Source organism: Anaerobiospirillum sp. NML120449 (assembly GCF_023051105.1).
Classification (GTDB): domain Bacteria; phylum Pseudomonadota; class Gammaproteobacteria; order Enterobacterales; family Succinivibrionaceae; genus Anaerobiospirillum.
In genome coordinates, this window is the sequence record NZ_JALKIL010000004.1 from 1 (window position 1) to 115,343 (window position 115,343).

At 54.1% G+C, this 115,343-nt stretch carries 71 protein-coding genes, 2 tRNA genes and 2 rRNA genes (1 of these 75 running past the window's edge); 53 read left to right on the forward strand and 22 right to left on the reverse strand.

Annotated elements, in window-relative coordinates; translation table 11 throughout:
- From MXE41_RS02020 to MXE41_RS02055, 8 genes are all read left to right on the forward strand, one after another.
- Nucleotides 1-110, forward strand: a 23S ribosomal RNA gene (locus MXE41_RS02020); the annotation flags it as partial.
- Between the two features lie 91 nt (nt 111-201).
- A 5S ribosomal RNA gene (gene rrf, locus MXE41_RS02025) occupies nt 202-317 on the forward strand.
- A gap of 857 nt (nt 318-1,174) precedes the next feature.
- Nucleotides 1,175-2,611 (forward strand): hypothetical protein, encoded by a 1,437-nt coding sequence (locus tag MXE41_RS02030; RefSeq protein ID WP_247099179.1) that lies wholly within the window; start codon nt 1,175-1,177, stop codon nt 2,609-2,611.
- Nucleotides 2,612-2,759: 148 nt separating this feature from the next.
- On the forward strand, nt 2,760-3,647 hold the full coding sequence (prmA, locus tag MXE41_RS02035) for a 50S ribosomal protein L11 methyltransferase (protein ID WP_247099180.1): 888 nt from the start codon (nt 2,760-2,762) through the stop codon (nt 3,645-3,647).
- 309 nt (nt 3,648-3,956) lie between these two features.
- Nucleotides 3,957-7,157, forward strand: a complete 3,201-nt coding sequence (locus tag MXE41_RS02040; protein ID WP_247099181.1) for a class I SAM-dependent methyltransferase — start codon at nt 3,957-3,959, stop codon at nt 7,155-7,157.
- 499 nt (nt 7,158-7,656) lie between these two features.
- Nucleotides 7,657-8,985, forward strand: coding sequence for an ATP-binding protein (locus MXE41_RS02045; protein WP_247099182.1), 1,329 nt, complete (start codon nt 7,657-7,659; stop codon nt 8,983-8,985).
- A gap of 376 nt (nt 8,986-9,361) precedes the next feature.
- Complete coding sequence (locus tag MXE41_RS02050) at nt 9,362-11,575, forward strand: DEAD/DEAH box helicase (protein ID WP_247099183.1); 2,214 nt, start codon at nt 9,362-9,364, stop codon at nt 11,573-11,575.
- A gap of 309 nt (nt 11,576-11,884) precedes the next feature.
- The gene (locus MXE41_RS02055; protein ID WP_247099184.1) at nt 11,885-14,227 is read left to right on the forward strand and encodes a DHH family phosphoesterase; all 2,343 of its coding nucleotides are present in this window, start codon (nt 11,885-11,887) and stop codon (nt 14,225-14,227) included.
- Nucleotides 14,228-14,462: 235 nt separating this feature from the next.
- Here the strand turns inward: MXE41_RS02055 and ppgK are convergent, their stop codons facing one another.
- Nucleotides 14,463-15,239 (reverse strand): polyphosphate--glucose phosphotransferase, encoded by a 777-nt coding sequence (ppgK, locus tag MXE41_RS02060; RefSeq protein ID WP_247099185.1) that lies wholly within the window; start codon nt 15,237-15,239, stop codon nt 14,463-14,465.
- Nucleotides 15,240-16,476: 1,237 nt separating this feature from the next.
- Here ppgK and MXE41_RS02065 point away from each other — a divergent pair.
- The 10 genes from MXE41_RS02065 to MXE41_RS02110 all read left to right on the forward strand — a co-directional run bounded on the left by MXE41_RS02065 (nt 16,477) and on the right by MXE41_RS02110 (nt 33,500).
- Complete coding sequence (locus MXE41_RS02065; protein ID WP_246977527.1) at nt 16,477-18,093, forward strand: NAD(P)H-hydrate dehydratase; 1,617 nt, start codon at nt 16,477-16,479, stop codon at nt 18,091-18,093.
- 387 nt (nt 18,094-18,480) lie between these two features.
- Complete coding sequence (gene tsaE / locus MXE41_RS02070; protein ID WP_247099186.1) at nt 18,481-18,981, forward strand: tRNA (adenosine(37)-N6)-threonylcarbamoyltransferase complex ATPase subunit type 1 TsaE; 501 nt, start codon at nt 18,481-18,483, stop codon at nt 18,979-18,981.
- 776 nt (nt 18,982-19,757) lie between these two features.
- Nucleotides 19,758-21,428, forward strand: a complete 1,671-nt coding sequence (locus MXE41_RS02075; RefSeq protein ID WP_247099187.1) for an N-acetylmuramoyl-L-alanine amidase — start codon at nt 19,758-19,760, stop codon at nt 21,426-21,428.
- Nucleotides 21,429-21,933: 505 nt separating this feature from the next.
- Nucleotides 21,934-25,266, forward strand: a complete 3,333-nt coding sequence (gene mutL / locus MXE41_RS02080; protein ID WP_247099188.1) for a DNA mismatch repair endonuclease MutL — start codon at nt 21,934-21,936, stop codon at nt 25,264-25,266.
- A 150-nt stretch (nt 25,267-25,416) separates the two neighbouring features.
- Complete coding sequence (gene miaA, locus MXE41_RS02085; RefSeq protein ID WP_247099189.1) at nt 25,417-26,403, forward strand: tRNA (adenosine(37)-N6)-dimethylallyltransferase MiaA; 987 nt, start codon at nt 25,417-25,419, stop codon at nt 26,401-26,403.
- Between the two features lie 292 nt (nt 26,404-26,695).
- Nucleotides 26,696-27,184 (forward strand): hypothetical protein, encoded by a 489-nt coding sequence (locus tag MXE41_RS02090; RefSeq protein ID WP_247099190.1) that lies wholly within the window; start codon nt 26,696-26,698, stop codon nt 27,182-27,184.
- A gap of 223 nt (nt 27,185-27,407) precedes the next feature.
- Nucleotides 27,408-28,757 carry a ribosome rescue GTPase HflX gene (gene hflX / locus MXE41_RS02095; protein WP_246977521.1) on the forward strand — a complete coding sequence of 450 codons (1,350 nt, stop codon included), beginning with the start codon at nt 27,408-27,410 and terminating at the stop codon, nt 28,755-28,757.
- 498 nt (nt 28,758-29,255) lie between these two features.
- Nucleotides 29,256-30,545 carry an FtsH protease activity modulator HflK gene (hflK, locus tag MXE41_RS02100; RefSeq protein ID WP_247099191.1) on the forward strand — a complete coding sequence of 430 codons (1,290 nt, stop codon included), beginning with the start codon at nt 29,256-29,258 and terminating at the stop codon, nt 30,543-30,545.
- On the forward strand, nt 30,545-31,639 hold the full coding sequence (hflC, locus tag MXE41_RS02105; protein ID WP_246977519.1) for a protease modulator HflC: 1,095 nt from the start codon (nt 30,545-30,547) through the stop codon (nt 31,637-31,639). Before hflK ends, hflC begins: the two co-directional genes overlap by 1 nt.
- Before the next feature lie 562 nt (nt 31,640-32,201).
- Entirely contained in the window at nt 32,202-33,500 is a 1,299-nt protein-coding gene (locus tag MXE41_RS02110) for an adenylosuccinate synthase (protein WP_246977518.1), read from the forward strand.
- 136 nt (nt 33,501-33,636) lie between these two features.
- On the opposite strand, the gene MXE41_RS02115 is transcribed toward MXE41_RS02110, so the two are convergent.
- Complete coding sequence (locus MXE41_RS02115) at nt 33,637-34,626, reverse strand: polyprenyl synthetase family protein (RefSeq protein ID WP_247099192.1); 990 nt, start codon at nt 34,624-34,626, stop codon at nt 33,637-33,639.
- A gap of 1,052 nt (nt 34,627-35,678) precedes the next feature.
- On the opposite strand from MXE41_RS02115, the gene rplU reads away from it, so the two are divergent.
- From rplU to MXE41_RS02135, 4 genes are all read left to right on the forward strand, one after another.
- Complete coding sequence (gene rplU, locus MXE41_RS02120; RefSeq protein ID WP_246977516.1) at nt 35,679-35,990, forward strand: 50S ribosomal protein L21; 312 nt, start codon at nt 35,679-35,681, stop codon at nt 35,988-35,990.
- 12 nt (nt 35,991-36,002) lie between these two features.
- The gene (gene rpmA, locus MXE41_RS02125) at nt 36,003-36,269 is read left to right on the forward strand and encodes a 50S ribosomal protein L27 (RefSeq protein WP_246977515.1); all 267 of its coding nucleotides are present in this window, start codon (nt 36,003-36,005) and stop codon (nt 36,267-36,269) included.
- A gap of 318 nt (nt 36,270-36,587) precedes the next feature.
- Entirely contained in the window at nt 36,588-37,781 is a 1,194-nt protein-coding gene (gene cgtA, locus MXE41_RS02130; protein ID WP_247099193.1) for an Obg family GTPase CgtA, read from the forward strand.
- Nucleotides 37,782-38,060: 279 nt separating this feature from the next.
- Nucleotides 38,061-38,804, forward strand: a complete 744-nt coding sequence (locus tag MXE41_RS02135; RefSeq protein ID WP_247099194.1) for a dihydrofolate reductase — start codon at nt 38,061-38,063, stop codon at nt 38,802-38,804.
- 144 nt (nt 38,805-38,948) lie between these two features.
- Here MXE41_RS02135 and MXE41_RS02140 read toward each other — a convergent pair whose 3' ends face one another.
- Nucleotides 38,949-39,791, reverse strand: coding sequence for a symmetrical bis(5'-nucleosyl)-tetraphosphatase (locus MXE41_RS02140; RefSeq protein WP_247099195.1), 843 nt, complete (start codon nt 39,789-39,791; stop codon nt 38,949-38,951).
- Nucleotides 39,792-40,498: 707 nt separating this feature from the next.
- On the opposite strand from MXE41_RS02140, the gene dnaG reads away from it, so the two are divergent.
- Together dnaG and MXE41_RS02150 are read left to right on the forward strand one after the other, a co-directional pair.
- Nucleotides 40,499-43,501: a DNA primase gene (gene dnaG / locus MXE41_RS02145; protein WP_247099196.1), complete on the forward strand. Its 3,003-nt coding sequence runs from the start codon at nt 40,499-40,501 to the stop codon at nt 43,499-43,501.
- A 225-nt stretch (nt 43,502-43,726) separates the two neighbouring features.
- Nucleotides 43,727-43,803 (forward strand) — tRNA-Ile (locus tag MXE41_RS02150).
- 153 nt (nt 43,804-43,956) lie between these two features.
- On the opposite strand, the gene MXE41_RS02155 is transcribed toward MXE41_RS02150, so the two are convergent.
- Both MXE41_RS02155 and MXE41_RS02160 read right to left on the reverse strand, forming a co-directional pair.
- The gene (locus tag MXE41_RS02155; protein ID WP_247099197.1) at nt 43,957-44,142 is read right to left on the reverse strand and encodes a hypothetical protein; all 186 of its coding nucleotides are present in this window, start codon (nt 44,140-44,142) and stop codon (nt 43,957-43,959) included.
- 135 nt (nt 44,143-44,277) lie between these two features.
- Nucleotides 44,278-44,796 (reverse strand): hypothetical protein, encoded by a 519-nt coding sequence (locus MXE41_RS02160; protein WP_247099198.1) that lies wholly within the window; start codon nt 44,794-44,796, stop codon nt 44,278-44,280.
- Nucleotides 44,797-45,273: 477 nt separating this feature from the next.
- On the opposite strand from MXE41_RS02160, the gene MXE41_RS02165 reads away from it, so the two are divergent.
- From MXE41_RS02165 to MXE41_RS02175, 3 genes are all read left to right on the forward strand, one after another.
- Entirely contained in the window at nt 45,274-46,896 is a 1,623-nt protein-coding gene (locus MXE41_RS02165; RefSeq protein ID WP_247099199.1) for a methyltransferase domain-containing protein, read from the forward strand.
- A gap of 241 nt (nt 46,897-47,137) precedes the next feature.
- Nucleotides 47,138-47,644: a nitroreductase family protein gene (locus MXE41_RS02170; RefSeq protein WP_246977508.1), complete on the forward strand. Its 507-nt coding sequence runs from the start codon at nt 47,138-47,140 to the stop codon at nt 47,642-47,644.
- A 434-nt stretch (nt 47,645-48,078) separates the two neighbouring features.
- A complete protein-coding gene (locus MXE41_RS02175) occupies nt 48,079-49,527 on the forward strand; it encodes a hypothetical protein (protein WP_247099200.1) in 1,449 nt (482 codons plus the stop codon).
- Nucleotides 49,528-49,664: 137 nt separating this feature from the next.
- Here MXE41_RS02175 and pyrI read toward each other — a convergent pair whose 3' ends face one another.
- Nucleotides 49,665-50,156 carry an aspartate carbamoyltransferase regulatory subunit gene (gene pyrI / locus MXE41_RS02180; RefSeq protein ID WP_246977506.1) on the reverse strand — a complete coding sequence of 164 codons (492 nt, stop codon included), beginning with the start codon at nt 50,154-50,156 and terminating at the stop codon, nt 49,665-49,667.
- Between the two features lie 2 nt (nt 50,157-50,158).
- Complete coding sequence (pyrB, locus tag MXE41_RS02185; RefSeq protein WP_246977505.1) at nt 50,159-51,085, reverse strand: aspartate carbamoyltransferase; 927 nt, start codon at nt 51,083-51,085, stop codon at nt 50,159-50,161.
- A 528-nt stretch (nt 51,086-51,613) separates the two neighbouring features.
- Here pyrB and MXE41_RS02190 point away from each other — a divergent pair.
- The 5 genes from MXE41_RS02190 (at nt 51,614) to rimI (ending at nt 56,942) form a co-directional block, all read left to right on the forward strand.
- A tRNA-Trp gene (locus MXE41_RS02190) sits at nt 51,614-51,689 on the forward strand.
- A gap of 558 nt (nt 51,690-52,247) precedes the next feature.
- Complete coding sequence (locus MXE41_RS02195) at nt 52,248-53,240, forward strand: hypothetical protein (protein ID WP_247099201.1); 993 nt, start codon at nt 52,248-52,250, stop codon at nt 53,238-53,240.
- A 362-nt stretch (nt 53,241-53,602) separates the two neighbouring features.
- Nucleotides 53,603-53,983, forward strand: coding sequence for a VOC family protein (locus MXE41_RS02200; protein ID WP_246977503.1), 381 nt, complete (start codon nt 53,603-53,605; stop codon nt 53,981-53,983).
- Between the two features lie 110 nt (nt 53,984-54,093).
- Nucleotides 54,094-56,241, forward strand: a complete 2,148-nt coding sequence (locus MXE41_RS02205; RefSeq protein ID WP_247099202.1) for a hypothetical protein — start codon at nt 54,094-54,096, stop codon at nt 56,239-56,241.
- A 107-nt stretch (nt 56,242-56,348) separates the two neighbouring features.
- Entirely contained in the window at nt 56,349-56,942 is a 594-nt protein-coding gene (rimI, locus tag MXE41_RS02210) for a ribosomal protein S18-alanine N-acetyltransferase (protein WP_247099203.1), read from the forward strand.
- A gap of 447 nt (nt 56,943-57,389) precedes the next feature.
- Here the strand turns inward: rimI and MXE41_RS02215 are convergent, their stop codons facing one another.
- On the reverse strand, nt 57,390-57,698 hold the full coding sequence (locus tag MXE41_RS02215; protein ID WP_247099204.1) for a hypothetical protein: 309 nt from the start codon (nt 57,696-57,698) through the stop codon (nt 57,390-57,392).
- A 353-nt stretch (nt 57,699-58,051) separates the two neighbouring features.
- Nucleotides 58,052-62,479 carry a hypothetical protein gene (locus MXE41_RS02220; protein ID WP_247099205.1) on the reverse strand — a complete coding sequence of 1,476 codons (4,428 nt, stop codon included), beginning with the start codon at nt 62,477-62,479 and terminating at the stop codon, nt 58,052-58,054.
- A gap of 1,718 nt (nt 62,480-64,197) precedes the next feature.
- Between MXE41_RS02220 and MXE41_RS02225 the strand changes: the two genes are divergently transcribed.
- Both MXE41_RS02225 and MXE41_RS02230 read left to right on the forward strand, forming a co-directional pair.
- Nucleotides 64,198-66,330, forward strand: a complete 2,133-nt coding sequence (locus tag MXE41_RS02225; RefSeq protein WP_247099206.1) for a DUF3413 domain-containing protein — start codon at nt 64,198-64,200, stop codon at nt 66,328-66,330.
- A 32-nt stretch (nt 66,331-66,362) separates the two neighbouring features.
- The gene (locus tag MXE41_RS02230) at nt 66,363-67,193 is read left to right on the forward strand and encodes a tetratricopeptide repeat protein (protein ID WP_246977497.1); all 831 of its coding nucleotides are present in this window, start codon (nt 66,363-66,365) and stop codon (nt 67,191-67,193) included.
- A gap of 177 nt (nt 67,194-67,370) precedes the next feature.
- On the opposite strand, the gene MXE41_RS02235 is transcribed toward MXE41_RS02230, so the two are convergent.
- Complete coding sequence (locus tag MXE41_RS02235; protein WP_247099207.1) at nt 67,371-69,341, reverse strand: AI-2E family transporter; 1,971 nt, start codon at nt 69,339-69,341, stop codon at nt 67,371-67,373.
- Between the two features lie 529 nt (nt 69,342-69,870).
- On the opposite strand from MXE41_RS02235, the gene MXE41_RS02240 reads away from it, so the two are divergent.
- On the forward strand, nt 69,871-71,367 hold the full coding sequence (locus MXE41_RS02240; RefSeq protein WP_247099208.1) for a M48 family metalloprotease: 1,497 nt from the start codon (nt 69,871-69,873) through the stop codon (nt 71,365-71,367).
- Between the two features lie 173 nt (nt 71,368-71,540).
- Here the strand turns inward: MXE41_RS02240 and MXE41_RS02245 are convergent, their stop codons facing one another.
- Nucleotides 71,541-73,202, reverse strand: a complete 1,662-nt coding sequence (locus MXE41_RS02245; RefSeq protein WP_247099209.1) for a DUF2066 domain-containing protein — start codon at nt 73,200-73,202, stop codon at nt 71,541-71,543.
- 760 nt (nt 73,203-73,962) lie between these two features.
- Here MXE41_RS02245 and purM point away from each other — a divergent pair.
- From purM to MXE41_RS02260, 3 genes are all read left to right on the forward strand, one after another.
- Nucleotides 73,963-75,015 carry a phosphoribosylformylglycinamidine cyclo-ligase gene (gene purM / locus MXE41_RS02250; RefSeq protein WP_247099210.1) on the forward strand — a complete coding sequence of 351 codons (1,053 nt, stop codon included), beginning with the start codon at nt 73,963-73,965 and terminating at the stop codon, nt 75,013-75,015.
- A 442-nt stretch (nt 75,016-75,457) separates the two neighbouring features.
- The gene (locus tag MXE41_RS02255; RefSeq protein ID WP_246977492.1) at nt 75,458-75,922 is read left to right on the forward strand and encodes a hypothetical protein; all 465 of its coding nucleotides are present in this window, start codon (nt 75,458-75,460) and stop codon (nt 75,920-75,922) included.
- A gap of 451 nt (nt 75,923-76,373) precedes the next feature.
- Entirely contained in the window at nt 76,374-77,558 is a 1,185-nt protein-coding gene (locus MXE41_RS02260) for a hypothetical protein (protein WP_247099211.1), read from the forward strand.
- Nucleotides 77,559-77,940: 382 nt separating this feature from the next.
- Here the strand turns inward: MXE41_RS02260 and MXE41_RS02265 are convergent, their stop codons facing one another.
- The 3 genes from MXE41_RS02265 to dnaQ form a co-directional block, all read right to left on the reverse strand.
- A complete protein-coding gene (locus MXE41_RS02265; RefSeq protein WP_247099212.1) occupies nt 77,941-79,209 on the reverse strand; it encodes a sugar ABC transporter substrate-binding protein in 1,269 nt (422 codons plus the stop codon).
- A 525-nt stretch (nt 79,210-79,734) separates the two neighbouring features.
- The gene (gene gmhA / locus MXE41_RS02270; protein ID WP_247099213.1) at nt 79,735-80,328 is read right to left on the reverse strand and encodes a D-sedoheptulose 7-phosphate isomerase; all 594 of its coding nucleotides are present in this window, start codon (nt 80,326-80,328) and stop codon (nt 79,735-79,737) included.
- Between the two features lie 253 nt (nt 80,329-80,581).
- Nucleotides 80,582-81,508 (reverse strand): DNA polymerase III subunit epsilon, encoded by a 927-nt coding sequence (dnaQ, locus tag MXE41_RS02275; RefSeq protein WP_246977488.1) that lies wholly within the window; start codon nt 81,506-81,508, stop codon nt 80,582-80,584.
- Between the two features lie 1,370 nt (nt 81,509-82,878).
- On the opposite strand from dnaQ, the gene rnhA reads away from it, so the two are divergent.
- The 3 genes from rnhA to MXE41_RS02290 all read left to right on the forward strand — a co-directional run bounded on the left by rnhA (nt 82,879) and on the right by MXE41_RS02290 (nt 86,070).
- A complete protein-coding gene (gene rnhA / locus MXE41_RS02280; RefSeq protein WP_246977487.1) occupies nt 82,879-83,343 on the forward strand; it encodes a ribonuclease HI in 465 nt (154 codons plus the stop codon).
- Between the two features lie 785 nt (nt 83,344-84,128).
- Nucleotides 84,129-85,283, forward strand: a complete 1,155-nt coding sequence (locus MXE41_RS02285; protein ID WP_247099214.1) for a lytic transglycosylase domain-containing protein — start codon at nt 84,129-84,131, stop codon at nt 85,281-85,283.
- 394 nt (nt 85,284-85,677) lie between these two features.
- Nucleotides 85,678-86,070 (forward strand): hypothetical protein, encoded by a 393-nt coding sequence (locus MXE41_RS02290; RefSeq protein WP_247099215.1) that lies wholly within the window; start codon nt 85,678-85,680, stop codon nt 86,068-86,070.
- 175 nt (nt 86,071-86,245) lie between these two features.
- On the opposite strand, the gene MXE41_RS02295 is transcribed toward MXE41_RS02290, so the two are convergent.
- The 3 genes from MXE41_RS02295 to MXE41_RS02305 all read right to left on the reverse strand — a co-directional run bounded on the left by MXE41_RS02295 (nt 86,246) and on the right by MXE41_RS02305 (nt 91,045).
- Nucleotides 86,246-87,265, reverse strand: coding sequence for a LysR family transcriptional regulator (locus MXE41_RS02295; protein ID WP_247099216.1), 1,020 nt, complete (start codon nt 87,263-87,265; stop codon nt 86,246-86,248).
- A 253-nt stretch (nt 87,266-87,518) separates the two neighbouring features.
- On the reverse strand, nt 87,519-89,690 hold the full coding sequence (gene ligA / locus MXE41_RS02300; RefSeq protein WP_246977535.1) for an NAD-dependent DNA ligase LigA: 2,172 nt from the start codon (nt 89,688-89,690) through the stop codon (nt 87,519-87,521).
- 380 nt (nt 89,691-90,070) lie between these two features.
- Nucleotides 90,071-91,045: a cell division protein ZipA C-terminal FtsZ-binding domain-containing protein gene (locus MXE41_RS02305; RefSeq protein WP_246977482.1), complete on the reverse strand. Its 975-nt coding sequence runs from the start codon at nt 91,043-91,045 to the stop codon at nt 90,071-90,073.
- A gap of 784 nt (nt 91,046-91,829) precedes the next feature.
- Here MXE41_RS02305 and cysZ point away from each other — a divergent pair.
- The 3 genes from cysZ (at nt 91,830) to MXE41_RS02320 (ending at nt 95,805) form a co-directional block, all read left to right on the forward strand.
- Nucleotides 91,830-92,624, forward strand: a complete 795-nt coding sequence (cysZ, locus tag MXE41_RS02310) for a sulfate transporter CysZ (protein ID WP_246977480.1) — start codon at nt 91,830-91,832, stop codon at nt 92,622-92,624.
- A 449-nt stretch (nt 92,625-93,073) separates the two neighbouring features.
- A complete protein-coding gene (locus MXE41_RS02315) occupies nt 93,074-94,846 on the forward strand; it encodes a putative PEP-binding protein (protein WP_247099217.1) in 1,773 nt (590 codons plus the stop codon).
- A 413-nt stretch (nt 94,847-95,259) separates the two neighbouring features.
- Nucleotides 95,260-95,805, forward strand: a complete 546-nt coding sequence (locus MXE41_RS02320) for a glucose PTS transporter subunit IIA (protein WP_247099218.1) — start codon at nt 95,260-95,262, stop codon at nt 95,803-95,805.
- A gap of 291 nt (nt 95,806-96,096) precedes the next feature.
- On the opposite strand, the gene pntB is transcribed toward MXE41_RS02320, so the two are convergent.
- Nucleotides 96,097-97,602 (reverse strand): Re/Si-specific NAD(P)(+) transhydrogenase subunit beta, encoded by a 1,506-nt coding sequence (gene pntB / locus MXE41_RS02325; protein WP_246977476.1) that lies wholly within the window; start codon nt 97,600-97,602, stop codon nt 96,097-96,099.
- 20 nt (nt 97,603-97,622) lie between these two features.
- Nucleotides 97,623-99,161 (reverse strand): Re/Si-specific NAD(P)(+) transhydrogenase subunit alpha, encoded by a 1,539-nt coding sequence (locus tag MXE41_RS02330; protein WP_246977474.1) that lies wholly within the window; start codon nt 99,159-99,161, stop codon nt 97,623-97,625.
- A 572-nt stretch (nt 99,162-99,733) separates the two neighbouring features.
- Here MXE41_RS02330 and MXE41_RS02335 point away from each other — a divergent pair.
- The 3 genes from MXE41_RS02335 to tgt all read left to right on the forward strand — a co-directional run bounded on the left by MXE41_RS02335 (nt 99,734) and on the right by tgt (nt 102,995).
- Nucleotides 99,734-99,883: a hypothetical protein gene (locus tag MXE41_RS02335; RefSeq protein WP_247099219.1), complete on the forward strand. Its 150-nt coding sequence runs from the start codon at nt 99,734-99,736 to the stop codon at nt 99,881-99,883.
- 677 nt (nt 99,884-100,560) lie between these two features.
- The gene (gene queA / locus MXE41_RS02340; RefSeq protein WP_247099220.1) at nt 100,561-101,700 is read left to right on the forward strand and encodes a tRNA preQ1(34) S-adenosylmethionine ribosyltransferase-isomerase QueA; all 1,140 of its coding nucleotides are present in this window, start codon (nt 100,561-100,563) and stop codon (nt 101,698-101,700) included.
- 170 nt (nt 101,701-101,870) lie between these two features.
- The gene (tgt, locus tag MXE41_RS02345; protein ID WP_247099221.1) at nt 101,871-102,995 is read left to right on the forward strand and encodes a tRNA guanosine(34) transglycosylase Tgt; all 1,125 of its coding nucleotides are present in this window, start codon (nt 101,871-101,873) and stop codon (nt 102,993-102,995) included.
- A 291-nt stretch (nt 102,996-103,286) separates the two neighbouring features.
- On the opposite strand, the gene MXE41_RS02350 is transcribed toward tgt, so the two are convergent.
- Together MXE41_RS02350 and MXE41_RS02355 are read right to left on the reverse strand one after the other, a co-directional pair.
- Entirely contained in the window at nt 103,287-103,856 is a 570-nt protein-coding gene (locus MXE41_RS02350; protein ID WP_247099222.1) for a hypothetical protein, read from the reverse strand.
- Nucleotides 103,857-104,088: 232 nt separating this feature from the next.
- Nucleotides 104,089-104,670, reverse strand: coding sequence for a hypothetical protein (locus MXE41_RS02355; RefSeq protein ID WP_247099223.1), 582 nt, complete (start codon nt 104,668-104,670; stop codon nt 104,089-104,091).
- Nucleotides 104,671-105,683: 1,013 nt separating this feature from the next.
- On the opposite strand from MXE41_RS02355, the gene yajC reads away from it, so the two are divergent.
- From yajC to secF, 3 genes are all read left to right on the forward strand, one after another.
- A complete protein-coding gene (yajC, locus tag MXE41_RS02360; RefSeq protein ID WP_246977466.1) occupies nt 105,684-106,016 on the forward strand; it encodes a preprotein translocase subunit YajC in 333 nt (110 codons plus the stop codon).
- Between the two features lie 381 nt (nt 106,017-106,397).
- A complete protein-coding gene (gene secD, locus MXE41_RS02365; protein ID WP_247099224.1) occupies nt 106,398-108,278 on the forward strand; it encodes a protein translocase subunit SecD in 1,881 nt (626 codons plus the stop codon).
- A gap of 12 nt (nt 108,279-108,290) precedes the next feature.
- Nucleotides 108,291-109,235 (forward strand): protein translocase subunit SecF, encoded by a 945-nt coding sequence (gene secF, locus MXE41_RS02370; RefSeq protein WP_246977463.1) that lies wholly within the window; start codon nt 108,291-108,293, stop codon nt 109,233-109,235.
- 144 nt (nt 109,236-109,379) lie between these two features.
- Here the strand turns inward: secF and smpB are convergent, their stop codons facing one another.
- A complete protein-coding gene (smpB, locus tag MXE41_RS02375) occupies nt 109,380-109,856 on the reverse strand; it encodes an SsrA-binding protein SmpB (protein ID WP_246977461.1) in 477 nt (158 codons plus the stop codon).
- A gap of 1,321 nt (nt 109,857-111,177) precedes the next feature.
- Here smpB and MXE41_RS02380 point away from each other — a divergent pair.
- From MXE41_RS02380 to pnp, 3 genes are all read left to right on the forward strand, one after another.
- Nucleotides 111,178-112,992 carry a methyl-accepting chemotaxis protein gene (locus MXE41_RS02380; protein ID WP_246977460.1) on the forward strand — a complete coding sequence of 605 codons (1,815 nt, stop codon included), beginning with the start codon at nt 111,178-111,180 and terminating at the stop codon, nt 112,990-112,992.
- Between the two features lie 382 nt (nt 112,993-113,374).
- Entirely contained in the window at nt 113,375-113,644 is a 270-nt protein-coding gene (gene rpsO / locus MXE41_RS02385; protein WP_246977459.1) for a 30S ribosomal protein S15, read from the forward strand.
- A gap of 1,000 nt (nt 113,645-114,644) precedes the next feature.
- A protein-coding gene (gene pnp / locus MXE41_RS02390) for a polyribonucleotide nucleotidyltransferase (protein WP_246977458.1) crosses the window boundary here: on the forward strand, nt 114,645-115,343 show its start. 1,470 nt of this gene lie beyond the right edge of the window; only the first 699 of its 2,169 coding nucleotides appear in the window; it begins with the start codon at nt 114,645-114,647; its stop codon lies off the right edge, out of view.

Consider the following 115,343-nt stretch of genomic DNA (forward strand, 5'->3'; position numbering starts at 1 on the left):
TCCGAGTTAAATCATAAGGGCCGTTGAAGACTACGACGTTGATAGGTTGGATGTGGAAGCGCAGTGATGCGTGAAGCTGGCCAATACTAATGACCCGAAAGCTTGACCATACAACCCCGAAAGGTTTAAAGGCAAGGTTACCATTAGATAGTAAAGAGTTAAGCACAAAGCTTGTACTGAACATTTTTAAATACAGATTTGTCTGGCGACCATAGTGCTGTAGTCCCACCTGTCCCCATTCCGAACACAGAAGTGAAATGCAGTAACGCCGATGGTAGTGCAACGTACGATTGTGTGAGAGTAGGTCATCGCCAGGCTTAAATTTTCCTGACAAAGCCCGCTGAGTAGAAACTCAGCGGGCTTTGTCGCATCTGCACATCCCATAAATCCCACCTCATCCGGGCCGGTCTGGCCCTGCGTCCCAGCCCGTCCCGGGCAGCAGCTGCTCTGCAGCCATCCAGAGCCCAGCCTGACACTTTCTGTTACTGAATATAAAGCATACATGGCATCTCAGCTCAAGAATCCAGGCATGGAGCCGGCCTCCGCTTCCTCTCATTGCGCAGCATCCCACTCCATCGCATCCCATCCCATCCCATCCCATTCCATCCTATCTGTTCTTCCCACACTGCGCTCTATGGAGCTTCCAGTACCGCCTGCAGCAGGGCCAGCACCGCCTGCCGGACTGCCGGCCAGGTGGTCATTCTGCGAGCCTCAATACATCTGACATAGCGCTGCTGGCTGCGGCTGCGGATTCGGTGCCGTAGCAGTTGAGGTTGTCGGGGCAGGGGCACCTGGCGCTGAAATCACTGGCGAGTGCAGCCCTTTTGATATAATGCCCATATTCTGATGAATATCATCAGTATGCTGCTGTGCCCGCCTGGGGGCAGCGGCCTTGCGATATCCCCTGATTATTCAGCTTATTTGCAGCTGTGTCAGCATATGCTGTAACTGCTGCTCGAAAGCCTCTGTAGCGTCTGCCGCGTTGCTGTGTCTGCTGCTTGTGCGTGTCAGCTGCTGCTGACGGACAGCCGGGCTCCGGGTAAAGAGGGCTGCAGCGCAGCCAGGTCATCATGAGACGGATCTGTGCTGTGCAGTGCTTTGCCGTGCCGTGCCGTGCCATGCTGAGCTTATGTATGTGGGGGGTGGTTATGGTCCGGCATTGTGAGAGGGCGACTTGGGAATTTTTCAGCCTTATACCTACAAGCAGAGAAGTATTCTGATCCTTCTGCCGCTGATGATGCTGGCTATCTGCACCTGGGCTTTAAGTCCGGCTACCTCTCCGGGGCTCGATGCAAGTCAGCGCGAGGTGCTGCTGCTGACCGCACGTATCTTCTTTCCTGGCCTCTTTGTCATTGCAGTGGCCATGGTGGTTCCTGCCTTTGACCGGGTCTTTCAGCTGGCAACGGTAACCACTGTCTATGTGCTCTCCCTGATGTTACTGCCGGCTCATCTGCCGGAAATTCTTGACAGCCCCATTGTGTGCGTGCTGATGGCAGTGTCGTCGCTGCTGGCGCTCTTCCCCTATGACTCAATGGAGGAGGACGGATTTAGCAACCATACCAGGCGCATGATTGTTACCCTGTTCTTCGTGGCAGGGCTGCCTCTGAGCACCATGATTTCCGTATCTTTCATTGTCAGGCAGATTGATGTCTTCGTGCTCTATACCATGGAGGGGACCTTTGGTGACGGTCTGCTTTCGGTAATCTATGTGCCTCTTTACATACTGCTGCAGTCTCTGGGCATGCATGACATGCTGGGAAATCTGGTCTCTGTAAGCTATCACAGCCGCATGGTTACCTCTTTTGTTAACACAGTCATTGTGTGCAATATATTCGCTCTGCCAGCCACCATTTTCTTCAGATCACTGTTTACCCGCTCCCACGTCAAACTCTTTCTTACCTTGCTGGTAGTAATCTGCATTATGACCAGCTCAATAGGCACCTGCGTCTCACTGACGCTGCTGTTGCTGCTTATCTTCTTTCCGGGAGCCTTTGGTGCCCTGCTTATAACAGGCATGTGCTGTTTCCTGCTTTCGTACTACATGCAGATACCGGCCATTACTACTGTAGAAAACCTCTACCTGCCTGATCTGAACTACAACGAAGCCCGCAGCTTCTTCAGCATGGATAACAGCAATTTCGGAGTGCTGGTCGGCTTTGCAGTACTGCTGCCATGCGTGATCATTGAGCTTTCCATGGTACTCAAGCGTGACAGTATTCTGGACCGCCGCCGCAAGCTGCGTAACATAGCCACCGGTTATGCTCTTAACGCCAACAGTTCACCGGAGCTGGTGCTTCTTGCATGGCTGCGCGCCCTTGGGGGTATCAGTAATATTTCCGATGTTGAGGAGGATGGCAGCTGGCTGTATATCCAGGTTGTCAACATGGATCTGGTGTCCCAGACCACTCTCAACTCGCTGGTGCCCAACAAAATGCTCATAGACAGTGTGAACAAGCTCTACCTGTGCGATGTAGGTGATCAGAGCCGATTTCTCCACCAGCGTCTGAGCAAGTTCATTGAAAACAACTATGCTCAGGGCGAGAACGAGGTTCCGCTGAGTACTCCTTTTAAAATCGAGCCAATGCCATACATTCACGATAATGGCTCCTAGCATCGCGCCAGCAGGCCTGGGCCCGGTATGTCCAGACGGCCACCCGGTTGCATGCACGGCAGGGGCGGCATCGGCAGCCGGGGCTGCAGGGGCAGCCCGAACAGATTGTTCATTCAGGGCCCGGACGGGCCCTTACTTTGAGGTTTATATGACTACAGATCAGCAATGGAAACAGGTTTCCCTTATCACCGATGGTGAGAAGTCAGAAGAGGTTTCCGATATTCTGTTCTTTCTGGGAGCAGTTTCCGTAACCTTTGAGGACGCTAAAGACGATCCTGTTCTGGAGCCAAAACCAGGTGAGCAGCGCGTCTGGCCTAATACCCGTGTTATTGGACTTTTTGAGAAGGGTACTGACACCGATCCTGTAGTTTCCTATCTCTCGCAGCTTTATGGCGACCACTATCCAATTGCTGCCCATGATCTTGAGGACAGAGACTGGGTACGTGCCTGGATGGAAAACTTCAAGCCAATTAAGTGCGGCAGGAATCTGTGGATTACCCCTTCATGGTGCACCATCGATGAAGGCATCAGCGTAGTGCTTGATCCTGGTCTGGCTTTCGGTACCGGCTCACATCCTACTACTCACATGTGCCTGGGCTTCCTTGACTCCCTTGGCGATGAGTTAAAGGACCGTGAGGTAGTGGACTTTGGCTGCGGATCAGGCGTGCTGGCCATTGCCGCCCTCAAGCTTGGTGCTGCCCGGGCCTACGGTATCGATATTGACCCTCAGGCGATTCTGGCCAGCCGCGACAACGCTCAGCGCAACCAGGTAGCTGACCGTCTTGAGCTTTTTGAGGGTGACAGCAGTGGCGTGCCTCAGTGTCCTGTTGTAGTGGCTAATATTCTGGCCGGTCCTCTGGCTGAGCTTGAGCCTGTGATTGCCTCTCTGTGTGCCCCGGGCGGCCGCCTTGCACTTTCTGGTATTCTTGACAGCCAGGCTCAGGAAGTCATCGACGCATACTCAAAGGACTTCACCATCGACTACACAAAGAATGAAAAGGAGTGGGTACTGATCGCTGCAACACGCAAGCAGTAATCCTCCCGACCGCACCGGCTGCTGCCGGTCTGTCAGTTGCCATGGCAGTGCCATGGTCTGTGAGCCATGGCCTGGGGCCATGGCCGACATGGAACATGTACGGCGAGGGTCATGGCCATAGCCATATCTGGGGCTCTGTTCTGAAACGGGACAGGGCCCTCGTTATTTGTATCAGCCACTACCATGTGCTCTGATGGTCAGATAACATGAAAGCATTGAGGATAGTCAGAGCACCATATGCTCGTACAGATACGGTTAACAGCTGTAGTTCTGGCGATCCAGATGGTGCCCGCAAAAGGAAACAGATCAGTGAAAATCAAGATTCTGGTACTTAACAGTGACAGTCTGGCTGCCCAGTCTGTAAGTGATAACCGCATCAGTCACGGCTTCAGTCAGAACACCAGGTCTGGCACTGCAGGAGATATGCTGCAAGGCTCTTCATATAACCGTCTGCTGTCATTGCCTGCCATGCTGGCCCGACAGGTGCGCTTTGCTCTTGATGATGTCTGTCAGGTGCTCTGTCAGGCACCGGGAGCTCCAGAGGATGAGCCTGATGCCGTGCATAAGGCCAATGACAACTCGGCTGCTTCAGACAGCCGTGTGCTTGCTGCAGCCAGCTTCATGGACAGCTGTGATTTCTACACCCTTGATGAGGGGGCTGATCTGGACTGCTCCTATATTTGCAGCCATTTTGATTTCATCTTCTTTTTCTTCCATACCCACATTACCAGACAGCTCTGTCTCAACGAGTCACTCATTGCCCTGCTGACCCGTGAGAACTGTCCGCCTTTCATGCTCTTTAATGTTCAGGCTCAAAGCTCACTGTTAAAAGAAATCTCTGAGGGCTCAGACAGTGCAGATAGTGCATACATTGGCAGCAGCCATGCCTCCTTGCTGCTTGAGAAGATTATGCCTTCTGCAGTGTCAGTGTGGCTGGTAAGTCCTGAGGTCCAGGAGGGCCAAAGCTGTGATAACCATGAGGCATCTGCAGCTGCGCCTGCTGCAGGTGAGAGCTTTGCGGCTGCTGAGGATTTTGCTGAGTTCTACAAGAAGCTGGGCATCAGCGCTGCAGGGATGAAAGAGGGCCTCAACGGCTATCTGAGCTTCAACCGAACCGCCAGCTCGATAAGCTTTAACAGCACTGCTGCTCTGTTAAGCGGCTGGCTCAAGTGGAATGAAAGCCTGTCAGCAGGATCTGATGAGTGCAGCGCAGACAGGCATGGCTGTCAGGATGACCCGGCATGCTGCCCGGACTGCAGCTGCAGCGGCGGCATCACCGGCGGAGCTGCAGGTGCAGCTGCAGGCGCAGCAGGGGCCGGGGCGGCTGCCTGCAGCGCCAGTCGCAGGCCTGAATATGCCCAGGTAAGACAGCTTGCTGATGATACTGATGCCATGGCTGGACTTTTTGGCCCTCAGGGCCGTCCTTTTACTATGGCTGTAAGCTCGCAGCTGCTGGTACGCAGTCTTGCCTTTGGCATCAGTCCATGGGGTGCATCACTGTTAAGACGGCTTCGTGACCTCTGGCCTCAGGCCCGTATTGTGGTGTTCATGGGCAGCAGCTGGTATTCATGGGTCAACTGCTTTGACAAAGATACGGTTATTTCCGGAGCCACTGAGAGTCTGCTCGAAAGGGGCCTTAAGGGTATGGCCTCTGGCAGCTGCGGGGGCAAAGGCATAAGGGGCAATGGCGTCAGTGGTAAAGGCGTCAGTGGTAAAGGCGCTGTCAGTGCCGGATCAGCTGTTACCGGGGCACTCAATCAGGCTGTTTTTGAGCTTATCAAGACAGAGCTTTTCAAAGCCCAGGAAGACCTGCCTCCTTTCCCTGAATGTCTTGATGGTGGCTGGTACAACGCCGCCATGCATCGCAGATGTAAGCAGTATGCTCAGGTAATCGATGATTGCATTATTGATTATCAGTACAGTGATTTTGCCTCGCTTAACATTGACCTGATGATAAGTGACAGTGTCTTTGAGCAAATCATGGCTCTTGGTCATGGTATTGCCTGTCTGGGACTGAGCATTGATATGGACCGCTCAGCCTCCATGTCCATGGAGGACTTTGCCATCTTCAACGCAGCCTCCCTGGACTTTACTGATATCAACCTGCCTCTTGCCATGTCCATGTATCCTGCCTTGCATGACAAAGGTCTGATGCGCATGTTCAATGAGGTAGGGCACTATGGCGCGCCAGGAGCAGAGCCGGGCAGTGCCGGACTGCACCTGCCACAGCTGAGCCTCAGAGGCATACTTGAAAAGGGACCTGAATGTGAGCTCAGCCGTCTTGCATCGAGCTTTGATTACACAGCAGTTAACGTCCTTACCGATCTTATGGTGCGCCAGAGCGCGGCTGTAATGGTGGACATGGCCGCTGCCCATACCGCACGCAAGGGTACTGATACAGTCCCGGGCATCAGATACCCTGGCAAACTGAGCAGGGCTGAAAGCGTTGTTGCCCAGACAGACCACGGGCTGCAGGTGGCTCAGCTGTCCAATTACACCAGTTCTCAGCGCTATCAGGTGCAGTGGGCTTTCCTGCAGTACCTGGCTTTGATTACCAGCGCTGCATTGAGACCTGACATTGTCAGCTCCACTGCCTTGCAGGCTGATTTGAGCAGGGTCTCTGTGCCTGCTTTAAACAGAGATCATGGACTGTTCGTCAATCAGGAAGCATGCATTCTCAGCTTTGGCTGCTCGCGCGGGCAGGAGGCCTGTGAGCTGTTAACTCTCTTTAATAATCAGTGTGTACGCGGCATTGATATCAGCCCTGATGCTATTGCCAGTGCCCGACAGATGGCAGTAAATCTCGCAAGTAATCCCAAAGATGCTGTTAAGTATGCCGGCTGGGTCCGCAGTGCTCAGGATGCTGCCCTGCTCAAAGACGATAACATGCTCCATACTTTTGCCGTTGATGTTGCTTTCAATGGCTTTAAAGGCAGTATGGCCTTTGCTGATTCTCAGGAGTTTAAAAACTGTATTCTTAAGAGCATGAACGAGGATCAGCAGGCCAGCAGAAGGGGAATAGAACCTGACATAAACGAAAGAAGGTTCAACATGGTAACTGCCATGACTGTGCTGTGCCGTCATCCTGATACTGTTGGTATGAAAGACTGCAGCAGTATTTATCCTTTTGCCCAGTTTGACAGTCTGGCAGGCTACCTGGACAGTCTGGTTCAGAAAAACGGTCTGCTGTGTATCTTCAACGCCAACTACGCTTTTGAGGACAGCAGCGTAGCCGGCAAGTACATAAGACTGTTCCCATTTGCACGCGATGTAAGGATCACTGCCATGAATGACAGCGTTACTGCTGCACAGGCCGGTAAGAGTCTGCTTGCAGCTGCAGGGGAGAGCAGCAGTGGCATCAGTGAGATCTGTCTGCCTGAGTCTCTGGTAACCATGCTCAGTCAGGCCCGTGCCGATGAAATTCATGGCTATGTCAGCCGCTTTGACTCAGATTCCCATGCTGTTGGTGATGCCGACAGAGGCACAATCTTCCTTAAAATCTCCGACTGATCGTCACGCATGGCGCTCATGCGCCTTGACAGCGGCTGCTGCCTTGCGCGCGCCAGAGCGGCGGGACGGCGGGGCAGCGCCCAGGCGCCTCAGTGCACTGTCGGCGCAGGCAGCTGTGAGGCTGCATGGGCGGGCGCCTCCTTGTGATACTGGTCAGTTGAGCTTATTTGCTTTGGGGCAGGGCCAAAAGGCTGCTGCCCCTTATTTTTCCGTAGCGGTCACGAAACGCTGTTGTGCCGGTGTGAAAATGCCGCCAGGACATGCAGTCCTTGCCTGGTGATAAGAAAAAATGGGCTATAATGTTAGACCCCCTGAACAAAATGTTTCAAGTGCAGCCGGACAGGAAGTGCCGTCTGCAGGCAGCCGTGCATGTCAAGGTGTCTTAATTGAAGACCGCGCCTGTAAATGAGGCTTTTTCATACAGGCATATGACATGAAAAACATTTTGCAGGCTGATATCAAGGGATACTTCAGTTGACAGTCTTGAGGAGAGCTGAAAATGGCCAGAATTAGACCTCGTGAGCGTGCTGCAATTATTCAGTCACTGCGCGCAGGCGTTACCCCCAGAGTAGGTCTGGAGCATATACAGGTAGGCCGCGTAAACGAAGTTAAGGCCATGATTGAAGAGCTCGAGCGAGTCTGTAATGGCGGCAGCACCTTCAAGGTGGTAGTAGGTGACTTTGGTGCCGGTAAGAGCTTCTTTTTACAGCTGGTGCGCTACCTGGCTCTGGAAAAGGGCATGGTGGTGGTCAATGCTGATCTGGCTCCGGATCGCCGTCTGCAGGCATCAGGCGGTCAGGCCCGTTCTCTTTATCAGGAACTGATGCGCAACATGGCTACCCGCGCTCACCCTGAGGGCAATGCCATTGTTCCGGTAATCGAAAAGTTCATCACCACTCAGATTACCGCAGCTGAAGAAACAGGCGAGAGCGTTGAGAGCGTGATCAAAAAGCGTCTGCACTCCCTGTCTGAGCTGGTAGACGGCTTTGACTTTGCTCAGGTAGTAGCCCGTTACTATGAGGGCTATGACACTGGTAATGACGATCTCAAGCAGTCTGCTATCCGCTATCTGCGCGGTGAGTATGCCACCAGAACTGAAGCCCGCAGCGAGCTGGGCGTTCGTGGCATTGTTACTGACAGCTCCATTTACGATCACCTCAAGCTCATGGCCCGCTTCGTCTGTCAGGCCGGCTACAAGGGTCTGCTGGTCAACCTCGATGAGATGGTAAATCTCTACAAGTTGCCATCCTCACGCTCCCGCAGTGCCAACTACGAGCAGATCCTGCGCATCCTCAATGACTGTCTGCAGGGAACAGCCGAAAACATCGGCTTCATGCTCGGTGGCACCACCGATTTCCTGTGCGATACCAGAAAGGGCCTGTACAGCTACGAAGCTCTGCGCTCCCGTCTTGCTGAAAACACCTTTGCCGAGATCGCCAACGTGGTCGATTACCACGGTCCTGTGCTCAAGCTTGAAAACCTCTCTCCAGAGGAGCTGTTCGTACTGCTGAGCAATATCCGTAACGTCTTTGCCAATGGTGATGAGTCCAGGTATCTGCTGCCAGATGAGGCTCTGACCGCATTCCTGCGTCACTGCTCTCAGAACATTGGTGAGTCTTACTTCAGAACTCCACGTAACACCATTAAGGCCTTTGTTGATCTGCTCTCCGTTATCGAGCAGAACCCTGAGATCAAGTGGGAGTCCCTGATCTCCGGCATTACCCTGGAAAACGAGCTTGATCCTTCCCTGGTAACTCTCAACCAGGGCCACGGCTCTGTGAACAATGACAGCAATGACGATGACGAACTGGTAACCTTCCAGCTCTAAATTTCAGCGCAGCTGCAGGCCAGCTCCTGCTTTGATGCTGCCCATTCAGGCCCACTCAGGGACTTCATAAGGGGACCTGCGGTGGGCCTGATCGTTTACGCTCACTATCTTTTCAGTCCTTATTTCCATCACCGCACATCTTGCGCTCACCACCTCAGGCCAGCAAGGCGTGGCCCGGCACCAGGCCAGGGACCTGGGCCTGGGCCTTGCGTGGCACCGGACCTGGCGTGGCCTTGCACCAGGCCAGGGGCAGGCCATGGGCCCGGCCTGCTGGCGCTGCACCTTGCCCATGAGTCAGGCCTTAGCCTTACTTCGGGGCGGGCGGTGTCGGCTGCACTGTGGGCCTGTGTGGTTTTCAAATTTCAGGGAGGCTGTCATGGCCGATCAAGATTATCTGGCAATGCTTCACCCTCTAATCTGCCGCTGGATTGGCAGACAGGGATGGAAAGATCTGCATCCTATTCAGAAAGCGGCTATCAGGCCGGTACTGGAGCACAAAAAGGATGTCATCATCTCAGCCTCGACAGCCTCTGGTAAAACCGAGGCTGCATTTTTGCCTGTGCTTACCTGGATTAAGCAGCACGAAAAGAAAATCAAGGGCGTATCAGTTCTATACATCAGTCCGCTCAAGGCTCTGATTAACGATCAGGCCCGCCGCCTTATGGACATGGCAGAGCCTGTGGGCATCAAAATTACCCCATGGCATGGTGATGTGGCCGTCAACAGAAAAAGCGGCCTGCTCAAGGACCCTTCAGGTATAGTGCTTATCACCCCTGAATCTCTTGAGTCTCTGCTCATCAATCAGAAATCAATCTTTCAGGAAGCATTTGGGGATCTGAGCTATATCGTTATCGACGAGTTCCATGCCCTGATGGGCAAAAGCCGTGGTTATCAGCTGCAGTCCCAGCTGCACCGCATTGAAAACCTGATTCACAAGATTCCGGTGCGTATAGCCATCTCAGCTACTTTCTCCCGTGACATTGGCTCTGTGGCCTCCTATCTGCGTGCCGGTAACAGCTCCAACACCGACTGCTGTCTGGTAACTGCATCATCCAATACCACTACCGCCCTGGCGGTTAAAATTCTGGGCTACAGCATTCCCAAGACTCTTGAGCAGGAGCCGCGTCTTATTACTCCGGTCATGCATGCTCAGGCCATTGAAAAAGTAGCTGCCGATATCTACCGTCTGCTGCGCGGCAAGAACAATCTCGTGTTCACCAATTCACGTGCTGATACTGAGCAGCTGGCTACCACTCTGCGTGATCTTTGCCATCGCAATATGGTGCCTGAGGAGTTCTTCCCTCATCACGGCTCGCTTTCGCGTGAACTGCGTGAAACTCTGGAGCACCGTCTGCAGGACGGCCGCATGCCGACCACGGCTATCTGTACCTCAACTCTGGAGCTGGGTATCGATATTTCCGATGTGCAGTCCATTGCCCAGTTTGCTCCGCCGGTAACAGTAGCCTCCCTGCGTCAGCGTCTGGGCCGATCTGGCCGCCGTGACGGTACAGCTGTACTGCGCCTGTTTATTCCTGAGTACGATCCGGCTATCAACCGCCTGTCCTCCATGCTCTGTGAGGACACTGTGCTCAGCGCTGCCACAGTAAACCTGCTGCTCCAGCGCTGGTATGAGCCGCCACTTGAAAAGGAGTACGGCTTTTCCACTCTGATTCAGCAGACTCTGTCAGTCATTGCCTCCCATGGCTCTGCATCGGCAAGCAACCTGTATGCGCTGTTGTGCCGTACTGGTCCTTTTGGCATGACTACACCGGACATGTATGCCCGTCTGCTGCGTGAGCTGGGCAAATACGATCTCATCATTCAGATGCAGGACGGTACCCTGACCCTTGGTCTTGAGGGCGAAAAGCTGGTATCCAATTACGAGTTCTTTGCGGCCTTTAACAATAACAGGGACTACCGCATCGACTTTGAGGGCAAGACCATTGGCCGTATTCCGCTGTTGAGCACGCTCTCTGAAGATGAGACTTTCCTTTTTGCCGGCAAGGCATGGCGCGTTATCTACTTTAACGAGCACAAGCGTGTCATTGGCGTAAAGCCAAGCCAGTCCAAGACCAGCGGCCTGCCTCTTTCAGGTGTGGGCGGTCAGGTGCATGATGCCATTCGTGAGGAAATGCACCGTATCTACATAACAGGTGAGGCTCCTCCATGTCTGGACAGAGTGGCCCGCGAAAACTTTGAGCAGGGAAGAGCCTGTTTCTTCCGCTATGAGCTTGATAAAAAGGTAATGGTGACAGGACCGGCCGGACTTGCGCTGTTTCCATGGAAGGGTGATCGCATTCTTGAGACTGTGGTGCTGCTGCTCAATCGTCACTCTATTGATGCCAGCCGCAACGGCTCTCACATTGAGCTTGAGTATGCCAGCCTCAATAATCTCAAGACTGCAGTTAACGCTATCCGTGCCGGAGGCGCCGTAGAGCCTCAGGAGCTGCTCAAGAAGGTGAAGAATCTGGACTGGGAGAAGTTCAACTGCTATCTGCCAGCCGATCTCAAGTACATCACCTATGCCCATACCCATCTTGATATGGATGGAGCACTGGCCTTCTTTGACCGCCTGGCCTCCGAGCTCTGAGACGTCATGGCAGCCGGCCCGGCTGGCTGGCCAGCAGGCCTGCGGGCAGGCGGGCCTGCACCGCACAGCTGATGCTGTGGCGGGGCGGGCGCTGTCAGCTGGGGCGTGGCCCTTAAATAAGCGCTTATGTAACTGTTTTTTTCACTGACTATGGCAAAAGCCGCAGGATGCGGAAAAATGTAGTATTTTAGCCCCAGGTATCATATGCCTGTCAGGTAAGCCGCACCTGGAGCAAATGATTATCCTTGCTTAACCGGCTGTCAGGCCGCACGTTGATCCGATCGAGATAAGATTCGGGAAGAGGTTTTAATGCAGATCATTAGACGAGCCAATGTTGACGACTCACACCTGAACACCCTGGTGTGTGATCCGGTGCTGCGCCAGATCCTTGCCCGTCGTGGTGTCAAAAGCCAGGATGATCTTGAGGTAGGTCTCAAGAACATTTTCCCGCCTGATCGTCTTACCGATATCGACAAGGCCTCGACCATCATTGCCCGGGCCATTATGGACAAAAAGCGCATCATGATTGCCGGCGATTACGATATCGACGGCATGACCGGTACCGCTCTGGGCGTGCGCTGTCTCAAGGCCTTTGGTGTCAATGAAAACCTCATTACCTACTACGTGCCCTCACGCTATGCTGACGGCTACGGTCTTAATACCCGCATTGTCGAGCGCGCCATTCACTCGCGCATTGACCTCATTGTGACCGTTGATAATGGCATTACCGCCTTTGATGCCGTTGCCCTGGCACGCCGTCATGGTATCAGTGTGGTTATTACTGACCATCATGAAGTGCAGGCCACTCTGCCTGATGCTGATGCCGTGGTGGATCCTAAAAGACGTGATGACACCTTCCCGTCCAAACATCTGTGCGGTGCCGGAGTACTCTTTTATGTCATGAGTGCCGTGCGCTCCCGTCTTATTGAAATGGGCTATTACGCCAGCCTCAAGGATTCTCCAAGTATGGGCCAGTTCCTTGATCTGGTTACTCTTGGTACCATTGGCGATGTCATGTCATTTGATACCAACAACAGGCGCATTATCAAGGCCGGTATGAAGCGTATCAGCAAGGGCAAAAGCATTCCTGGCATTCAGGCGCTGCTGAGCTACCTCAAGGTAGATCCGGCAAAGATCAGGGTCAAAAACATCTCCCATGAGCTCTGTCCGCGCTTTAACGCCGCTACCCGTATAAACATTGCTCAGAATCCGGCCATTCTCAATCTGACCAATGACGACTTCAATCTGGCCATGCTCTTTGCCCGTCAGCTCGACCTGTGCAACAAGCGCCGCATGGACCATGAAAAGATCATGATCAGCCGTGCCCTTGCCCTGTATAAGGAAGAGCGCCTGAGAGCTCAGGAGCTGCGTGCCGCCATGAGTGCAGACAGCAGCAAGAGCGCCGACGCCGGTACCGGCACCGACGGAAATGCAGGAGTGCCTGGCATGGCGGGAGCCCCTGACATGGCCATGCTGCGCTCAGCAGCTGCCGAAGCTGACCGCATTAATACCAATGACCGTCTGATTTACTCAGATGCCGATGATATCGCTGATGCCTACAACAGCTTTGATCAGGCCGTAAGCCTGTCCATGGCTCAGGATGACGGCATTGTTCTGTACGATGACTCTTTCTTAAAGGGCCTGTGCGGACTGGTAGCCAACCGTATCAAGGAGCGCTACAACAAGCCATGCATTATCTTCAGCTCCGACAATGCCGCCTTTGATGACAGCAATATCAACCTCATGGGCATCATCGACAACAACGGCTCCTCAGTGCCACCGGCTCTGCAGATGCCTGCTGCTGATGCAGCTGCCGCTGCAGCCGGTGCCACCGGTACCACCGGAGCAGCCGCTGCAGCCGGCACCACTGGTATCACCGGAGCAGCCGCTGCAACCGATGACGATGGTCTGGACAGTGATGAGGACGTGCTGGAGCCGGGCCTTAAGTCCAAAGTCTTTGGCGCTCAGGAGGAAGTTCCTGAGAATGTGGGCATGAGGGTAAGAAACTCGGCCAAGCTGGTTTCAGCTGCCTCGGGCATTATGCCGAGCATGACCTGTGATCTCTTTGATGATACTGAGCATTATGAGGACGAGGGCGACATCCCGCTGGTAGGATCAGCCAGATCGGTTAAGGGCACCGATCTCATGAAGGTATTTGCCCTGATTAAAGAGCAGGATCCTGATATTTTCCTTACCTGTGGCGGTCATGCCGTAGCAGCCGGTGCCTCTATCCGTACCCGTGATCTGGAGCGCTTCAAAGTACTCTTCAGTGCTGCCTGCGCCCAGTGCAGGGGGGATGCTCAGCAGGAGGAGTCAGTAGTAAGCGAGTGTCTGCTGCCTGATGCCTATCTGTGCCTTGATTTTGCCCGTGATCTTGAATACTTCGGCCCATGGGGCAAGGACTTTGAGGAGCCGGTATTTGACGGCGAGTTCCTGGTAGACAGCGTCAACATATTGCGCAACCGCCATCTCAAGGTCATTCTGCGCTCACCGGGCAACCGTGTGGTCGAGGGCATCAAGTTCAGAGCCAATGCCAAAGAAAAAGCCATTACCGAGGGCTCACGTGTTCGCGCTGTCTATACCCTGGGTATCGACCGCTACATGGACCGCGAACGTCTCCAGCTCTACATCGACGCCATCGAGCCGTTCTAGCCCGCCGCCGTCGCCGCCGTAGCCGGAGCTGCAGCCACCAGACACCGCTGCAGCCACCTGGCTGCGCCAGCCGGCGCTCTGCCAGTCGTCCTGAAAACAGCAAAGCCCTGATATGTCTTACATATCAGGGCTTTGCGTTATGTGAAGTCCAGTCAGGGACAATGCAGGTCATGGCTCTGCCCGGCCAGGCCTGGTCAGGGGCCGGACATGGACCTGAATTGCCGGCTATGCGCTCTTAACTGGAGCTCTTGCTCTTGCTCTGAACCTTCTCGTTAAGACGGCGCTCGCAGTACATTGCAGCACCGATGATGCCGGCCAGGTTGAGGGTCTCGGCAGGGATAACGCGGGCTGAGCCTACGCTTAAACGATCAGAGAACTTATCAAACTTCTTGGAGGCGCCACCGCCCAGGATAAAGAGATCTGGCTGGACCAGGAATTCGATACGGTTTAAGTACTCATTAAAGCGCTTGCCGAACTCCTTCCACTTGAGGTCGAGTTTTTCACGGGCAGAATCGGAGCAGTAACGCTCGGCATCATCGCCATTGAGTATGATGTGGCCCATTTCAAAGTTTGGCAGAAGCTCGCCCCTGAAGAACATGGCGGTACCAAGGCCGGTGCCGATGGTGACGATAAGCACCTTGCCCATCTCGTTACGGCCGGCGCCAAAGCACATTTCAGCAAGGCCGGCTACGTCAGCGTCATTGGCAACGTATACATCGGTACCGAGCTCTTTGGAGAGCATGTTCTCGACATGAACATTAACCCAGCTCTTGTCGATGTTGGCAGCAGTAAGTACTACGCCATTGATAACGCGGGCAGGGAAGCCGCAGGCTACTGGGCCCTTGTATCCAATGGTTTCTACCAGCTCTTTAATGGTTGCGGCCACGGCCTGAGGAGTGGACGGCTGTGGGGTCTTAATACGGACACGCTCAGTTAAAAGCTTGCCGGTAGTGGTATCAACCACAGCGCCCTTGATGCCGCTGCCACCGATGTCTACACCTAATAATTCCATCTTGTTTTCAGGGAACAGTTCCGGGACCTGCAATGGTGCTGATCTTTACCATAAAGCCCGCTGTAACGGGGATCACCATGGCCATTACGGCTGCAGGGACTGCATCCCTCTCCTGTTAAATCAGTGTTGTTCCAGGCCACAGCTCTGCAGGACCACCTGAGGGCACGTGACTGTATGTGGTGAGATGACCCTTGCAAGGACTTAAGCTGCACTGCGCCCAGCCTGCCGCAGAGCTCAGTGAGGCACTGCGCCCAGCCTGCCGCAGAGCTCAGTGAGGCTCTGCGCTCAGCCTGCCGCAGCACTCAGTGAGGCTCTGTGCCCAGCCTGCCGCAGAGCTAAATTATGCACAGCTTGCAGCACGGCAGGCTTAAGGTTATGGCTGATGCCACCTGGCAGAACCTGAGGCACGGCTGTGTCAGTATTCATCTTGCAGGGTTGATTTTAATTATATATTTACGGACCGCCTTTGTATGTATGGCGCTCTGTGCAATCAGTACTCTGATCACAAAAACAGACAAAAGCCGCTGCCTTGCAACGGTCGAACGTCCACGTGCACGCAAATCGCTATTATCATGTTTGTGAGCGTCTGGTAAAAGAGGGTGATGCATGTTGACAGTACAATAAACAGGAGAAACATGCTGTTGCTGTGTGCACTGCTGTCAGGCCGTACCGTACAGTGAATTTCACGGTGTTAAGGGGCGGGCGCTCTTGAGGTGTAAGAGCTACGGGGCTTGTCCACAGGCGGCCTGGGCACACTTGCCATGGTTTTTGCAAAAACTGGCACTTAATATGCTCATACTCAATGATCAGGCATGGTTCTGACATCAATTAATGCCTGTATGAGCACACAAACTCAATTGTTCTTTAGGTTAGAATCTGAAACATGGCCATGCACGACCATAATATGGCCCGTATGGTGTTCCTGTTACATGCAGGAGGCCCTTTCAGTTTAAACAACAAGTTCAAATACTGACCTTCATTGAAAGATGCAGGTGATTTTCAAGGCACATCCCGCAGCGGCGGCCCGGCTTCCCGGCTGCCCATGCGACAGCCCATGCAGCAGTGCAGCAACCACAGCTGCAGCTGCCGAGGCAGCACGGCACTAGCCGGGCCGCAGCATTTGAAGACTGCATTGCAGTCAGCTGCCCGTGGCAGGCAGATGTGCAGAGGCTCTGGCTTCCTGACTTCAGAGACATCAAAAGGCTGAGGTCGCGTCGTAAATCCTGGAGTACGATTAATGTCTTCTCTTCCTCATCATATTTTTTCCACACAGGAAATCCGCGTCATTGAGCAAAATCATGCCGCAACCCACAAGGGTCACTGCTTTGACTTGATGGAAAGGGCAGGACGTACCGTTTTCGAGGAAATGCGCAAGGTAAACTCACGTCCGAGCATGGTTTATGTTCTGGCCGGTAAGGGTAATAACGGTGGTGACGGCTACATCGTGGCTGCCTATCTGATGCGCCATCATATCCCTTTCCGTATTTTCGCCACCGACAAGCCACGTGAGAACTCTGAGGCCTTTGCAGCCTGCTCATATTTCATCAAGCTCGGCGGTAAGGTCGAGTATGAGCTGCCTGATCTGATTGAGGAGGCCAACAACGGTAACAGCCCTGATATCGTGATCGACGCCCTGCTCGGTACTGGTCTTAATACCGAGCCTCGTGAGACTTATGTGGAGTGGATTAACTTCATCAACTCCACCCGTGCCTATATCATCGCAGTAGACGTACCATCAGGCGTTAATGCCAATACAGGCCACGTCTATCATGCCTGTGTCACCGCCAATAAGACTGTGTGCATGTTAGGTCTCAAGAGCGGTCTGGTAACAGGCGATGCTGTGGACTATGTAGGCGAAATTGTCTGCAATTCCCTTGGTGTGGACGTCAACTACTTCCACGGTCAGTGTCTTTCCGATGAAAAGTCAGGCGCTTCCTATCTGCCTGTCTACCTCAACAGCTATGAGGACATCATTGCTGACCTGCCGGTACGACTGCTATCAGATCACAAAGGCCGTGCCGGACGTCTGCTGGTAATTGGCGGATCTCACGGCTATGGCGGTTCCATTGCCATCTGTGGTCAGGGTGCACTGCGTGCCGGTGCCGGTCTGGTAAAGGTAGCAACTGCCCATACCAATGTGGGCTCCCTTAACGCTGCACGTCCTGAGCTGATGACTGTTGACTTTGAGGATCTGGATGCGGTAGCTGAGGCCATTGAGTGGACTGACGTTATTGCTCTTGGTCCAGGTCTGGGTACCGATGAGCATGCCATCAAACTGCTCGACATGGTTATTTCCTCAGAAAAGGCCATGGTGCTTGATGCTGACGCGCTCAATATCATGAGTACCCGTGAGCTGCAGGTGCTGCCAAACTCCATTATGACTCCGCATCCGGGCGAGGCTGCCCGACTGCTGGGCTGCTCCATTGCCGATATCAATGCAGACCGCTACAAGGCTGTTTATGAGCTCCAGCAGCGCTGCGGCGGTACCGTACTGCTCAAGGGCGCCGGTACTCTGGTATGCGATGGCAACAAGATTTTCATCATTCGTGAAGGCTCTCCTGCCATGGCCTCAGGCGGTATGGGTGACCTGCTGACTGGCATTATTGCCGCGCTGCGCGCCGAGGGCCTGACTGCCAGCCGCGCCACTATCTGCGGCGCCGCCGTGCATGGCCGTGCCGGCCGCCTCTCTGGTGACTATACAGGTGAGGTAGGCTGTCTTGCCTGTGACCTGCTCCCTTATGTGCGCTATCTGGTAAGTAAGCGTCCAGGCCTTGCAGACCACAACCAGGGTCATATGTCCACCTATGCCGAGCGCGCCACCTCAGTGCTGCTCGAAAACCGCATCATGTTCTGATTCTGGGCGCAGCGCAGCGCAGCCAGCACCGGCGCCGCTGCAGGCGCCGCGCTTACGCCACCATAAACAGGGGCCGTCTCCACCTTGGGGACGGCCCCTGTTGCATGTGGGGCCACCAGCCGCGCCGGCTGCTCAAGCCAGTGCTGCCGGCTGCACCAGCCAGCGCGGCCGTATGCGCATATGTGCCGGCATCTGTCAGGTCAGCTGTCCGGCCAGTTGCCATGGCTGATGCACTGGAGGCGGCTCAGGGCTGTTGCTGACACAATTAGACCATGTGCAGCTTAAGGCAGTGATGACTTTGGTAAGATAGGCATCGGATTATGTATGGACATACTGACTGTGTACGGGCCATATGGCGCGGCGCAGCATTTGAGGAAAGTGGAGAGTATGGCAAATCAGGTTACTTTCACCCTTGCAGATGAAGAGGCAACTCTGGCTCTGGGAGCGGCTCTGGCCAAAGTGCTCAGTGCCCAGTGTGAGCAGACAGGAAACAGGGCCCTTTGTATTAATCTCGAGGGTGATCTGGGAGCAGGCAAGACCACCATGACCCGTGGTCTGCTAAGAGCTCTTGGACATGAGGGTACGGTCAAGTCTCCTACCTATACCCTGGTTGAAAGCTATGAGCCTAAGGGCCCTCAGATGGTGATTTACCACTTTGATCTCTACCGTCTTATGGATCCTGAAGAGCTTGAGCTTATGGGCATTCGCGATTACTTTGCCCGCCGTGGTATCTGCCTTATCGAATGGCCAGACCGTGGTCATGGCCTGCTGCCTGATCCTGATCTTACTGTGGCCATTAAGCACGAAAGCGAGGGCCGGACCGTCACGGTAAGCTCAACTCTGCTCTCATCTGAGCAGCTCAATACTATCGCTGCGTCAGCTGGCTAAGCCCGGCCACTGCTCACGCCTGCCCGGCAGCTGGGCAGCCTGACAGCATGGCTGCCATGGACCTGACCGGTCTTGCAGGCCATAACCACAGTGCCTGACCTGGCTGTCAGGCCGTAGCCACAGTGCCTGACCTGGCTGTCAGGCCGTAGCCACAGTGCCTGACCGGTCTTTCAGGCCTTAGCATAATGCCGGTCCGGCTGTCAGACCATGATCTGCGGGCACGGGACGTGCTCAGAGCAGGGGCGTGCCATAACCGTACGCGCAGCACCAGCTGTTGTTGTCTGCAGCTAACGGCGCAGGCGCTCAATTGCCCTATGCGCGGGGCCAGGCGCCAGACTAAGGCTCTGGCCGGGACGTGTGGCGGGCAGATAATTTTGTCCTTTGTGGCGCGAATTTTTGCACAAAATGCCTGATATAACTTAGAATTAGGAACATTGTTTGTGGTTAATTCAGACCGTTTCCATTCAGGACTTTTCAGCTGACCCCAGGGCTGCCGTATAAGTAACGGCCGGCATCTTTTGACGTGCGCAAAAGAAAGTGCCGCCCCGCCTGACAAGGTACAGTATGCCCACGGTGCAGGCTGCCTCAGTGCCGGCTGCTCCTGGTGCATACTGCCCTGAACGGGCAGAGCTGTGCGGCGGGCAGAGCCGTGCGGCTCAGTCCATGGCTTCCTGGCAGGGCAGAGCCCGCCTGTGTACATATGCATGCTGTGCCTAAGCACTCTGCCTGAACCTGATCATGTATTTCTGCGGTTACCATCTTTGTAAGGTTTGCTCATGTTATCAGCTCTGATGCGCTTCTTTCCCCTTGTTACGGGCCTGCTGCTGTCTATGGCAGCGGTGCAGACAGCATTTGCTGATAATATTCTGCGCGTAAGAGCCTTCTCCAATGCCGACAAGACCCGTGTGGTACTTGATCTGGATTACAAGCCGGAGTTCTCCACAGCTCTGAACAAAAACGGCGACCGCTTTGTCGTCCGTCTCAACGACGTCACCAATCACAAGTCCGCCCCGGACCGCATCGCCCTGGAACCGCGCTCAGTAGTCACATCATTCGTCAAAAATCTAAGTGGCGATGACGTACGCTATATCTTTGGCCTCAAGGGATCAGGCACCCCAAACATCTTCATGCTTGCCCCTATGAACGGCCAGAATTACCGTCTGGTAGTCGATTTCCCTCATACCGCCTCAGAACGTGCTCCTACCTCTGATCAGGAGGTCAAGGTTCTCTCCCAGAAGGAGGCTGCCAAGCAGGCAGGTACAGGTCAGGGCGCCGGTGTACCACCGGTCAATGTCATCACCGTTGATGATGCTGATGCTGCCGAAAATGCACTGCTCAACTCCCTGTCCAGTGTAGGTTCTGACGGTATTCGCACCATGACTCCGGCCCAGGTGCAGGAGTATCAGGAGCGTGTTGAGCAGATTAACGCCCGCAAAGAGGCTCAGACAGCTCAGAACAATAACAATAAACAGCCAGCCCGCCGTCCTCAGGTTGAGGAGGAAGTGCTCGACACCCAAGCTCCGCCTCCACCAAACAGGGTTTCTCTGCCTAAGGCCAATCCTTATGTCATCGCCATTGACGCAGGTCATGGTGGCAAGGATCCGGGCGCCATTGGCAAGCGCGGGGTTAAGGAGAAAAACGTAACTCTGGCTGTTGCTACCCAGCTGGCCAAATACGTAAACTCCAATCCAAGATTCAAGGGCACCCTGATTCGATCCAGCGATGTCTTTGTTGATCTGGACCGCCGCTCTGAAGTTGCCCGTGGTCATAAGGCCGATATTCTTATTTCCATCCACGCAGACTCGGTAGCTTCAGGCTCTTCTGCCCGTGGTGCTTCAGTATGGGTGCTGTCCAACAACCGTGCTCAGCGTGAAAATAACAAGGTGCTCAAGGGCGATGGCAAGGGCCAGCTGCTCTCAGGTGTAAGTGAGGTACTGTCCTCAGCTGACAAGCAGAACCCTTATCTTGCTGCCACCATCCTGTCCATGACCTCTGACAATACCCGCTCTGAGGGCTATAACATGGGTCAGGAAATTCTCAACAAGCTGGGTAAGTTCACCAAGCTGCACAAGAAAGAGCCAATTCACGCCTCGCTTGCAGTATTAAAGTCCCCTGATATTCCATCATTACTGATTGAGACCGGCTTCCTTTCCAATCCTTATGAGGAAATCCAGCTCAATCAGCCTAATTACCAGAAGCAGATTGCCTACGCTATCTATCAGGGTATTGTGGCCTATTACGAGAAGTACACCATTCAGCACATCAAGAGCCGCTATGAGAGTGCTATCCGTACCGGTGCTGCCAAGGTCAGGATTCACGAAGTTCATAAGGGTGAGTCCCTGTCGGTAATTGCCCAGAAGAACAAGACCACAGTCTCCGCCATCAAGGCCTACAACAAGCTCACCAGTGACAATATCCGCATTGGTCAGAAGCTCATCATCCCATAATCATCTCATAGCTGGTTGCAGCTGGAGCCCATATCAGGGCTGCAGCCGTAACCGGCCCGGGACGTACCAGGCATCCAGAAGTCCGGACATCCGGATATCCATGCGTCCAGAAATTCAGGCATCCTGACATTCAGGTCCGTCCCGTCAACTCTTTCCCTCAGACCATATGCTGACAGTGCACAGTCTGCCTGCGGTATATACCTGAGCGGTCAAAACCTCTATACTCAAAGATCGTCACTTTCTCATCCCTGTCCGCACAGAACGTGTCCTCATCTGCTCCCGACATCAGTGTCTGCAGCAGCTGAGCCCGGACCCTTTGTGCCCGCCAGCGCGTCATGGCCATTGGTCGCCACGCATACCGGCAGCTGCGGCACAGCCTGAATCTGCAGCCGCAGCAACAGCTGCTGCGGGCGCAACAGCTGCAGCTGGTGCAGCAAGGGCTGCTGCATCAGCGGCGGGGCGAGGGTGATATTGTCAGGGAGCATTGTTTTTCAGCGGGTTTGTTATGCCAATCAAGCGACTTTCTGTGCAGCTGGCCAATCAGATTGCGGCCGGTGAGGTAGTAGAGCGTCCTTCCTCTGTGGTCAAGGAGCTGTTAGAAAATGCCGTCGATGCCGGTGCTACCGTTATTACTCTGGAAATTCGCGGATCAGGCAAGCAGCTTATCAAGGTCACTGACAATGGTAAGGGCATCCCTGAGGATGAACTGGCTCTTGCTCTGGCTCCTCACGCCACTTCCAAAATTGCCTGCCTTGAGGATCTGGCTGCCATTGTCACCATGGGCTTTCGTGGTGAGGCTCTGGCCTCCATTGCCTCAGTATCCCGACTGTCACTTATCTCCCGTACCGCCGATCAGCCTCATGCCTGTCAGGTAGAGGTATCAGGACCTGAGCAAAATCCCGTAGTAGCTCCGGCAGCCCATCCTGTGGGTACCTCGGTAATTGTCAGCGATCTCTTCTTTAACACCCCGGCCCGCCGTCACTTCCTCAAGTCAGACAAAACTGAGTTCAACCACATCAAGGATCTGATGATCCGTCTGGCGCTGGTCAATTACGGCATTGAGTTCAGGTTCATTGCTGACGGTAAGACTGTGCTGCATGTACAGGCTCAGACCAGAGCCCGTCTTGGCGATCGTATAGCCCAGCTGCTCGGCCGTGAGTTTAAAAACGACGTGCTGCGCTTTGACAATGGCGATGAAAGCTATGTTAATGCCTACCGCCGCTATCTCAATCTGGCTGTGCCCTATGACAGCGGCGCCGACGTAATTGAGGACGGTCTGAGCCCTGATGATTATGATCCGCTCAGTCGTCAGGTGCTGTCCATTTACGGTGTACTTGTCAGGCCTCAGTCCTTTACCCGTGCTACCCCCGATCGCCTGCTGACCTTTCTCAATGGCCGCTGCATTTCTGATCGTACGGTGAACCATGCCATACGTGAGGCTTACCTCAATGCCGTGCAGCAGGATATGGACTTCAAGCCGTGCATACGTGGCGTTATTTTCATGGAGTGCGATCCGCGCACTGTTGATGTCAACGTTCATCCACGCAAGGATGAGGTGCGCTTTCACAATTCCAGCATCATCCATGACTGCATTCTGGCCAACGTAAAGTCAGTTTTTGAGCTCAACCATATCAACAGGGGCAATGCCCGCATGGGCAGCCTTGGTGTCGATGACGTCACCATTGTCGATCATTCAAAGGCTCCGCAGGACGGCATCAGCCCTGAGGAGATCGTACGTCGCCGCCGCGAAGCTCTGGGCACTGAGCGCAGCCGCCAGTACGCCGCTGCCATCGAGCAGTACCTGAGCTCCACCCTGAATCCGCTGCACCCTCTGCCAGACGGCGAAAGTGTCGCCCAGACTGCTGCCGCCGCCGGGGGCTCTGCTCCCGGCGACACAGGCGCTGCAGCTCTTACCGGCCGCCTGTGCTGCTTTGCCGACCTGCTGGCACGAGCCCGCAAGGGAGATGCATCATCTCAGGCACTGGAGTTCATTACCAGGCTGCGCCACGGCCAGCTCGGTACTGACCATCATCCATCGGCGCAGCCGCAGGGCGGCATGGCCCCACATGATGGCATGGAACAACAGGGCGGTATGGCGCCACAGGAAGGCATGGCACCGCAGGAAGGCATGGCACCGCAGAGCGGCATGGGACCGTCCGCACAGCCGTCATACGGCCGGGGCGGCATCTGGAATGGCAGTCTCTTTGATGAAGAAGAGGACATACTCCCAGATACCGGCAGCTCCAGCGGAGGCTCAGGTTCAGGCTTAAGCTGCAGCTCCGGCCCTGCTCAGAGCAGTCAGGGGCAGGCAGGGGCGCATGATGACGGCAGCGATGTGCTTGAAGATGATGATGAGGGCCACCAGAGCGGCTTTTCAGGGCAGGGCGGCGGTTCTGCCCGCCGTGCTGGTCCTTCCGGAGCTGTTAACAGGGGCAGCAGTGCTTTTAGCCTTGATTTCCTGTTGCAGACCCAGGAGCGCGAGCGCATCACCCGCATGCTCAACAATGCCTCCCGCAAAGGCCAGGCAGCCGATGAGAGTTCACAGCCGCCTCAAGCTTCCTCAACAGCCGAAACAGTTGATGATGCATTTGCCCAGTCAGCGGCCGAAGCCCTTAACTGGGCGGCCTCCGCTGACAGCCCCTCTGGTGCTGCCAGCAGCACCGCCGGGAACAGCCCTGAGCCAGGCACTGCCCTGGGCTCAGAGCAAAGCCCAGATCCCGACTCAGCTCACAGCTCTGGCCCGTCCGGCCTGGTCTTTGACAGCTCAGCCAGTCTGGAGCGTGCCCGTGCCATGGCCTGTCAGGCCCATGACGAGGAGTGCTCAAATGAGGGCAGCGCAGTGCCAGATGCAGACGCTGCTGGTGCAGCAGGGGCTGACAGCCGCCAGGACGATCAGGTTCTGCATCGCTCCATGATGAGTGATGCGGCGACAGCTCATGGCGGAGATGCGCATGCCGCTGCAGCAGCGGCTGCTGCAGGAGCTGCTGCGGCCGCAGCCTCAGCCATGGACAGCCATACGGGCACATCAGGCAACTGCGATTACGGTTATGCCATGGGCGCCGGGCATGGCAGCGATGCGGACCATGACCCGGGCCGTGATTACGGGCAAGACTATGCCTGTGACTATGGTGACAGGTATGCAGGGGCGGGCGGTACTGATGCTGGTCCGGGCGGTGCTGGTGCAGGTCCGGTAATGGACTGTCCGGGTATGCAGCGCATGAGTGCGGATCAGGTAAGCGAGCTGATGTCGCTTCAGGGCAAATGTCAGTTCCAGTCGCTGGTAACGGCTGATGTGGCCCTGATGAATATTGGCAGCCGCTATTTCATGGTGCGCTGCTCTGAGCTGTATTACAGTCGCAGTGCCTTTGAGTATGCCCGCGATGTGCAGGGCGATCAGGTCAAATCAAATGAGCTGCCTATGCCTTTTGCCATACGCTGTGACGGCGCGCTGATTCAGGCCTGCCGCTCTCTTGAGGTGGTGCAGGCAGCTGCACGCTGCGGCTTTGGGGTGCGCAGTGTGGCCATACGCTCAAGTATAGAGCTCAGCACCATTCCGGCTCTGGCATCAGGTTGCAACCTGGCAGCTGTAGCCCTTGAAGCACTGCGCATCATTGCCGCGCAGACCGCCATGATTAATCTTGAGGCCAGGTGCCCGCAGCAGCTTGCTGAACTTATGGCCCGCTGCCGCCCGGTAGCCATTAATACGGCCTATGATGCCCGCAATCTGATTGAGGGCATAGACAGCATGATGTCACTGCAAAAAGCCGCCGAGCAGGGGGCCCTGATGGAAATAAGCCTGCTTGATATGGCCCGGGTGCTGCTGGGTGCGCGCAGCTGAAAACTCAGCGGCCAGACTGACCCGGCATCGCCCTTGGCGCCGGCCCGCCAGTGGGCAGGGCCAGCCAGGCAGGGGCAGCCAGGCAGGGCCAGCCGGGCAGAGGCACTTTAATTTGCGATTAACCTATTAATACCAGGAGAGTCCTGACTTATGTATGAGGCTGTAGTAATTCTGGGCCCGACGGCATCAGGTAAAAGCGCTCTTTCTCTGGAGCTGGCACGTCATTACCGTGCTGAAATTATTTCCCTTGATTCAGCCCTGATTTACAGGGACATGGACATAGGAACAGCCAAACCGTCAGCCGAGGAAAGAGCTGTCTGTCCTCATCACCTTATCGATATCTGTGATCCGGCTGAAAGCTACAGTGCCGCCTCATTTCGTCATGACTGCATTGAACTGGTCAGAGATATCAGGGAGCGTGGCGCCCTGCCGGTAATATGCGGCGGCACCATGATGTATTACAAAGCCCTGGTTGAGGGGCTGTCGCCTCTGCCTGAGACTGACCTGCAGGTGCGTGCAAAGGTACAGGCCATGGCCGATGAGAAGGGCTGGCCGGCGGTGCATGAGCTGCTCAGAGAATTTGATCCCGTGCTGCATGAAAAGCTTGCTCCCAACGATCGTCAGCGTGTGGCCAGAGCACTTGAGGTTTACTACATGACAGGCCGGGCCATGAGCTCTTACTTTTCCGAGCCTAAAAACGAATGTCCTTTCAGCCGTTTTGAAATGGTGCTGCTCCCTGAGGGCAATGATCGCAGTGCCCTGCGCGTGCTGATACGCCAGCGCTTTGAAAAGATGCTTGAGGACGGTCTTATTGACGAAGTTGCAGAGCTGCTGCAAAGAGGCGACCTTACAGATGACATGCCGTCCATACGCTCGGTAGGCTACCGTCAGGTGGCCATGTATCTGCGCAAGGAGGTCAGCTATGAGGAAATGATTGAGCTCAGCGTCATAGCCACGGCCCGCCTTGCCAAGCATCAGATGACCTGGCTGCGTGGCGGCCTTAAGGATGTGGGCAGCAGTGACGAGCTGGTGCGTCATGTCCTTACCATCGAGGACAGAAACAAAACCCAGCGCATGCTCGAGCTTATGGCAGCCGAGCCCTCTTTCGAGCAGTACCGTATCAGTCCTCAGTCTTAGCGCAGCCGGGCGTGCCGCCGGACGTGCCGCCCGGCAGCGCCTGAGGCCGCGCCACGGACCTGCCTGCCGCGCCAGGGCGGCGGTTGCAGGCAGGCGCGCTCCAGCAGGGGCCATATAGTCACAAAGGCTGATAATTATGGCAAAATAGCTATTCCCAGGGGAAAGGACTTTCATAAGGATGCTGAGGATGCAGTTGTGATACGCAGGATATGACCACTGAGGTCATTGGGTGCAGACGCTGCAGATCAGTATCAGCCTGAGATTTGTGTAACAGAGCAGAGAGGCGGTGAGTATGGCTACAGAACGTTTAGATAAGAAAAGCCGTGATCATTATTTGAGGCAGGAGACCTTTATTGCCAAGGCTCTGGGGATTAACGAAGACGAGGCCCTTACTGATGAGAGAATGGAGCTCAGTCAGCTTATCTACGAACTCGATGGCAATATCAAGGCCAATGAGGTGAATCTTTTTGAGAGTGACCCGAGAATTCTGACTCCGGCCAACATGAGCTCATATGTCGAGGACATGATTGCAAAAAGTACTGAAATCAGCACCATTGCAACCACCATGGCGCCGATCTGGGCCCTCGATTACATCAAGATCTTCATGTTCGATCTGGAGCGTCTTATTGACCTTGGCGACAACAGATTCCGCCAGAACTATGTTTTCTTCACCCGTGCCCTGAACGCTGCCCTTGAACGCAACGACATGGTGGCTCTGGCTGATCTTTTCGGCGGCGAGTGCCCGTCACTGCTGCGCTCCATCCTCAACCTGCGCGCCTGATAAGCTGACAGCGCAGCTCCGTCAGACATGCCACGTACCCTTAAGGGCCAGGCCAGCGACCAGCCCTGCGGCCTGCACGGGCAGCCCAGCCCTGGCGGCCTGCATCAGGCCGCACCTGCAGGCGCAGCCTGAGGCGGGCAGGGCTGTCATGACGGAGGCTGACTGAGATTATTAATACAGATGCTGGGAAGCATTGAGCATTCTTTAAAGGAAAAAATTATTTATGGCAGAAAAGGAGTTTGAGCCCCTTGGTAAAACCATTCTGGTGCATGTGGAGCTCCCTCAGGCCAAAAACCAGGAAGATCTGGAAGAACTGCACAGACTTGCAGAATCAGCAGGTGCAGATATCTGTGATGCTGTAGTGTGCCGCCGTGACGGCATTGATCCTCGAACCTATGTAGGTTCAGGCAAGGTAGTTGAAATTGCCGATGCCGTAAAGGCTCATGAAGCTGAGGTCGTGGTCTTTAACAGCCCGCTGACTCCGGCTCAGGAAAGAAATCTGGAAAAAGAGACCGGCGTCAGAGTAATGGACCGCATTGCGCTGATTCTGGTGATTTTCGCCATGCGTGCCCGCACCTATGAGGGCAAGCTGCAGGTGGAACTGGCGCAGCTGCGCTATGAGCAGGCCCGTCTGGTACGTGGCTGGACTCACCTTGAGCGTCAGAAGGGCGGCTTTGGTCTGCGTGGCGGTCCTGGTGAAACTCAGATTGAGCTTGACCGTCGTGCTCTGCGTGAGCGTATTGCTGCCATTAAGGAAGATCTTGAGGTAGTAGCACGCCGCCGCGAACAGAACCGTCAGGAGCGTAAGAAAAACGCCATTCCTGTGGTCTCATTCGTAGGTTATACCAATGCCGGCAAGTCCACGCTCTTCAACCGTCTGACCCGCTCTGAGGTCTATGCTGCTGATCAGCTCTTTGCCACCCTGGACCCTACATTGCGCAATATGGTGCTTCCGACAGTAGGACGTGTGGTTTTTGCTGATACCGTAGGTTTTATCCGTCATCTGCCTCATGAGCTGGTAGCTGCTTTCCGCGCTACCCTTGAGGAGACCATTCAGTCTGATCTGCTGCTGCATATTATCGATATTGCCGACCCTCGTATTGAGGACAATATCGAGGCTGTAAACGCCGTACTTGAGCAGATTAAGGCCGATCAGGTTCCATCTCTGCTGGTATTTAACAAGGCTGACCTCAAAGAAGAGGTTGCTGTGGGCATTGTGCGCGATGAAACCGGCCGCCCGGTACGTGTCAATGTCTCGGCCCGCAACGGTCTGGGCCTTGATGAGCTGCTGCAGGCCGTATCAGAGCTGCTCACTCTTGATCAGTGTGAGTTTGAGGTTCGTCTTGAGCACACGGACGGCCGTCTGCGCTCCATGCTCTATGAGCTCAAGGCCGCTCAGTCAGCAGGCTATGATGACATGGGCCACGAGCTGCTCAAGGTACGTCTTAAGCCTGCAGATGCAGCCCGTATTGAAAAGCAGTCCGGCGGACGCCTGAGCGCCTGTCTGGTTGACCGCTCCAATGGTCTGCCATGGCAGCAGGAAGAAAGCTTCGATTTTGAAGACATAGACTGACAGCAGGGCTCAGTCTGCTGCATGCGACCGCCTGCAGCAGGCAGGCTCCGGTTCATGGCCCAGGCATACTCCGCCATGGCCCCGGGCAGCTGCCGCTTTGGCGGCGGGCTTTGCCTGGGGCGGAGCTGGTGCCGGAGCGGGGCCGGAGCAGTAAGCTAAGACTAATTATCACTGTCTCCTGACTTTTCCAGGTCTATTACAAGGTTTTGCGTATAGAATTGACAGGTTAACTGCATGTCCTGTTGATTTTTCCCTCCTCCCAGGACGGGAGCCGGTGGCCCTGAGGCCACTGCAAGCGCAGTTTTATTTGCAGTTTTCACCGGGATGTGAAGTCCAGGTGAGGTCGCAATAACATTTCTTTATTACGGCTGGAACGTTTGTCCACTGAGCTGGCCGCCATCTCGCAGCATGAGGGGCTACAGAGCAGCTGTCTGAGCCTTACCATTGCTGAAAGGGAGTGCAGGCAGGGCCGGTCTTTGGAGAAACAGCGAGTTTTGCATGATAGAAAACAATTCCAATATGGGATGGAATCCTCCAGGCCAGAAGCCTGACGGGGAAAAAGATGCCAACCCACAGAGCAATGAGCGCGACCCTCAGGGAGGCGCTAACAACAATAATGAGGACCCATGGGCCCGCTATCGCAACAAAGATAATGATGGCGATCTCACCAACCTGTTCAAAAAGGCTGAAAAGCTTCTGAGCGGCAAGGGCGGCAGCGGCAAGGGCAAGGGCTTCAACCAGAAGAACGGCCTCAAGGGCATAGCAACTGCCCTGGCAGCTGTGATGCTGGGTATTTTCATTTTTAACGGTTTCTATACTGTGCGCGAAGCTGAGCGTGGCGTAGTACTGCGCTTTGGCAAGATCTACGAAGTAGTGGATCCAGGTCTGCAGTGGAAGATCCCGGCCATTGATCAGGTCAATACTGTTGATATTGAGCAGGTGCGTTCCATTCAGTCTTCAGGTGCCATGCTTACTGAAGATGAGAACGTGGTTATCGTGGAAATGGACGTTCAGTACCGTATTTCCGATCCTGTGCAGTACCTGTACTCAGTAACCAGCCCTGACAACTCTCTGATGGAAGCAACCGACAGTGCTCTTCGCTATGTGGTTGGTCATACTCTCATGGATGACATTCTGACCTCCGGCCGTGAGCGTGTCCGTCAGGACACCCGTGAGCTGCTCATTTCCATTATTGAGCCTTACAAGATGGGCCTGACCATTGTTGACGTAAACTTCCTGCCAGCCCGTGCACCTGATGAGGTTAAAGAGGCCTTTGACGATGCCATTGCTGCTCAGGAAGACGAGCAGCGTTTCAAGCGTGAGGCCGAAGCCTACGCCAATGAAGTGCTGCCACGTGCCGAAGGTCAGGTGCAGCGAATCCGTCAGCAGGCCGAGGCCTACCGTTCACGTGTAGTTCTCGATGCCCAGGGTGAGGTAGCACGCTTCGAGCAGATCCTCCCTGAGTACACTGCCGCTCCGGAAATTACCCGTACCCGTATTTATCTTGAGACCATGCAGGAAGTGCTGGGCAACTCCTCCAAGATCATTCTTGATACTCCAGAGGGTTCATCACCTGTACTGTATCTGCCGGTTCCTCAGGGCAATGGCGCCCCACGTGCCACCGCTCCATCCACCGGTTATCAAGCCGCAGGATCAGCTCCTTCAGCCTATACACCTTCTTACAACAGCAGTTCTGCAGGCAGTTCATCTGCCGGCAACGCCACTCCGGCACGCCGCTCTGCTGACCGCTCAGTAGGCTATGGTTACTCTCAGGGAGGTAGACAGTAATGCGCGGTTCAACTTTTAACCTGCTGCTGTCAGGTCTTCTGATTCTGGTTTTTGTAGGCTTCAACTCTGTCTTTGTTATCAACGAGGGCAATGTGGGTATTGTGACCCGATTTGGCAAGGTGCTCAGAAACTCTGATTCTGAGCTGGCCGTTTCCAATCCTGGTCTGCACTTCAAGATTCCTTTTATCGACAAGGTAAGAGTGCTTGATGCCCGTATTCAGACTCTTTCTGCCCGTGCTGACCGCTTTGTGACTGCCGAGAAGAAGGATCTCATCATCGACTCCTACGTAAAGTGGCGCATCAGCGATCCGTCCACTTTCTACCTGACCACAGCCGGTGGCAATATCATGCAGGCTGAGGAACTGCTGCGCCGCAGAATTAACAACTCCCTGCGCAGCCAGATTGGTCGTCTGACCATTCATGAAATTGTTTCCGGTCAGGAAAAAACCGGCACCTACGGTGAAATGGACAGCTCCTTTGACAGCGTCACCGAGCGCCGTGACCTGGGCCGCACCATTGCTGCCACTGACAAGAGCAGAGTCAATGATGCTGATGACACCTTAAAGGTAGACTCAGACAAGATTGCCGACTCTCAGAGTGATGTTGAGAACATCATCAGCAGCTCCAAGCGTGATCAGGTTATGCAGAATGCTCTGCGTGATCTGGGCAAGAGCTCCACTGAGCTGGGCATCAAGATCGTTGACGTTCGTATCAAGCAGATCAACCTGCCTCCTGAGGTCTCTAACTCCATTTACCAGCGTATGCGCGCCGAGCGTGATGCCGTAGCCAAGCTGCACCGCTCTCAGGGCCGTCGTGAGGCTGAAACCATCAAGGCTCAGGCCGATCGTGAGGTAGCCATCAAGATCGCTACCGCCGAGCGTGAAGCCCGTCGCCTCATGGGTGCCGGCGATGCCGAAGCCACCCGTATCTACGCCAATGCCTATACTCAGAATGCCGAGCTTTTCGACTTCCTGCGTTCCATGGATGCCTATCGCAAGTCCATGGCCAAGGGCAATGATGTACTGGTGTTAAAGCCTGACAGCGAGTTCTTCCGCTATTTTGGCGATCCTGCCAACTCCAAGGTCCGCCCATAAGCTGACCGCACAAAGAGGCATGCAGATCAGGCTGCACGCCTCTGCAATAAAGGCTCCCACCGGGAGCCTTTATTGTATGGGCCGTATTGGCGCAGCCCCGCTGCTGCAAAGCAGCGCTGCAGCAGCCGCAAGGCAGGCCTGCCACCAGGTGGCACGGCCTGCAGCCTGCGGCCATGGGGCCGGTCATGCCCTGATACGGACAGGTATGCACCACTGCTCTGTAGTCCTGGTCCAGGGGGGAGCAAAAGTGAAAAATATCTGATTTTGTTAAGCTGAACAGATGATATTTTTTTCCTGGCGGGCTAAAATAAATAAAGCGTTTTGTTTTCAGAGCAAAGCGCTTTTTTTGTGTTCGCTGCAAACGGCTTCTGAGCCGGGACTGTTTCACTGACAAAACCGCTGAAATAGGCTAAGATCAGAGCGTTTGCGCCGGGCAAATACATATTTGATGAGCCACTGGGCTCAGGGCTCAATAAAGTCCTGACAGGGCCACAGAGGCTTAGAGATTGCCGCTTTTATTAAGAAAATTAACCATTTTCTTAGTGACACCGAGAAAAATGACATGCCTAACAATGTTGTAGTACTTGGCACCCAGTGGGGTGATGAGGGTAAGGGTAAGATTGCTGATCTGCTGACTGTCAATGCTGACATCGTAGTCAGAAGCCAGGGTGGCAACAATGCCGGTCATACCCTGGTAGTAGGCGACAAAAAAATTGTCGTCCGTCTTGTTCCTTCCGGAATTTTACACTCCTCCAGCCTGTGCTTGATTGGTTCAGGCGTGGTCGTCTCCCCTGAGGCTCTCTTTGGCGAGATTGAGGAGCTCAAGGCCTCCGGTATTGCTGATGCCGAGCAGCGCATCAAGATTTCTGCCGGTTCCTCTCTGCTCCTGCCTGTTCACGTAGCTATCGACAAGGCCTCCGAGTTAAAGCGCGGCAAGAATGCTATCGGCACCACCTGCCGTGGTATCGGCCCATGCTATGAGGATAAGGTAGCCCGCCGTGGTGTACGTATCGGCGACCTCTACGACATGGAAGTCTTCAAGGACAAGCTGGCCCGTCTGCTTGAGTACCGCAACTTCATTCTCAAGAACTACCTTGGTGCCGAAGAAGTCTCCTATGATGAGGTTCTTGCTCAGATCGAGTCCGTTCGTGACCGTATCCTGGCCATGGTAGCTGACGTTTCGGCTATCCTTACCGATGCCCGCGAAACTGGCAAGAAGGTTCTGTATGAGGGTGCTCAGGGTACCTTCCTTGATATCGACTACGGTACCTATCCTTATGTAACCTCCTCCAACACCGTTGCCGGCGGCTGCTGCACCGGTTCAGGTTCCGGACCTCGCTACATCGACTATGTACTGGGTATATGCAAGGCCTACACTACCCGTGTAGGTGGCGGTCCATTCCCAACCGAGCTCTTTGACGATATCGGTGAGGGTATCCGCTCCCGTGGCGCTGAGTTTGGTGCTGTTACCGGCCGTCCACGCCGTGTAGGCTGGTACGATGCTGTTGCCATGCGCCGTGCTGTTGCCATCAACTCCTTAAGCGGCCTGGCCCTGATGAAGATCGACGTGCTCGATGGCATGAGCGAGCTTAAGATCTGCACCGGCTACAAGCTTGCTGACGGTACTGTATGCCAGCTGCCTCCAATGGCTGCCTACGAGTATGATCGTGTAACTCCTGTTTTTGAGACTCACCCAGGCTGGAGCGAGTCCACTGTAGGCGTTACCCGCTTTGAGGACCTGCCTGAGAATGCTCAGAAGTATATCCGCCGCCTCGAAGAGCTGGCCGGTATCCCTGTAGACATCATCTCCACCGGTCCAGAGCGCGCTCAGACCATCATGGTCAGAAATCCAATGGCCTGATAAGGCCACTGCCATCCATAGCAGCTTCAACGCTCAGGCCTTCTGGCCTGAGCTGAGAGGTCGGCAGGCACAAAAAAGGCGGTACCCTTTTGGGGTACCGCCTTTTTTGCTGTCGGGCCTGAAGCCCTGAAAGTTCTTATTTGGCGCGATTTACGGACATGCGGCTGATTTCAGCCAGACCTTCGCGATATTGGCTATCCGGGAGCACATTGAGGCACTCAATGGCGCGCTCTGAGGCTTTGATGGCCTCCTGCTCGCAAAGATCCAGGGCACCGGTCTCATCAATGGCTTTCTTTACGGCATCGATATTGACGTTCTGGATATCCTCAAGCAGCTGCTGACGGCGGGACTGTTCGATATTCTTCATGGCCAGCAGTACTGGCAGGGTAATACGCTGATCGGCAAGGTCAGTGCCCGGATCCTTGCCCAGAGCCTGGGCATCGGCGCTGTAGTCGAGCATGTCATCCTTAATCTGGAAAGCAATGCCCAGCTGACGGCCATATTCGCGCAGTGGCTCAATGAGGTTATTGTCTTCCTTGATGAAGATAGCAGGTTCAATGGCTGCCAGCTCAAAGAGCACGCCGGTCTTGGCGTAAATGGTGCGGTAGTAGGTGTCCAGATCCAGATTGAGATCTCCTTCATGCTCAAGCTGGTAAAGCTCGCCTACAACAAGCTGGCTTAAGGTATGGTTAAGCGCAATGATGGTGTCGAAATCATGAGCCTTTTCCAGCAGGTTGAAGCAGCGGGTGAACATGTAGTCACCGGCCAGTACGGCTGCGTGGTTGCCCTCGGTTTCATTGAGGGTAGGCTGACCACGGCGCATTGGGGCCTTGTCGATAACATCATCATGGACCAGGGTGGCAGCATGCAGCATTTCGATGGATGCGGCTATGTGGCATACCTTGTCAAGGTGCAGCTCTTCATTGAAGTGAGGCAGGCCATAGGCTGTCAGCATGGTAATGCGTGGGCGGATGCGTTTGCCTCCGGCGCTGATAACATACTGGCACATGGCATTTACCTGAGTCTCAAGCACATGGTCGGTATAAGTGGCTTTGAGTAATTCTTCAACACGATCAAGTCCAGGACAGTCCATAACAATGGACCCGGCCTTTGTAGGTGCGGCCATACAACAATCCTTTAAGGGTCTATGGCGCGTTCAGATCGCAGCCATCTCCATTTTCCATATTAATCAGTGATCCCGGGGCAGAACCTGGCAACATCTGCAGCAGCGCTTTCCCGGCGCCATGGCGTCTGTAAGTCTGTCTGCACTCCTGCAGTTAAGCTGCCTGCCAGTGGAATCTGGCGCAGCTGTGCCGCAGTACTCCAGGGAGGTAGGCCTGAGGGGATCAACGTACAGTTGTGGCCCTGAATCAGGGGCAAAGTCCAGATATTTTAGCATTATTTGCTCTGATACGATTGACACGCGCCCGGGGCAGTGCGCGCCTTGCAGGCGGTCAGGCGTATGCCTGTCCTGGGCGAACTGTCTACGGCTGCATGGCAGACCGCACCGGCGCGCCACCTGTGCCCTGTGTGCCTGCCGTGCCTCCCACTGAGTGCCTGGCAGCTGCAGCAAAATCTTATCGATTTGTGCCACCTGGCATGGACCTGTCACGGCCCGGGTTCTCTCATGAACCGGTACATACACGGCTTTGACCCGCTCCAGACATGGTCCTGACAGCCGGCGGCACTGGGAGCGGAGTCAGGCCTGACAGAGGCTCGGGCCGGTGGCTGCAGGGTCTGGGAGTTTTTGCAGAAAGTTTGACGCAGTGGCATAGCAAGGACGTCGTTTGTATGTTATAATTTTGCGGTTTTGAAAGTTGATTCAATTGACTTTCAAAGCACTGAGTGTGTAGAATATGCGCTCATTATTATTTGACCTGACAAAGCTTTTACAGTCCCTGCGAGTCAAGCTCCTGGTCGAAAAGCTAGATGATTTCACAAGCCTCATGCCACGGGCACCGGGCCTTACTAGCAGCAGGCGGTAAGTATCTAAATCATCGAAAGACCGGCGTTAAGCCTCATTTGAGTATTACGGGGCAGGGCCCCGGTACCTGATATAAAAGAGTGTTTCGTCCTGGTTTGCCATCCATCAGCTTTACGCCTGGATGTGTTTTGTCAGCGATTGATGAATTGATTTGAGCGGGAGCACAAACTCCTGCGTTCAAACGGAGTTTGAGCATGTACGCAGTTATTTTTTGCGGTGGCAAGCAGCACAAGGTCTCTGAGGGTGAAACCCTTTGCGTTGATCTTCTCAATCAAGAGGCTGGCAGCACTGTTGAGTTAGACAAGGTTCTCTTAATTTCTGACGGCACCAACGTTAAGGTTGGTACCCCTTACATCGACGGTGCCAAGGTTACCGCCACTGTAAAGGGCGAGGTAGCCGGTCCTAAGATTAAGATCGTCAAGTTCCGTCGTCGTAAGCATCACCAGAAAGTCACTGGCCACCGTCAGTGGTTCACCGAATTAGAGATTACCGGTATTACCGGTTAGGAGTAAGAATCAATGGCACACAAGAAAGCCGGTGGTTCCGTACGTAACGGTCGCGATTCTCAGGCCCAACGTCTTGGCGTTAAGCGTTATGCTGGTGAGTTAGTTACCGCAGGCAGCATCATTGTCCGTCAGCGTGGCACTCACTTCCACCCAGGTGCAAACGTAGGTATCGGCAAGGACGACACCTTATTTGCCAAGAAGACTGGTAAGGTTTCTTTCGTAACTCGTGGTCCTAAGGGTCGCAAGTACGTTCAGATCATCGCTGAAGACGCTGCTTAGTTTTCAGGTGATCGGCCTGAAATAACTTCAGGCGGAAACTGATAAAAGGCCTGCATCACCGTTGGTGGCGCGGGCCTTTTGCGTATCAGGGACCAGTCATGAACAGCACAGCTGTGCCCAAGGGGCCCCAGGCCCAAGGGTCCAGTGCTGCAGCAGGCAGCGGCCACACGCAGCGCGCCGCAGGCAGAGCGCCGCTGAGGCAGCGCTGCGGCTCCGGGCACTGATGACAGGGCAGTGACAGCCCATTACCACAGTCGTGGCCTGACAGGCCACCAGATTCAGGTTCAACCTGCATAACCAACTTTCGTCGAGGGTATTATGAAGTTCGTTGATGAGGCTACAATTCGCGTGGAAGCTGGCGATGGTGGCAATGGCGTAGTCAGCTTCCGCCGTGAAAAGTACATCCCAAAGGGCGGTCCTGATGGTGGTGACGGCGGTGACGGCGGCAATGTCTTTATGATTGCCGATACCAATCTCAACACCCTGGTTGATTACAAGTTCACCAAGTTCTACAAGGCTGAGCGCGGTCAGAACGGTATGTCCTCTGACTGTACCGGTGCCCGTGGTGCCGACATCATGCTCAAGGTTCCTGTAGGTACCCGTATTACCGACAAGGAAACAGGTGAGGTCCTTGGTGACCTGCGCAAGGAAGGTGAAATCCTGCGTGTGGCCAAGGGCGGCCGCCACGGTTTTGGTAATACCCACTTCAAGAGCTCCACCAACCGTGCTCCGCGTCAGAAGACCAATGGTACTCCTGGCGAGCGCCGCATTCTGGAACTCGAGCTGCTGCTGGTAGCCGACGTAGGCCTGCTTGGTCTGCCAAATGCCGGCAAGTCCACCTTTATCCGCTCAGTATCGGCTGCCCGCCCTAAGGTAGCTGACTATCCTTTTACCACCCTGGTACCAAACCTTGGTGTGGTAAAGACCGGTGATGGCGAGAGCTTTGTTATTGCAGACGTACCTGGTCTTATCGAGGGTGCTGCTCAGGGCGCCGGTCTTGGTCACCGCTTCCTGCGTCACCTTGAGCGCTGTCGTGTGCTGCTGCATCTGGTCGATGCCATGCCGGTAGATGAGTCCGATCCTGTAGAAAATGCCCGCGTTATCGAAAAGGAGCTTCAGGAATACGCCCACGATCTGTACGAAAAGCCACGCTGGCTGGTGATCAACAAGGTAGATCTGCTTGAGGGCGGTGAGCAGGAGGCCCTGGAGCTGGCTGAGAAGATTGCCTCCTCCCTGCAGACCCGTCCAGAGCGTACCTTTATCATCTCAGCTCTGCAAAAGCAGCGTGTCAATGAGCTTACCTTTGCCCTGCAGGAGCTGGTAGACAGCGTCAAGAAGGCTGAGCTTGAAGCCGCGCAGTCCGGTGAGAGCAACAATGCTGACGACTTCGTCTGGACCGAGGGTGAAAAGAACATCAAGGATCCGGTCAACGGCGCCACCATTGACGGTGATGATGATTTCGACTTCTTTGATGATGAAGACTCAGGTGTAGAGATCGTCTACCAGAAATAGTTTTCCGCGCCCACATCACCAAAGTCAGGACGTGCGCGCCAGGCCGGTACATCCCGGCCTGGTCAGACGCTGTCCTGCCTCAGGCGATGAGCGTCATATTCAGGCGCTAACCATCTCAAGGTGTTTAGCACCTGTTTTCTTTGCTCATAAGCCACAGGCTCATGAGCAGCCGCCTGGCGCAGGCCTGACGGCCCTGAAAAGCCGCCTGTCGCAGGCCTTTCAGGGCACCATCCAGCCTGCAGGCCTGACGGCCCTGAACAAGCAGAGAGCATCTACAAAGTGACTGAAGAAAATGCAGCCCCGCTACCGGTGATTTATCAACTGACTCCGGCACGTCAGTGCACTCTTTCCATGATTGTTGCCATGGGTGAGGATCGTGCCATTGGCGAGCGAGGCACCATGCCATGGTATCTGCCTGATGATCTCAGGCACTTCAAGGCCGTAACCTCACGCAGCTGCGTCATCATGGGCCGTAAAACCTTTGAGTCCATTGGCCGTCCGCTGCCGGCCCGCCGCAATATTGTCATTACCTCCAGTGAGGCTCTGGCTCAGCGCGACGATATCGAGGTAGCCACCAGTCTGCCTGAGGCCCTTGATATGGCCCGTGACCGTGACCTTGCGGTAAAGCGCAATAAGGAAATGGATACTGAGGGCTGTCAGGTAGAGGCTGCAGAGTACGATCAGGTATTTTTAATTGGCGGCTCACGCATCTTCAGAGAAGGTCTGAGTTTTGCCGATCGCATCATCATTACCGAGATCAGGGCCTCATTCCCATGTGCTGATACCTTCTTCCCTGAGCTCATTGAGTACGGCTACTTTGTGCTCGAAGAGCAGCGTCCTTTCATGCATGGTACCCGCAGCTGGTATTTCTGCGAGGCTGAGCAGCCAAAGGGCTTTGCTCAGGAAATCACTGACTTTGACGAAGAAGAGTCCATAGTCGATGAAAACGACAATGTCCGTGAGGTCAGGAATATCCACACCGGACTTGCCTACAAGCACCTGACCTACGAGCGCGTCAGCTGACAGCTGCTGCCGCTGCCGCAGCAGCTGGCGCAGCCTGCTGCAGAGGCGGCGTGGCGCACAGACAACAAAGGCCGCTGATGCGGCCTTTGCTGTTTCTGGAGAGGGCAAAGATGGACAGAGCGTCGGGGCTGTCGGCGCGCTCCATCAGATAGAGGCGTAGCCTGCTGACTTTACCGAGAAGAACTGGTCGTCATCAAAACGCCAGGCGGTCAGCCGGTCACCCCAGACGCATCCGGTATCAAGGGCTCTTATCGATGGTTCGTCGCAGCGGCCATTGAGGGCAGCCCAGTGACCAAAGACCAGCTTGTAGTTCTTCTTTTTGTAGGTCATCTCAGGGGTGAGGCGGAACCATGGAGTCATGCCCTGGGAGGCTACCTCCTGAGGGTCGACGGCGCTGTTTTTGTAGTCAAGCGACCAGTCCTTGCCCAGAAGTCGCATGCGGGTAAAGGCACTGAGAGCAAAGCGCCAGCGTGGCAGGCCGCTTAAAGTGGCACTCCATACTTTTGGCTCATCGCCATACATATTGCGCAGCATGATGAGACGGCGCTGGGGATCGCGCAGCACGCGGCCAATTTCCTTGGCTTCACGGCGGGCCGCCTTAATGTCCCACATAGGGTAGATACCGGCATGAGATACTACCAGGGGCTTGGACTCATGGAACTGCATGAGATTGCATTTGAGGTAGAAGTCGACAATTTCCTCACGGTGACGTGAGTTTAAAATGACTTCCAGATTATCCTTGGGACGAGCTTTGGATATGCCATAGTGGACGGCAAGGAAATTCAGATCATGATTGCCCAGCACACTTTTTACCTTTGGGCCCAGACGGAAAATCTCCTGCATGGTTTCTACAGGCAGGGGGCCACGACCGATGAGGTCACCGGTAAGGATTAAATCATCCTGATTCTCATCAAATCTGATAAGCTCAAGCAGGCGTAAAAACTCCGCATGACAGCCATGAATATCGCCTACGCAGTAAGTGGCCATAGCTACTCCAGACAAAAAATAATGGTCCAGTGGATGTTCAATCGCAGCCGCAAAATTATGTATTGCATTCCTTATGTCTGTACATACACGGCGGCGGCTTGCGTCAATAATAACATGATGTGTCCTGGCATGTCAGAGCCCGTTCAATCAGGCCCCGCAATCAGGTTAAGATACATAAAATCATACAGCTGAAACTCCCCGGCACGGTTCACACTGACCATTCCACTACAGGGACCAGCGCCAGATGGGTCACTGGGTCTGTGCAGGGAATCATCAGGCAGGGTTACAATTTGCGCCCCGGTGCAGCACATGTCCCTTTACTGTGGTGCACAATCAGATATAAATCAGATAAGCAGCTGCGGGCGCCGCTCTGTGACTACAGATACCTCAGTCAGACGTGGCCATAAGATCAGCTCAATATCTGAGGCAGGACCAGAGTATCAGCATGAGCTGATGCCTGTGCCTGACCGTAACAGGATTCGCCTTTTGCTCACGCGCAGCCAGGTCATTGCAAACGCGCAGCCTGGCCACAGTCCATGCACAGCCTGGTCATTGCAAACGCGCAGCCTGGCCAATGGCCAGGCAAGCACAGGACAGCGCCAGCCGGCTGCGTGCTGGGGCTGCCTGAGCTGGCTGCTGCAGAGATGCAGCTGCGGCAGTGAGGCGGCGGTTTTAGTGACAGTCAGTTGTTTTTCAGGAAGATAGTTATGCCCATTATCAAGAAAGACTACATCAAGAACAGACTGATTCCCCATATTGACCTGGTCAAGCTGGTTAACCAGTTCATTAACCTGAAGAAGAGCGGTGCTGACTATACCTGCTGCTGTCCTTTCCATAACGAAAAGACACCGTCATTTCATGTCAATCCCCGCAGGCAGACCTTTACCTGCTATGGCTGTAATGAGTGGGGCAATGCCATTGACTTCGTAATGAAGTACAAGAACATTGGCTTTGTTGATGCTGTTGAGGAGCTCAGCCGTTTTGCCGGTCTTGAGGTTGAGTATGAGGAGGGCAGTGGCCGTCAGTTTGACAGCGAAAAGGCCAACAAAAAGGCCTATGAGCTCATGGACAGAGTGGCAGCCTACTTTACTGATGCCCTCAACAGAAATCCTGAGGCCATGAAGTACTTTACTGAGCAGCGTGCCTTAAGCCCTGAACTTATTACCCGGGCGCGCCTTGGTTTTGCCCCTGACAGCTGGGATTATGTGGCCAGAGAAATTGCCCGTGACCCCTCCGAGTACCGTGAACTGGTGGAGCTGGGCATTCAGGTAGACCGCGTGGAGGATGATGGACGTCATGTCTGCAAGTCATTCTTCCGTGGCCGCGTCATGTTTCCTATCTTTGATATCAAAGGCCGTATTATTGCCTTTGGCGGACGAGTGTTTGCCAATGACTTCGGCCCTAAATATCTCAACTCTCCTGAAACCAAAATCTTCAAAAAGCGCAAAGAGCTCTTTGGTCTTTATGAGACTTTGCAGGCTACCCGCAACCGTCCTGAAAAGGTAGTAGTGGTTGAGGGCTATATGGATGCCATTGCCCTGCGTCAGGCCGGCTTTAACAATATTGTCGCCACTTTGGGCACTGCCATTACAGCCGATCACCTCAAAACTCTTTTTCGCTACACAGGAAAGGTAATCTGCTGCTTTGATGGCGACGAGGCTGGCAAGAAAGCAACCTGGCGTGCGCTGCAGGCAGTTACCCCCGTGCTGGAGAAATCTGACAAGGAAGTCAGCTTTATCAACATGCCGGCAGGCCATGACCCGGATACTCTGGTGCGCTCTGAGGGCAAGGAAGCCTTTGAGCGCGAGATCAAGATGGCCGTTTCCTACTCCGAGAGCATTATTCTTCACGAGTCCAAGGTCTACGACATCAGCGATCCCAATCAGAGAGTACGTTTCCTCTCCAGCGTGCTGTCCATCATCAAGGCCATGAAGAGCTTCAGCATGAGAATGGTGACTCTTCAGGTGCTGTCCTCCTATGTGGGGGCTGATGAAAGCACTCTCAAGGAAATGCTCAACGACGAGTCCATTACTCCGGCCGCCGAATTTATGGGTATGGACAATTATCCGTCCCGCGACCAGAACTCCGGCCGTCGCTACAGCCGCGATAACCGCAGAAGCTATGCAGGTCATGGTGGCTATGGCAGCCAGAGCGCTAACAGCAGCCACGGCGGCCAGGCGGGCCAGGGGCGCACCGGCGGCTTCAGTGATGACGGACTGCAAAGTGATGAGGGCAGCTGGTCATCTGAGGGCAGGGGCGGCTATGGCCGACGCGGTTCTTCGGGCAATGGTTATGGCGGAGCTCAGAGTGGCAGTCAGGGCAGCGGCCAGGGCGGTTTTAAGGACCGTAATGGTGGATACGGCCGTCGCAATAACAGTCAGTCCCGCCACAACTGGGAGCAGGAAGGTTCACAGTGGCAAAGCCGCCAGCGTGCTCAAAATTCAGGTAAGAGCCAGGCTCAGGGGGCCGGTCAGAGTGCCGCCAGCGGCATGATGCCACCTGCCATGAACCAGGCAGTGCCTTATGGTATGCCAGCGGGCATGACTGCGGGCATGCCAGGGGCCCAGGGTCAGGGGCCAGGTCCTTTTATGATGCCTGGTCCTGCTGTGCCGCAAAGCTATGCCCAGGCCCAGAGCATGGGAGTAAGCACTGATCCGGCCGGCCGGCCTTTTATGCCGGGCATGGGCATGCAGGTAGCGGCTGCCCATCAGGGACCTGATCAGCATCAGATCAGCACAGGCCCATGGGGCCGTGAGGTCTTTTACTCTCAGCAGTCTGGCGTTCAGGGCCGTCCGGTCAGCCAGCAGGAGATAACAGCCAGTGCCACTGCCCAGATGGTGGCTCTTAAGCAGAGCACTCCGGCTGCCGGTTATATGCAGCTTGGTCCTGATGGTATGCCAGCTGCAGCTTCGGGACGTATTAATGCCCCTGACGGCTACACAGGTGAGTATTACGAAGGTGGCTTTGGTCCGGGAGACAATATGTCTGGCCCTGGTGATATGGATTATGGACCAGGCCCTGGCCCGGGCCCTGATTATGACGGCGCGGGTATGGATTACGATATGGACTATGGTCCAGGTGGTCCGGGCGCCCCAGGTGGCCCAGTCGATTTTGGCAATGGTCCTGATGGCACTGGCAATGGACATGACAGAGCAGGAGGAGCGGCAGGAGCCGGTGCAGGAGGATCATCAGGAATGGGACGATCAGGCTTCAGGAGCATTATCGGCCGCGAGTTTGATATCAGTGAGCTGGGAGCTCCATGTTACAGGGTAATGAGCTTTATTCTGCAGTACCCTACAGTGGTGGCCAGTCTCTATGAGGAGTATCAGCTCGACCGCATGCTTGAGTATGCCCGTGAGCTCAGAATCGATGACTGTCCTCTTCTGGAGGAGCTGCTGCATACCATCAGGCAGAATCCTACGGTCTCATGCGCCTCGCTTATTGAAAACTACCGTGATACCGACAGGCAGGAGGTAATAGACCTGCTTTTTGACTGTCCGCTGCTGCCTCAGCGTGAGGACGGGCAGGAGCCTCCGATAAGCGAAAAGCGCGAGTACTTTGGCCGTACTGTTTTTGAAATGCTGCAAAAGCCTTTCCGTGAGCGCTTTGAATACCTCAATTCCTCAAAGGGCCGCTTTATGTCCAAAGAGGACATGGACGAGGTCAAGGCTCTGGCTAAAATTGTAAATCGTAATTTTGGCGGCAGCTGAGTCTGCCGCAGCTGAGGCGGCAGCAGCTGAGGCTGCAGCCTGGGTCCAGCCATGGCTGAGGTGCCCGGCCTGTGCCCGTCCGCTATCTTCACGGACTTAAGGCACAGGCAACGGCAGCTGCCCGGGCAGCCTTAAGGCCTGGTGCCTCTATGGTCGCACCTGCAGGTATCAGGGCTTTTTCAGCCTGTTTACCTTAGCATTCTTTCGTTGTATAATGCAGCGCGCGGCCCATTAGCTCAGTTGGTTAGAGCAAGCGACTCATAATCGCTGGGTCTCCCGTTCGATCCGGGAATGGGCCACCATCATCTTTCATACCCTCAGGTATATCCCTCCTTTAACTCAGCCTCTGAGTTTCTTATTTCCCCTGATTACAAGTTTTCATTACCGTTCCCCTGGTGTATCTGTAACCGGCGTGCGTCGCTTCATCGTGCCTGTTGTGCACTGAGCTCAGACGCTCAGACGCGCTCAGCCATGCCCCATGCACACTGAGTGCCGGCGCTCAGACGTCTTGCCATGCCCCATGCACACTGAGTGCCGGCGCTCAGACGTCTTGCCATGCCCCATGCGCACTGAGTGCTGGCGCTCTGATGTCTTGCCATGCCCCATGCGCACTGAGTGCAGGCGCTCAGACGTCTTGCCATTCCGCCTGTGCTCAGGGGCGGGCGCTCTTACGCGCCTGCCATAGACCCTGAGCTGCAGGCATGAAAAAGCCCTCTGAGTCATTGAGGCTCAGAGGGCTGTATGCCTGATATGCGCAGGGCAGTCAGGTCAGTATCTTACAGAGAGCAGTCCTTAGGAGAGTTCTTTTCTGCAGTTACGTAGCTGCCGTTTACCAGAACCTGGACCTGAACGGTGTTGTTTCTCTGGTTAATCAGGCGAATCTTGGCGCCTTTCTGGAAATGGCAGGAGAATGGCTGATCAACTAAAATAAGGCCCTGATTGGTGTTGACGGTCAGACGGGCACCATCTGAGGTTCTGTCCATGAGAATGGCACCGGCTCCAGAAGCAAGAGCGCCGATACCGGCACCAATAAGAGTGCCTGTGGTGTTGCGGCCGATTACCTGGCCTGCAATGGCACCGGCCATGGCGCCGGCTGCAGCGCTCTTGGTGGTGTCGTAGTGGTTAAGGTCGAGGGTGATGTGCTCAATGTCAGTAATAACACCTTCAGTAAAGTAAGATACGGTGCCGGCGGTGCTGGTAGGATTTGAGCAGCCGGTGGTAATCAGAGAAGCTGAAACAACGGTGGCCATGACAGAGCTGGCGATAATACCTTTGCTTTTAATGAACTTGAGCATAACGTCTCCACAAAATAAATACAGCGCTGAATATCAGGCCCCCAATGGGATCTGCGCTTTGCAAGAGGGCAAGTGCGTGGGGCAAAACAGGTACAGTTGCATGTGCAGCGCTGTTATAAAGTGCCGTCTTACCCGTGCATGTATCAGGGGCTGGCCATAAGTGGCGTGCGCCTCAGGGACAATGCTCAGCGGTGCGGCATCAGGACCTTGCTGCCATGGGCAGACAGGCTGTCCTGGTAATATGTTAACTATGATAACAGAGCGTGTACCTGTGCGGTACAGCCCTCATACTGCATGCTTATGCAGTTCGTAACCCTAAATTCAAAGATTAGCACCGAAAACCTGGAATATTCCAGGGCTTACAGTAAAGCTACGGCAAATATTTTGATTTTTATGGCCTTTTGCACGCAGATAATAGTGCTGTGTCTGTTAACGCATATCAGGTCAGAGCAAGACTCACCTTAGTCGGAGAACAATATGAGTACTTTAAAAAAGGTAACTGTCAGCAGTCTTTCAGACAAGGGTGAGGGTATAGCCTTTGAGGATGGCCTTGAGATCTATATTCCTCTTGCCCTGCCAGGTGAGGAGGTCGAGGTGGAGGTGGGCGAGCCTTTTGCCCGTGGCTCTCGCCGCTGCCCGGGAACCATAACAGGAATAGTCAGACCGTCTGAACAGCGTGTTGTTCCATCATGCTCATACTTTCCAGCCTGCGGTGGCTGTCAGCTCAAGCATATGAGTACAAAGGCTCAGCTTGAGCACAGAAAAGAGCTTATCACTCAGGCTCTGACCAGCGCCCTTAAGGCTGCCGCAGGACCACAGGATGCACGCTCAGCAAAGGGCATGGCCGGTGCCGGACTCAGTTCTGACTTTACTGACAGTGATTTGCAAGGTCGTGCCCATGAGCTGGTGCAGCCTGTGGTCTCAGGAAATTCGGGCACCTGCCGCTACAAATCGATTCGCTATTTTGCCTGCAATGAACGCAGCGGAGCCCTTGAGCAGGGCTTTTACCGTGCCCGTTCCCATGAGCTCATTGTCATTGACTCCTGTCCTCAGGAGCCTGCCTGCTTTGGTCCTCTGGCCACCTCACTGACCCAGGTGCTCAACAGCTGTGGCATGAGGGCATGGCAGGCCACTGCCCCTGCAGCACCAGCCGCAGCTGCCGGATCCTCATGCGCATCTGCACCGGCTGCTGCACCAGCAGTTGCACCGGCCGCTGCGCAGGCTGCCGTGAGGGCGCTGCAGCTTCGCATGGCCCAGGATCAGGTCATGGTGCTGCTCATTGTGTCAGCCAGTCCCGATGAGAATACCCGCAACGCGCTCAGGCAGTGGGCCGGGCAGCATGATGAGGTGGGCTCTTTATATCTGGGGATCAATGACAGTCAGGGCAATGCTCTGTTCTGCAGACAGGTGGAGCTGCTTTGCGGTAAGCCTTTGCTGGTAAAGGAGCTCAATGGCATCAGCTATCAGATTGGTCCTCAGACCTTTATGCAGGTCAATTATGAAATGGCTGAGGCCCTGTACGGACGTGCTGTAGAGCATTGCGTGCAGCGGGCCGGTGCGGGCGCTGCTCAGGCCGCCTCCGTAGACGCCGCTGGCGCCGCATCCGGCGCCGCAGCCTCCGGTGCGGGCGCTGACCACGGCGAGGATGAGCTGGCTCTTGATCTGTGCTGTGGTGTGGGCACCATGACGCTGGCGCTGAGCCGTCATTTCAAAAATGTGCTGGGAGTGGAGATAGTTGAAAGTGCCATCGAGGCTGCACAGGAAAATGCAAAGCTCAACGGGGTGGACAATGCTCACTTTATTGCTGCCGACATCAACAAAGCTCTGCCAGGACTGCTGACCCGCGACAGCCGCTCCAGGGTACGGGCAGTGATTGCTGACCCGGCCCGTGCCGGCCTTGGTGAAAACTGTGCCCGTCAGACAGGAAAGATACCGGGACCATGCGCTCTGAGTCTGATTTTCTGCTCGCTTACTGCCATGAAAAGAGATCTGCCGGTGCTGCTCAAGTCAGGCTTTACCTTGCAGTCAGTGCAGGGCTTTGACATGTTCCCTGATACCACCCATGTAGAGACCCTGTGCCTGCTGACCAAAAAGGGCTGATCGCAGCCAGGCCTGCCGGCCCGGCTGCCTGGTATCCTGGCGGCATGGGGCCTGGCCTTGTCTGGACCTGAAGCTGCAGGCGGGGCGGCTGTCTGGGGGCAGTCTGGTTAATTTCACGTATGAATCCAGTAAGGTGAGAGCGGTCAAGATATTTTCCAGGAAGATTGGTTATGATGAGATCACTTGTCCTGGCCCGCAGGGGGACAGGACGCATCATTCCTTGTTCCGGGAGAGCCATGGCATGAACTTTAATGACCTTTTATCCTCACGTTATTCCTGTCGCAAATTTGCTCCCACTGCACTGGAAAAGGAGACCATTGATCAGCTTTTGCAGGCAGGCCGTCTTGCTCCATCAGCCTGTAATGCCCAGCCTTATTTTTTCTATGCTGTAGGACCTGAGTCCATGGCGCGTCTTGACGAGTGCCGCAAATGGTACGGTGCGCCCAATATGATCCTGGGCTGTATTGATACTGAGGATTATGGCTGGCAGCGTGAGAGTGACGGAGCTGTGTTCAGCAGTTTCGATATTGGCCTTGCCATGAGTCAGATGGCTCTTAAGGCCACTGAGCTCAACCTTGGTTCATGTTTTATCGCTTCATTTGACCCCGAGCAGATTAAAAGAATACTTGGTCTGCCTGAATACCATATGCCATACATTGCTCTGGTGCTCGGTCATGCCCAGATGGGGCCTAATGACAATCACTATCTGCGTCAGTCTCCGGACAAGCTCTACAGTCTGATGCCATAATCCCGGCTGCCTCATTCTTTCCCTCCCTTTGCATGTTAGCTGGTTGCAAAACCACAAAGGGCACTCATAACGCCTGAAAGATAGATGTATCTCGTATATAATGAGTGATAAGTATCACTTTTTTCAGGCGTATTGAAATGAGTAAATCTAAAACACCAGGATCAGGCAAAGAACCCCTTTATACAGGCAGTTACAGGCAGACCTCAGAGGCAAGTGAGCATCAGGATCTGACATGCCGGCAGGACATTTCTGGACCAACAGGTGATACATCTATTGGCGCCTTAAATCACGAGGGTTTGATCAATAATCATGTAAAAAATGCCCATTCAGACAGCGGGCGTGATACACATAGTCAGGGAGCCGGAGCTGAGAGTGATTTGGCCACTCAACGAAAAAATGCTGACGGGGTAACAGTACTGACCAGTCATCCTGACATGCCAAGGACCTTGCTTGCCAACGCAAGAAAAGGCTATTTTCTCTGCACTTATGTTAATGAGTGGGTACCGGCACATATCAATGAAAAAGGAGAGCATGTCCCGGGAAGATCAAAGCCGGCCAAGCGCGTCACCATTGGAAGAATCCATTCTCCTGATGGTCTTGGCCTGGTTGAGTTTAACGAGAAGTTTTATGAGGACTACCCTTCTTTACGTGACTACATTGTTACCAGGGTAGGAAAGGCACAGTTTGAGTTCAGGCCTGTAGGACAGCTCTCTGCAGGAGAGGTCGACAGTCTCAGGGACGGGGCAGTGGCCAGTGCCAGCGCAGGAACCGATGTTGGCTGCAATGCAGGCGGCAGTGTGGGCCGCAGTGCAGGCAGCCGTGACAGATCAAAGGGCACGGGCAGGGCCGGGCAGAGGGTATCAGGAAGTACTGTCAGCGATACTGGCAGTGGAGCTGGCATTAGTCCGTCTGCTGAAGATGATATGGCGGTTAGCTCTGAATCAGCCAGTTTGCTGTACTTACTTCAACTGCATGAGAATGCGCAGTGTGCAAGAATCTGCGCTCCGGTTGTTGACCGCTCTCCGGATGAGATTACAGGCCGCTATCTGAAATTTGGCAGTGTGCTGCTTATGCTTCATGCCATGCATGAATCCGGCATAACTTACTGCGTTACCGAGGGACTTAAGAAAGCTCACGCTCTTAAAGACAGGCAGCTTAAAAAGGTGACTTGCAGGGTGCTTGCCAGAGCCGTTTACATGGCATTGACACGCGATCTTTCCTGTCAGGGCCTTGAGGAGTTTTACAGGAATAACTACTTTCCTGGGCTCGGCGGATACAGCACCTTGACAATGAAACGTGCTGAAAACCTGATAAATAAGGATTTTATCAGCCATGCTCAGCAGGCTTTTCATGATTACCACAGGAACAGGGCCAGATTAAACAGCCAGGATGGGACTTTCTCTGTGGTTGTTGAGGAAAACTCACTTGCAACTGATAATTCTGAGGCTGGCCGTATTGATGTTCAGATTTCGCATCTGACAAAAGGTGCGGTATACAGCTGTAAGCAGCTGGCCATGGGAGTCCTGGAAAGCGGCGCCAACAGTGCTGAGAACAATGAAGAAATGAACACAATGCTTGAGCATATCTGGATGGCAACGGTTGCCCGCATTGTGTTGAGTAACACTATGTACAGGGCCCGACAAAAGGGAGTGGAGTGCATCAAAGACTTCAGCTCATTAGATAACGTACTTACAGCCGCTGATGGACTTAAGGTAGATACTCTTGTTTGTGGTATCGAGATTAAGCCGGCCTCTCAGGAAACCTTAAGCATTATGGAGACTTTTGGTCTCAATGATATCCCATGTCGTGTCACAGGCAGGAATGATGACGGAGGTAATGACGCTTATCCAGCTTTTGCATCCAGCCTTATGAGTCTCTGGTAAAAATGCAGACCGTCGCCATGTTCGCAGGCGACGGTTCTTATTTGCAGGTGGCATGAAAAAAGAGCTGTACCTTCACAGGTGCAGCTCTTTTTCTGGTCCGCCCTCCGGGCGGGAGTGTGGGCGCCTGGGGCGCCATATTATTTGATGTTGGCCAGATCGTTGTGGCTTAATACTACCTTGCGGGCAAATACGCGCTCACAGTAGTGGCAGCGCATCATGACCTTGCCCTCGTCCTTGAAAATACGGAAGCGTGGGGTAGCGCCCTTTTCCACATGGGTAATGCAGTTGGAGTTAGGGCAGTTGAATGCACCCTTGATCTCAGATGGCAGACGCAGATTGTACTTGTCTACAACCTTGAAGTCCTGGATGGAGTTTACAGTGGCATCAGGAGCCAGAATGGCCAGCTGCTCAGTCTCAGACGGGGAGAAGGTGACATCGGAAATCTTGATGATGTCCTTATAGCCCATGTCGCTGGAGCGCAGGTTGAAACCGACGGTGATGTGGTTGTGCTTGCCGAGGAAGTTGAACAGTCTCAGGATGTTCATTGCCTGACCAGGAGCAATGTGATCGATGACGGTACCGTTAGCAATAGCCTCAACTAATAACTTGTCGTTAGTGGTCTCGCTCATTTTTAAATCTCCTTGTTTAAGACTAAAGCCAGGAGAGCCTGGCGGGCATAGACACCGTTACGGGCCTGCTGGAAGAAGTAAGCATGAGGAGTCTCGTCCACATCAAGGGTGATTTCGTCGATACGTGGCAGAGGGTGCAGAATCTTCATATTGCTTTTGGCCTCTGCGAGCATGTCCTTGCACAGAATGTACTTGGAACGCAGGTTCTGGTACTCGGTCTCATCAAAACGCTCTTTCTGTACACGGGTCATGTAGAGGATGTCGACCTCAGGGATGACTTCCTCGATGGTCTCATGTACTGAGAACTTCACGTTGTGACGGTTGAGGTGCTTGATGATGTAATCAGGCATGGCCAGGGACTCAGGTGAGACCATGTAGATGTGTACATTGTTGTACATGCACAGGGCTTCTGCCAGAGAGTGAACGGTACGGCCGTACTTGAGATCACCTACGAAAGCAATCTTGATTTCATCAACGCGGCCCTGGGTCTCGTAGATAGTGAAGAGATCGAGCAGGGTCTGGGATGGGTGCTGGTTGGCACCGTCACCGGCATTGATTACAGGGACAGGGGAAAGGTCGGCAGCCAGGCGGGCAGCACCTTCCCTGTGATGACGCATTACCAGAGCATCAGTGTAGGAAGTGATGATGCGGATGGAGTCGGACAGGGTCTCGCCCTTCTTGCCAAGGGAGGTATTGGAGGCATCAGCAAAGCCGATTACCTGGCCGCCCAGGCGGTGAATGGCTGTTTCAAAGGAAAGACGAGTTCTTGTAGAACCCTCAAAGAAAGTAACACCGACGAGCTTGCCCTTGAGCAGATCATCACGTGGATTGGTCTTTAAAGAACGGGCAGTCTGTAAAACCAGCTCAATGTGATCTCGGGTAAACTCTGAGATAGAGATGATATCTTTTTGAAAGAGGGGATTGGTCATGATAGGTTCCCTACTGTTGACGATAAACAGTTAGGAAACAGGCAAGGTGGGTTCTCAAGAACATCTTTATGCGCTGTTCCTGAAAATCTCATTATACAGAAAGGAAAGGCACTTATATTAGCTACAACAAAAATAAATGAGTGCCCGTGACCTCCCCGGGCCAGCGCCCATGCAGTATGGCTCCGGCATTCATAACCGTACCAGGGCTCTTGAACTGCCTCAGCCATGGCAACCTGCCGGATGCCGCCATGAGAACTGGCCGGAGGCAGTAATGGCAACCTGCAGTAGGAAGTAATGGCCACCGGCAGGAGGCAGCCACGCCCACAGGACATCCCAGGCTCCAGCCAAAGCGACTGCTGTGCTCTTTGCGCTTATAAAAGCCATTTTGCTGTCACGGGCAGGGTGATTTGCCTGGCACTGGGACTCCGATCCGGCTGCAAAGCCCGTAACAGGGCCCATCAGGGCTTAATATTTTTTAAAAAAACTCTTTACACCCAAAGGTCACCAGGGCATAATAGCGGCCATTGCAGGAGCATAGTTCTAATGGTAGAACAGCGGTCTCCAAAACCGACGGTTGAGGGTTCGAGTCCTTCTGCTCCTGCCATACGATGACACCCCGATAAGGGGTTTTTTCATTTCTGGGCCAGGCAAAATTCAAAAGCCGCCCACAAGCCACATGCCTGGCGCTCACATCAGCTGCACTCATGAAGCAAAGCCATAGAGCAGCGCATCATCATCACAGGCCCTTTCAGGGCTTTTTTCATTTCTGCTCCCTCAAAAAATCTTCGGCCCTTTACCGCACCCTCAATCAGGCTGTCTGCAGGCATGAACGGCCATCTCATCCCACGCCTGCCTCCATCGCCACTCAGGTCATCAAAATAAACAGTCTTACTGGCTTACCCTGATCTCATTGAGTACTTAATATAAGTTTTACATCTGCCATTGGCCCAGGTGCGGGAATGTCATGTCATGCAATGACAGGACTGGTCTGGCTGTGCCTGGCAATGACAGGGCAGGCAGTGACATGCCGGGCATGGGCCGCAGCGGTCGGCAGCGCCCGTCAGAATGTCTATGGCGGGCGCGGGCGGCGGGCAGGCTTATGGGCGGCTTTAATAACAGTTATACTTGTAAGGCTGCTGACCTTTTGAGGAGACTTAAGGCAATGAGACTTACCTATCTTTACCACAGCGGATTCTGGCTTGAGACTGACAGCTGCCACATTGTTATTGACTTTTTCCGTGACGGTTATGACTGTAAGCCTGAGGAGCGTCGCAAGGGCGGCGTAGCACGTGCCATTGGATCAATAGGCACTGACAGCCTGGTGTGCTGTGATGAAATGGAAAATCTTGAGGGCCTGAAGGTATCCCCGGCTGACTGCAAATCCCCAGGAGTACTCGGTCGCATGCTGCTCAATCCGGGCAAGCCGCTTTACATAATGTGTACTCATTTCCACAAGGATCATTTCCTGCCTTTTGTAATGAAGATTTATGAGTATGCCCTGCAGCGCCGTGCCGAGGATGCCTCATATCCTGAGGTCAGACTGGTCTTTTCCCGCGATATCAGACGTTCACGCAAGAAGTCCTGCGGCGTTCATATCGATGCCATTAACTTCATTGCCAAAGGCGAGACTTATGAAGATGAGCTGTTGAAGGTAGATGCCTACGGCTCTACTGATGTGGGCTCATCCTTTGGCATAACAGTCAAGGACAACGGCTTTCACTTTTTCCATGCCGGAGACTTCAACTACTGGCACTGGCAGGAGGAGAGTTCAGAGAAGGAAGTTCAAGAGGCTCACGAGTTCTTCCGTAGCGAGCTTGACTTTATTGCTCAGCGTGTTACCGGCTTTGATGCCATTTTATTCCCTGTTGATCCGCGCATGCAGACCAACATCAGTGCCGGTGCCCAGGAGTTTTTCAACAGCATCCCTTATCAGCTGCTTGTGCCTGTGCATGTGATTGAAAAGCCTGACTTTACCTGCAGTGATCTGCAGAACAATGAGCTTTTTGCCACCTGGGAAATGCAAAGAGGTCCATGTAACGAAGACTGCGCCCGCCCATTAAAGCTCGCTGGCGCTCAGGATGCAAAGAGCGTAATAAGACGTATCTGGCTGCCTGAAAATGCCGGTGACAGCTGCTGCATTGATTTGCAGTCCTGACAGCTGAGCAGGCCGCTTCATGGCCTGACGGCCCTGCAGTGCCCTGCAGCCGCATGGCCTGACGGCCCTGCAGTGCCCTGCAGCCGCATGGCCTGACGGCCCTGCAGCTGCCGCTGCTGCAGGCAGTGACAGCTGGCGTACAGGCGGCAAGGGCTGCGAGGGCTGGGCGCCATGGCGCTCACGGCGGTCCGGGATAAGGTATTGGGCCTGGGGTTTGTCCGGGCAGGGGCCGGGCCAAAATTTGATGTTTTGCCCGGGTAAGTCATATAGAATACATATAAGCCATTCCCATCTGAAAGGACCAGGCTTGACGCCATCATCTTATGGCTATTTTCTGCATACATTACCCCAGGAGGCAGCAGATGCAGGTAACAGCACGTTTTGATCACTTCAACATCAATGTTCTGGATCTCGACCGTTCCATCGCTTTTTACAAGGAAGCCTTAAACCTCAAGGAAGTCCGCCGCAAGGAGGCTCAGGACGGCTCTTTTATCCTTGTATACCTTGGTGACGGCCAGACCGGTTTTACCATTGAGCTTACCTGGCTGCGTGACCGTCAGGAGCCATATGAGCTGGGCGATAACGAAAGCCACATCTGCGTACGCGTCAAGGAAGATTACGACCAGGTTCGCGAGTTCCACCGTCAGATGGGCTGCATCTGCTATGAAAATCATGAGATGGGCCTGTACTTCATCCACGATCCTGATGACTACTGGATTGAGGTATTAAAGGAGAAGTATTAATACTTCTGTCTCAGGTTCAGATCCTGAGATAACCTTCTGACGGGGGCGGGCTCTTGCCCGCCCCTTAATTGTCTGTGCCACTGTCAGTAATAAGAGTTCAGTCAAAAGCCATGCTCAAGACCCGCACCATATGGAAACCAAAGCCAACAGCTTACTTTGCGGCTGCTCCAGCTGCAGAGGAACTGCCTGCTGAAAATTCCGATCATGCAGCTGCTCTGGCAGCTGAGCTTAATACTCAGGGCGGTACTGACGTGCAGGCAGGTGCTGCTGCGCCCGCCCCTGAGCAGGCTGCAGCTCAGGGCACTGCCGTGCAGGGCGCTGCTCTCCCTGAGCCGGCTGCTCCTGATGCTGCCACCCTTGCAGGTATTGCTCAGGGCTTTGAGACTATCAGGAGCATGCTGGTGACTGAAAACTCCAACAGTGAGCGCCAGCGTCATGAGCTGGAAAATGACATCAAGGCCACTCGCGATGCCACAGTAGAGCTCGAAAGGGAAATTTACGAGCTCAGGACCAGTCCTCCTCAGTCTCCAGCTGCCACAGCTCCTGCACCAGCCCAGCCTCCTGCTGCGACTGCACCTGCTGCGACTGCACCTGCGGCTGCTGCACAGGCTGCTGCCGCTGAACAGGCTGCTGCCGCTGCGCCTCATACTCAGTCTGCCCAGGCAGCCCCTGAGGCTGACAGTACTGCCAGGACAGGGCACGAGCCTCAGGCTCAGGCTGCTGCAGCACCTGAAGCTGCGCCGGCTAATATGCCTCACAGTGCAGCGCCCGCCCCTGATGCCCGCCAGTCACAGACACACAGCCAGCCTCAGGCACAGCCATACCCTCAGCAGCAACAGCAGCCTCCTGCTACTGCTCCGGCACAGGCTGTAAGTGGCCCTTATGGCCAGGCTCACTCTGCCGGCGCTTCTGCTCAGGGCTCAAATGCCCGCAGAGGTGGCGGCGCAGCTGGACGCGGTGCCCAGCAAAACAGCAGTCAGGGATTGCAGGGCCAGGGGGGACAGCACAGCCAGGGTGGATATCAGGGCAGTGCACCTGGTGGCTGGCAGCAAAACCAGGCTCAGGGCCAGGCACAGCAGTACCAGAATTACAGCGGACAGCAGCCTGCGCAGGCCGGAGCTCAGAACATGCCTCAGCAACAGGCCATGCAGTCCCCTCAGGCTATGGGTGGAATGCACCGGGCTGCCGGCAGTACAGCCATGCAGGCTAATGCTGCCATGCCTCCACAGGCGGGCATGCAGGGAGCTGCCGGTATTCAGGTAGCCTCAGGTATGCAGGGTGCGGCCGGTATGCAGCCTCAGTCTGCCATGAATCCGGCTGCAGCTCAGATGCCTGGTCAGGGTCAGTTTAATCAGCAAGGTGCGCAGTACTGGAATCCTCAGCAGGGCGCATGGCCTCAGCAGGCTCAAATGCCTCCACAGTATCAGCAGTATCCGGGCGGCATGTATCAGGGCCAGCCGGGCATGTACCCATGGGGCATGCCAGGACAGCTGCCACAGGCTGTATATAATCCTCAGACCGGTATGTGGCAGCAGGCTGTCATGCCGGGTATGATGCCGCCTCAGGCAATGAATCCTGCCATGATGGCTCCGGGTATGCAGATGCAGCCAGGTATGCCCCAGACCATGGCCCCGGGCGGCTATATGCCTCCAGGTCAGATGCCTCAGCCAGCCATGGGCTGGCAGGGCGGCTGGCCTCAGCAGCCGCAGCCTCAGGCTGCAGCTGCCGGCATGATGCCGGGTATGATGCCTTATGGTCAGGGTATGAGCCCGCAGCCGGGCATGGCTCAGATGCCGCAGATGCAGTCTCAGATGCCCGCACAGATGCAGCCTCCTCAGGCTCAGGGACTGCCAAATGTTGCCATGGCAGGGGCCAATGGTGCTTCCATGAGTGGCAGAACAGCAGGATCATCTGCCTATCAGAACTTTAACTGGGGTGGTCAGCTGGTTACCACAGAGGGTAATCCTTTTGTCATCATGCCTGACGGCTCCCGACGCTTTGTCAGAAAGGACGCTCACGTGTTCTATGAGGCTGCAGATGATGTCCCTTATCTGAACAATATGGTGTCCTTCCTCAAGTCAAAGGGTCTTATTACCGCCCTGTATGATGAAAGACATCTGTACTATCCGGACGATATTGTTCTGACAAGGCATATGCCAGCTCCTGCATACGGTATAAGTCATATCATGACAGCAGACAGGAAGCTTACCTGGGAGTTCCTGCGCAGCAATCTGCTGCTCAAGGGCATACAGCTGTAAGTCTGCAGGGTCTGTATCTGCATACAGGCATTGGTTTTCACTTTATTATTTGTGTTTGTGATGCTTTATAAAATATTAAATAAAGAGCATCCGGGCAGGTAGTTATCATGGGTTCCCGACGTCACGCGCTTAAGGAAAAGCTCAGTGTTGCTGTAATTGAAAAGCCTGATCCTCATACAGTCGAACAGATGATGCAGGTGGAGATAAGTGCCCACAGCGATCCCTGGACTTATGACTCCCTTATGGAGTGCTTTACAGATAACTGCCGCAATATCGGCCTGTATCTGAACAGTGAGCTCATTGGCTTTTGTACTGTATGTATTCTTTTTGATGAGGCCGAGATCTACACCATTGGCATTCTCAAAAAGTATCAGGGGCTTGGATTTGGCCACAAGCTGCTGCTGCGCAGCCTGCAGATATGCCGGGAGCTGGGCGCAGAGCGCTGCTTTCTTGAGGTCAGGGTATCCAATGCCGTGGCTCTTTATCTTTATGATTTCTATGGCTTTGCCATTACTGGTACCAGAAAGAATTACTACAGCGCCACCTCAGAGCATCCGGCTGAAGATGCCTATACCATGTGCTGTGATTTGACCACCATCAGTATGGACAATCCTTTTGCATATCTGGACAGCAACCAGTCCAATGCTCAGGACAGTGACCCGTCCAATGAGCAGCACAGTGACCATGATGCAGCGCATTAAACCGGCCGCAGCAAAGAACAGTGGCCTGGCTGCAGTAAAGGACATTTACCCGTCCAATGAGCAGCACAGTTGCCCAGATGCAGAACAGTAAACATGACGCTGTCAAAGGACAGTGACCAGGCCGCATCAAGGGGCATCGGTACGGAGCACCATAGAGCAGTAACATGGGCACAGTGCAGATGTCTGCACGATTATAAAAACAGCTCTTACTGGTACAGGCCTGACAGCGGTACACTCTGTTACTGGGCCATAACTTAATGTTGCAGCCGGGCTTTGGCATCATGAAGTATGTTTTTCATGATGCTCATGGCTGCATAACGGAAAAAAAGGGGCACAGATAAGGTCATGGACCTGGTCTGTGCCCCTTTGCGTACAGTAAGAGATGTTAAGGAGTATTAATCTGTACAGTCTTCTCATAGCAGACTGTAAGTTCCTGAAGATACGGGCTTACAGGAACAGCCCACCCAGAGCCAGTGCTGTGTAAAAAACGAAGATAACCAGCACACTCATGATAAAGGGCCTGACGCGCCACTGGAGCAGATAATCGGTAATACGGGCCAGACGCTCAATATATTCTTCACGGGACTGAGCAAGGGGCCAGTAGTGGCGGGGAATGTCTTCACGGCCATAAACAGGGGCGTTAAACAGTACGGGATCGTCAGGGTTTTCGCGGTAGCGCTCCAGACACTGATCGACATCGAGATTGGTGATCAGAGGATTGTAGTAGCGCTGGGTAAGCTGTGTTTTAAGATTCATAGCGGTATTCCTTATCTCACGTCTGTATCACTGGCTTTATCTCGATACCATACAGGGATCTGACCTCACTGCCTCTGCCATAAGCCAGCTCTTGAGCTCTATGGCAACCTGGCTTAGAGGGCCGGGCTGTAACAGCCCGGACACAGCCACATGGGTATGCAAACTCTTAAATTGGGGTAACTGTGGTCACGCCACTTATCGGCGGCAGTCAGGCAGGGCTGGCACTGTGGCCAGGCCGCCTGCAGCTGCAGGCGCCGGTCACTGTGCTCTGCGGCACAGACAGATGCCTTGTCATGTGGCCGGTGCCTGCCGGGACGCTGCCGCATATGACATGGGGCGCGGGCGCCTGGCATTTATCTGTATGCTGCCGTGTAGTCGAGCAGCAGGCGGCTTACTGTGGCTGGCAGGTCATTTAAGTTTTCTACTGTGACCATGTCAGGGAAGATTTGACGGGCCTGCTGTTTAAACTCCTCGGTGGTTTTGAGAATGCCGGTACACAGTACCTGCACTCCCCGGGCGCGGGCGGTATTAAGAGCATGGACGGCTGCGGCACTGTCATCAGGCAGACCATCGGTAATGAGCAGGATGACACGGCGGCGCGCATCACGGCGCAGCAGGCTGTGCATGGCATACATGATGGCCTGTGCTGTAGGGGTACCAAGGCGGGGCAGCTGAAAGAAGAAGCGCTCCACGGCATTGATATCCTCATCGGCTCTTTTGACATTAAGGCAGCTGCTGCCTTCAAACGGTCCTGGAAAGAAGGTAGCCTCACAGCTGGTGCCCTCGGTGCGCGACAGAGCACGTGCCAGGGCAAGGGCGGCCTGACAGGCCATAAAGCCGGCTGAATCAGGGCAGACAAATTTCATGGTCGGTGGTCCTTTCTGACCTTCACGCATGGACAGTGAGATGTCCACCAGCAGATGCACGCTCAGATCATGGCCAAATACCTCCTGATCGGCCCTGAAGATACGCTGCTCACCAAGAGGCATGAACTGGGCTCTTCTGACATTGAGGTCACTGCCATGGCGGCTGGCTCCTTTGTGAGTGCCGGTAAGAGACTCTATGGCGCTGCTCAGAGCCGGTACCAGAGAGTGCTCGATGGTGGCGGCACTGTTTACAAGGTACTGCTGGGCTTTTTGTATGTCCTGCATCAGTCCTGAGTGCAGACCATGATTGTTAAGCTGAGGATTGTTCATTACCTGCCAGTCAATCACTCTGACCACAGAGCTGCCCAGAGCGCGCATTCTGTCGATATTGGCCATCAGCTCAAGTCTCAGGTCATAGCGCAGATTCTTAAGATCCCTGATGACATCAGCATCGCTTTCAGAGGTAAAGGTCTGGCCCTTAAAGGCCGTGCTGTTACGTACGGCACCGGCAGGGCCGCCTGAGGCGGATCCTGATGGCCGGCCACGCCCACTTTGTGGTGCACAACGCCCGGCTCCATTACCTCCTCCTGCATATGTGCCCCCCGGGGCGGATCGGCCTGAGACGGTGCGTCCGAGAAATTCACTGCGGGTATCTGCAAGACGGTAGATTACGTAGTAGTACTCACGCAGGGCGTCAGCAAAGCTGTTTTCAAGGCGCGGATCGCGCATGTTAAACAGCGGTCTCTGTTTCTGGGACAGCTCCATATGAGCAAGCTGCAGCTCCCATGGCAGCAGCTGACGCAGAGCTGAGGTCATGCGAGTGTGGCGCTGCCACTCGGTATAGACCATACTCTCGGGCTCTATGTAGACAGGATGGCGCAGACCTGTAAGAGGGTCATAGGCTTCAGGGTTAATATAAGAGCGTCCTGATGATGGTTTGGTAAAGAGTTCACTGAGATAAAAACCACGGTATACCAGAGGCTGACGGCGGCCTTCATAAAGCGCGCGGGCGCTGCGGTTGCGCTCCATGGCATTGTGGTCGGCGTATTCGTAACTGTTAATGGCGCTGAAGTGATCGCGGGCAACGGCACAGGCTACAGGATAGCGGCCAGGTGATGCTCCGCTGCCGGATGCCGCAGCTGCTACTGCGACTTTGTCTGCAACGCCGGCACTGGCAGCGTCAGCTGCCGGGGCGTCGGCACGCTGCAGACCGCAGCTGAGCATGACGCGGCGGGCAACGAGGGTGCGCTCGTAATAGTATTTGTAGTAGATATTGCCCCTGCGGTCGCGACAGTACATGGCCGGATCACTTATAAGATCGGGGTCGAGTATGTCGCGGCTGTACAGACCATACTCGCCCAGCACTGCTGCGCTGCGGCGGTAGCGGGCATGGCGTCTTACCTCATAGGTGCGGTCCATAAGAGAGCGGCGGTGCTGTGGCAGGGATGACAGATCAAGATTGCCATCAAAGCTGCTCCAGCCCAGACAGTCGATTTCCTTTTGGCCCTGGTCATACTGAAAGACAGGCAGGCATATGCCCTCATCGCGGATACGACGGCTGTTTTCAATCATGGTCGGAGTCATGATGCGGGCTTTGACTATCTTGCTCAGGTCATCGTAGTTGGTAAAGGCACGTCTGTTGATGTCATCAAGCTCCTCGCGGCTGCGGGCCTCAGGCAGTACATCTTCGGCGGCTATTTTCATATGCCGTGACATGCCGGCCTGCCAGGAGCGCATGCCGTTGAGCAGCTGTACCGGTGCTCCGGCCGTGCTCAAATCAAGCACAGGGGCAAGGTGCAGACGGTCATAAGGGCGGCTTGCCATCTCCATGCTCAGACGGGCAATGAGCTCCAGTGACGGGCAGACGGCCCTGAGCTTTAAGGAGCCGGTAAGATAGCTAACGTCCACAAGGTCACGATCGCCACACAGTTCAAGAAAGCGCTCATGAGGTATGGCCATAAAGGATTTGAGATCCTCAAGGCGCCCGGGGGCAGCAGCACTGAGAGCCTCATCCTCATGATCGCGCAGAAAGCGGCTCATGGTAATCAGGGCCTGACAGAGCTCCTGCCAGCTGCACAGAGGGCCGGTAAAGGCGTTATGACGCAGATCAAGGGGGCGCAGATGACAGTCAAGATGATCAGTGCTTTCACATACCTGAATGATATTGCGGTACTGCTCGTCACTAAGACCGGGCATGGCCTCACGGGCTTTTTGCTGATCCCCCTCAGTGCCATGCAGAGCTGTGCTCATCAGGCGGTTGATACGGGTATGGAGCTCAGGGATATCAGGGCGGGCCAGAGGGCCGGCATAAAGATAGGGACTTGAGAAATCCTCAGGATCACGGCTGTCACCTTCACTGCGCTCCAGGATCTCAAGCTGACCGCTGACAAAGCGCTCCTGAAAGGACAAAGGCAGGGTATGGTTACTGCTGCCACGAACGGTATAGTCCTGAACACACTCAAGAGCACGGTACTCAGGGCCCACAGCCAGGGTCTCAGGATGAACATCAGGGCCCTCATCAATGAAGGTGCCGTGCTCAACGGCAGCACGCCTTGCGCCGCCGCCATCTGCTGCACTGCCTGCAGCCCCGGCTGCAGCTCCTGCAGCCGCTGTCGCACCAGAGGCAGCCGGCGCAAGGGCAGCGCCTGCACCTGTGGCCCAGCTGGCAGTGCCGTCGGCACCAGAGGCCGCCCTGGCGGTATCCGGGTTAAAAACTTTATCTGTTCGGGAAACCTCCCCGGCCGGCTGCTCAGACAGCGCGGCCGGAATATCAGGCATGGTATGAAGATCTTTTAATATGGCCTGGGTGAGCTTTTGCTGCAGGACGGGCATGTCTCCGTGGACGCAGCGCTCAAGGCGCTCTTTTAACAGTGCTGGAGCCGGCTTTTTGAGGGGCCTGTCGATATCGGCGGTACGGGCCAGCCAGCGCGCCTCAGTTAAATTGCCTGCTGCCATGGTGGACAGGGCCGTGGCATCTTCAAGCTGCTGAGCGCTGAAGCGGGCAGCCATGAGCGTGTCATTGAGATTGCCACTGGCAAAAAACTCAGGGAGAAAAGGGGAGAGAAAATCAGGAATAAAACCGTTATTGACCTCGTTTTCATCAAGAGAAAGTCCCATGCGACTTATGACGCTCTGACAGGATTCAACCTGCAGGTGAACAGGGGCAGGGCATAAAACCGGGGCCTTGAATTCCTGGCCGAATAATTCGGCCAGGCGACGGTAGTTTTCAAGATCAAACTGGCTGCACAGCTGACAACGCAAAGCCATGCGCGAAAAATCGGGAACAAAGAAGTACTCAGAGCCAAGTAGAGCGTAGATACGGCGGCTCAGGGCAATCACATCGCTGATGTCCTTACAGGCAGGTACTTCTTTTATTAATTCGTTCAGGTCATAAAGGCCCTGCTGGCTGACAAGACAGGTAAGCTCACGGTAAAAGCGCCAGGCAAGGGAGCAAGAGCCGGGGTAGTCCATGACAATATGACTTGCGCGGGTGTGGATATAGGCCTTGATGATATTGAGCTTGGGACAGGCAGGGGCATTGTCCACCATGGGCTCAAGTCGGCTGTAAATAGTCTCGTTAACCCAGGCAAGGTTTTCATAAGCGCCCATGTAATCACGGCACATCAGGCTTTCAATGCGAGTGTCCTCAAGTATGTTGACCAGCTCCTTTAACAGCGCACCACTGACTCCGGTAAACGCACGAAAATCGCTGTATTTGATATGGGCAGCCTCATGAACCAGCAGGCCGTAGATCATGCGCTCCTGCTCGACATTTTCAAGAGAGACACGAGGCAGAATGATGGTGTCACTGGTGCTGTAGGCACCACTGCCCTCAAAGACCACTTTGATGCCAAAGCGACGGGCAAAAGTGGCGGCCACCTCTTCAATGGTCTGACGTGCTGAGAGTGATCCCATGGCTGTTATCCTGTTATCTGTCTGATGATGCCGGCACTGAAGCGGCCTGCGCAGCTGCTGCTGCGTCCTGCCTGCGCGGCCGGCTGCTGCGCTCTGCAGCAGCGACCTGGTTGCGCAGCTGCTGGCTGTGCCTGCCACATGCAGCTCTGAGCATGTGCGCTACTGTTGTCTTAAAGGGCCGGGCGTCAGCCCGGCTGCACAGCGCCACAGCCGTGGCACTGTGCCCTGCCCGGGCCATCTGGGCCTGCAGGCAGTCTGCAGCCGTGCTGCGCCCCAAAAGCTCACAGAGAGAGGCTGCAGCGGGCTGCGTGAAATTAAAAATGCCGGTCGAGGTGATGTTTGCTGTGCTGGCCGGCCGGCATATCGGCCTGTGCTTTGACTGGTAATCCTTTATCTGTCTGATTCTTTGAGTGCACGGGAAGCGCTCTGATGCCTGGCGATAGTGTGTAAGCCAGTCTGACTTGTTGCGGTCCTGTGTCAGGGCTCTGTCTCTTTGTCAGTAGTGCTGATTCCGGTTCAACCTTTGTGAGTTTTCTGGCTACGGTTTAATTCCGGGTACAGGGGGCAGCACTGCGCTGTGGCCTGCTCAGGGCTGACACTGTCCCTGCAGATGGGGACACCTGCGTGCAGGTGCTCTTATCTGCCGGTACCTGATGGCGATGCAGACATTTACCGCCGGGTACCAGGACATGTGACCTGAGTGACAGCTCTGAGCTCATCTGACTGACGGTTTTATTCAGATGACTGCCAGTGGCTGCTGTGCTGCTCCTGTGGCTACATGATAAAAAGACGAAAAAGGCCCTCTTGCTGCAAACATGAGGGCCTGGGGCCATTTTTTGTGAAATCATGGAAACATGTGAGCTTGATCACAAAATTTCACCAGTCTTATCCAGACAAAATAAAGTGACAAAAGGGTTTAACAGGCCATAATTGGATTTTTATGTGAGATCTGTCACAAAACGATATATGTAATGAAAAAAGCCCGATCACCCCATGAAACACCCCAGAAACTCCCATCATTCACAGGGCAAAAATGCGCAGGCTCACACTTTCACAGAAAACGCCCTCCCAAGCTGTCACATTTTTCACAGAGCATTTTACGGAGCACCTGAACAGTGCAAACAGAGGGTTCGGTAATGGGGGTATGGTGCTGACAGGAAAGGAACTGTTAATGACCCAATAGAGACTGCGGTCAGTCAGGCAAGGCCGAGGAGCGTATTGCTGGTCTTTTGCGCCTTAGCTGCGGGCGCGGGCGCATCAGGGCACAAGTGCCATGGTGGAAAGGCAAAGGCGTGAAAAGTTAAACCTGAGGCCTATGGCAGTACTGTAGACGTGGCTTTCATGCTTAAGGCAGAGGATCGCCGGGGCGGGCGCTGCCAGCGCCAGTAAGGCCGGCTCAGCCGGAAATGCTCATCCGTGCCCGGCGGTCAGACCTGCCCGGCCGGGCAGGTTCAGCCCGGCCGAACCTGGCCTTGCCGGGCTGGTTTTTGGGGCTGGTGTGAGGGCTGATGAGAGGGGCTTTGTGCACTGAAAGGCCGGTGCGGGCAGGGATGGCCTTAGTGTCAGGGGAGCGGCTTTCAGTTGTGATAAAATCAGCCCCACGGACGGCGCCTTATCCGGGCGCTGCCTGACAGTGAAAGTGTTACTGTCAGGGACAGGCCGTGCTGGTCCTGGTACACAGTGCCTGAGTAGATTTTCCAAGAGACAGTGGTCGGGCTATGGACGCTCCATTTAAACCTAACAAGCGTTTCTCCTATAAAGAACAGGTGTCGCGATCGATCTCCTGGGGTCATTACTTTATCTTTCTTAATATCCTGCTCAGCTGCTTTCTGGGTACAGGATATGTCTATTCAGCTCCACCGGCACCAGACTTTTTAAGTTTTGTCTATCTCATCATTACCTGCCTGGGCCACATGTCATTTCTGACTGTAGTGGTCTTTCTGGTCATATTCTTCCCGCTTTCCTTCATTGGCAATTTTCGCTGGTACCGCGTACTGTCGGTAGTGCTGGCTGTTATCTGGCATACCCTCCTGCTCTTTGACATCAAGATCTATCTGATGGTCAAGGTGCATCTGAGCTTTACGGCCCTTAATCTCATTGTCCGTGAGCTTGATTTTGATACCGGCCTTAATTACAACTTCCTCTTTATTGCCGTGCCTCTGGTGCTGGCAATTGAAGCTGTCTTTGCCAAAATCACTACCCATTCGCTTTACCGCGCCCACCATCCTTATCTGGTGCGCTCGGTGCTGGCCGTAATCGGTGTGTGCTTTATCAGCTCCCATGTCATGCACATCTGGGCCGATGCCGCCCGCTATGAGCGTATTACATTGCTGCGCTCAACCTTCCCTGTGCATTACCCTATGACGGCCAAGTCCTTTTTGAGCAGCCATGGCTGGCTGTCTGAAGAGGAGTTAAGCCGCGAGCAGAGCCTGCGCTCAGAGTACATTCATTATCCGCTCAGCCCGTTAACCATTGACAGCTCGGCCACGCCGCGCAATCTCATTGTCATCGCCATCAACAGGTTCTCAAGCTCACATCTTACCCATGAGCTCACTCCGTCTTTAAGCGCTCTTGAGGAAAAGGCCCATAACTTTGATGAACACTATCTGCTCTATTCAGACGAGGGCGATAATGTCTTTTCCATGAATTTCGGCCTGCCTTTGCAGTATCGCAGCGCCATGATTTCAAGCCGCCTGCTGCCGGTAACGGCCGATGAAATGTTCCGTCAGGATTATGTGCGTCGCCTGATGGTCTCATCAGGCGCCACCCTGGGCCATCACGGCAGGGCTGCCACCGCTACCGCCAGATCCTCTGGCGCTCAGGGCGCCGCCGGCGCCGCCGGCAGTGCCCCGGTCCAGGGCGCACCGGCCCCGGGTGCCTCTGGCAGCAGTAAGGATAGTCAGCTTGATACCTATCTGCGTGAGCTGCTCAATAATTCAGGTCTGCGCAGCCCGCAGCTGAGCGTCTCAGGCAATGCCCGTGATCTCATGATCAATGCCCTGCATCAGATTGAAAGCTACCGCTCCAGTGAGCAGCGTCCTTTTGCCATTAATCTGGTGATTAACGATTTGCGCAGCTCTGAAGATGCCTCCCTTGAGTGCAGCCAGGTCCGTACGGCCGGCAAGGCCGCCGCCACCGGCGCAGGTGCCAGGGCAGGCGCCGCAGAGGGAGCTGCAGCAGGCGCTGCAGCTGCAGGCGTAGCAGATGCTCAGGGCGATGGCGGAGCTGATCGTGATGATTTGCTGTCCGCGCGCTTTGACCAGGCCCTATGTGCCCTGCCGGCCCGGGCCACTGAGGAGAGCTCAGGCGTGACTGCCGATGCTGACACTCAGGCTGTTATCACCTATGAGCACAATCTGCGCTATGTTGATGCCCTGATCGGCCTGTTTATGCAGGAGCTGAATAAATCAGGTCTCATGGACAATACCATGGTGATTATTACCTCAACTGAGGGCAATGATCTGCTCCGTCAGGATACCCGCCGCTATGATCGCCAGGTTCAGCATGTGCCATTGCTGGTATTCTGGCCGGATGGAGGCAAGCAGGGCCGCCACAGCGAAGTGCTCAGCTCCCCTGTCGATATCTTTGCTACTGTAGCAAGCGAGGTGGTCAATATCACCACGGCTCAGGGCAATTACACGCTCGGTGCCCAGCTGCGTACCCTTTCAGGCCGCGACCATCTGCTGGTTGACGGCTCAGATTATCTGATGCTTATTGGACGTGATGATACCGTTATCTACTCTCAGGACGGTGAATCCTATGTCGAGCGTCACAGTGAACGCGTGCAGGTAAGACCTAATCTTGAGAACCTCATTGAGGCCACACGCGATCTCAATCGTTTCCTGCGCTGATATTCAGTCAGGAGAACAAGGAATTTACACTTATGTACCTTACTCAGGAAAATTTTGAACAGACTTTCATGTCCTCAAAGGACAAGCCTGTTTTCTGCTTTTTCTACGATGCTGATCCCAGCTGCGATGCTGCCCGTAATGCCATTACCACAGCCATTTCTGACAGTAATGAGTATGTAACCCTGGCCATGTGCGATATCCAGGATCCTATGGTAAATGTGCTGGGCGGCCGTATGGGCCTGCGCACTCTGCCTACCCTGGTAGTAATCGACAATGGTCAGCCGGCTGCCATTTTGGAGGGCGACGGCATTATTGACGGCCTGCAGGAAACTCTCAATCAGTTCATGCCAGGCGAGGGCGACATGCTCATGCGCGCTGCTCTGGCCTCTGAGGCTGAGGGTGATCTCAACAATGCCGTAGCCAAAGCAGCTGAGGCTTTTGCTCTTGATGAGAGCAATCTGAGCTGGCGCTTTATCTACGCCCGTCTGCTCATTGCCGCCTTAAACACTGCAAAGGCCCACGAGCTTCTTGATAACCTTGGCCGTGAGGAAAAGCAAAGCCCTGAGTATCAGCAGCTCATGTCCGCTCTGGACCTTGCCGAGCAGGCTCAGAACAGCCCTGAGATGGTCGAGCTCAAGGAAAAGTATGAGCAGGATCAGTCAGCTGAAAATACTGTGGCCTATGCCGTGGCTCTGTCAGCTGCCGGCAAGAAGGAAGAGGCCCTGTCCATTTTATTTGCCTTCCTGAAAAAGGATCTGGGCAATGAGGACGTCAAGAAGACCTTCCTTGATATCCTGGCTACCATGGATGGTGATCCAAATCAGAGCCTCTACCGCCGCAGGCTCTACACCCTCATGTACTGATGGTGCCACGCGCCACGCGCAAGGCGCCTCGCGCGGCAGCGCACGGCGCAGCCATACTGCCCGTGGCGCTGCAGCAGCACAGCTGCCATGGCAACAAAAAGGCCGTCCCTTACAGGACGGCCTTTTTTGATGCCCGTAAGGCCAGAGAGCACAGTATGCACTCTGGCCGGTATCAGGTCAGATGCGTTCACCCTTGTGGTTGACGGGCTCGGCATTTGGCCACTTGACAATGAGGGTTTTGATAAAGGTGGCCAGAGGAATGGCAAAGAACACGCCCCAGAAGCCCCAGAGATTACCAAATATCAAAATGGCAGCCAGAATGGAGAAGGCATCGAGATTCATGGCTTTGGAGAAGAGCATGGGGGTAAGCACATTGCTGTCGAGCAGCTGAATGACTGTATATACGACCAGAACCCAGATTAGATCGGTGCTGAAGCCAAACTGGAAGATAGCTACCATGACCACAGGAATGGCAATGATCACCGCTCCTACATAAGGAATAACCACAGACAGACCTACGCCAACCCCAAGGAGCAGAGCATAGTTAACATCAAGCAGCATGAAAGCCAGCGTGTTGGCAATGGCAATGATGATGATGTGCAGGAGCTTGCCTCTGATATATCCACCTATCTGACGGTGTATGCTCGGCCAGAACTTGCGCATCAGCACCTGGTTGTTAGGCAGAATGAAGGTCAGGGCCCTGATCTGCAGCTGCTCTTTGTTATAGAGCATAAGGAAGGTGAAGATAGGGACAATAATGGCATAGACCAGCCAGGTAAAGGCATTGACCACTGATGGCATAAGCTGGGTGCGCATCAGATCAGCCATTTTGTTGGTGGCAGCCATGCGGGCATTGCGTACGCTCTCTTCAATCAGGCTCTGAGTGAGCATGCCTGGCAGGGGATCAGGCAGATTGAGCACCACATCATGCAGCTCCTTGGCAAGACGGGCATCAAAGTCAGTTACAGAGAGGGTAAATTCGTTTTCATTGCTGCTGAAATTAAATTGCTCACCTGATCCGTTGATGAGGGTAATCTGATAGCTGTCGTTATCGCCATTGTGACTGACGGCACTGACCTCACCATGATCAGATCCCGGCATACCCTTGCTGCCATCACGGCGGGCCAGCTCAATTTCAGCTGCTGCAAGAGCAGCACTGGCTACGGCCTGAGCCATTTTTTCCTTGCTCTGGGGATCAGCCCCATGACCCTCGGCACCAGGTCCAGTGATATAGACAATGGTAGTCTCGTTCTTGCGGCCATGATCACGGGCACTGAACATGGCCGGGCCATCAAGGGCAGCCTCAGCGCCCACACCGGCTCCAGCTCCGGCACCGGCGCTTGAGCCGTTCTGCTCTGACAGTGCCTGGACACCCTCAGGAGACAGATTACGGTCAGAGCCATCGCTGAGCACGCTGCCTGAGCCCGGGGTGCCGTCGCCGGCACCGGCACCAGTTGCGCCACCGGCAGCGGCGTCACCGGCTGCCCCACTGGCAGCATCGCCACCGGCTGCCCCACTGGCAGCAGCCCTTTTCCCTGTTACAGTGCCCGCACCTCCTGCTGTGGCTACATGGGCAAAGGCCTCGGCGGCTGAGCCAAGGGCGCTGGAGCCGCTGCGGTAACCGGCAGCTGCGCTGATGCCGGCCTCATTTGAAGCCGATGAGTCCTTAAGGGCGGAGCCATCGAGGCTGAGCCCCTGAGGGCTGTGAGCGCCAGCACCACCGGCGCCAGCACCACTGGCAGCGTCATCCTGACCTGCCTGAGCGCCGCCGCTCAGACTTTCAGGGGGAGACTGGGGCAGTTTGTCTGCAGAGGAGTCGTCAGTACTGAAAGAAACTACGGAATTGTAAAATTCGGCGCCCTGTTTGATGACATTTGGCACCAGCAGCAAGGTGGCTGATACCAGCAGAGAGCTGAATACAAACATGACTATGGTGGCGCCTATCTTGCGGGAAATGGCAAAGCGGCGCTTCATGTACTCGACAGGCCAGTCAAGGCAGAAGGCAAGACAAAGGGCTACGACAATAGGGCCTACCAGCCACATGAAGTAGTAGACGATGATAAAGGAGCCGGTGAGCACCAGAGCAAACTCAATGGTGCCAGGCTGGGAGAAGTGGCGCTCATACCAGCGCCTGAGCAGAGTGAACATGTTGGGGGTGGAGCCTTTTGTGGCACTGGGAAAAACAGCTCAGTGCAGTTATGCGCACTGATAAACGGCGTGCCGGCCGCACTCTTTTCCCGGAACGGAATTTTTTCTCAATTACAGATGTTAGTCTATATCAGCCGTCTCGTGATTAACAGATACCAGCCTCCCAAAGTGAAGATAAATTAACCATCACCACGGGCCCCGCCACAGCACAGACACAGGCAGCCACACCAGGCCGGCACCAGTGTCCTCCGGGGGCAGCCCGGCAACCGGCCGGGCCTGCACCAGCGGCCGCCTGGGGCCGGGACTGAGGCCATGGCCGGCGCCATGGCCTGGCGCGCATCGTACTGCAAAGGTGCAATTTACGGCTGCACAGGCTAACCTCACGCTAATCCTTGCTGCATATGCTAGAGTTTTACCATAAAGGGCGCCCCGCCCTGCCGGGCCCTGCTATGCCAGGCATCAGGTCAGGCGCCGGGGCGTGTGTTCAGGCGCCGGGGCGTGTGCCCATACCGCAGTCAGCTGGAGATAGATGATGATTAAACGGACAGCATCAAAAACAGGCCGTGCTCTTAAAAGACTGGCTGCAGGCGCGCTTGCAGCAGCAGTACTGACAATACCAGCTGCTGCTGCCGCTCCGGATGACAGCATTCTCATTCCTCAGATCGGTACAGCCGGTGTGCAGGGTATTACCGTGCAAAAGGAAATGGCCATAGGTGAGTTTTTCATGCGCACGGCCCGCTCACAGCTCAATGTGCTCGATGATCCGGTGCTCAGTGAATATGTCACTACCTTGGGCAACAGATTGCTTGCCCATGCCGATCATGTGAACTTTCCCTTTACCTTCTTTGTGGTCAATGATCCCAGCCTCAATGCCTCGGCCTTTCTGGGCGGCAAGGTGGCTATCAATACCGGCCTTTTCAACTATGCCATGACCGAAGATGAATTTGCCTCGGTTATTGCCCACGAAATTTCCCATGTCACCCAGCGCCACATTGCCCGATTTGTCGAGAGCATGACCGTAACCAGTCAGCTGTCCATGGCCGGTATGATTGGCTCCATTGTCATGTCCATTTTAAATCCGGCTCTTGGTATGGCCGCTCTGTCCACCACCATGGGCGCGCAGATGCAAAGCCGTATTAACTTTACCCGCGACAATGAGTATGAGGCCGATCGCCTGGGCATAGCCCTGCTTTATAAATCAGGTATGAATCCCTATGGCGCTGTGGACATGTTCAAGCGCCTGCTGGCCCAGCAGGGCAATATCAATCCGGCCTTTACTCTGCTTATCGACCACCCGCTCTCTGACATACGTGTAGCCGAGGCTCAGAACCGTGCTCAGATTTATGGCCGCCGTGAAAATTCCTCCAATGCTGACTATTTCATGGCTCAGGCCCGCATTGCCGTGCGCTTCTCAGGTCATAAGGACAAGGCTGATTTTCAGAAGCTCCGTGAGGTCATCAAGGCCAATGTCGACAAGCGTCCGAAAGCCTATGTCAACTATGCTCTGGCCCTGACCGAATATGAGCTTGAAAATTACGAGTCTGCTCTTTCGTATCTGGACAGGCTGCCGGTTAACAAAAACACCAGCCTTTTCGTGCTCGATCTCAAAACTGATATTGACCTTAAGCGCGGTCATGAGGCTCAGGCCATTGAGCGCCTGCAGGCCCGTTACCGCGTCATGCCGCGCAATCAGGTCATAGTGGCCAATCTGGCCTCAGCCCTGATTGAAAACAGACAGCTGACCCGGGCGCGCAGCGTGCTTAACAATTACCTGCGCCTGCGTCCTGATGATTTGCTGGCCCTGAGCCTGCTTGAGAAGACCCAGCGTGAGCTCAAGGACAAATGCGAGGCCCTGCAGACCAGGGGTGAAATCTATGCCCAAAGCGCCGCCTACCAGCAATCCATTGGCATTTATGGTCAGGCCCTGCGCGAGTGTACCCAGGAGCTCACCCGCGAGCGCATCAAGGCGCGCGTAGCTGAAATCTCCATGCAGCGCTCCTTTGACGAGGCCCTGCTAAGTCAGTAGTAAGGCCCGGCAGCCGCGCCGTCGCAGAGCTGTGGCGCTGCCTGCAGCTATGGCTCAGGCACTGCGCCCACAGACACAAAAGCCCCGTGAGCATCAGCTTACGGGGCTTTTGTATTTACAGAGCGGATAATGCTGCCCTGAGCTCTGAGCCGGAGCCGTGAGCAGCACCGGCCCTAGAGGGCGGCGCCCTGAATGGCAGGGGCGTTGCGGTTTGGCAGGCCGTTGCCCTGACCTACGTCACGGGCATCACGAATTTTGACCACATGGGCCGGAGCCACGTTGGCAGGGTTGATACGTGAGTCAGGACGGTTCTTGCTGGCAGGACCGATACGCTCAATCATGGCCGGGCGGATGTAGGCATTCTCCACAAAGCTGAAGTTCCATGGGGAGAGGTACTGGAACTCGCCGGCATGACGCATGGTGGCCGCAAGATTTTCGGCCTTGGAGTTGGTGGAAACCTCAAGTACCAGCTGACCGTTGTCAAAGCCGATAATGCGGATATCGCCGTCAAAGCCGTAGGACACCATAATCTGGCGCACAGACTGGACGTCTTGCAGGGATTTGACATTGCTGATGCTCATGCGCACAAAGCCCTCGCCAGGGCCGAGCATATCGATATCAACATTGCTGGCCTTCATGGCAGCAGGAGTCATCATCTGATCCTGATTTGCCTGCCAGGTCATAAGAGCACGGGCAATATCACCGGCGCCCAGAGAGGAAACCTCATCCATAAGACCGGTTACCGAGGAGCTTGATACCTGCTGGCCGTCACGGTTGTACAGATTCCACTTGAAAGTAACATTGCTCTCCTCTGGCACTGAGGTAAAGGATCCGGCAATGAAATAATCCGCACCGTAACGCTCAGAGGCTCTGGTCAGAGCCTCAATGTCCTGATCAAGCACAGTGGCCACCTTGATGTCCTTTATTTCCTGCAGATCAAGAATAGGGAAGATAAGACGGTATTTGTAATCTGAGGTGGCAGCCATGATGGACTGGGCAAAGCTGGTCAGATTCTGACCGGACACCAGGCTCATATTGGCGCTGCCGTCAAGACCGGCCATCCACACCAGCACAGGATTGGACAGGCCCTTCCAGGAGGAGGCACCTTCCTTTTTGAGAATGCTTTCAGCCATGGGAATGGAAAAGCGCAGGACCAGATTGCCATCGGCATCAGAGGTAAAGCTGCGCAGAGCCGGGGCCACATCATTGATGGTCAGTTTGGAGCTTTTGCCAAGGCCCAGGGTAATACCGCTTTCAAGGCTCTTAAAGCCGTCCATGACAGCATTGTCAAAGGTGGTCAGTACAGGCACGCTCACCTCCTGCACGCGCTCGGCATTACCGTCGAGCACACCAATGGTGGTGCCCTCACCGGTGCCAAGACCGTGATGACCGCCCAGATCAAGGCGCTTGTTACCTGAGCTCTGGTTTTCAAAGGTAAAGGCAGGACGCTTAGGTGCTGGGGCACCTACGGCAGCGGCAGCACCGGCACTGATTTTCTCAGGGGAAAAAGCGCCCACGACGCTGGCAGCCGGGCCACCAGCACGTGCTGCAGGAGCAGCGACACCACCTGCACGTGCAGCCGGTGCAGCTGCAGCAGCCTTGGCAACAGCGCCTGCCGGGGCAGCAGCTGGAGCAGCAGGGCGGGCCGGAGCGGCGCGCAGTTCAGCTGCTGCAGGAGCGGCCGGTGCGGTATTTTCCTGGGCGGCCATGGCAGAGGATGAACCCAGCACCATAGCCAGCGAAGCGGCCAGAAGCGATAGCCTGTGATTAAGCATGTTTGCGTCCTTTGCAGAAATCCTGTGCTCCATGAGCATGATTGAAACTGTAATGGTCAAAAAGACTGCCCGCTGCAGGCAGTAAGACACATCCACCGGCGCCTGAGCACCTGAGCACCTGAGCCGGCACCCAGGCAGTACTCTGGGGCCTGTGATGTACGGGGCAGCTGCGCCTGCATGCATGAATGCATGCATGAGCATGCTGCGCTCCATAACAGCAGGTTTCGACAGTGCATCTGACAGGGCATGCCGGAAACATGCCAGTTTGCCCAAACCCCCACTGCAGGCTCATGATAATGCATTGCATCATAGCACAGGCACAGGAAAGGGCAGGAATACAAAGCCCGCAGCTGTCAGTAAACAGGCGCGCCCGGCCCTGAGCTGCTCCAAAAAAGCACATGCTCGCCCTGCAGCTGTCACTCCCATAACGACAGGCCCAAAACGGCCCACGTGCAATCTCAGGTGCCGGATGGCCGACACCCGGGCATCTGGAGCTCAGGCAGGAGCCGGCCCGGCCTGCCTCATGGTACCTGCCAGAAGCGATCGGGGGTTCTGGTACTGGCGACTAAGCGCCCGGGCAGGGTGACAGGCCGCTGTCAGCTGTGACCGTGGACCTGACACCCGGGGGCTGTCAGCTGTGACCGTGGTCCTGACACCAGGGGGCTGTCAGATGTGACCAGGGGCATGGCTCCATGGTGGCAGAAATGCAGTCATAAAGGGTTAAAAAGCCGATAACTTTGCCGCTTTTTCTCAAGAATCGATGCTTTTGCTGTATAATTGGCCATTCATTTTTTCATGTTGCATACTGAGGCAATAATACATGGCTACCAATTTAACCTACAAAGACGCTGGTGTTGATATCGATGCCGGTGAAGAGTTAGTTGAGCGTATCAAGGGCCCTGTCAAGCGCACTTCCCGCCCTGAGGTTATCGGCGGTCTGGGTGGTTTTGGCGCCTTAACCCGTATTCCTAAGGGTTACACAGAGCCTGTTCTGGTTTCCGGCACTGATGGTGTTGGCACCAAGCTGCGCCTGGCCATTGATCTCAAGCGCCACAACACCGTGGGCCAGGATCTGGTTGCCATGTGCGTAAACGACTTAATCGTACAGGGCGCTGAGCCTCTGTTATTCCTCGACTACTATGCAACCGGCAAGCTCGATGTTGACGTAGCTGCTTCCGTAGTTACCGGCATTGCCAAAGGCTGTGAAATGGCCGGCTGTGCCCTGGTAGGCGGTGAGACTGCTGAAATGCCTGGCATGTACGAGACCGGTGATTACGATCTGGCCGGCTTCAGTGTTGGTGTGGTTGAGGCTTCCAGGATTATTGACGGCTCCAAAGTCAAGGCCGGTGACACCCTCGTTGCCATCGCCTCCAGCGGCCCTCATTCCAATGGCTACTCCCTGATCCGTCACATCTTCAAGCATGCCGGTGTTAACCCTGAGCAGGATACCCTGCCATCAGGCAAGACCGTTGCTGATGCCGTAATGGAGCCTACCCGCATTTTCGTCAAGCCGCTGCTTGAGCTCATCAGCAAGGTTGATGTGCACGCCATGGCCCACATCACCGGCGGCGGCTTCTGGGAGAATATCCCACGCGTGCTGCCTGAAGATGCCGTAGCCACCATTGATGCGGCTACCTGGCAGTGGCCGGAGATCTTTGAGTTCCTCAAGACCAAAGGCAATGTATCAACCTACGAAATGTATCGCACCTTCAACTGCGGCGTAGGCATGTTTGTCGCTCTGGATGCCGCTGACGCCCAGAAGGCTGTTGAGATTCTGACCGCTGCAGGCGAGAAGGCCTGGATTGCCGGCTCCATCGAGAAGCGCCCAGCTGCCGATGCCGCTCAGGTAACCATTCTCAACATGCAGGACTAATAATCCAGCGCCGCCTTGCCCAATGCAGGGCTTAATGAAAAAAGGCACAGGGCTCAGTCTCTGTGCCTTTTTTCATGGCCGCAGCCTGGCAGGAACAGCCCGCTGCCCATTAGCGCACGGCCATCCTGACCCACGCGTCCATGTCCGCTCCTGCAATGAGGGCACAGACAGCGCCGGGCAGCTCCGGTGCTGAGCAGCCCCCAGCTCCAGACCATGCTCTGGTCCATTGCTGGTCCATTGCCGGGGCCGGCCATGGGCGGGCAGCCTGCCCAGGCTTGATCAGTCCTGATTTCCCCGGTCGCGGCGCCGTGTATAATGGGGTTAGCATTATTTTCACATGCAGAAATATCAGGGACAGTGCGGTAAGGGCGCACAGTAAGCTGCAGATGCCTGACCATGGAGTGCAGGTGCCGCTGCAGCAGCTACAAGGAGAAGAAGGGGTATGTCATACAGCGCCAGACAGGTTACCAATGGTACCGAGCTGATAATGGCCGTTTATGAAGAGGAGCCGGAAATCATTGTTCAGGGCTCTCTGGCCTCAGGTGTTTACTATGGCTGCAAGAGCTTCAAGCGCCTTAGTGTCAGCCTTATTCTGCTTTTTATCTGCCTTTTTGCCTCCATCTACTATCCGGCCCTGATGCTCCCTGGTTCAGTGGTCTGCGCCGGTCTGCTGGCTCTGTTCAGTCTGCCCCTTATTTATCTGAGCTTTGCCAATATTTCCGTACGCATGATTAACCGTATCCGCAGGCTCTACCAGCCTGTTAAATTTGACCCGGCTGCTCAGACCCTGCGCCTGCGTTCCATCAGTGAAAGCTCAGAGTCTGCTGATGATATGCCGGTGCGCCGTCGCAATCTGAACAGGGAAAAAGCCGACAGCAAAAAGCAGTCATCAGACGAGCGTATCTGACGCCCCATGCGGCAGCTCGCCCACCCGGTGCCCGGCTGCCACCAGCTGTCCAAATATCCAGTCTCATACCGCGCTCTGCTCTTATCTTCATGCGCACGGCCCCTCCCCGCTCATGGCACCACAGCCTGATGCTGGGTTTTTATTTGCTCAGCAGCGCCCAGCCTGCATGCCTGCCATTTATCCGTCTCATTGCGCGGCGTGGTCGCAGCGCGCCATGCTCGCTGTGCGCCGTGCTCGCTGCGCGTCATGCTCGTTGTGCGTCGTGGTCGCAGCGCGGCATGCAGGCTTGGGCGTACCAGGCACAACCCTGGCCGGGGCGGCTGCATGTGGACATATTAAATGACCATGAGCTAATTTACGGCATTTAATGCCAGGAAAGTGATAAGCTTGGGGGCATATTATGAAGTGTGGTTTATGTTTTGACAGCACAGATATCTGGGGAGCGTGTTAAGTGAAGATTTCCCGCTGGCGTAAAGGCTCTGAGCCCAAGGAAAGTGACAAGACTGCAGCGCAGCCTCAGGAGGTCGCAACTGCATCAACAGCCCGTGACCGCCTGAGAGGCCTTTGGGGCCATCAGGACAGTGGCCTGTCCCCTGAGGACTCAGTTCCTGCCGCAGGCGCAGCTGCAGAGGACGGTGCCCGGGAAGCTGGTACCGGCGCCGACGGGGCAGCTGGCGCTGCTGCAGCTGCAGGCGCAGCCGCAGCTGCTGAGTCGTACGGCTCGGGCAGGATTGCCCGTGAGCGTCTTAATGGCCTGCTCACTGAGCGTCAGGCAACCGGGGAAAATTCAGTTGCTGAAGCTGCAGAGCCTGAGCTTTCAGCGGCTGCCAGTGCCCACATGCGTCTTAATACCGTCTTTATGGACAGCGATGAGTACCGCAGGCGCAAAGCCATGGCAGCAGCAGCTGCAGCTGTCGCAGCGGCCTCTGCAGCCACGCCTGCTGAAGCTGCCATGGCCACAGCAGCTGCGCCAGAGGCAGATGACTTTGACGAGACAGAGGACGCTGATGACTCAGATGAGCTGCTGCTGACCATCAAGACCCCGGCCAGGAAAACTGAGCTTGTTGCCAGTGATTTGCTGCAGCGAGTTGAAAATGGTAGTGATGGGGCAGTTGCAGGGGCAGCAGCCATGGCCGGTGACGGATCTGCTGCCATGGCCGGAGCCGGGGCTGTGACTGCTGCAGCATCGGATGCTGTGGCAGCAGGTGAGAGCGCCAGAGGACAGGGCAGTGAGGTAAATACTGTCTTTTATCCCGTGGTGGTCTATACCCCTGAGGAGCTTGATGAGGCCAGGCGCAGCGGTGCTGAGCGTATTCTGGTAAAGGGGGATCTTGCCCGCAAGCTGCGTACTGCATTTAAGGGACTGCGATCCATAGGCGCCGGATCTCTTAATTTGCTGGCTCTTGGTTTAAGCGGTGCTGCGCTCTTTGCGCCATTTACCGGTGGTGTTACCCTGGGAGCAGCCGGTACCGCCATGGGAACGCTGGGTGCCGCCCTGACCGCAGCAGCCATTGCAGCCATCTCTGCCATTGGTTTTACGCTGGTAATTGCCGTATTCAAAGGCTATGAGGAAGTGCGCCTTGGCGGCGGCGGTGTTGAGCTGGTAATCAGGAAAGGTAAAAAGAGCAGCCAGTAACAGAGGTCAAAAGTTTTTAACAGCCTGGTGCCGACAATAAAGATATATTGTGGCATGTGAATATATAAGGGGAACAGGGCTTTTTAAAAAAACCTGAATGCCCTGAGGCCCTATGCCCGGTCCGGCAGCCAGGCTGCATGCACGGTCATGACTTACAGTTACTGCTCATGCACAGCTGACAAAGAAAAAGACCAGTACCTCCCCAGGGAAGTACTGGTCTTTTTCGTTAAAGGGCGCGGGCTGCAAGCCCGCAGCCTTCTTTGCCCTGGGCGCCCTGAGTGCGTTTTATGCGACCGGGCTGTCCCCGTGGCGGCTCATGAGCGGCTGCAGCTGCAGCCGCCATGAGCAAGGTGCCTGAATGAACCTGGCGCAGGGCTGATAATTACAGGCCAATCTGCATTTCTGCGTTTACCTGGGCATCCTTGAGTACAGCATCGATGTCATCGCCACCCAGGACGCGCTGAAGGGCCTCGGTGCAGATAGACTCAATGGCATAGGTGTGAGGGCCATAGTTTACGGCAGGAATTTGATTGTTCCATTCGGCGAACATGTTGTAGATCTTCTGGCCGCCAAAGAATTCATTGGCCTTGTCGTAATTGGTGATCTTTGAGGTGTCCTTGAGGGCATTTACCAGGGAAATGCGTGGTACCAGATCATTGAGCAGCTCCTCGTTACCGGCCATGGTTTCCTTTAAGAAGTCCATGGCAATGTCGGCTTTCTTGGAGTAGCTGTTAACATACCACTGGGAACCGCCCAGATTGGAGTAGTGGGTGGCATTTTCCACAGTGCTGAGCTTTGGCAGAGGGGCAACACGCCACTTGCCAGCCTGATCCTTGCTGGCCTCGATGGAAGGGGTAATCCAGCAGCCCTGAATAACAGTGGATACAGCGCCCTGCTGGAAAGTGGCCAGCAGCTGGTTCCAGCCGTTGTAGTAGGTAACCAGATCCTCATCCTGCATCTTCTTGAGAATGGTCAGAGCCTCGCGGAAAGCGGCATTGTTCTCAAGATTTACCTTCTTGCCATCAGGAGTGGTGTACCAGGAGCCTGCTGACTGCATCATGACACGGACAATGCCGAGATCGCTAGGGTCATAGGCAAACAGGTAGGTTCCGGTCTTTTCCTTTACCTTTTTGCCCATTTCAATGAGCTTGTCCCAGGTAATGTCCTGAAGATCCTCAAGCTTGTAGCCGGCCTTCTCAAAGAGGTCGATACGCAGGAAAGTGGCAGTTACACCTGAGTCAAATGGTACGCCATAGTGCTTGCCATCATAGCTTGAAGCGGCAGTCTTGTAGTCTACGAAGTTTGAGACATCAACCTTGCCGTCAAGTGGCTTCATAAAGCCGTCATATCCGATAAGGAAGTTCTGAACACGATAGTCTTCCATCAGCACTACATCTGGCAGAGTGCGGGTGTTCTTGGCACCAAGGGAGGCATTGAGTTTCTGAATGATGTCTGGCTGACCGATGGACTCAACCTTGACCTTGACGTCAGGGTGCTGTGCTTCATAGCGCTCGGCAGCCATGCGGGCAGCCGGTACATTGAAGTGGTCATCCCAGCACCAGACCTTGATCTGGGTCTGAGCAGCCATGGCTGAAGAAGCCACGATAACACCTGAGCCGATCAGGGCAGCAATAACAGACTTTAATCTCATAACTCAATCCTCAATGACAATTCACACTGTCCTGACCTCAGTCTGAGCAGCAAGCTTCCTCTGGAGCGGACAGCAGCAACGGCAGGGACAAGGACACTGTGAAATTATAGGACAAATTGACAGGGGGCGTGCCTGCACAGGACTGTGCTAATGCCATAATGAGATTGATGTCTCATTTTAGCAATCGTTTTCATAAGTAAGCACTGCGGCCCGGTACGTAACCAGTGTGCACGCACCCGGTAACAGGCACGCAGCGTGCCCGTGCCACGCAGCGCGCCGCCTCCGGTGCCATACACGCCGGAGCGCAGGGCGCTGCGTCATGCGTTCTTGTTAAAGCCTGCAGCCTGCCTGTCGTGGGCAGGTTCAGATGCAACAGGCCCCGACTCAGCTTTTGCCGGGTCGGGGCCTGTGGTTAATTGCCAGGGGAGGACGCCAGCGGTCTATAAGGCCCGGCGTGCATCAGGCGCCGTGCATCGAGTGTCGTGTGGCGTGTGCGCCGAGCATCGGGCGCCGTGTGGTGAGAACTCAGGAACGCCTGTCAGTGAGCAGGTTTTCCATGCCCCTGATGAAGATATGGATAATCATGGTGTGGATTTCCTGCACGCGGTCAGCATAGCCCTCGTGAGGGACTATGATTGCAAGATCACACAGATCCTTGAGCTGTCCGCCATCCTTGCCCAGCAGGCAGATGCTCTTAATGCCTTTTTCACGGCAGACGCGGCAGGCTTCAATAATGTTTCTGGAGTTTCCTGAGGTGGAAATACCAAGGAAAACGTCATTTTTAAAACCGGCACCCTCAAGAAAGCGTGAGAAGACATAATCAAAACCGTAGTCATTGCCCACACAGGTGATATGGCATGGGTCGCAAATGGAAATGGCTGGCAGGGCCGGGCGGTTGAGGCGATAACGTCCGGTGAGCTCCTCGGCAAAGTGCATGGCATCGCACATGCTGCCGCCGTTGCCGGCGCTGATGATTTTGCCACCTGCACGTATGGAATCAACCATCATCTCAATGCCCTTTTCAATAAGCTCTCTGGTATCAGGGGCTTCGATGAAGCCTGAGAGCACAGCCTGGGACTCTTTGAGATCATCCATGACGTTAAAAGAAAGCTTATCCATAGAACATCCTCAATCACTAATCATAAACAGGTCCGGCAGAGCAAGAACCGGCCCGGACAGAGCACTGCGCTCAGGCAGCCCCCGGGCCGCCTGCTGCAGGACCGGCCGCAGGCCAGTCGGCGGGCACGGTCGGCAGAAACACGGTCAGCAGGACCGGCCGGCAGGGATATGGTCAGCAGACCCGGTCGGCAGGCCTGGTCGGCACGCAGGGCCGATGGGCCCGGGCCGGGACTGTCGGTGAGCGGTGCCTGAGTTAAACAGGGGTACGGCCCATTACACGGTCTTCCCATTCTTTATAGGCAGCGCCGTCAACCTCTTTGGCGCGGGCCAGGGCATCAAGCTCAGCCTGTGAGAGCAGGCGGGAGATAATCTCGCTCTTTTGCTCCTTGAGTCGCTTTTTGTAATCGCCCTTGCTCTCTTCCTTACCCTTTTCCAGATAAGGCATGTCGTATTCACGGCTCCAGTTGCTGCCAGCCATCTGCTGCTCGTTAACCACGGCTGTTTTACAGCCCTGAGCAAGGTCAATCATGGTATCGACATGTACGGCATGACGTGAGACCTCAACAGGCATGACCTTGAAGCAAAAGCCCTCAGGACGGCGCCAGCGTGATCCCTCCATGGCATTGCTTTCCATGGCCAGATTAAAGCCTGTCTGGCCACCGGTCATGGCCAGATAAACCTCAGCCAGAAGCTGGGCGTCCAGCAGAGCGCCGTGCTGAACACGGTGCTTGTTGCTGACGCCAAATTTGTTACAGAGGTTATCGAGATTTACCTGAATACCACGGTGCAGGCGCAGGGCCAGAGCCACAGTATCGGTAACCGAGGCCATGGAGGCTGTGGTCTCATTCAGTCCCATCAGGGCAAATTCGCGATCCAGGAAGGAGGTATCGAACTTGGCATTGTGAATGAGCAGCTCCGAGCCACGGATAAAGTCGATAAGCTCAGGGGCAATATCACGAAACAGCGGCTTGTCCTTGAGGTCGTCCCAGGTCATGCCGTGAACCCTGGTAGCGCCCTCATCTACCGGTCTTTCAGGATTGATGTAGACCTGCAGTTCGCGACCGGTAATGCGGCGGTCTATGATTTCCACACAGCCAATTTCAATAATTCTGTGATCGCCTGGAGTGCCGTCATCAGACTTGCCTGTAGTTTCGGTATCCAGTGCTACCTGTCTTAACATCTGCCTTTCCTGAAAATAAGGTCCACGTTCCCTGAAGCGTATCCCTCCGGCCCCTCATGACACTCAGCTGATGACTTGTCAGCAGGTATACGGGGCGGAGCGTACTGCCGCCTCAGCAATCAATGCACAAATATTAACCCATTGCAGGGACATTGTGAAAAATACCGGGCTCCACTCCGCCATTTTTGCAACTCTCTCTCCCTGCAGGGATGTGGCAGGAATGGGCATGGGCATGGTCAGGCAGGGGCAGGCCATGTACTGCCCGGCCTGACCTGACTGGCTGTCTTTGCCATACAAGGCTAGGCCACTGAGGCCATGGCTGTGCTGGGTCGGCTCCGGCGCCCGTGCGCTCAGGGGCTTTATGTGGACGGCTGCATGTGTGTGCTCTGGTGGCAGGGGGAGCGTGGGCAGCTGCTCTGGGGCCGTGCGGTCTGCATGCATGGGGCGCGTGCCCGGCTGGCTGCGTGGCAGGGGAGCTTTGAGTGCAGTTTGGGGCGGATTGGGCTGTTCGGGAGGGCTGTTCGGGTGGTCTGTTTGCCTGGTTTTGCAAAAATTACATTCAATACGGTTGTATATGAGGGTAAAAGGGGGGTAACTTGTATGCTGACATGGCCAGGTTAAAGAAAATTTATCAAATTGATGCGAAAAAGTGACTTTTGCATGAGACAAATGGCCTGTTTATCAGCTTTTTGTGTTTGCCTGTGAAATAAAGATCCGCAAATATCTATATGTTTTGCTTTTGCGGGTATTAGTTAAGTAAGTTTATAAATTAAGGTGTTTAAGTCAGGCTGCATAGAACCGCCGCTTATCCATATTCACTCTTGTATACCAGAGAGGGGTTAAAAGGGGCTCCAGGTGACCTGCCTGGTGCAGTGGGTAAATCAAAAATCCCGTAAATACGCTCTTTTTGCCGGGAGATTTATGACGAAGATTTATCGTTTGGGGGTGTTTTGTCCTCAGATTGCGCATAAAATCATGTCTCTGTGCCGGCATGGCAGCCCGAGGTCGCCGTCAGAACGGGGATTATGTATCTTGTATAGATATTACTGATATACAAGTGCCCGGCCTTACAAAAATGCGATATTTACGTGCCATTAAGCAAGATTCATAGTTGCATATTTGTAAGCATTGTAAATGTGTTACGGCGTGAGCTGCATTGCTTAATTGTTATAATGTGTGTGCCTTTAGCATCGTCTGGCCAAAGTCCATCACTGATGTGGTAACAGCTGCGTCAATGAGGAATCAGGACAGGATGTTAAGGCACCTTCAGGTCTTGTCAAAGACGCTGTTGCGCTGTACCTTGCTGTTCCTGTTCGCAGGTCTCATGCTGCAGGCACAGACTTACAGTTACCACAAATACGGCGTTTGAGATGAAGGAAATCTACATTTATACCGACGGTTCCTGTCTGGGCAATCCCGGCCCGGGTGGATATGGTGCAGTCCTGAAATACAGGGAGCACATCAAGGAACTGTCAAACGGCTATGTCAATACGACTAACAACCGTATGGAATTAATGGCCGTTATTGCTGCCCTGCAGATTCTTGTAGAGCGCTGCCACATCCATATGACCACTGACAGCATGTACGTCAAAAACGGCATTGAGTCATGGATCAGGGGATGGAAGAGAAATGGCTGGATTACCAGAACAGGTGAGGCGGTTAAAAACGCTGATCTGTGGAAGCAGCTTGACTCTTTAAGCGCGGAGCATGAAATCACGTGGCACTGGGTAAAGGGACACAGCGGTCACAGCGAAAACGAGCGCTGCGACGAGCTGGCCCGCAGTGCAGCTTCCAGAAACAAAAGGGCATTACAGAAGGATGATTCCCGGCCTTAGCAACGGGCAAGGGGCATGACAGTGCTGACAGCTGGCGCAGGTAGGCTCAGTTGTCGAGTCATTCTCAGGAAGGGTAACAAGGGAAATGAGGCAGGCAGAACGCTTGCCCTTATATGAATCTGACCTGGCCATGAGGCCTGTCGAGATTGAGAGAGTTTTTCTGGACAATTAGCCATTTGTATGCGCCTTTGCGGCTGCATAATTATCACACAAATGGTTTGAATGCATAGCTCCGGTAATGCTGTGTCATCTGTTTTGCCGACATCGTCAAGCAGCTTACGGAGCACTGGTCAGTTTTATTTCCAGAAGTCCTGTACTTTTAGAGTTAAGTGTCAGGTAAAAGTTTCCGACTGTCGGAAAATTTTTCCGATTTATGTTCAAAAGCTTGAGTAAGATCACAAAATATTCCAGCTGAGAACAGGAACTGATGCCTAGCGTTAATCGCCTGTTCACCGCAAATTGTGTTTACAAGCCTTTTGCGTTGTGCGCTGTCTGCCCTGTGCTGCAGGGCTGGTCTGTACGTTCACTGCGTACAGGTGACGGGCACGACAGTGCGTTAGCCGCTGCTTCAGAAAGGTGAAACTTGCAGCCCGGTGCGGGCTGATCATTTCTGGAAAGTGCAGCTGACCGCCAGGCCTCACGGCAATGAGTTCTGTTGCTCACGCCGGCCGGGGACCAGTTCTGCATGCGTCAGTGCATCAATGGATGTAATACGTCTTCAGTATCTTCGGTTTTGAGCGCCTTCTGCGTGTTTAACAATTGGCATTTATGCCAGGCGAAGTGGAATGATTCATAAGAGTTTTACCGTCTTATTAAGCTCCTTATTTTCTTTACTCATCATTTCTGGCTGCTCCAGCGATCGTAATAACAATGCAGCCGTAGAGACCATGGTCGAAAAAACACCGGATGTCCAGAGCATGTCCGGTTCTGCAGACCACAATTCTGACAGCTCCTCATCTGAAAAGAGCTCCGACAACAGCTCTGAACACAGCAAGAGCGCAGACATGACTGCTGCTGCTGTGGTACTTGAAGATCCTTACTACAATTCCTCAAAGGAATACGGCTCCCTGTGGAAGAGCGATCTTTTTGACAGCAGCCGTTTCACCATGAAGATTGATCTCAATGATGCCGAGCGCAAGGAAGCCCGCATTCTGGCCCGCTCCTTTGAATCTCACATGGGACGTGGCAAGGTTTTCATGCACTACCTGCTCTCCGAGCTCAAGGCCCGTAACCTGCCTGCTGAACTGGCGGCCGTACCTCTGGTAGAGAGCGGCTTTAAGAACCGTGCCCGTTCACATGCCAATGCCCATGGTCCATGGCAGTTTACCCGTCGTACCGGTAAGAGCTTCGGTCTTTCCGTTAATGACAAGTATGATGAGTTCTATGATTTCGTAGCCTCAACCCGGGCCTCCCTGACCTACCTTGAGCACCTGTACAGGCAGCTGGGCAATAACTGGGATCTGGCCCTGGTGGCCTACAATCAGGGCGAGTTTGGCGTAAAGAAGCTGATTCGTCGTGCCAGAGCCAATGGTGTTAAGAACATTACTGCCGAAACCATCAAGCTCACCAAAGGCGGCCGTACCTACTTAAAGCGTTTTAAGGCCTATGCTGCAATTCTCCAGAATCCTGAGAAGTTTGGTGTAGAGCACCCAGCCGTCGATAACCGCGTAGCTTTCAGACGCGTTCAGGTTGCCGGCCGCGTAGCCAGCATGACTGAAGCTGCCCGTATGTCCGGTGTCGACATCAAGGTCTTAAAGCACCTCAATGCCGGATATTTAACCGACTCACTTATCAGCTCCAAGAACCATGGTCTGCTGGTTCCATCAGAAAATGCCTGGCAGTTTGAAAAGGCTATTGGTCACAAGGTCTTCATCTCCTCTCCTGGTTATGAGCTGACCAGTGTCAATGTTGACCACGCCAAGGGCAGCAATGTCAACTGATATTGCAATCAGCGCTGACAGCACTACAGTGCTGATTTAGCAACCGGCGCTGGTATCACCACAGTGCCGATTTAGCAACCGGCGCTGGTATCACTGATATCTCCACAATTCAGCAGTCTTTAAATTTTCTGATACTTTAAAAAGGTCCGTGGGCTTCAGCCTCCGGACCTTTTTTCAACCTGCCAGACAGAACCGTTTCTGACAGCCATCCGGACCGTTCCGGTCCGCAGCGCCGCCGCGCTGCACCAGCTGCATGGATCTGGCGGCCTTCACCAGGCGGCAGCCCGGTGCAGCTGTGCAGCGCAGATGCCTGCGGCGGCTGGCCTGTACGTCTGAAGTCAGGGCGGTCAGGAATTGGGATGGGATGGGATGGGATGGGATAAGGGGGATTAATATGAAGCGTTATGAGTACACACCTGATATGATTTCGGAGCTGGCTCCGGGCGAGATATTTGTTTTTGGCTCCAATCTGCAGGGCATGCACGGTGGGGGAGCTGCATACATTGCCTGCAGGAAGTTTGGCGCCGTAATGGGCCATGGTGTGGGCATGCAGGGTCAGTGCTATGCCATACCTACCATGCATGGCGGCCCTGATGCCATTGCCCCTTATGTCGATGAGTTTATCGACTATGCCCGTGATCATCCTGATCTGTGCTTTCTGGTCACCCGTATTGGATGCGGCATTGCCGGCTTTGCCGTGAGTCAGATAGCCCCGCTCTTTGCGCGCGCCCTTGAGGTGGACAATATTGTTCTGCCCCGTGATTTCGTGCAGGTTCTCAGGGGCTGAACGCGCCGCCGGGGCTGGTCCGTGCCGGACCAGTCCCGGGGTTGCAATGATGAGATTCTGGCCCTGGCCGCAGCCGATGCAGGCCCGGCCTTGATGTACAAACACAAAAGCCCGCAGCTGAGGTTCAGTTGCGGGCTTTTTTGCGGCCATGTAAGGCGCGGGGCGGCTGGGCGGGTCAGATTGGGAACTGGCGGCGGCTGAAGTCGGGCCTTGCTGTGGTGTTTGCCTGGTTCTGGTTGTCGACAGTAATGATTTCCGGACGCAGATCTTCGCCGGTGGCGCGCTTTTGAGCCAGCTCCATGACAATGGTGCACAGCTCATTGAGATCCTCAGGGTTGAGGTTGCGGCGGGCATAGCAGCACAGAGGCCGTTTGATGGCCTTGCCCTCGCTTACTATTTCATAGCGGTGCACCTTGTGATAGGTGCTGGCATCACCTCGCATCAGACTGCGATCGACAATCATGGCGCATCGGCCATGCTGCTGAATGATCCGGCGGCCCTCATGCACTGACGGTACGCTGATGCATGAGTTGAGGTCTATGCCCAGCATGTTGCTCACTGCATACTGCTCGTCAGGCAGATGTTCCTCATCGCAGACCATGGCGATTTTAAAATCGCCGAGCCGGACGGCCTCTACCTTGAGCTTGCTGCCCGGACGGGAAGGCATTTCAATGCTGCGGGGAATTTCCACATAGGTTTTAGCTGCAAACAGACGGGCCTTGGTAAAGGAGTCTGAAGCATTGAGGCGGCTTTCCCATGATATAAAGGCATTGAGAGCGCCTGAGCCAAAAAGCTCATAGAGCTCATCATGACTGCCGTACTGCAGCGACAGTTCAAAGCCGGTACGGTTGGTTACCTGCTCCATGAGGCGCTCGGGCAGGTCAGAGCAGTCCATGGAGGAGAGCAGACCAAGGCGTAAGGTGGAGCCTGAGTTGCGGTGGACGCGCTGTACCTGTCCGGCAAGGCTTTCCACCTGGGCAGTAAGCTTTACGGCACGCTCGTACAGAAGCATGCCTGCAGGGGTTACGCTGAAGTGTCGTCCCTTTCTGGTTACCAGAACCACTTCAAGCTCCTGCTCCAGATTTTTAATCTGCTGGGACAGAGCTGACTGGGTAATAAAGCATTCCCGGGCCGCCTCAGTAAAGCTGTGCCTGTCTACCAGAGAAATGAAATAGCGTAACTGATGAAATTGCATGATTGACCAGTATGGGCATGTTCAGGTCCGGCCTGATTTCAGGCTGACCGTGGCCATGCTTGCGCCTGCAGTGACAGATCAATGGCACAGGCTGCTTTGCAGCAGCTCTGTCCTTGCAAGCTTCAGCAGTGCCAGCAGGGCAGGAAAAATAAGGTGCAGTTCCCATGGTTCTCCGGGGCCGCATGGCTGCAGCATGCCTGCTGGAGGCTCGCTGCAGGCTCCGTGCGGCACCAGGAGAGCTGTGGGCAGCAGATTAGACAGTGATGCCGTGCTCAGCCAGCAGTGCGATTAGATCGTCCTCAGAGTAGACGGTCACACCCAGCTCATTGGCCTTGGTGAGCTTGGAACCGGCGGCTTCACCGGCTACTACGGCAAACACTTTCTTTGACACTGATCCTGATACCCGGGCACCAAGTTTCTCCAGCAGCTCCTTGGCTTCATTGCGCTTGAGCTTCTCAAGAGTACCGGTGAGTACAAAGGTCTTACCGGCATAAGGCAGATCATCGGTATTCATTTCGCTGACCTGAGGGCACTCTTGAAGTTCAAGGGCAGCTTCATTGAGCAGACGGTCAATGACAGTACGGTTGTGCTCTTCGGCAAAGAAGTCGATGATGTGGCGGGCTGCAACATTGCCAATGTTAGGAATGGCAGTAAGCTGCTCAGGGGTAGCCTGCATCAGTTCCTGGACAGTACGGAAGTAGGAGGCCAGCAGTCTGGCTGTGGAGCTGCCTACCTCACGAATGCCCAGAGCATAAACAAAGCGGTTTAATGGACGCTTGCGTGACTCCTGAATGTTAGTCACGATACGTTTGGCAGTAGCCTTGCCCAGCAGACGCTGCTTTGCTGGCTCAGTGTCAGTAGCCGGAGTCTCGATGGTCATTTTGGAAAGCGTTTCTTCATCAAGAACATAGAGATCAGCTACATTTTTGATCATGCCCTGATTGATCATGCCCTCAACAATGCGGCCGCCCAGACCATCAATATCCATGGCCTCGCGCTCGGCAAAGTGCTCAATTGCCTGACTGAGCTGCTTGGGACAGAACAGACCGCCGGTGCAGCGCCATACGGCCTCATCACCAACACGCTCAAGTGCAGAACCGCATTCAGGACAGGATGCAGGGAAGACAACCTCAGAGAGCTCGGCGCCCTCACGTCTGTCCTTGACCACGCCTGCAATCTGAGGAATAACGTCACCGGCGCGGCGCACAATGACCATGTCACCTACCTTGATATCAAGACGGCGAATTTCCTCTTCGTTATGCAGGGTGCAGTTGGAAATGGTGGTACCGCCTACATAGACAGGCTGGAGACGGGCAACAGGAGTAATGGCACCGGTGCGTCCTACCTGGAAGTCCACGGCCAGCAGGCGGGTCATTTCTTCTTCAGGAGGGAATTTGTAGGCTACAGCCCAGCGTGGGGCCTTGGAGGTGGCGCCAAATTCAATCTGAGTGGCAATGTCATTGATCTTGAGTACTACGCCGTCAATATCGTAGTTGAGATCAGGGCGGGTTTTGCCTGTTTTCTCATAGAAAGTGCGCAGGCCTTCAATACCGTTTAATACCTCGACCAGTTCATTTACTGGCAGTCCCAGGCTCTTTAGGTACTGCAGACGGCCAAACTGGGTATCAGGCAGTCCTGAGGATGTGCCTTCAACAGCATTTTCAGCGCTGCTGTCAGCATCGATAATGCACTCACCTATGTAGTAGGCGTAGAAATCCAGAGGGCGGGTAGCAGTAATGCGGGAGTCCTGCTGACGCAGAGAGCCGGCAGCGGCATTGCGCGGATTGGCAAATGGCTTCTGGCCGTTGGCGCGGGCATTTTCATTCCAGCGGGCAAAGCCGTCGCGTGGCATGATGACCTCACCACGAACATCAAGGTAATCAGGGATACGCTCAGCCTGGAAGGCAGTATCGACAGCAGCTTTGGCACTGCCGGTCTGACTTGCCAGATGCAGGGTCAGAGGGATGCTCTTAATGGTTTTTACATTGGCTGTAATGTCCTCACCTGTGGAGCCGTCGCCACGGGTGGCCGCTCTTACCAGAACGCCCTTTTCGTAAATAAGGCTGACAGCAAGGCCGTCAAGCTTGGGCTCACAGCAGTACTCGACCTCATGGCCCTCAGCTTCAAACATGCGATCATTGAAGTCACTGAGCTCGTTGTCATTGAAGATATCGCGCAGACTCATCAGACGTATGCGGTGAGCCACAGGGGCAAAGTCATTGGATACGGCATCACCTACACGGCGGGTAGGGGCATCAGGATCCTTATAGCCTGTTGCGTTCTCAATGGCCTCAAGCTCGTGATAGAGGCGGTCATATTCGGCATCAGGTACTTCCGGGCTGTCCAGATAGTAATAGGCACGGGCATAGCGGTTGAGCTGATCAATAAGCTTGCGGTAATGCTCGCGGCTGGTATCTTCCGGCATATTTTCAATGACTGATAAAAGGTCGGTCATGTCTGTCCCTCTAATCTGAAAATATTAAGCCTCACAGGGCCTGACTCAATGCACTAAGGCTATATGTTTGCAGCTGCAAACTCAAGTGCCCGAATGGGGGCATACTGTCTGATGAATATGATTATCCGCAAATGCACAGCATCACAGCCCTGCGGCAGCTGTGCTGCCCGGCCGGCTGCCCGGCCGGTTGCCCGGCCGTAGCGGGGCTTGTCGTTGTGGCGCAGCTTGTCGCCATGACAGCAAAGGGGCAGGGCAGGGCCGCAAGGCAGGCCCTGCCGTTTACATATGAAAAAAGCACTGCCATCAGGGCAGTGCTTTTTTCTGTAAGACAGCGCGGCAGCCGCCTGTAATCAGTTGTTGTGAATGCCGCTGTCGTAGTTCTGCAGTTCGGCCGCAATGGCATCAAGCTGCTCAGCATTGAGTGGATTGCGGTGCTGGTCCTGAATCTGTCCGCCCAGCTGGGAGATGAAGATTTCGGTAGCCATGCGCAGAGCCTTGAAGTAGGCAAAGGCTTTGCCTCTTTCAGGCAGACTCATGTAAAGAGCAATAGCGGAGGTCTTGTAATCCTGCATGTTCTCAGGGAAGTAGTAAGGAGCCTCCATTGAGCAGATACGGAAAACTTCATTTTCCTTGGTAGCTGCATTCTCGTAAACAAAGTAGATCTTGAGATTGTCCTTGATGAAGCCCTGAATGAAGCCGTACTGATTGCAGATAGCCTCAATGTCATTGCCAGAAAAGACGCGGTCAGGGCCGGCTGAGACTATAAGTTCATAAACAGAAAGCGGGGCTCTTGAGGCCTGCTGCTGGTTTTGCTGACCAAAGGCATTGTGTCCCTGGGCTCCATAGCTGCTCTGAGCCTGACCCTGAGCCTGCATGCTCCAGTTACTGCTGTTGCCGCCCTGTGGCAGCTGGTTGCGGTTCATCTGGTTGAAAGCAAGCTCATCAGCACTGGCCGGGGCACGGCTCTTTTGATTGACGCTGATGGATGCGGCATTTTCCAGGGTACGGTAGCCGTCGTCAAAGCCCTCAGGTAAAGACATATGGCGCACATTGCTGCTCTGAGCCGGAGCAGCACTGCTCTTGTTGATTTTGCCAATGTTGAGATCAACCTCACTATCACCTGCGCTATCTTCAACTGTGGTGGAAACAATACGTACCTTGCCCACATTGCTGGACTTGCTCAGCTCCTGATCGCGCTGATTATCCTTTTTGAGCTTGCGGTTCTGAGGCTTTCCGGAAAACCACAGACCATGAATAATAAAGATGAAAATGCAGACTGCACCAACAATTAAAACAATGGAACTGGGTTCGGTAAAGGAGGACATTAAACACCCCTGGGTAAAATCTGGCTCTCAATGACAGGCATATAAATAACCTGACATGCCACGCCGGTCAGGATTCATTGCATACAGTTTTCAGCTGCAGTGACTGAATATCTGAGGTCACACGTTCGCAGATGAATAAGGATCCTGCTCAGAACATGACGTTCAGCGCGGGTTAACCCACAATTATACTGAAAATTAAGGAATCTTACTTAGGATAGAATTAGTCATAATTGCCGCTCAGGCCCATGCGGCCGCCCTTTGATGCGTCATATGCATTATGATTATGCCTGAGCTGGATGCGCATCACTGTGACCTGCCAGGCGGCACATGTCAGACAGCCGGGCAGAGCCTCTGCCAACGTGCTCATGCTCAGTGCGCCGGCGGCTGTACTGGGAAAAAGCTCGTGGAGTCGGCCATTTATCGCAATGACAGGGCACAGTGTCTACGCAGGGGCATCTGTGCGCGCGCTGCAGGCAGCGTGAATGGCAGTAGACAGGCTGGTCCTGCAGGCATGGTGAATGGCAGGAGACAGGCTGGTCCTGGCGGCTGATGCAGATGGAGAGGTTGTCCTGAAAAATGGTCATTTTGTGAATTGCAAAGCCGTATGCCTAAGTCAGAGCTTAATAATTCAGGCTATCATTCACAGTTACAATATCTTTACCCGGAAACCAGGGCGGCACAGGCCATGAAACCATGACAGACGCTGCAGAGCTGTATCAGCATGGAGCCGGGCTTTTCCCACCTCCAGCAGTGTCATTAAGGGCACAACAAACAGGGGACTTTTATGATTAAAGACAGAGCCAATCAGGAAATTAATCCTTTTTCAGTAGTGAGCTACCTTGGTTCGGGCATGAAGCTGGCTCTTTCCAAAGAGTGCCGTCTCTTTGTAATTATTCCTATCATCATCAATTTTATTGTCCTCATGGCCGGTGGCTATTTTGCCGTACAGATGATTCACTCAGTGCTCCAGGAGTATCTGGGCATGCTTCCTCAGTGGCTGAGCTTCCTGAGCTATCTGTTATGGGTGCTCCTTGCTGCCACCATGGGCTTTATCTTTGTTTATATCTTCTCTACTGTGGCTACCATTATTGCCTCACCTTTCTACGGCATGCTGGCTGAAAAGGCCGAAGGCGTAATTCGCGGTGCTCCATTTGCTGCCGGTGCTGATGAGGGCCTTGGCGCAATAGTCAAGGATGTACCACGTATTATCAAGCGCGAATTACAAAAGCTGGGCTTTTATCTGCCACGTGTGCTGGTATGCCTGATCATTTCCTTTGTCCCTGTACTCAACATCATTGCTCCAATCTGCTGGTTCCTGCTGGCAGCATGGATGATGTGCGTCCAGTACGTGGACTATGCCTACGACAATCACAAGATTCCTTTTGCTCAGATGCGCAAGGAGCTGGCCCAGCAGCGTATGACCACCTTCTTCCTCGGAGCCATCATCTCCCTTGCCATGACCATTCCATTCCTCAACCTGCTGATTCCACCAGCAGCCGTTTGCGCAGGTACCCGCTACTATGTGGATATCCAGAGTCGCTTCACCCTCGATGCCGCCATGGATAACACCGGTCGCTAAGCGCTGACCGCAGCCCCGGCCACAGCCACTGCCACAGCCACGCTACATGTCCTGGCTGACCGGTCGGGCCTGCTGGCGTGACCGGGCCCGGCGACGGCTGTCGCCCTGTGGCCCTGTGGGCTGAGAGTGATTAGACTGCCCTGCAAGATGACAGAGAGCCTGTGCTTAGTGGCATCGTGCAGGTCAGCTCAAATTTGGGCGTACTGATATGGCTAACTGCCCCTGTCTCAAGTAATATGGTCTAACTATCTTCAGCCCGTTTATACGCCCCTTATGGCGTATTCAGCGCACACCTGCCATGGGCTGCATCACCTTATTTATCTTAGCTGTCCGCTGTTATCAATGGCTGCAGGCCAGGTGGCCTGCAACTGCCTGCAGAGCATATGGCTGTGGCGCTTACAGCGCAGATAAACTGCACTCAACACATTGGAGCTGTTCAAATGTATACCATGTCAGGAGTTACGGTATCTGAAGGCATCAGTCAGGGACGGGCCTTCGTCATTGTGCCTGATACCAGGGAAGAGACATTAGATGTGGTGGCCACATTCAGTGCCAGTGAGGAGAGTCTCAAATACCGCAAGGCCAGCCGCGATTTTGCCAACAAGCTCAATAATGCAGCATCCGGCACAGTGCCTGACCGTGTGCGTGATCTCTTTGGCGCCGTTGCTTCCTATATAACCAACAGCAATAACATCAAGGATATCGACGGCCTGATTTTCGATGGCCGTACTGCTCTTGATGCGGCCAATGAGATTCTGATTCCCAAGATTATCCGTTTTACCCAGCCTGCTGAGGACGCCGTACGTCAGCATGAAGAGGAGCACGGCACCTCGCTCTCAGGCGTAACTGATGACAGCTCCCTTGATAAGGCCGCTCAGAAACAGCGTGCCCGTGATGATTACGAAGATGACTGGGAGATGCAGCTTGGTGCCCGTGAAATCAAGTCGCTGATGCGTGACTTTATTTCCACCATTGCCGCACCAAAGGAGCAGGCAGTAGACATGCCTGATCTGCCTGAGCCAGCCGTGGTAATTGCCCGTGACCTGTCTCCGGCTGAGTTTCTGTCGCTGCGTACCGACATGGTAAGGGCTGTAATTCTGGAGGCCGGTGAGGCCTCAGGCCATCTGGGCACAGTGCTGCGTGATCTGGGCATTCCAGCCGTCTATGGCGTTAAGGGAGCCATGACCATTAAAAGTGGCGAGCTTGTTCTGGTAGATGCCAACCGTGGCTCCATTCTCATTGAGCCACCTAAAGACACAGCCAGCGCCATCATTGCCCAGCAGGATCGTTTTGCTGAGGAAGACGATGGCAGTACTGACAATCTTTCCGTAACTGTTGCCGGTTCCATGGGCGCAGTAGGTGATATTGCCCGACTGGCTCAGCATTTCAATCATGGCCTTGGTCTGCTGCGCTCTGAGTTCCTTTTCCTCAACTTCCATCATGAGCCTACAGTTGAGGAGATGGTGACTGCTTTCAAGTCAGTCTTTGACAGAATACCTGCTGATGCTCCTCTGACTGCCCGTACCTTTGACTTTGCAGGCGACAAGCGTCCGCTGTTTACCCTTGATATGGACGTGACCGGACCGCTGCGCAAGTACGGCGCTCAGGTAGGGTCCCGTCTGTTGAAAAATGAGCTGCGCGCCATGCTGCTGGCTTCAGCAGGACGTGAGATTAATATTGTCTTCCCTCTTATTACCCGCATCAGCGAAGCCCGCTCATTAAATGAACTGCTCTCTCAGGCCCGAGCCGAGCTGCGCTCCGAAAAAAGAGATATTGGCCGCTGCAAGGTGGGGCTGATGATTGAGACTCCGGCTGCCGTGCTCTCAGCCCGTGGCTTTGCCTCCTATGGTGACATGTTCATGATAGGCACCAGTTCGCTTGCCGAGTACGCCGCAGCTCCACGCCCGCCAGAGGAATACTTTACCCCGGCTCTGTCCAAGATGATTGCCATTGCCTGTAAGGCTGCCAATGCCGAGGGGGTAAAGGTTGGTCTGGCCGGTCGCTTTGCCATGCGTACTGAGCTTATGCCTTTCTTCCTGTCGCTGGGCGTAAGCTATATCACCACAGACTCAGCCTCCATTATCAGGATACGTAAGGAAATCCAGCGTCTGCTCGACAAGGGCCTCAAGCCTCATTACGACCCTGAGCTCTTTGATCGCATCATGGATCTGGCCTCAGCGCGCGACCTGCAGATTCTTTTCAACGAAAAGCTGACCCTGTAGCTCGTACCCGCAGCCATGGCCATGGCCTGCAAGGTCCCGGCGACCGGCCAGGTACGCCGCAGGCGTCCTGACATGCCCATTGGCAGTGCCGGGCGACCGGCAGGTCGTTTCCATAAGCCCTGAAGCATGCTGACAATATGGTCTGCAGCTTCAGGGCTTTGTTTTGCTGCGCCATGGCCGGGTACCATGGTGCGCATCTGCAGAGGCTGCGGGCATGGGAGATGCTGCAGGAAATGGACGGAGGTGAAGCGGCAGCAGGCCTGGGGCCTGCTGCCTGACAGGCAGCTGCGGTGTGTGCTGGCATCCATACCAGAAAAAGGATTATGGGCAGGCTGATTTGCTGTTATCATGATCTGACAGAGAAAAAGTAGTGAGCGTCATCAACTCACCGGAATAATGATAAGGATGGATTTATGGGCTTTCTTTCTCAGCTGTTTAAAAAAGCCAGCCAGTCAGCCAGTGAAACACCTGTAGAGGACATCAAGGCCGATGTTACTCTGGCAGCTCCAGTTACCGGCACCCTTCTGCCTCTGGAGGAAGTGCCAGATATTGTTATCTCAGAAAAGGTAATGGGAGAGGGCGTAGCCGTAGTTCCGGAAAGTGAGACCATTGTGGCCCCATGTGACGGTGTAATCGCCCGTCTTCTGCCTACCAGGAATGCTTTTTCAGTACGCCGCGATGATGGTATCGAGGTGTATGTGACCTTCGGTGTTGAGTCTATGGAACTCAAGGGCGATGGTTTTACCACCAAGGTAAATATCGGCGATGCCGTCAAAAAGGGCGATCCTGTTATCATCACCGATCCACGCATTCTGTCCAACCGCCTTAAGTCCAGCATCACCTCCATGATTGTGATACGCAGCTCAGGCGATATCGACAGAGTGACCAATGCTACTGGCAAGTGCCTTGCCGGTCACACCCCTGTACTGTGGATAAGTCTTAAGAAATCTCAGTTATAAGAGCAGGGCAAAGACCGCGCTCTGCCCAGCGGCTCTGCAAGGCATCTCTGGTGTGCTGCCGCTGCCTGTGCTGCACTGCAGCACCATACAACAGCGCCGCTGCAGCGGGCCGCAGCGACTGCGCCAGCTGCCCGGGCGCCTGACCTGGATGCACAGCCGCAGGGGCGGCCAGCAGGGGCAGTGCTGTGAAAGACACAAATGAAAAGGGCCGGATGTCATAAACATCCGGCCCTTTTCTTTTGGGACATGCTCCTTGCGGAGCATGCCGCCGTTACCTGTTAACAGAAACTGTTAAACGTTGGCAACGATATCTTCAACGGTCTTCTTGGCATCGCCGAAGCACATGAAAGAATTTTCCTTGAAGAATAATGGGTTCTGAACACCAGCGTAACCGGCATTCATGGAACGCTTGAATACAACTACGTTGCGAGCCTTCCAGACCTCAAGAACTGGCATGCCAGCGATTGGGCTGTTTGGATTCTCAAGAGCGGCAGGGTTAACGGTATCGTTAGCACCAATAACCAGTACGGTATCGGTCTCTTCGAAGTCATCGTTAATCTCGTCCATCTCAAATACGATGTCGTATGGAACCTTGGCCTCAGCCAGTAACACGTTCATGTGGCCAGGTAAACGACCGGCAACAGGGTGAATGGCGAAGCGAACAGTGGTGCCACGGGCCTGTAACTTCTCAGTTAACTGAGCAACAGCAGCCTGGGCCTGAGATACAGCCATACCATAGCCTGGGGCGATGATAACAGAAGAAGAGTTCTTTAACAGCTCAGCAACTTCACCAGCCTTTAACTCACGGTACTCACCAACTTCCTCGTCGTCTGAAGCGGCAGCGCCTTCGTTACCGAAGCCACCGGCGATAACAGAGATGAAGGAGCGGTTCATGGCCTTACACATGATGTAAGACAGAATGGCACCTGAGGAACCTACTAATGCACCGGTAACGATTAAGAGGTCGTTGGAGAGCATGAAGCCAGAGGCGGCAGCAGCCCAGCCGGAGTAGGAGTTCAGCATGGAAATAACAACCGGCATATCGGCACCACCAATGGCGGCAACGAGGTGCACGCCGAAGGCGCAGGCGATAATGGTCATCAGAATTAATGGCAGAACTGGTGGTACGTCAGCAGCCATGAACCAGATTAAGAGCAGGAGGGATAAAACCAGTGCACCCAGGTTCAGGAAGTGACCGCCAGGCAGCATTAAAGGAGCGGACTTGAAGACAGCCAGCTTGTAAGTGCCATTGAGCTTGCCGTAGGCAACGATGGAACCGGTGAAGGTTACAGCACCGATGAAGATGCCCAGGAAGATCTCAACCAGGTGAGTGTTCATCTCACCGGCAGTCATGCCGTGGTCGCCACCGGCGCTGGCAGCAGCCTGAGAGGCGGCATCCATCAGGGCAACGATAGTAGCCTGGGAGGCATCCAGTGGGATGGTTACGCTCTCAGGAGCAACGGCACCGATCTCCAGGTAGGAGTTGAAGCCAACCAGTACGGCGGCCAGACCTACGAATGAGTGCATGAAAGCAATCATTTCAGGCATCTGGGTCATGGCTACGCGACGGGCTACATACAGACCGATGGCGGCGCCAACGCCCATGGCTACGATGATTAACAGGAAGCCGAAGCCGCTTTCAACCTGAGCAAAGGTGGCTAACAGAGCGATAGCCATACCAATCATGCCTGATAAGGCACCGTACTTGGCAGTTTCCTGCTTGGAGAGGCCGGCAAGGGCCATAATAAAGAGCAGTGCGGCCAGAATATAGGCCATGTGTATAGGACCTGCTACCATTTCTTAATATCTCCTGATCCTTACTGCTGTTTCTTGAACATTGAGAGCATGCGACGTGTTACAGCAAAGCCACCAAAGATGTTGATGGAGGCAATGAGAACGCCGACGAATGCGAACAGGCCAATGATGAAGCTGCCAGAGCTGATCTGGAGCAAGGCACCAACAACGATAATACCGGAAATGGCGTTAGTAACAGCCATAAGCGGTGTATGTAAGGAGTGGGTTACGTTCCAAACGACGTAGTAACCAACTACACATGAAAGTACGAATACGGTGAAGTGTGGTAAGAACTTCTCCGGAGCGAAAATACCGATAAGGGCAAAGGCAATGACAACCAGAGCTGCCATGGAAGCCTTGAAGGTGCCGGATACCTGGCGCTGTTCAACCTTAGGTGGAGCAGCCTCAGCAGCTGGAGCAGCTGGAGCGGCAGAAACGCTGATCTTTGGAGGTGGGAAGGTAACTTCACCGCCCTTGGTAACAGACATGTTACGCAGGATGACGTCTTCGAAATCGATATCGATGTTGCCATCCTTGTTCTTGCACAGAATCTTGGCCAGGTTGACCAGATTGGTGGAGTACAGCTGAGAGGACTGAGCTGGCAGACGGCAGGCCAGATCGGAGTAGCCGATGATCTTTACGCCGTTCTCGGTGGTGGTTACTTTGCCTTCAACAGTCAGCTCACAGTTACCGCCGGTACCTGCAGCCAGGTCAACGATAACAGAACCAGGCTTCATGCTGGCTACCATCTCCTTGGAGATTAAGCGTGGAGCTGGCTTGCCTGGAATGGCAGCGGTAGTGATGATGATGTCAACTTCCTTGGCCTGAGCAGCAAAGAGCTCCATTTCGGCCTTGATGAACTCATCAGACATTACCTTGGCATAGCCGTCAGAAGAACCGCCGTCCTCATTGGCGAAGTTGAGCTTTAAGAACTCACCGCCCATGGACTTGATCTGATCAGCTACTTCAAGACGGGTATCGAAAGCACGTACGATAGCGCCCAGAGAGTTGGCAGCACCGATGGCAGCCAGACCGGCTACACCTGCACCAATAACCAGAACCTTTGCTGGAGGAACCTTACCTGCAGCAGTTACCTGACCGGTGAAGAAGCGGCCGAAGTTGTGAGCGGCTTCGATAACGGCACGGTAACCGGAGATGTTGGCGATGGAGGATAAGGCGTCCATGGCCTGGGCACGTGAAATACGTGGCACCATGTCCATGGCCAGTACGTTGACCTTCTTCTCGTTAAGCTTGGCTACCAGATCAGGATTCTGAGCTGGACGGATGAAGCTTACTAAGGTCTGACCTTCCTTTAATAACTTGATCTCTTCATCGCTTGGAGCGTTAACCTTGAAGATAATGTCGCTTTGCCAAACGTCACGACCACGTAAAACTTTTGCACCCGCTGCGCTATAGGAAGCGTCGTCAAAGCTGGCATCGGCGCCGGCATTGGTCTGGATTGCAACCTCAAAGCCCAACTTGATGAGCTTGGTTACGGTATCAGGAGTGGCGGCCACTCTTGTTTCGCCTTTCAAGCTCTCTTTTGGAATACCTATCAGCATGGCTTTTTCCTGTTAAATAAAGATTACTTATTTCTTACCACAGTCATTGACTCGGCAACACTGAGTGTTATGCAGCTGGCAAGATGATTTATCTGAACATGATGCAACTTACTTTTACAAGTAGCAACACTTTTGAACGTACTTTTAGAGCAAGCACACAAAATATCATTCATGCCCGTATCAGCCAGGTCTGCTAGATAAGAACCAAGTCGGCTAGATTTAAGAGCGTTAATGCCATAAACAAGCCGTTCAGACGGGGAATAAGGGTATCATAAACCATAGTGATAATGCAGCCTGGTCCTGTAACCTGCGCTGTTGTTACCGGGACTATACTCATGAGGCAATTGTGCATAAACATGCCTCACTTCACATACTCATGGCTGTTCTTTAATTAGTTAAATTAATTTAATAAAGATATTAAATAATGCAGGTAACAGGCGCATGATCACGAAATTACGGGTACTTTTGGTCGACCAGATATGCCACTTCAACATCATGCCTGCATGTCATTATGACCATCACCCCGAAAGGAGCAATGTTATAACATCTGTAACATAAATGAATGTCTATAAGTGACCGCCATCATCCATCCATCCACCAATCCACCAATACATCCATCAATCTACCCATCCACCAATCCATCCATCCATCCATCAATCAATCCACCTGTCATCCATTCATCCATCCATCCATCCATCCATCCATCCATCAACACTCTCTGACTGTCTCAATTTCAGCATGCTTTTTCTGTAGGTTTGCAGGGGAGAAATGTCTGCCCGGCAGGCTCAGACTGTGGCGGTTGCTGCAGCGTGGACTGGACTGCTGCAGTGAGCAGGGCTAACTGCACGGCTGCTGAGGCAGAGGCAAACATGCTAAAATAAGCAGTTTGGTTGATTTTTCGGTGAGACCTCAATGCGCCTGCAGCATGCTGCAAGCATCGAGCAGTGCCTCGAGTGCAGCAGGGAATGGCAGGGTCAGTGCCCGTGGCAGTGCACGGGCTTGGAACCGTGCATAGAACCGTGCATGGGCCATGGAATGGGTTATGGCCTGGAGGCTGCGTGGTCTTACGGGAGTTTCAGACAGAGGCGGCTCTTGGAAGTTTTCCGCTACAGGTACGGCTTCATGGAACCTGCGGGGTGAGGCAGCTGAGGTGTCAGCATGCCGGGACCGCAGACGGCGTGGGGACTGAGGCTGGAGCTGAGGGCTTTCGGTGTGGCAAAGAGCTTGGATCGCAGGATTTTCAGATCAGGGTAACGACTGGAGATAACGGGCAGGGTACGCCGGTAGCTGCTCCTTTATATAAAGGCACAGCGCTAAAGGTATGGACTGCAACGCGAGTGCTCCGGGACGGGCTTTTTCTGGAAATGCGAGATCATTTGACTGTGGAAGGGTGACAACATTGTTACGCAGTGATTTTAATTTCGACTTACCTCACGAGCTCATTGCTGACTTTCCGTCTGAGCAGCGTACGGCCTGTCGTATGCTCTGTCTTGACGGCAACAGTGGAAAGCTTGAGGACAAAATATTCATAGAGCTCAAGCAGTTTCTCAGACCTGGTGATCTGCTGGTCTTTAACGACACCCGTGTGATTCCGGCCCGAATGTATGGCCATAAGGACACTGGTGGCAAGTGCGAATTTCTTATTGAACGTATCCTCAATCCTCAGCAGGCTCTTGCCCATATCAAAGCCTCCAAATCCCCAAAGCCAGGCAGCACTGTCTTTGTCGGTACTGAGGATGATCCTCAGCGCTACCGTCTGACCATTTCAGGCCGTCAGGGAGCACTTTTCCACGTTACCTGCCAGGATAACCAGGAAATTCTGTCCATTCTTAATGACATTGGACATATTCCTCTGCCTCCATATATTGAGCGTCCTGATGAGACTATGGACCGTGAACGCTATCAGACAGTTTACTCACGTGAGCCAGGTGCCGTGGCCGCCCCTACAGCCGGACTGCACTTTGACAATGAGCAGCTTGAGGATCTCAGGGTCTTTGGTGTCGATATGGCCTTTGTCACTTTGCATGTTGGCGCCGGAACATTCCAGCCAGTACGTGAGGACGATATTCTCAGACATCATATGCATGCCGAGTATGTCCAGCTGTCCCGTGAGGTGGCCGACAAGGTCATCAGTACTCACAAAAACGGTGGCCGTGTCATTGCTGTAGGAACCACAGCTGTACGCTCCCTTGAAAGTGCTGCCAACAATGCATTGAAGATGGGCCTCGATGAGGAGATTGCTCCTTTTAATGACGATACCTCCATCTTTATCTACCCGGGATACCAGTACAAGGTGGTGGACTGTCTTATCACCAATTTCCACCTGCCAGAGTCCACTCTGATTATGCTGGTCTGTGCTTTTGCCGGCTACGCAAATACCATGAATGCCTACCGTCACGCAGTGCAGAGCAAGTACAAGTTCTTCAGTTACGGCGACTGCATGTTTATCCAGAAGCGTACGGGACCAGTGGATCTGCCGCCGTCAGCTGACGGTGATGTCGACAGTGCTGTCTGCTCTGTACAGGGACAGGACGCATGATTTAGGACGCATGATTTAAGTCGCAAGGCCCCCTGCGTGCCTGCAGCTCTGGCTGCAGGGGCTTCAGGTGTGGCGGCCACTGAATTTTTCCGGGATCGAGGCTTTTTGCTGGTTTTGGGTCATAATTGAGCCATTTTTGCCCGGTTTTTAACGATTTTGAGTGTTTTTGCATGGAATTTAAGATTTTAGCTGCCGATGGCAAGGCACGCCGTGGTGAGCTTCATTTTGCCCGTGGCATTGTCCGTACTCCAGCCTTTATGCCTGTAGGCACCCTGGGCACAGTCAAAGGTGTACGTCCGGAGCAGGTAAGTGAGCTGGGAGCTGACATTGTGCTTGGTAACACCTTCCACCTGTGGCTTCGCCCTGGCACTGAGGTAATCAAAGCTCATGGCGACCTGCATGACTTCATGCACTGGGACAAGCCTATTCTTACTGACTCAGGCGGCTTCCAGGTTTTCTCTCTTGCAGGTATCAGAAAGGTTACTGAGGAGGGTGTAAAGTTTCAGCATCCAATCAACGGATCAAAGCTGTTCCTCTCTCCTGAAGTTTCCATGCAGGTTCAGTACGATCTGGGCTCTGATATTGTCATGCAGTTTGATGAGTGTATTGAGCTGCCTGCTGACCACAAGCGCATGCGTGAGGCCATGGAGCTGTCATTACGCTGGGCAAAGCGCTGCCGCGACGAGTTTGACCGACTGGGCAACAAAAACGCTCTCTTTGGTATTATCCAGGGCGGCACTGATCAGGGGCTGCGTGAGGCCTCATTAAAGGGACTTACTGACATTGGCTTTGACGGCTACGCCATCGGCGGCCTTGCTGTGGGTGAACCAAAGGATGTCATGTACAAAGCTCTTGCTCACATTACTCCAATCATGCCTCAGGAAAAGCCACGTTATCTGATGGGCGTAGGCCGTCCTGAAGATATTCTTGAGGGTGTACTCAATGGCGTGGACATGTTTGACTGTGTTATGCCGTCACGCAATGCCCGTAACGGTCACCTCTTTACCTCTCAGGGTGTGGTCAAGATCCGTAATGCCAAGTACAAGATGGATACCTCGCCTCTTGATCCAAATTGCAGCTGCTACACCTGCCGCAACTTCTCCAAGGCCTATCTGCACCATCTGGACAAGTGTAATGAGATTCTGGGCGCTCACCTCAACACCATTCACAATCTCCATTACTACGAGAACTTCATGGCTCAGATTCGTGAGGCTATTTCTGAAGGCCGCCTTGAGCAGTTTGCCGAGGAATATTACAAGGCCCAGGGACTGGGTGCCCGCATCAGCGTAGAGTAACACCAACATCACTGTGGCCTGTGCATGGCTGCACGAATAAAAATGCCTGCTCTGAGCAACGCTCAGCAGCAGGCATTTTTTATGGTCCGGACTGAAGCCAGGTTAAGCCTGGCAGGGCAGTCATGCACTGGCATAAGCCAGCTGCACCCGGCCTGGCCAATGGCTCCAGGCCGGGCAGGCAGCTCCCTGACGGCATGTCCACTCAACCGGTGCCGTCCCTGATCAGGTGGTGGCGCCGGATTATGGCGCCAGGTGACGGGAACGGTGAGGGGCTGAGTGTGACTGTCAGGCCTATTTCTCTACAGGATTGCCGTCGAAGTCCAGAGTAAGAGGCTTGTTGTTAACGCGCAGCCTGAAGCTGTCCCAGCCTATATCCTGAGGCAGGGCTACTTCGTCAATCAGCTCAAACTCTTGTTCAGCATCCTGAGGGAACTCGTTGAATGTGGTATAGCACTTGTTGAGCAGGGCACTGGTCAGATCCAGTACATAATCAGGGTTTTCAGGGTTCTGCTGCTCCATGGTGTGCAGTATGCTCAGGTACATTACCAGGTTTTCCTGGTTCCAGCCGTATTTGCGCAGGTCGGTGCTGCGGTTTAGCAGATCCCAGGTCTGATCGAGAATGGCCATACGGTTGAATGTACGGTTCTTTTCATCAAGGTTATTAATGAGAAGACGGCCGGTCTCTGGCAGGCTGTTGTAAACAGTGCCGGCATAACGTAATACATGAATGCCCTGAATACACTGGGTCTGACTGGCAAAACGACCTGGCAGGGCTTCGATAGTTTCGGCTCTGTCTGCAGCAAGGGCAGCGCTGCCGCTGAAAATGGAGGCGGCAAGCATCAGGGTTGAGATTAACTTCAAGGGCATCTCCCAATATTGGATTGAATACGTTTTTTATCAGCCAAATATATCAGCTGACAGCTCCTGCAGCGTCACCTGATGTGGCCTTACCTGCAGCAGCATCACCTGATATGGCCTTACCTGCTGCAGCGTCACCTGATGTGGCCTTACCTGCAGCATCGTTATCTGATGTGTGTTCAGCTGCTGTGGTTTTGGCCAGTGGAGCTTTGGCTGCTGCCGCTGCATCGAGCTCTCATTTTGTTCTGACAGTTCCGTCGCTGTTGAGAACGTGGGTTTGCCCGCTTTCAAGGCTGAATGTAAAGCCATCCCAGCTGCTGTCCTGTGGCAGTCCAACCTCATCGATGAGCTCGAACTCTGCCTCTTCATCATATGGGAATTCATTGAAAACGGTATAGCACTTCTCTATAAGCTTTTCGGTCATTTCGCTCATTATTTCCGGATTGTCAGCCCTGGAGTCTGAGCAGATATTGCTCAGCATATCAAGGTATAAGGCAAAACTGGTATCGTCCCAGCCGTACTGGTCCAGCGCCGCTCCTTTGAGTTTGTAGGAAGCATACATGGCCTTAAATAAAGCGTAGCGGTTTTTGACTCTGGTCTCTATGTCCTCTACATCCACCAGCTTCCAGGTTGATTCAGGAAGGGAAGCAGTTTCATATGCTGCATGACGCAGAACATGCATGCCCTGAATACACTGTTTCTGGTTTTCAAAAACAGAAAAGCTGTTTTCCATAATGTCAATTCTGTTGTCAGGCTCGGCCTGAGCTGTACCCCATAATCCGGCTGCTGCCAGAGCCAGGACGGCAACTGTCTTCATAGTGTTTCATCCATGTCAGCTGATTCAACAGCGTTTTTATTCTTAAACTTCGATATACAGGCAGTAAGATGCACTGTTTCGAGGTCTGGTCATATTAGCATGAGGGCATTTGGTTATATTACTGTCAAAGCATGACTTTTGCTGTCTTTTCAATCGCGATCACATATTTATGAACAGCTCAGTTTAATGATTTTTATGCACATTCATGCTTACTGTGGGTACGCTAATACTTGACAGCTATGATACTGTGTCCCCCTGTATAACCATGCCTGAGCCTGCCTCCGGCTGCCTCCTGCTGCAAGGGCGCAGCCGTGCTGCAGGCTCAGCCTTGCAGCGTGCCCGGGCCGGGCTGAATGACTCGGCAGCGCGCCAGGCTGCAGGCCGGGGACCAGCAGTGCCCTTGGCTGACTTGCCGGGACAGGGGATGGGCGCGCGGGCCAGGCATATGATTTTTACGGTATAAGTGGCCTGCGCAGGCGGCCTGCGACTGGCTTGCCTGGCCTGGTAAAATCAGGGCTTGACAATAACAGTACCTCAGTCAAAATAGAAAGCTTATTTGTACCTTTTAGCCGTGCGGATCATCAGCTGATTTGCCGGTATAAAAGCCGGTTTCTGCCTGCATAACATACTCATTACTGCAGTGCATGCTGACCCGGGAGCGCATAGCCGGATACGGTTGCAGCTCTTGTGGTTCTGTACGCAAAAGTGTGGTGAGTTTATCCCTTTTTCTGACCTGATACAGTCTGTGACTTTACAGTCTGGTTAACAGCTCAAGGGAGTGGGGTTATAGGGCACAGGGCATCTGGAGACGCTGCTTTACATTAAAGCAGGCGGGGCGGATGCCGGACAGATTTAGGGCTGGATAGAGTCCGAATACTCTTTTGCGGGTAAATGCCCGTCAGCAACGGCAGCAGGCAGTCTACATGCTGCAGGTCGGTGCTTGCGGGAAGCGTTTCTTCAGGAAATGACTATTCACACTGTATTTTTCACCACTTTGTATCAAAGGTAACATCATGAACATCATTTCAGTTGCTCATGCTGCTGAGGGCGCTCCAGCTCCAGGCGGCGATATGAGCATGCTCATTATTCTTGTGGTCTGTATGGTCGCTGTTTACTTCTTTGTAATGCGTCCAAACAACAAAAAGCGCAAGGAGATGCAGAACCTGCTCGACGGTCTTGCTGTCGGTGATGAGGTTTTAACCAATGGTGGTATCGCTGGTAAGGTAGTCAAGCTTCCTGAGAACAAGGAATACGTCATGGTTGGTGTAGGTAAGGACGTAGTCTTACAGATGCGCCGCAACTACATCGTTGCCGTATTACCTAAGGGCACCCTCGAGAGCATTTAAGTGCAGGCTTGAAAGTCCGGGCGGATCGCTCAGTAAGACGCGCTGTATATCTTATATATGCAGCTGCACCTGCAGCCCCGTTCCGGAGACGTCCTTGAACTGACAGCGCTCAGGCCTTCAGAAAAGGGACGCCTTTGCCCTGATAACAGTGTTATTCAGGGCTGAGCTGACAGTATCAGGCGGTCAGGCCGGACCTGTGGTCCGTGCAGTTTCATTCCTGTCTTTTCTGTCAGCTGCCAGCATGGCCAGAGACAGTGCTCCGGCCAGATTAATCAATCAAGGCCAGGAACGGCACAGTGTGCTGTACCTGCTGCAGAACGACTGCCGAGCTGTGGCCGCTGGAGTCATGGCAGCCTTGATGCCAGCTTTTTGAGATGAATTGTGATAAATAAATTTCCCTGGTGGAAGAACCTGCTGGTTTTTGCCACCATTGCCATAGGTTTCTTTTACGCCATACCTAATCTGTATGGTGAGGATCCTGCCCTGCAGGTCTCTGGCACCAACGGTAATCCTGTTTCTCAGGAAGTAGCAGCCGAGGTAGAGAACCTGCTTAAGACCAAGAACATCAAGGGTATTTCCGAGCTTGATGAACAGGGCCAGATGCTGATCCGCTTTACTGATACTGATACCCAGATTATGGCCAAGGACCTGGTTCAGTCCTACCTGGGTGACCGCTATATTACTGCCTTAAATCTGGCTCCTGCCACACCGGAGTTCATGCGCAATCTGGGTATGAATCCGCTAAAGCTTGGTCTTGACCTTCGTGGCGGCGTGCACTTCCTCATGGAAGTTGACATGGATGAAGCCATGAAGAAGATGAGAACCCAGCTGGTTTCTGATCTCCGTAATGAGCTGCGACAGAACAATATCCGTCTTTCCGGTGCCCGTGCAGACGGCAACGATGTGCTGATCACTTTCCGTGACGCTCAGAGCCGCGATGCTGCAGCCGACCTCTTAAAGAAGAATCACCGCGATTTTATCTTCCAGAACTCCGAGCGTGACGGCAGCTACTTTATCCGTGCCGGCATGACCGAAGCCCGCCTTTCCCAGATCAGAACCGCTGCTGTTGATCAGAACATCAACATCTTACGTAATCGTGTTAACGAGCTTGGTGTTGCTGAGCCTCTGATTCAGCGTCAGGGTGCTGAGCGCGTGGTTGTTGAGCTGCCAGGTGTTCAGGACACTGCCCGTGCCAAGGAAATTCTTGGTGCTACTGCAACCCTCGAATTCCGTCTTGTCAACTCCAATGCTGATGTTAATGCTGCCATGCAGGGCCGTATCCCGCCTGGCACTGAGCTGCATCAGGATCGTAACGGCTACCCTGTAATCCTGGAAAAGAGAGTAATTCTGACCGGTGACCACATCGTTGATGCCTCTTCTTCAACTGATGAAAACGGCCGTCCTCAGGTAAACATCTCTCTTGATGCCCGTGGCGGCTCCATCATGTCCGAGTTCACCAAGGACAATGTGGGCAAGGCCATGGCCACCAACTTTATCGAGTTCAAGGTAGTGGAGAACACTGACCCTGATGCTCCAAAGATTGGTCAGCCAGGTTACAAGCCAAAGTTCAAGAAGGTTGAGCAGGTTATTAACGTAGCCACCATTCAGTCCCGTCTGGGCGCCAACTTCCGTATTACCGGTATTGATTCAGCACGTGAGGCTCACAATCTGGCCCTGTTATTACGTGCCGGTGCTCTGATTGCCCCTATCCAGATCGTCGAAGAGCGTACCATTGGTCCATCCCTTGGTCAGGAAAACATCGACAACAGCTTGCGCGCCATGCTTTACGGCTTCACTGCCCTGGGCGTGTTCATGATCATTTACTACAAGGCCTTTGGTTTTGTAGCAAATCTGGCTCTGCTGTTTAACCTGGTAATGGTGGTAGGTGTCATGTCCATGGTGCCTGGTGCAACCATGACTCTGCCAGGTATGGCCGGTATCGTGCTGACCATCGGTATGGCGGTGGACGCAAACGTGCTTATTTACGAGCGCATACGAGAAGAACTGCGCAATGGACGATCTGTCCAGGTAGCCATCAACGAGGGCTACAGCCGAGCTTTCTCAACCATTGCTGACTCCAACATTACCTCCTTTATCACCGCATTTATCCTCTTTATGGTGGGTACCGGTGCCGTAAAGGGCTTTGCTCTGGTGTTAATGATTGGCCTTGCATCCTCAATGTTTACCTCCGTGACCGCATGTCGTGCCGTGGTAAATATCATCTGGGGCGGCAGACCAAACCTCAAGAAGCTGAGCATCTAAGGGAGTGATGTAATGTTACAGTTCATTAAGGATACAACTGTTATCCCTTTTATGAAGATCAAGGGAACAGTGGAGCTCATCTGCCTCGGTCTGGTGATCGCCTCCATTGTTTCCATGGCCATGAAGGGTCTTAACTGGGGTCTTGATTTTACCGGCGGTATCGTAGTTGAAACCCACTACAGCAATGCCATGGATCTGGACAAGGTCCGTAAGGCTTATGCCGACGAGGGCATTGAGGGTGTGGTTCAGCACTTCGGCTCTACCCGTGACGTCATGATCCGTGTAGCTCCAAAGGATGACCTCAATCAGCAGTATGTAACCACCAAGATTCAGGAAGCCTCTTTCAAGCTCGATCCAAAGTCCAGCATCACCCGTTCTGAGTATGTTGGTCCTTCAGTTGGTGCTGAGCTGGTAGAAAGCGGCATTGTGGCCATCGTGGTCTCCCTGATCGCCATTCTGGTCTATATTGCATTCCGCTTTGAGTGGAGAATGGCTACTGGTGCAGTTATTTCACTTGCCTATGACGTGGTGGTAGTACTCGGTGTCTTCTCTTTCTGGCAGATTGAGTATGACCTGACTGTACTGGCTGCTGTGCTCACTGTGCTTGGTTATTCGCTTAACGACAAGATCGTTGTGTTTGACCGTATTCGTGAAAACGCCAGCCGCCTTGCCCATGACCTTGATATGGACGGTCTGTTTGACGTCTCCCTGACTCAGACTCTGTCCCGTACCATCATTACCTCCGGTACCACTCTGATTACCGTTCTGGCACTGCTCATCTTCGGCGGTGACATGATTTTCGGTTTCTCTCTGGCTCTTACCGTAGGTATTGTTTTCGGTACCATCTCCTCCGTATACGTTGCCTCAACCTGGGCTCTGCTCTTAAAGATTGAGCGCAGGCACTTAATCCCTAAGAAGATTGAGCGCCGCGAGGAAGAAATGGAGACAATGGACTAACAGCGCCCCACGCGCCAGTCATGCGACCATGCTCTGGCCAGGCGGCCCTGAGCTTTGGTTCAGGGCTGTCAGTCTCAAATAAAAAAATCCCGGATCAGCTGATGCCGATCCGGGATTTTTTTTGGGTTTAAGTTCAGTAAAAGTCTATGAGGACTTCTTCATTACGCGGGCCTTTTCACGCTGCCACTGGCGCTCTTTGATGGTATCGCGCTTGTCATGTTCCTGCTTGCCTCGGGCAAGACCGATTTCCAGCTTGGCCCAGGAACCTTTCCAGTACAGGCGCAGCGGCATGATGGTATAGCCCTGACGCTGGGACTGGCCCATGAGCTTGTTAATCTCACGGCGGTTCATCAGCAGGGTGCGGGTACGGGTAGGGTCACAGACCACGAAAGCACATGAGGTCTTGAGTGGATTTATGGTAGCGCCGATAAGCAGCAGCTGACCGTCCTTGACCATGACATAGGCCTCTGAAATATTGGCCTTGCCTGAGCGCAGGGATTTGACCTCCCAGCCCTGTAATGACAGGCCGGCCTCATAGCGCTCCTCGATAAAATAATCGTGTTTTGCACGGCGGTTGACGGCGATTTCTGCGCCACCGCTGTTCTTTTTCTTACCAGCCATAATAACTCTCTTATGAGATTGTCATCTGACGGCTCCGGGTAAAGCTGACAGCTCTGAGGATACATGCATCCTGTCCGGGCGGACTTACAATGCCGCAGGCATCAGATGAAGATTGTGTTCTGCCATAAGCTGAAATGCAGGCAGGGCTGGGTCAGTCGGTCCGGCCACTGGCCTGTTTGATGTTTTGCGTAAGGACTTGTCTCAGCCCGTGCAGAAAATCAGCACATCATATCATTACCCCTGTATTCAAGGCAAAATGCCACACCGCTCAGCATAAGCACTCCCTGCAGTCAGCAGCTCCCAGCTGCACCATGGTGCCAGCAGCGGCCTGTCATGCACCCAGGTGCCGGCTGCGTCCTATGCTGCACCCTGATGCCGGCTGCGGCCTGTGCTGCACCCAGGTGCAGACTCGGGACTCCTTGTCCTTGAGTGGAGCCGGGGTGATGCAGCATGCAATCCCCTGAGTTCAGAGCTGTATGCAGGGGAGTGCAGGGTGGGGTGAGGGGTGGAGGGCAGTGAGGAGATTGTCAGTGAGGAGACCGGCAGTGTGGCAAGATACTGACTGTTTATATTTTGTGACTCAGTGACTGTTTTGGTGCGGCGTATTAAGCTCTTGTGATTTTCATTGCGTTATCTTAAAAACCGGTTTATTTATGCGGTTTTTGAGGCCTGGTTATGGTGTTTATAAGTTATCCACTGGAGCTTCAGTTCAAACCTGAAACCCCATAAACAACCTGTTTGCAATAAATTGATAACTGTCTTCGAAACTGGTGCGATGAAAATCACACTGACATAATACGCTGTAATGTTTTGGAGATATTGATGGCACATAAACCAAAAAATGCTAAGATACAACGTCTGAAATTACTGATTATTTCAGTCGTTTAGATTCGTCAGGGCCATGCACACTGGGACTTGCGCCATATCCGGTCTTTTTGCGAAAAGACTTTTTGCAAAATAAGCACGCTTTTTGCTGTATCTTTAGCAGCCCATTGTGCCAGTTCACTACGAATATATGCTCTTAACCGGTCCGAGAGCGTCTATGCGAAATTAAGCAGCATTGGGAGCAGGTCTTAACTTATAAGGACAGCAGGAATGATGTCCTGTATGTGCCCATGTCTGCTATCCTGAAACACAGCATCGATGCGGGATTCAGTACTTTTAATGCCCGCCATAACGATATTTTGACTGCTGTTTTTTCTGGCCTTAAACCCACAACAGATTTCATGCTGCAGCCCGCCTGCAGGTTCCCCACGGTCTAAAGACGCCGTCCCCATTCACCAGCTGCCCGTACCTGGACTTAAGCGGAAAGGGTTTTTTTATGTACTCAGAACAAAACAAAGAAAGCTCTGAAAACGATGCTTTATCTGATATCGAGTTTGCCAAAAAGACCAAGGTGAATCTGGCCCGCCCTCACCTGCCGTTTTTCCTTGCCCTGTTTACCATGCGCTTTGGCGGTATGTCCATCATTCACCGTCTGTACATGTGCGTGGGTATTACCTTTTTCCTCTTCCTTGTTGCTACTCTGGTGGTCACCTTCATGACCAGTCAGGTTAATGACTCACTGTCACGCTCAGGCGTGCGTACCGTGGTGAGCAAGGCCAACCTGCTGGGCAATGATATTCTGACCCTGGAAAATGCCATAGCCCGTCTGACCCGTAATGACGGCAGCACCACCGAGCTGCTCAATGAAATCACCGGAGCTGTCAGCGCTGTTGAGTCCAATACCAGAGCGCTCAGTGCCATGATTGAAATGGTAAGTGATGACCAGGTCAAGGATACTCTGCAGAACAAGTACTTTTCCCGTACTAAAGCTCTCGTCGACAGCCTGGTAAGCAGCACCCAGAATATTACCCGTACTTTCCAGAGTGATCCTGAAGCTGCAGCCCGTCTTGCCTATGAGCAGACCTCAACCTGCAGTATGCCGGCCCTGTTCCAGCTGCGTAACCTGCTTACCTATCTGAACAACCGCAGCATTGCTGAGCAGTCAGTCATAGATACGATGATTCACTGGGTTAAGTACAGCCTGTTCCTTGGTCTGGGTATTGCCCTGTGCGTCATTATCCTCACCAATATCACAATCCGTCATTCTCTGCGCCGTGATACCGGTGTACTGCTGCGCCGCCTGATGGCCATGGCTCAGGGCGACCTGCGTGACAAGGTTCAGCTTGAGGCCAGCGATGAGATCGGCTCTATTGGCAAGCTGGTAGATTACGTGGTGGATAACACCAATGGCACCCTGACTGTGGTTAAGAATGACGTAGACAAGCTCTACGGCCTTGTTAACACCAATATGCGCTCCATTGATGCTACCAATGAAGCCATTTCCATTCAGCGTAACACTGCACAGAGCGTAGCCAGTGCCACCTCTGAGATGGAAGTAGCCGTTGAGAAGGTAACCGAATTTGCCCGTTCTACCCTCGAAGAGGTTAAGAGCGCCGAGGTGGCCTCTGATACCTGCCGCTGCACCATGCAGGACAATATCACCACCACCCACACCCTTTCTGACCGTCTGCGTGCTTCCTCTGAGGCCATCAACAAGATTCACATGATGAGTAATCAGATTGAGGCCATTGTGCAGACCATTGCTGACATTGCTGATCAGACCAATCTGCTGTCGCTCAACGCTACCATTGAGTCGGCCCGTGCCGGTGAGTCAGGTCGTGGCTTTGCCATCGTAGCTGACGAGATTCGTGAGCTGGCTATCCGTACTGCCAAGTCCACCAAGGAGGTAAGCAATACCATCAACCTGCTGGAAAAGGCCGTAACCAATTCCGTAGCCGTGATGGCCTCCTGCGAAAGCGAAATGAGCAACTCCCTGCAGCAAAGCTCCCGTGCCAACTCCTCCATTGAGGAAATTATGGGCATTATCGCCACTATTTCCGACATGTCCGAGCAGATCGTAATGTCCTGTCAGCAGCAGAGTAATTCTGCCTCTGAGATTAACTCCAGCATTGCTCATATTTCAAAGCTTGCCGAGGACAGCTACGAGCAGATGCATGAGCTTCAGACCAATATGCACGTGCTCAATGATCTGGCTACAAACCAGTCAGCTGTGATTGGCAAGTTCCGTCTTAACGAAAATATTACCGCCTTGCCTGGCAGCTCAGATGCTGAGCCGAAGGCAAAGGCCTGACTTTCTCATGCCTGAATTTCTCAGGCCTGACTGTAACTGCTGTGACCAGCTCCGGCGCCTGCCGCCGGGCTGGGCTGCAGCAAAGCATGACATGACCGGCCGCGCCGCCTGTGCAGCGCTGGCCGGTCTGTCGTTTGAGGGGCTGACAGAGCGCTTCCTGGCCTGTTTTTAAGGTGGCTCAAAGAGCCGTCCCCGACCTGTTCTTAAGTGCGGGAACGGGGATCTGGATTTTGGGCCTCAAGGCCCGTAAAAAGGCTGTTCAGGCCGTATAAAAGCGCTTGCTTTATCGCCCTGGTGTGATAGAATTGCGCCTCAGTTAATTTTTACCCTTTCTGAGTTTGTGATCGGAAAGGGCGTATCCTGTTCACAAAGGAGCATTACAATGGCTTTATCCGTAGAGCAAAAGGCTAAGATCGTTGCCGAGTTTTCCCGTGGTACCAATGACACCGGTTCTGCCGAGGTTCAGATCGCCTTATTAACCTATCGTATCGCTGACTTACAGCCACACTTCCAGGCTAATAAGAAGGACCACCACTCCCGTCGTGGCCTGCTCCGCATGGTTGCCCAGCGTCGTCGTCTCTTAGACTACTTAAAGGGCAAGGACCACTCCCGCTACGTTTCTATCGTTGAGCGCTTAAAGCTCCGTCGCTAGTCCGTATATCTGCTGTTTTCAGCAGGGGCTGCCTCCCTTTGGAGGCGGCCTGGGAAGAAAGCCCGCAGCATGTTGTGCTGCGGGCTTTCTGCGTTCATGGGCCCTCAAAAGTCAGGCTGGCCCAGCAGGGAGTCAGGCTGGCCCAGCAGGGAGTCAGGCTGGCCCAGCAGGGAGTCAGGCTGGCACCAGCAGGGAGTCAGGCTGGCCCAGCAGGGAGTCAGGCTGGCACCAGCAGGGAGTCAGGCTGGCACCAGCAGGGGCAGCAGGCTGCCCGGCTGCTGCTCAGGGCCTGGCGCCCCAGGTCACCGGGCTCCTGGGGCCAGGGGCAGGGCGCTTGCGTGGGCGGTGCAGCCGGGAATATGGACCGGAACAACATATTGACGGGGTTTGTGCAGACAGGGCTGCACGGGCGGCCGGGATTGCATGCAGATGGCGGTTAAAACTGTGTTAGAGGCTACACAGTTTCTAAAAAGTTATGTGCCTTTAGCAGCCGTTTTCCTTATAATGTAGGATCGATTAGCTAAACTTTGCAGGTTTGGTCGTAAGCAACTGAAAATCCCTAAAAATTGACATGCTCAGCAGCGTAATGACGTGCTGCGTGAGTCATGAGGCATGAGAGTAAAGCTGTCATGCTTCAGGCACAGTATCGAGCGCAAGTGGGCTCCGTACGAAAGCGGAAGCGCGCAGGAATTTTTGAAGATTGCGCCAGGACCGGCACAGGGTACAGTCAGGTAATCAAGGGCCTGGTCTTGATCCCAGGCAAGTCAGAGCAGGACTGGAAACGGTTTTACAAGCAGTCCGCAGCCATCTGCCCCGGATGGGCAGGTGCAGCTGAGTGCGCCCTTTGCCTGATAACCTTAATTCCCGGCTGCGGCGGTCATGCAGAAGTGGATCGGGTTGATCCCCATGACAACAGCCTCCCGGAAGTGACATTCTGACCCTCCCTGGCCTGCGCAATTTTGATAAAGACATAATTTTCTGGGACTGGAGAATTTTTTTGATGAATTTACAGCCTATCACCCGCTCTTTTAAGTATGGCCGCCACACCATTACTTTGGAAACAGGTGCAATTGGTCGTCAGGCAGACTCTGCTGTGCTCGCCTCTATGGATGACACTACCGTACTGGCCACAGTAGTATGCAAGCGCAAGGACGCCGTCGAGGGACGTGACTTTTTCCCTCTGACCGTCAACTATCAGGAGCGCGCCTACGCCGCCGGCAAGATTCCGGTATCCTTCTTCAGAAGAGAAGGTCGTGCCTCTGAGGGTGAAACCCTTATTTCCCGTTTAATTGACCGTCCATTACGTCCATTATTCCCTGATGGCTTCGTCAACGAGGTTCAGGTTGTGGTTACCGTAATGTCAGCCAATCCTGAGGTTCCAACTGACATTATCTCCATCATAGCCGCCTCCGCTGCCATGGCCACCTCCGGTCTGCCATGGAATGGTCCTTTAGGTGCTGCCCGTGTAGGCTTCATCAACGGTCAGTATGTCTTAAACCCGATTACCTCCGAAATGGCCGAGTCTGCTCTTGATCTGGTAGTGGCCGGTTCAAGCCAGGCAGTGGTCATGGTTGAGTCTGAGGCCAGGATCCTCCCTGAGGACGTAATGCTGGGCGCCGTTATGTACGGCCACGAGCAGCAGCAGACTGTTATCCGTGAAATCGAAGAGTTCAGAAAGCAGGTCAACCGTCCTGTATGG

What these genes read in the sequence shown, in the direction of transcription:
- tsaE (WP_247099186.1), top strand. Translation starts at nt 18,481, where the DNA reads ATGGCAAATCAGGTTACTTTCACCCTTGCAGATGAAGAGGCAACTCTG.
- yajC (WP_246977466.1), top strand. Translation starts at nt 105,684, where the DNA reads ATGAACATCATTTCAGTTGCTCATGCTGCTGAGGGCGCTCCAGCTCCA.
- MXE41_RS02285 (WP_247099214.1), top strand. Translation starts at nt 84,129, where the DNA reads ATGATTCATAAGAGTTTTACCGTCTTATTAAGCTCCTTATTTTCTTTA.
- rimI (WP_247099203.1), top strand. Translation starts at nt 56,349, where the DNA reads ATGGGTTCCCGACGTCACGCGCTTAAGGAAAAGCTCAGTGTTGCTGTA.
- MXE41_RS02160 (WP_247099198.1), bottom strand. Translation starts at nt 44,796, where the DNA reads ATGCTCAAGTTCATTAAAAGCAAAGGTATTATCGCCAGCTCTGTCATG.
- ppgK (WP_247099185.1), bottom strand. Translation starts at nt 15,239, where the DNA reads ATGGAATTATTAGGTGTAGACATCGGTGGCAGCGGCATCAAGGGCGCT.
- MXE41_RS02045 (WP_247099182.1), top strand. Translation starts at nt 7,657, where the DNA reads ATGGCCAGAATTAGACCTCGTGAGCGTGCTGCAATTATTCAGTCACTG.
- purM (WP_247099210.1), top strand. Translation starts at nt 73,963, where the DNA reads ATGGCTACCAATTTAACCTACAAAGACGCTGGTGTTGATATCGATGCC.
- hflX (WP_246977521.1), top strand. Translation starts at nt 27,408, where the DNA reads ATGGCAGAAAAGGAGTTTGAGCCCCTTGGTAAAACCATTCTGGTGCAT.
- dnaG (WP_247099196.1), top strand. Translation starts at nt 40,499, where the DNA reads ATGCCCATTATCAAGAAAGACTACATCAAGAACAGACTGATTCCCCAT.
- pyrB (WP_246977505.1), bottom strand. Translation starts at nt 51,085, where the DNA reads ATGACCAATCCCCTCTTTCAAAAAGATATCATCTCTATCTCAGAGTTT.
- MXE41_RS02380 (WP_246977460.1), top strand. Translation starts at nt 111,178, where the DNA reads ATGTACTCAGAACAAAACAAAGAAAGCTCTGAAAACGATGCTTTATCT.
- MXE41_RS02075 (WP_247099187.1), top strand. Translation starts at nt 19,758, where the DNA reads ATGTTATCAGCTCTGATGCGCTTCTTTCCCCTTGTTACGGGCCTGCTG.
- rnhA (WP_246977487.1), top strand. Translation starts at nt 82,879, where the DNA reads ATGAAGGAAATCTACATTTATACCGACGGTTCCTGTCTGGGCAATCCC.
- MXE41_RS02305 (WP_246977482.1), bottom strand. Translation starts at nt 91,045, where the DNA reads ATGTCCTCCTTTACCGAACCCAGTTCCATTGTTTTAATTGTTGGTGCA.
- MXE41_RS02225 (WP_247099206.1), top strand. Translation starts at nt 64,198, where the DNA reads ATGGACGCTCCATTTAAACCTAACAAGCGTTTCTCCTATAAAGAACAG.
- mutL (WP_247099188.1), top strand. Translation starts at nt 21,934, where the DNA reads ATGCCAATCAAGCGACTTTCTGTGCAGCTGGCCAATCAGATTGCGGCC.
- MXE41_RS02290 (WP_247099215.1), top strand. Translation starts at nt 85,678, where the DNA reads ATGAAGCGTTATGAGTACACACCTGATATGATTTCGGAGCTGGCTCCG.
- MXE41_RS02195 (WP_247099201.1), top strand. Translation starts at nt 52,248, where the DNA reads ATGAGACTTACCTATCTTTACCACAGCGGATTCTGGCTTGAGACTGAC.
- MXE41_RS02170 (WP_246977508.1), top strand. Translation starts at nt 47,138, where the DNA reads ATGAACTTTAATGACCTTTTATCCTCACGTTATTCCTGTCGCAAATTT.
- MXE41_RS02055 (WP_247099184.1), top strand. Translation starts at nt 11,885, where the DNA reads ATGCAGATCATTAGACGAGCCAATGTTGACGACTCACACCTGAACACC.
- MXE41_RS02115 (WP_247099192.1), bottom strand. Translation starts at nt 34,626, where the DNA reads ATGGCCGCACCTACAAAGGCCGGGTCCATTGTTATGGACTGTCCTGGA.
- MXE41_RS02065 (WP_246977527.1), top strand. Translation starts at nt 16,477, where the DNA reads ATGTCTTCTCTTCCTCATCATATTTTTTCCACACAGGAAATCCGCGTC.
- gmhA (WP_247099213.1), bottom strand. Translation starts at nt 80,328, where the DNA reads ATGGATAAGCTTTCTTTTAACGTCATGGATGATCTCAAAGAGTCCCAG.
- miaA (WP_247099189.1), top strand. Translation starts at nt 25,417, where the DNA reads ATGTATGAGGCTGTAGTAATTCTGGGCCCGACGGCATCAGGTAAAAGC.
- MXE41_RS02330 (WP_246977474.1), bottom strand. Translation starts at nt 99,161, where the DNA reads ATGCTGATAGGTATTCCAAAAGAGAGCTTGAAAGGCGAAACAAGAGTG.
- MXE41_RS02110 (WP_246977518.1), top strand. Translation starts at nt 32,202, where the DNA reads ATGCCTAACAATGTTGTAGTACTTGGCACCCAGTGGGGTGATGAGGGT.
- MXE41_RS02235 (WP_247099207.1), bottom strand. Translation starts at nt 69,341, where the DNA reads ATGTTCACTCTGCTCAGGCGCTGGTATGAGCGCCACTTCTCCCAGCCT.
- MXE41_RS02165 (WP_247099199.1), top strand. Translation starts at nt 45,274, where the DNA reads ATGAGTACTTTAAAAAAGGTAACTGTCAGCAGTCTTTCAGACAAGGGT.
- MXE41_RS02140 (WP_247099195.1), bottom strand. Translation starts at nt 39,791, where the DNA reads ATGGCCACTTACTGCGTAGGCGATATTCATGGCTGTCATGCGGAGTTT.
- cysZ (WP_246977480.1), top strand. Translation starts at nt 91,830, where the DNA reads ATGATTAAAGACAGAGCCAATCAGGAAATTAATCCTTTTTCAGTAGTG.
- MXE41_RS02265 (WP_247099212.1), bottom strand. Translation starts at nt 79,209, where the DNA reads ATGAGATTAAAGTCTGTTATTGCTGCCCTGATCGGCTCAGGTGTTATC.
- pntB (WP_246977476.1), bottom strand. Translation starts at nt 97,602, where the DNA reads ATGGTAGCAGGTCCTATACACATGGCCTATATTCTGGCCGCACTGCTC.
- secF (WP_246977463.1), top strand. Translation starts at nt 108,291, where the DNA reads ATGTTACAGTTCATTAAGGATACAACTGTTATCCCTTTTATGAAGATC.
- dnaQ (WP_246977488.1), bottom strand. Translation starts at nt 81,508, where the DNA reads ATGTTAAGACAGGTAGCACTGGATACCGAAACTACAGGCAAGTCTGAT.
- ligA (WP_246977535.1), bottom strand. Translation starts at nt 89,690, where the DNA reads ATGCCGGAAGATACCAGCCGCGAGCATTACCGCAAGCTTATTGATCAG.
- pyrI (WP_246977506.1), bottom strand. Translation starts at nt 50,156, where the DNA reads ATGAGCGAGACCACTAACGACAAGTTATTAGTTGAGGCTATTGCTAAC.
- MXE41_RS02215 (WP_247099204.1), bottom strand. Translation starts at nt 57,698, where the DNA reads ATGAATCTTAAAACACAGCTTACCCAGCGCTACTACAATCCTCTGATC.
- rpmA (WP_246977515.1), top strand. Translation starts at nt 36,003, where the DNA reads ATGGCACACAAGAAAGCCGGTGGTTCCGTACGTAACGGTCGCGATTCT.
- MXE41_RS02255 (WP_246977492.1), top strand. Translation starts at nt 75,458, where the DNA reads ATGTCATACAGCGCCAGACAGGTTACCAATGGTACCGAGCTGATAATG.
- tgt (WP_247099221.1), top strand. Translation starts at nt 101,871, where the DNA reads ATGGAATTTAAGATTTTAGCTGCCGATGGCAAGGCACGCCGTGGTGAG.
- MXE41_RS02220 (WP_247099205.1), bottom strand. Translation starts at nt 62,479, where the DNA reads ATGGGATCACTCTCAGCACGTCAGACCATTGAAGAGGTGGCCGCCACT.
- MXE41_RS02240 (WP_247099208.1), top strand. Translation starts at nt 69,871, where the DNA reads ATGATGATTAAACGGACAGCATCAAAAACAGGCCGTGCTCTTAAAAGA.
- hflK (WP_247099191.1), top strand. Translation starts at nt 29,256, where the DNA reads ATGATAGAAAACAATTCCAATATGGGATGGAATCCTCCAGGCCAGAAG.
- smpB (WP_246977461.1), bottom strand. Translation starts at nt 109,856, where the DNA reads ATGGCTGGTAAGAAAAAGAACAGCGGTGGCGCAGAAATCGCCGTCAAC.
- MXE41_RS02320 (WP_247099218.1), top strand. Translation starts at nt 95,260, where the DNA reads ATGGGCTTTCTTTCTCAGCTGTTTAAAAAAGCCAGCCAGTCAGCCAGT.
- MXE41_RS02155 (WP_247099197.1), bottom strand. Translation starts at nt 44,142, where the DNA reads ATGGCAAGACGTCTGAGCGCCTGCACTCAGTGCGCATGGGGCATGGCA.
- cgtA (WP_247099193.1), top strand. Translation starts at nt 36,588, where the DNA reads ATGAAGTTCGTTGATGAGGCTACAATTCGCGTGGAAGCTGGCGATGGT.
- MXE41_RS02205 (WP_247099202.1), top strand. Translation starts at nt 54,094, where the DNA reads ATGCTCAAGACCCGCACCATATGGAAACCAAAGCCAACAGCTTACTTT.
- MXE41_RS02295 (WP_247099216.1), bottom strand. Translation starts at nt 87,265, where the DNA reads ATGCAATTTCATCAGTTACGCTATTTCATTTCTCTGGTAGACAGGCAC.
- MXE41_RS02050 (WP_247099183.1), top strand. Translation starts at nt 9,362, where the DNA reads ATGGCCGATCAAGATTATCTGGCAATGCTTCACCCTCTAATCTGCCGC.
- MXE41_RS02230 (WP_246977497.1), top strand. Translation starts at nt 66,363, where the DNA reads ATGTACCTTACTCAGGAAAATTTTGAACAGACTTTCATGTCCTCAAAG.
- MXE41_RS02355 (WP_247099223.1), bottom strand. Translation starts at nt 104,670, where the DNA reads ATGAAGACAGTTGCCGTCCTGGCTCTGGCAGCAGCCGGATTATGGGGT.
- MXE41_RS02175 (WP_247099200.1), top strand. Translation starts at nt 48,079, where the DNA reads ATGCCAAGGACCTTGCTTGCCAACGCAAGAAAAGGCTATTTTCTCTGC.
- MXE41_RS02090 (WP_247099190.1), top strand. Translation starts at nt 26,696, where the DNA reads ATGGCTACAGAACGTTTAGATAAGAAAAGCCGTGATCATTATTTGAGG.
- rplU (WP_246977516.1), top strand. Translation starts at nt 35,679, where the DNA reads ATGTACGCAGTTATTTTTTGCGGTGGCAAGCAGCACAAGGTCTCTGAG.
- hflC (WP_246977519.1), top strand. Translation starts at nt 30,545, where the DNA reads ATGCGCGGTTCAACTTTTAACCTGCTGCTGTCAGGTCTTCTGATTCTG.
- MXE41_RS02315 (WP_247099217.1), top strand. Translation starts at nt 93,074, where the DNA reads ATGTCAGGAGTTACGGTATCTGAAGGCATCAGTCAGGGACGGGCCTTC.
- prmA (WP_247099180.1), top strand. Translation starts at nt 2,760, where the DNA reads ATGACTACAGATCAGCAATGGAAACAGGTTTCCCTTATCACCGATGGT.
- MXE41_RS02200 (WP_246977503.1), top strand. Translation starts at nt 53,603, where the DNA reads ATGCAGGTAACAGCACGTTTTGATCACTTCAACATCAATGTTCTGGAT.
- rpsO (WP_246977459.1), top strand. Translation starts at nt 113,375, where the DNA reads ATGGCTTTATCCGTAGAGCAAAAGGCTAAGATCGTTGCCGAGTTTTCC.